This window comes from Streptomyces sp. NPDC059201, from assembly GCF_042754585.1.
Lineage (GTDB): Bacteria > Actinomycetota > Actinomycetes > Streptomycetales > Streptomycetaceae > Streptomyces.
The window spans coordinates 1-94,859 of the sequence record NZ_JBHZBB010000016.1; the positions used below are offsets into that span (position 1 = coordinate 1).

General features: G+C 72.1%; 79 protein-coding genes and 4 pseudogenes. 33 read left to right on the top strand and 50 right to left on the bottom strand.

Annotated features, from left to right (window positions below):
- Positions 1-386: 386 nt before the first annotated feature.
- Entirely contained in the window at positions 387-1,076 is a 690-nt protein-coding gene (locus ACFXMG_RS35610) for an ABC transporter ATP-binding protein (protein WP_383821029.1), read from the bottom strand.
- Positions 1,073-2,200 (bottom strand): FtsX-like permease family protein, encoded by a 1,128-nt coding sequence (locus ACFXMG_RS35615; RefSeq protein ID WP_383821027.1) that lies wholly within the window; start codon positions 2,198-2,200, stop codon positions 1,073-1,075. Before ACFXMG_RS35615 ends, ACFXMG_RS35610 begins: the two co-directional genes overlap by 4 nt.
- A 130-nt stretch (positions 2,201-2,330) precedes the next feature.
- Between ACFXMG_RS35615 and ACFXMG_RS35620 the strand changes: the two genes are divergently transcribed.
- Positions 2,331-2,924, top strand: coding sequence for a TetR/AcrR family transcriptional regulator (locus tag ACFXMG_RS35620; protein WP_383821024.1), 594 nt, complete (start codon positions 2,331-2,333; stop codon positions 2,922-2,924).
- Between the two features lie 55 nt (positions 2,925-2,979).
- Here the strand turns inward: ACFXMG_RS35620 and ACFXMG_RS35625 are convergent, their stop codons facing one another.
- The 5 genes and pseudogenes from ACFXMG_RS35625 to ACFXMG_RS35645 all read right to left on the bottom strand — a co-directional run bounded on the left by ACFXMG_RS35625 (position 2,980) and on the right by ACFXMG_RS35645 (position 7,905).
- The gene (locus ACFXMG_RS35625; protein WP_383821022.1) at positions 2,980-3,357 is read right to left on the bottom strand and encodes a fic family toxin-antitoxin system, toxin component; all 378 of its coding nucleotides are present in this window, start codon (positions 3,355-3,357) and stop codon (positions 2,980-2,982) included.
- 16 nt (positions 3,358-3,373) lie between these two features.
- Positions 3,374-3,601, bottom strand: coding sequence for a hypothetical protein (locus ACFXMG_RS35630; protein ID WP_383821020.1), 228 nt, complete (start codon positions 3,599-3,601; stop codon positions 3,374-3,376).
- A 75-nt stretch (positions 3,602-3,676) separates the two neighbouring features.
- Positions 3,677-6,904 carry a DEAD/DEAH box helicase gene (locus ACFXMG_RS35635; RefSeq protein WP_383821017.1) on the bottom strand — a complete coding sequence of 1,076 codons (3,228 nt, stop codon included), beginning with the start codon at positions 6,902-6,904 and terminating at the stop codon, positions 3,677-3,679.
- A 23-nt stretch (positions 6,905-6,927) separates the two neighbouring features.
- A pseudogene (locus ACFXMG_RS35640) lies at positions 6,928-7,308 on the bottom strand (ATP-binding cassette domain-containing protein); the annotation flags it as partial.
- Positions 7,309-7,422: 114 nt separating this feature from the next.
- The gene (locus ACFXMG_RS35645; RefSeq protein WP_383821015.1) at positions 7,423-7,905 is read right to left on the bottom strand and encodes a DedA family protein; all 483 of its coding nucleotides are present in this window, start codon (positions 7,903-7,905) and stop codon (positions 7,423-7,425) included.
- Positions 7,906-8,218: 313 nt separating this feature from the next.
- Between ACFXMG_RS35645 and ACFXMG_RS35650 the strand changes: the two genes are divergently transcribed.
- On the top strand, positions 8,219-8,941 hold the full coding sequence (locus ACFXMG_RS35650; protein ID WP_383821012.1) for a LuxR C-terminal-related transcriptional regulator: 723 nt from the start codon (positions 8,219-8,221) through the stop codon (positions 8,939-8,941).
- Between the two features lie 118 nt (positions 8,942-9,059).
- On the opposite strand, the gene ACFXMG_RS35655 is transcribed toward ACFXMG_RS35650, so the two are convergent.
- On the bottom strand, positions 9,060-9,650 hold the full coding sequence (locus tag ACFXMG_RS35655; protein WP_383821009.1) for an RICIN domain-containing protein: 591 nt from the start codon (positions 9,648-9,650) through the stop codon (positions 9,060-9,062).
- Between the two features lie 137 nt (positions 9,651-9,787).
- Positions 9,788-10,948 carry a LuxR C-terminal-related transcriptional regulator gene (locus ACFXMG_RS35660; RefSeq protein ID WP_383821006.1) on the bottom strand — a complete coding sequence of 387 codons (1,161 nt, stop codon included), beginning with the start codon at positions 10,946-10,948 and terminating at the stop codon, positions 9,788-9,790.
- Positions 10,949-11,146: 198 nt separating this feature from the next.
- On the opposite strand from ACFXMG_RS35660, the gene ACFXMG_RS35665 reads away from it, so the two are divergent.
- Positions 11,147-12,751: an ABC-F family ATP-binding cassette domain-containing protein gene (locus tag ACFXMG_RS35665; RefSeq protein ID WP_383821004.1), complete on the top strand. Its 1,605-nt coding sequence runs from the start codon at positions 11,147-11,149 to the stop codon at positions 12,749-12,751.
- 84 nt (positions 12,752-12,835) lie between these two features.
- Here ACFXMG_RS35665 and ACFXMG_RS35670 read toward each other — a convergent pair whose 3' ends face one another.
- The 3 genes from ACFXMG_RS35670 to ACFXMG_RS35680 all read right to left on the bottom strand — a co-directional run bounded on the left by ACFXMG_RS35670 (position 12,836) and on the right by ACFXMG_RS35680 (position 20,428).
- Positions 12,836-15,772 (bottom strand): FG-GAP-like repeat-containing protein, encoded by a 2,937-nt coding sequence (locus tag ACFXMG_RS35670; protein WP_383821001.1) that lies wholly within the window; start codon positions 15,770-15,772, stop codon positions 12,836-12,838.
- Positions 15,773-15,774: 2 nt separating this feature from the next.
- On the bottom strand, positions 15,775-18,363 hold the full coding sequence (locus tag ACFXMG_RS35675) for a S8 family serine peptidase (RefSeq protein WP_383820998.1): 2,589 nt from the start codon (positions 18,361-18,363) through the stop codon (positions 15,775-15,777).
- A 172-nt stretch (positions 18,364-18,535) separates the two neighbouring features.
- Complete coding sequence (locus ACFXMG_RS35680) at positions 18,536-20,428, bottom strand: alkyl/aryl-sulfatase (protein WP_383820996.1); 1,893 nt, start codon at positions 20,426-20,428, stop codon at positions 18,536-18,538.
- On the opposite strand from ACFXMG_RS35680, the gene ACFXMG_RS35685 reads away from it, so the two are divergent.
- The 3 genes from ACFXMG_RS35685 (at position 20,412) to ACFXMG_RS35695 (ending at position 26,808) form a co-directional block, all read left to right on the top strand.
- A complete protein-coding gene (locus ACFXMG_RS35685) occupies positions 20,412-20,624 on the top strand; it encodes a hypothetical protein (RefSeq protein ID WP_383820994.1) in 213 nt (70 codons plus the stop codon). The two genes, ACFXMG_RS35680 and ACFXMG_RS35685, sit on opposite strands and share 17 nt — an antisense overlap.
- A 3-nt stretch (positions 20,625-20,627) precedes the next feature.
- Positions 20,628-25,787 carry a DUF5979 domain-containing protein gene (locus ACFXMG_RS35690; protein WP_383820992.1) on the top strand — a complete coding sequence of 1,720 codons (5,160 nt, stop codon included), beginning with the start codon at positions 20,628-20,630 and terminating at the stop codon, positions 25,785-25,787.
- A 253-nt stretch (positions 25,788-26,040) separates the two neighbouring features.
- Positions 26,041-26,808, top strand: coding sequence for a DeoR/GlpR family DNA-binding transcription regulator (locus ACFXMG_RS35695; protein ID WP_383820989.1), 768 nt, complete (start codon positions 26,041-26,043; stop codon positions 26,806-26,808).
- An 18-nt stretch (positions 26,809-26,826) separates the two neighbouring features.
- Here the strand turns inward: ACFXMG_RS35695 and ACFXMG_RS35700 are convergent, their stop codons facing one another.
- The 10 genes from ACFXMG_RS35700 to ACFXMG_RS35745 all read right to left on the bottom strand — a co-directional run bounded on the left by ACFXMG_RS35700 (position 26,827) and on the right by ACFXMG_RS35745 (position 37,724).
- Positions 26,827-27,819, bottom strand: coding sequence for a hypothetical protein (locus ACFXMG_RS35700; protein WP_383820986.1), 993 nt, complete (start codon positions 27,817-27,819; stop codon positions 26,827-26,829).
- Positions 27,820-27,910: 91 nt separating this feature from the next.
- Positions 27,911-29,557 (bottom strand): dihydroxy-acid dehydratase, encoded by a 1,647-nt coding sequence (locus ACFXMG_RS35705; RefSeq protein WP_383820983.1) that lies wholly within the window; start codon positions 29,555-29,557, stop codon positions 27,911-27,913.
- Positions 29,554-30,426, bottom strand: coding sequence for a fumarylacetoacetate hydrolase family protein (locus ACFXMG_RS35710; RefSeq protein WP_383820980.1), 873 nt, complete (start codon positions 30,424-30,426; stop codon positions 29,554-29,556). The genes ACFXMG_RS35705 and ACFXMG_RS35710 overlap by 4 nt, the downstream gene beginning before the upstream one ends.
- Before the next feature lie 37 nt (positions 30,427-30,463).
- Positions 30,464-31,825: a hypothetical protein gene (locus ACFXMG_RS35715; RefSeq protein WP_383820977.1), complete on the bottom strand. Its 1,362-nt coding sequence runs from the start codon at positions 31,823-31,825 to the stop codon at positions 30,464-30,466.
- Between the two features lie 50 nt (positions 31,826-31,875).
- Positions 31,876-32,643: a DeoR/GlpR family DNA-binding transcription regulator gene (locus tag ACFXMG_RS35720; protein WP_383820974.1), complete on the bottom strand. Its 768-nt coding sequence runs from the start codon at positions 32,641-32,643 to the stop codon at positions 31,876-31,878.
- Positions 32,643-33,638: a D-2-hydroxyacid dehydrogenase gene (locus ACFXMG_RS35725; RefSeq protein WP_383820971.1), complete on the bottom strand. Its 996-nt coding sequence runs from the start codon at positions 33,636-33,638 to the stop codon at positions 32,643-32,645. Before ACFXMG_RS35725 ends, ACFXMG_RS35720 begins: the two co-directional genes overlap by 1 nt.
- Positions 33,639-33,705: 67 nt before the next feature.
- Positions 33,706-34,542 (bottom strand): carbohydrate ABC transporter permease, encoded by an 837-nt coding sequence (locus ACFXMG_RS35730; RefSeq protein WP_383820968.1) that lies wholly within the window; start codon positions 34,540-34,542, stop codon positions 33,706-33,708.
- 77 nt (positions 34,543-34,619) lie between these two features.
- Complete coding sequence (locus ACFXMG_RS35735) at positions 34,620-35,573, bottom strand: carbohydrate ABC transporter permease (RefSeq protein WP_383820965.1); 954 nt, start codon at positions 35,571-35,573, stop codon at positions 34,620-34,622.
- A gap of 38 nt (positions 35,574-35,611) precedes the next feature.
- Complete coding sequence (locus ACFXMG_RS35740; RefSeq protein WP_383820962.1) at positions 35,612-36,907, bottom strand: ABC transporter substrate-binding protein; 1,296 nt, start codon at positions 36,905-36,907, stop codon at positions 35,612-35,614.
- 271 nt (positions 36,908-37,178) lie between these two features.
- Positions 37,179-37,724, bottom strand: a complete 546-nt coding sequence (locus tag ACFXMG_RS35745; RefSeq protein WP_383820960.1) for a hypothetical protein — start codon at positions 37,722-37,724, stop codon at positions 37,179-37,181.
- A gap of 125 nt (positions 37,725-37,849) precedes the next feature.
- Here ACFXMG_RS35745 and ACFXMG_RS35750 point away from each other — a divergent pair, with 125 nt between their 5' ends.
- Genes ACFXMG_RS35750 through ACFXMG_RS35760 form a run of 3 tightly spaced genes read left to right on the top strand, consistent with a single transcriptional unit; the run spans position 37,850 to position 39,188 of the window.
- A complete protein-coding gene (locus ACFXMG_RS35750; protein ID WP_383820957.1) occupies positions 37,850-38,179 on the top strand; it encodes a hypothetical protein in 330 nt (109 codons plus the stop codon).
- A 38-nt stretch (positions 38,180-38,217) separates the two neighbouring features.
- Positions 38,218-38,511: a hypothetical protein gene (locus ACFXMG_RS35755; RefSeq protein WP_383820955.1), complete on the top strand. Its 294-nt coding sequence runs from the start codon at positions 38,218-38,220 to the stop codon at positions 38,509-38,511.
- Positions 38,508-39,188 carry a polysaccharide deacetylase family protein gene (locus tag ACFXMG_RS35760; protein ID WP_383820954.1) on the top strand — a complete coding sequence of 227 codons (681 nt, stop codon included), beginning with the start codon at positions 38,508-38,510 and terminating at the stop codon, positions 39,186-39,188. The genes ACFXMG_RS35755 and ACFXMG_RS35760 overlap by 4 nt, the downstream gene beginning before the upstream one ends.
- 119 nt (positions 39,189-39,307) lie before the next feature.
- Here the strand turns inward: ACFXMG_RS35760 and ACFXMG_RS35765 are convergent, their stop codons facing one another.
- The 5 genes from ACFXMG_RS35765 to ACFXMG_RS35785 all read right to left on the bottom strand — a co-directional run bounded on the left by ACFXMG_RS35765 (position 39,308) and on the right by ACFXMG_RS35785 (position 44,699).
- Positions 39,308-40,159, bottom strand: coding sequence for a ketose-bisphosphate aldolase (locus tag ACFXMG_RS35765; RefSeq protein ID WP_383820951.1), 852 nt, complete (start codon positions 40,157-40,159; stop codon positions 39,308-39,310).
- A gap of 144 nt (positions 40,160-40,303) precedes the next feature.
- Positions 40,304-41,230, bottom strand: coding sequence for an EamA family transporter (locus tag ACFXMG_RS35770; protein ID WP_383820948.1), 927 nt, complete (start codon positions 41,228-41,230; stop codon positions 40,304-40,306).
- On the bottom strand, positions 41,220-42,227 hold the full coding sequence (locus tag ACFXMG_RS35775; protein ID WP_383820946.1) for an N-acetylglucosamine kinase: 1,008 nt from the start codon (positions 42,225-42,227) through the stop codon (positions 41,220-41,222). Before ACFXMG_RS35775 ends, ACFXMG_RS35770 begins: the two co-directional genes overlap by 11 nt.
- A 49-nt stretch (positions 42,228-42,276) precedes the next feature.
- Positions 42,277-43,431: an SIS domain-containing protein gene (locus ACFXMG_RS35780; RefSeq protein WP_383820943.1), complete on the bottom strand. Its 1,155-nt coding sequence runs from the start codon at positions 43,429-43,431 to the stop codon at positions 42,277-42,279.
- Complete coding sequence (locus tag ACFXMG_RS35785) at positions 43,428-44,699, bottom strand: D-tagatose-bisphosphate aldolase, class II, non-catalytic subunit (protein WP_383820941.1); 1,272 nt, start codon at positions 44,697-44,699, stop codon at positions 43,428-43,430. Before ACFXMG_RS35785 ends, ACFXMG_RS35780 begins: the two co-directional genes overlap by 4 nt.
- Positions 44,700-44,853: 154 nt before the next feature.
- Here ACFXMG_RS35785 and ACFXMG_RS35790 point away from each other — a divergent pair, with 154 nt between their 5' ends.
- Entirely contained in the window at positions 44,854-45,651 is a 798-nt protein-coding gene (locus tag ACFXMG_RS35790; protein ID WP_383820937.1) for a GntR family transcriptional regulator, read from the top strand.
- A 42-nt stretch (positions 45,652-45,693) separates the two neighbouring features.
- On the opposite strand, the gene ACFXMG_RS35795 is transcribed toward ACFXMG_RS35790, so the two are convergent.
- The 3 genes from ACFXMG_RS35795 to ACFXMG_RS35805 all read right to left on the bottom strand — a co-directional run bounded on the left by ACFXMG_RS35795 (position 45,694) and on the right by ACFXMG_RS35805 (position 49,346).
- A complete protein-coding gene (locus ACFXMG_RS35795) occupies positions 45,694-46,572 on the bottom strand; it encodes a CPBP family intramembrane glutamic endopeptidase (protein ID WP_383820934.1) in 879 nt (292 codons plus the stop codon).
- Positions 46,573-46,718: 146 nt separating this feature from the next.
- Positions 46,719-48,155 carry a nucleobase:cation symporter-2 family protein gene (locus ACFXMG_RS35800; protein WP_383820932.1) on the bottom strand — a complete coding sequence of 479 codons (1,437 nt, stop codon included), beginning with the start codon at positions 48,153-48,155 and terminating at the stop codon, positions 46,719-46,721.
- Positions 48,156-48,575: 420 nt separating this feature from the next.
- Positions 48,576-49,346: an XRE family transcriptional regulator gene (locus tag ACFXMG_RS35805; protein WP_383820929.1), complete on the bottom strand. Its 771-nt coding sequence runs from the start codon at positions 49,344-49,346 to the stop codon at positions 48,576-48,578.
- A 440-nt stretch (positions 49,347-49,786) separates the two neighbouring features.
- Here ACFXMG_RS35805 and ACFXMG_RS35810 point away from each other — a divergent pair, with 440 nt between their 5' ends.
- Complete coding sequence (locus ACFXMG_RS35810) at positions 49,787-51,421, top strand: nucleobase:cation symporter-2 family protein (protein ID WP_383821036.1); 1,635 nt, start codon at positions 49,787-49,789, stop codon at positions 51,419-51,421.
- A gap of 256 nt (positions 51,422-51,677) precedes the next feature.
- Here ACFXMG_RS35810 and ACFXMG_RS35815 read toward each other — a convergent pair whose 3' ends face one another.
- From ACFXMG_RS35815 to ACFXMG_RS35825, 3 genes are all read right to left on the bottom strand, one after another.
- Entirely contained in the window at positions 51,678-52,598 is a 921-nt protein-coding gene (locus tag ACFXMG_RS35815; protein WP_383820927.1) for a hypothetical protein, read from the bottom strand.
- A 355-nt stretch (positions 52,599-52,953) separates the two neighbouring features.
- Entirely contained in the window at positions 52,954-53,718 is a 765-nt protein-coding gene (locus tag ACFXMG_RS35820) for a hypothetical protein (protein ID WP_383820925.1), read from the bottom strand.
- Positions 53,719-54,057: 339 nt separating this feature from the next.
- Positions 54,058-54,186 carry a hypothetical protein gene (locus tag ACFXMG_RS35825; protein WP_383820923.1) on the bottom strand — a complete coding sequence of 43 codons (129 nt, stop codon included), beginning with the start codon at positions 54,184-54,186 and terminating at the stop codon, positions 54,058-54,060.
- Between ACFXMG_RS35825 and ACFXMG_RS35830 the strand changes: the two are divergent.
- Positions 54,139-54,351: pseudogene (locus ACFXMG_RS35830) on the top strand (P-loop NTPase fold protein); the annotation flags it as partial. The gene ACFXMG_RS35825 and the pseudogene ACFXMG_RS35830 overlap by 48 nt on opposite strands.
- A 26-nt stretch (positions 54,352-54,377) precedes the next feature.
- Here ACFXMG_RS35830 and ACFXMG_RS35835 read toward each other — a convergent pair.
- From ACFXMG_RS35835 to ACFXMG_RS35850, 4 genes and pseudogenes are all read right to left on the bottom strand, one after another.
- Positions 54,378-54,653: pseudogene (locus tag ACFXMG_RS35835) on the bottom strand (hypothetical protein); the annotation flags it as partial.
- A 60-nt stretch (positions 54,654-54,713) separates the two neighbouring features.
- The gene (locus ACFXMG_RS35840) at positions 54,714-55,157 is read right to left on the bottom strand and encodes a hypothetical protein (protein WP_383820921.1); all 444 of its coding nucleotides are present in this window, start codon (positions 55,155-55,157) and stop codon (positions 54,714-54,716) included.
- 32 nt (positions 55,158-55,189) lie between these two features.
- Positions 55,190-56,731: a restriction endonuclease fold toxin-2 domain-containing protein gene (locus ACFXMG_RS35845; RefSeq protein ID WP_383820918.1), complete on the bottom strand. Its 1,542-nt coding sequence runs from the start codon at positions 56,729-56,731 to the stop codon at positions 55,190-55,192.
- Positions 56,728-57,414 carry an ATP-binding protein gene (locus ACFXMG_RS35850; RefSeq protein ID WP_383820916.1) on the bottom strand — a complete coding sequence of 229 codons (687 nt, stop codon included), beginning with the start codon at positions 57,412-57,414 and terminating at the stop codon, positions 56,728-56,730. The genes ACFXMG_RS35845 and ACFXMG_RS35850 overlap by 4 nt, the downstream gene beginning before the upstream one ends.
- A gap of 331 nt (positions 57,415-57,745) precedes the next feature.
- Here ACFXMG_RS35850 and ACFXMG_RS35855 point away from each other — a divergent pair.
- Positions 57,746-58,368 (top strand): annotated as a pseudogene (locus tag ACFXMG_RS35855) (nucleotidyltransferase domain-containing protein).
- Here the strand turns inward: ACFXMG_RS35855 and ACFXMG_RS35860 are convergent.
- From ACFXMG_RS35860 to ACFXMG_RS35870, 3 genes are read right to left on the bottom strand one after another with little or no spacing between them, the layout of a single operon-like run.
- A complete protein-coding gene (locus tag ACFXMG_RS35860; RefSeq protein WP_383820913.1) occupies positions 58,355-58,813 on the bottom strand; it encodes a PPC domain-containing DNA-binding protein in 459 nt (152 codons plus the stop codon). The pseudogene ACFXMG_RS35855 and the gene ACFXMG_RS35860 overlap by 14 nt on opposite strands.
- Positions 58,814-58,840: 27 nt before the next feature.
- Positions 58,841-59,842, bottom strand: a complete 1,002-nt coding sequence (locus ACFXMG_RS35865; protein ID WP_383820911.1) for an asparaginase — start codon at positions 59,840-59,842, stop codon at positions 58,841-58,843.
- A 59-nt stretch (positions 59,843-59,901) separates the two neighbouring features.
- Positions 59,902-61,464 carry a helix-turn-helix domain-containing protein gene (locus tag ACFXMG_RS35870; protein ID WP_383820909.1) on the bottom strand — a complete coding sequence of 521 codons (1,563 nt, stop codon included), beginning with the start codon at positions 61,462-61,464 and terminating at the stop codon, positions 59,902-59,904.
- Positions 61,465-61,620: 156 nt separating this feature from the next.
- On the opposite strand from ACFXMG_RS35870, the gene ACFXMG_RS35875 reads away from it, so the two are divergent.
- From ACFXMG_RS35875 to ACFXMG_RS35925, 11 genes are all read left to right on the top strand, one after another.
- On the top strand, positions 61,621-62,382 hold the full coding sequence (locus ACFXMG_RS35875) for a hypothetical protein (RefSeq protein WP_383820907.1): 762 nt from the start codon (positions 61,621-61,623) through the stop codon (positions 62,380-62,382).
- The gene (locus tag ACFXMG_RS35880; RefSeq protein WP_383820904.1) at positions 62,379-63,065 is read left to right on the top strand and encodes a thymidylate kinase; all 687 of its coding nucleotides are present in this window, start codon (positions 62,379-62,381) and stop codon (positions 63,063-63,065) included. The genes ACFXMG_RS35875 and ACFXMG_RS35880 overlap by 4 nt, the downstream gene beginning before the upstream one ends.
- The gene (locus ACFXMG_RS35885; protein ID WP_383820902.1) at positions 63,058-63,927 is read left to right on the top strand and encodes an isocitrate lyase/phosphoenolpyruvate mutase family protein; all 870 of its coding nucleotides are present in this window, start codon (positions 63,058-63,060) and stop codon (positions 63,925-63,927) included. The genes ACFXMG_RS35880 and ACFXMG_RS35885 overlap by 8 nt, the downstream gene beginning before the upstream one ends.
- A 29-nt stretch (positions 63,928-63,956) precedes the next feature.
- Positions 63,957-64,388, top strand: a complete 432-nt coding sequence (locus tag ACFXMG_RS35890) for an NUDIX domain-containing protein (RefSeq protein ID WP_383820900.1) — start codon at positions 63,957-63,959, stop codon at positions 64,386-64,388.
- Between the two features lie 5 nt (positions 64,389-64,393).
- Positions 64,394-65,059, top strand: a complete 666-nt coding sequence (locus ACFXMG_RS35895) for a TylF/MycF/NovP-related O-methyltransferase (protein WP_383820897.1) — start codon at positions 64,394-64,396, stop codon at positions 65,057-65,059.
- Positions 65,056-65,979 (top strand): NAD(P)-dependent oxidoreductase, encoded by a 924-nt coding sequence (locus tag ACFXMG_RS35900; protein WP_383820894.1) that lies wholly within the window; start codon positions 65,056-65,058, stop codon positions 65,977-65,979. Before ACFXMG_RS35895 ends, ACFXMG_RS35900 begins: the two co-directional genes overlap by 4 nt.
- Positions 65,976-66,842: a hypothetical protein gene (locus tag ACFXMG_RS35905; RefSeq protein WP_383820891.1), complete on the top strand. Its 867-nt coding sequence runs from the start codon at positions 65,976-65,978 to the stop codon at positions 66,840-66,842. The genes ACFXMG_RS35900 and ACFXMG_RS35905 overlap by 4 nt, the downstream gene beginning before the upstream one ends.
- Before the next feature lie 30 nt (positions 66,843-66,872).
- Positions 66,873-68,756: a radical SAM protein gene (locus ACFXMG_RS35910; protein ID WP_383820888.1), complete on the top strand. Its 1,884-nt coding sequence runs from the start codon at positions 66,873-66,875 to the stop codon at positions 68,754-68,756.
- Positions 68,753-69,490, top strand: coding sequence for a 2OG-Fe(II) oxygenase (locus ACFXMG_RS35915; protein WP_383820885.1), 738 nt, complete (start codon positions 68,753-68,755; stop codon positions 69,488-69,490). Before ACFXMG_RS35910 ends, ACFXMG_RS35915 begins: the two co-directional genes overlap by 4 nt.
- Before the next feature lie 74 nt (positions 69,491-69,564).
- A complete protein-coding gene (locus tag ACFXMG_RS35920) occupies positions 69,565-69,726 on the top strand; it encodes a hypothetical protein (protein ID WP_383820883.1) in 162 nt (53 codons plus the stop codon).
- A gap of 57 nt (positions 69,727-69,783) precedes the next feature.
- Positions 69,784-70,674: an aKG-HExxH-type peptide beta-hydroxylase gene (locus ACFXMG_RS35925; protein ID WP_383820880.1), complete on the top strand. Its 891-nt coding sequence runs from the start codon at positions 69,784-69,786 to the stop codon at positions 70,672-70,674.
- Positions 70,675-71,737: 1,063 nt separating this feature from the next.
- Here ACFXMG_RS35925 and ACFXMG_RS35930 read toward each other — a convergent pair.
- The 3 genes from ACFXMG_RS35930 to ACFXMG_RS35940 form a co-directional block, all read right to left on the bottom strand.
- On the bottom strand, positions 71,738-72,466 hold the full coding sequence (locus ACFXMG_RS35930; protein WP_383820878.1) for a hypothetical protein: 729 nt from the start codon (positions 72,464-72,466) through the stop codon (positions 71,738-71,740).
- Positions 72,467-72,475: 9 nt separating this feature from the next.
- Positions 72,476-72,904 carry a recombinase family protein gene (locus tag ACFXMG_RS35935; protein ID WP_383820875.1) on the bottom strand — a complete coding sequence of 143 codons (429 nt, stop codon included), beginning with the start codon at positions 72,902-72,904 and terminating at the stop codon, positions 72,476-72,478.
- 69 nt (positions 72,905-72,973) lie between these two features.
- Positions 72,974-73,396, bottom strand: coding sequence for a YjbQ family protein (locus tag ACFXMG_RS35940; protein ID WP_383820872.1), 423 nt, complete (start codon positions 73,394-73,396; stop codon positions 72,974-72,976).
- A 117-nt stretch (positions 73,397-73,513) separates the two neighbouring features.
- On the opposite strand from ACFXMG_RS35940, the gene ACFXMG_RS35945 reads away from it, so the two are divergent.
- Positions 73,514-74,578, top strand: a complete 1,065-nt coding sequence (locus ACFXMG_RS35945; protein ID WP_383821033.1) for an NAD(P)-binding domain-containing protein — start codon at positions 73,514-73,516, stop codon at positions 74,576-74,578.
- Here ACFXMG_RS35945 and ACFXMG_RS35950 read toward each other — a convergent pair.
- The 3 genes from ACFXMG_RS35950 to ACFXMG_RS35960 form a co-directional block, all read right to left on the bottom strand.
- Positions 74,568-74,900, bottom strand: a complete 333-nt coding sequence (locus ACFXMG_RS35950; protein WP_383820870.1) for a hypothetical protein — start codon at positions 74,898-74,900, stop codon at positions 74,568-74,570. The two genes, ACFXMG_RS35945 and ACFXMG_RS35950, sit on opposite strands and share 11 nt — an antisense overlap.
- A gap of 85 nt (positions 74,901-74,985) precedes the next feature.
- On the bottom strand, positions 74,986-75,858 hold the full coding sequence (gene mltG, locus ACFXMG_RS35955) for an endolytic transglycosylase MltG (RefSeq protein ID WP_383820868.1): 873 nt from the start codon (positions 75,856-75,858) through the stop codon (positions 74,986-74,988).
- Between the two features lie 288 nt (positions 75,859-76,146).
- Positions 76,147-77,982: an ABC transporter ATP-binding protein gene (locus ACFXMG_RS35960; protein WP_383830492.1), complete on the bottom strand. Its 1,836-nt coding sequence runs from the start codon at positions 77,980-77,982 to the stop codon at positions 76,147-76,149.
- A 97-nt stretch (positions 77,983-78,079) separates the two neighbouring features.
- On the opposite strand from ACFXMG_RS35960, the gene ACFXMG_RS35965 reads away from it, so the two are divergent.
- From ACFXMG_RS35965 to ACFXMG_RS35985, 5 genes are all read left to right on the top strand, one after another.
- A complete protein-coding gene (locus tag ACFXMG_RS35965; protein WP_383830489.1) occupies positions 78,080-78,556 on the top strand; it encodes a MarR family winged helix-turn-helix transcriptional regulator in 477 nt (158 codons plus the stop codon).
- Between the two features lie 34 nt (positions 78,557-78,590).
- On the top strand, positions 78,591-81,515 hold the full coding sequence (locus tag ACFXMG_RS35970) for an FAD-binding and (Fe-S)-binding domain-containing protein (RefSeq protein ID WP_383830486.1): 2,925 nt from the start codon (positions 78,591-78,593) through the stop codon (positions 81,513-81,515).
- A 144-nt stretch (positions 81,516-81,659) separates the two neighbouring features.
- A complete protein-coding gene (locus ACFXMG_RS35975) occupies positions 81,660-83,609 on the top strand; it encodes an ABC transporter ATP-binding protein (RefSeq protein WP_383830483.1) in 1,950 nt (649 codons plus the stop codon).
- A gap of 257 nt (positions 83,610-83,866) precedes the next feature.
- Positions 83,867-85,705, top strand: coding sequence for an ABC transporter transmembrane domain-containing protein (locus tag ACFXMG_RS35980; protein WP_383830481.1), 1,839 nt, complete (start codon positions 83,867-83,869; stop codon positions 85,703-85,705).
- Entirely contained in the window at positions 85,702-87,483 is a 1,782-nt protein-coding gene (locus ACFXMG_RS35985) for an ABC transporter ATP-binding protein (RefSeq protein WP_383830478.1), read from the top strand. The genes ACFXMG_RS35980 and ACFXMG_RS35985 overlap by 4 nt, the downstream gene beginning before the upstream one ends.
- A 66-nt stretch (positions 87,484-87,549) precedes the next feature.
- Here the strand turns inward: ACFXMG_RS35985 and ACFXMG_RS35990 are convergent, their stop codons facing one another.
- Together ACFXMG_RS35990 and ACFXMG_RS35995 are read right to left on the bottom strand one after the other, a co-directional pair.
- Positions 87,550-88,275 carry a S1 family peptidase gene (locus tag ACFXMG_RS35990; RefSeq protein WP_383819599.1) on the bottom strand — a complete coding sequence of 242 codons (726 nt, stop codon included), beginning with the start codon at positions 88,273-88,275 and terminating at the stop codon, positions 87,550-87,552.
- Positions 88,276-88,409: 134 nt separating this feature from the next.
- Positions 88,410-89,201: a metal-dependent hydrolase gene (locus tag ACFXMG_RS35995; protein ID WP_383819601.1), complete on the bottom strand. Its 792-nt coding sequence runs from the start codon at positions 89,199-89,201 to the stop codon at positions 88,410-88,412.
- Between the two features lie 132 nt (positions 89,202-89,333).
- Between ACFXMG_RS35995 and ACFXMG_RS36000 the strand changes: the two genes are divergently transcribed.
- Both ACFXMG_RS36000 and ACFXMG_RS36005 read left to right on the top strand, forming a co-directional pair.
- Complete coding sequence (locus ACFXMG_RS36000) at positions 89,334-91,847, top strand: DEAD/DEAH box helicase (RefSeq protein ID WP_383819604.1); 2,514 nt, start codon at positions 89,334-89,336, stop codon at positions 91,845-91,847.
- A gap of 16 nt (positions 91,848-91,863) precedes the next feature.
- Positions 91,864-92,727 carry an acyl-CoA thioesterase gene (locus ACFXMG_RS36005; protein WP_383819607.1) on the top strand — a complete coding sequence of 288 codons (864 nt, stop codon included), beginning with the start codon at positions 91,864-91,866 and terminating at the stop codon, positions 92,725-92,727.
- Positions 92,728-92,768: 41 nt separating this feature from the next.
- Here ACFXMG_RS36005 and ACFXMG_RS36010 read toward each other — a convergent pair whose 3' ends face one another.
- Both ACFXMG_RS36010 and ACFXMG_RS36015 read right to left on the bottom strand, forming a co-directional pair.
- On the bottom strand, positions 92,769-93,839 hold the full coding sequence (locus tag ACFXMG_RS36010; RefSeq protein WP_383819609.1) for an RNA ligase (ATP): 1,071 nt from the start codon (positions 93,837-93,839) through the stop codon (positions 92,769-92,771).
- Between the two features lie 144 nt (positions 93,840-93,983).
- Entirely contained in the window at positions 93,984-94,211 is a 228-nt protein-coding gene (locus ACFXMG_RS36015) for a DUF6011 domain-containing protein (RefSeq protein WP_383819612.1), read from the bottom strand.
- 37 nt (positions 94,212-94,248) lie between these two features.
- Here ACFXMG_RS36015 and ACFXMG_RS36020 point away from each other — a divergent pair, with 37 nt between their 5' ends.
- Positions 94,249-94,731: a glutathione peroxidase gene (locus ACFXMG_RS36020; protein ID WP_383819615.1), complete on the top strand. Its 483-nt coding sequence runs from the start codon at positions 94,249-94,251 to the stop codon at positions 94,729-94,731.
- The last annotated feature ends 128 nt before the right edge of the window (positions 94,732-94,859 follow it).

The following is a 94,859-nucleotide window of genomic DNA, read 5'->3' on the forward strand; positions in this document are numbered from 1 at the left end:
TTGATTTTTGGCACGCTGTTGAGTTCTCAAGGTGCGGACGCTTCCTTCGTTCCTGTTTCCAGGCCCTCCGGGCGCTTCCTGCGCTTTCTTCGTTTTCCTGCGCTTCCGACTCTATCAGACCCTTTCGGCGTCCGATTCCCCGTCAGAAGGGGGTTGTCTTTCCGGCTTTCGGGCCGTTCCGACGAGTGAGACTTTAGCGGATTCCTGGCCCCCGATGCGAATCGGGGTTTTGAATCCTCATTCCGCAAGAACCACGAATGCAGAACGGTGCGACGCATCGCAGCGGTCAGGCTGTGTGGATCTTGCGGAGTGGCTGTCCGGGGCCGACCGGAGTCGGTGCTCACGTCGGACAACTCGGAGGACACTACGTACCGGGAAAACGCATGTCAACTTCGCTCGGGGACGGCCGTGGCCGGTGTCGCGTGGGTCTGCATGTCGACCGTGGCGTCGGCCGCGTCGGTGACCACGGGGTCGTGGGTGGCGACGACGGTGACGGAACCGTACTGACGGGTAGTGCGGGCGATGAGGGCGGTGAGGTCGTCGGCCCGGGTGCGGTCGACGGCGGCGGTCGGTTCGTCGATGAGGAGGAGTTCCGGCTGGAGGAGGAGGGCGCGGGCCAGGGCGACGCGCTGGCGTTCGCCGCCGGAGAGCTGGTCGGGGCGGTGGGTGAGGCGGTGCTCCAGGCCCACCTCGGTGAGCAGCTCGCGGGTCCGGGCGCGCAAGGTGCGGGGCTTGCGGCCCGCGAGGGAGGCGGCGGCGAGGAGTTGTTCCTCCGCGGTGAGTCCGGTCAGCAGGTTGCCGCTCTGGAACATGTAGCCGATGCGTTCGCGGCGGGCTCGGGCGCGTGCGCGGTCCGTGAGGGCGGCCAGGTCGGAGCCGTACAGGAGGACTCGGCCGCGGTCGGGGCGGAGCAGGGCGCCGGCGACGGCGAGGAGCGTGGACTTTCCCGAGCCGGAGGGGCCGACGAGTGCGGTGAGGGTGCCCGGGAGGAAGGTCGCGTCAAGGCCGCGCAGGGGCGTCGTACGGGAGTCGCCCTGGCCCAGGGTGACGGTGACGTCGTGGAGGTGGAGGCTCATCGTGCGGCTCCCAGCATGGTCATCGGGTCGACGGTGGTGACACGTCGCAGGGTGAGGGCGGAGCCGGCGAGGCCGACGAGGGCCACGGCGGCCATGGTGGTCGTCAGGGTGGTCGCGGGGAGGCTGAAGGGGACCTGGTCGCCTACGAGCAGGCCGACGGCCGAGGCGAGCGCCGCGCCGACGGCGGTGCCGGCGGCGACGACCACGGCCGCCTGGGCGAGGGTGTGGCCGAGCAGGCGGCGCCGGGAGGCGCCCAGGGCGCGCAGCAGGGCGAGCTCGGGGGTGCGCTGGACCGTCCATACGGCGAAGAAGGCGCCGACGACCAGGGGTGCGATGAGGAAGAGGAAGGTCTGGATGGACGTCATGGTCAGGCGTTCTCCGTCGTAGCCGGGGGCCGCCGCGAACGCCTTCTCCAGGGGGACGGTGGTGGTGTCGTGCCGGCGGTCGGCGGCGGCGAGCGTGGACCCGTCGGTGTCGGTCGGGCGCTTGAGGGCCATGGCGCTGTACTGAGCGGGCAGGTCGGCGGGGAGACTCCCGGCCCCGGGGGCCGTGAAGCGGATCCGGCGCCAGGTGTCGGTCGTGACGTACGCGGCGGGGACGTGGCCGTAGGAGGAGCGGCCGGTGGTGCCGACGACGTCCAGGGTGATGCCGAGGCGGTCGATGGCCAGGGTGTCGCCGATGCGGACGCCCTCGTCCACAAGCTGGCGCGAGACCACGACGCCGTGCGGCTGGGCCGTGCTCAGGGGTGTGCCGTCGTCGGCTCCGGGGTCGGTGAAGGCGCCGGGTTCGACACCGAAGGCGGCGAGGTCGACCTCGGCGCCCCGGCCGGTGGTGCCCCGGGTGAGGGAGACGCCGAGCGGGCTGGCCTCGGTCCCCTCCTCCCGGCTCCAGCCGTCGGCGGTCCGGCCGTCGATCAGGCCGCGGGCGAACTGGTCGGAGTCCGAGCCGGCGGCGAAGGCGATGTGCGTGGCGGGGAGCCTGCGCAGGGCGGAGACGGTGTCGTCTCCGAGGCCGGTGGTGAACCCGGAGACGATGCCGACGAGCGCGGCGACGAGCACGACGACGCTGCCCATCAGCAGGAAGCGGCCTCGGGCCGCCTTCAGCTCCAGCAGGGCGAGGAACATGGCGTTCCCTCCAAAGATAGGGACAGGGCGTCCCTAAGATAGAAGATGGCGACGCCGCGTCCCTAAGGGGGGTCCCCTTCGTTCCCCGTAGGAACAGGGGCCCTGTGGCAGCGGCCCCTAGACTTGGCCCGTGCCCAAGATCCACGCCGCCTCGGTCGCCGACCATCGTTCGCAGCAGCGTGCTGCCCTGCTCGACGCGGCGCGCGAGCTGCTGACGGAGGGCGACGCTTCGAAGGTGACCTTCGCGGAGGTGGCACGCCGCACCGGCCTCGCCCGTAACAGCGTCTACAAGTACTTCCCCGACCGCGGCCACCTCCTGACCGAGGTGGTCCGCGAGGCGGCCCCGCGCTGGACCGGGCGCATCCATGCCGCCCTGGCCGCCGCCGGCGACTCCCCCGAGGAGCGCGTCGCCGCGTACGTCACCGCGCAGCTGGAGATGGTCCGCGACGGCGAGCACCGCATCGCGCGCGCCACCGCCGACGCGCAGGACGCCGCCGCCTTGCGCGCGGGGGCCGACGAGGCGCACCGGGCCCTCCTCGAACCGCTCGTCGACGCCCTCCGCGACCTCGGCGACGACGCCCCCCTGATGACGGCCCGCCTGCTCCAGGGCTTCGTCAACGCCGCCACCACCGCGCTGGAGGCGGGCGCGGACTACGACGCGGTGACCAACCGGGCGGTACGGCTCACGGTCGCGGCGCTCCGGGGCCTGCCGCCCGGCGCCTGACAGCCCTGACACCGGCGGAACCCGGCGGCGCGACCGCCGTCCAAGCCCCCCGCCGTCAGCTCGGTGACTCCCACGTCTTGAGGGTGGCGGCGACCTGCCGGGCGTCGGCGTCGCCGGTCAGGATCCGGTCGACGAGGGTGATGGCGTCCTGGCTGCTGACGTCGACGGAGATGCCGGAGGCGTGGAGGTAGGCGGCGGCCACGGCGACGGCGAACAGCTCGTTGGAGTGCTCAAGGGCGGGGACGCGTACGAGCTGGTGGAGGAGGGCCGCGGCGCGGTGGTGGGGGAGGTCGTAGACCGGCGTGTCCATGATGCGGAAGGCGTGGCGGGCGCGCGCGGCTTCCAGCGAGCCCCAGTCGGTGATCTCCGGGTCGCTGGGGATCACCTTCTGGGCGATGCCGAGGAGCCAGGCCAGGTCGACGTGCACGGTCACGTGCCGGTCCCTCGGGTCAGGCGGCGTCGGTGCTGTGGGCGGCGGGGCCGCCGTAGCGTGCGGCGAAGGCGTCGCCGTGCTGGTGGACGAAGGAACGGGCGCCCTCGATGAAACGGGTCCGGGTGAGATCGGCGTGCAGGACGTCACCGGCGTAGTCCTCGGCAGCCACGTGCCTCGCCGCGGCGGCCTTCTCCAGCGCCTCGTACGCCTCGTCGCTGATCTCGATGCGGATTTCCCGTGCCATGAGCCCCACCGTAGCGGTCCGGGACCTGACAAGGCAGTCCTATGGAAAGATCCCCGTCCGCTTGCGGCAGCCATCTCAGGTCTGGAGTGCCGCGTACGCTCCGAGCCATCCGGCCGCCAGACGGTCGCCGCGCGTGAAGACGGCCGCGCCCCGGGACTCCCCCGAGGGGTCGGCGGGGTTGGCGGGGTCGGCGGGCGGCAGGAGCAGCGTGATCTCCTCCTCTTGCTCGGCGTGGTGGAGGGTGCTGGTCGTGCCGTTCCATACGCGGATCACCGCGCCGGGCGGGGCCCACACCCGTACCTTGTCGTCCTCCACGGTGAGGCGCGTGCCGGTGGCGCGCTCGGCGAGGAGGGCCCGGTAGCGGTCCGGGGGCAGGGCGCAGTCGCCGGGCGGCGTCGTGCCGGGCCAGTCTGGCGCGTCGATGCCGCGGGCCCGGGCCGCCTTCCACATGCGGGGGACGAGGCCGGGCGCCAGCGGGGCCGTGGCCATGCGCTCGCACATCCAGAGCAGCCGTCCGGCGCCTCGGCCGGGGCCCAGGGTGCGCCAGCGGATGCGGAGCGCGAGGTCGCCGGCGACGACGGCCACCCAGGGGTGGACCGTGCCGAGGGGGCCCTGCGCGCCGAGCCAGGACAGATAGCGTTGGGCCTCGTCGAGGATGCCGGTCATGGAGTCCACGGGGATGCCGAGGACGTACGCGGGGCGGCCTCGGAACAGGTGCGGGCGGGTCGCCGCGAGCAGCAGGACCGCCCGGGCGAGGTCTCCGGGCTGGGGCGGCTGCTCGTCGTCGTCCTGAGGCGTCGCCCGAGCCGCCCCTTCCCCCGCCCGCTCCACCAGCGGCCCCAGGTCCCAGGGGTCGTCCGTGTCGCCGTGCGTGCGCTCGTGCTCCTTCAAGATCCGGCGCAGGGCCGCCTTCGCCCGTTCGGTGAACGGCGCCTTCTCGAGTACGGGGAGACAGCTCGCGAGCAGCGACGCGAGCAACTGCTCGGCGGAGAGCGGGTCTTCGGGTACGGGGGCCTTGCGCAGCGCATGCGCCACGTCGTCGGCGAGGGTGGCGTCGACCATGAAGCGGCTGGTCAACCGGCCCAGCGGGCTCGGTTCCAGCCGGTCCTCGGCGCCGGCTGGGCGCAGGCAGCCCGTCACGGCGAGGAACCGCGCGGCCACATGCAGCGGTTCGACGCTGTCGTGGCCCTGGTAGGCGGCGAACGTCCCGGCCCACCAGCGCTCCGCCTCGTCGACGGTCGACACCCGCTCCTGCACGGTCTCGGCGAGGAGGTGGTCGGCCAAGTGCTCGTCCAGGCGCGACCGTACGGTGTACCCGGCGACCAACCGCGCCTGCCAGTGCGCCCGTTCGGCGGGGTCGGCCAGCAGGAACGCCCAGCCTTCGCGCTCTCCGGCGCCGATGCGTCCGGCGCGTCCGAACATCTGCTGGACCATCGACACCTCGACGCGTTCGACGCCGAGGGTGGTGTCGCAGACGATCACCGCGCGGGCGGGGAGGTTGACGCCGGCGGCGACCGTGGAGGTGGCGACGAGGATGTCCGCCTCGCGGGCGCGGAATGCCTGCTCGGCTTCGCGTTTGTACGGCCAGTCCCGGTAGTGGAGGCGTACCCCGGCCTTGGTGCACAGCCGTTCCACGGCCTCGGCGTCGTCGGCGTCCACGCCGGCGGTGGGCACGCCCCGGTCGGCGGCGAGCGCGAGCGCCGTGGTCCGCACCCGGCGCTTGCTGCCGCAGAAGGCGAGGACGCTGCCGCCGTCCGCGGTGACCTGCCGGGCGATGCGCACGGCGGCCGCGGTGCGGGCGGCGGCGCGCCCGGCCCAGTCCGTCTCGTCGACCGGGGGCAGGAGGGGAAGCTGCCAGGTGAGCCGCGTGGGCCGCCAGGAGGTGCGGACGAGGCGGGCGCCCAACCAGCGGGCGACCTCGTCCGCGTTGGCGACGGTCGCCGACAGGCCGACGATGCGGGTGGCCGCGCTGTCCTCGCGTACGCGGGTGAGCAGTGCTTCCAGTACGGCTCCGCGCGTCGGATCGCCGAGCAGGTGGATCTCGTCGACGACCAGGCAGCCGACCTCCGCGAGCGCGTCCCGCAGCGAGCCCGCGCGGCAGATCGCCTCGAACTTCTCGGTGGTGGCCACCCACACGTCGGCCGACCGGATCAGCTCCGTGTCGACCGCGGACTCGCCGGTCAGGCGCACCACGCGCAGTCCGTGGCTCCGCCAGAGCCCGAGCTCACGGTCGAGTTCGTCGGTGAGCGAGCGCTGCGGCACCAGCCAGGCCGCCTTGCGTCCGCGCGCGTGCGCCTCCAGCGCGGCGACCATGCCGATCGGGGTCTTGCCCGCGCCCGTCGGCGCGACGACGACCAGATGACCCGTGTCGTTCAGTACGGCGGGGACGGCGGTGGCTTGCACGGGGTTGAAGGAGGGGTGCGGGAGCAGCGCGGCCCACTCGGGCGGGACCAGGTCGCCGACGGGTACGTAGGAAGCGGCGAGGCCGGCCTCGGATCCCCTTGCACCGCCGTCTCCGTCCGGCAGGTCCTCCAGGGCGTCCCACTGCGCGGCGAAGGCGTCCCGGGCCGCCGCCGCCCAGGCGCCGGCGGCGGGGGCCGCGCCGTCCGGGCCGGTCGCGACCAGGTCCGTACGGCCGCCGGTGTCGCTGACCGTGCCGACCTGTCCGGCCTCCTCCCAGTAGCGGCTGACGCGGTACGGGACGTCGCGCTCGTCCAGCCACGCCCGCAGCGGCGCGTACGCCGGGCCTTCGGGGAGGATCACCCGCGCATCCTCGGCGGCTGCGAGCGCGGCTTCGGCCGGACGCCACCCGGGATCGGCGGCCTTGCACCACAGCAGGGCGCGCTGCTCAGTCCCGTCGGGCATGGCCACGTCCTCGGGCCAGGCGGGCCCGCGTCCCGCGCGTACCGTCCCCGTACCGAACTGCGCCGGGACCCGGAGCCTCACGATCACGGTCGGCGCGGGTGCTTCCGGACGTACGCGGGGCGGCCGCGCGGCCCGGCGGGTGGTGGCGCCGGTGAGTTCGTCGTAGCGCTTCGCCCCGAGATCGGCGAGGGTGAAGGCGGCGGGGCAGATGGGGCAGACGAGCGCCGTGTACTGGTAGGTCCGCCCCTGGGACTCGTACGGCCTGCGCAGCGCGTGCAGTTCGCCCGCGCACGCGGAGCACCGACGCGCGACCGCCTCCTCGTAGCTCCACCCAGGCTCCAGGAACCGAGCCGGTACCTCCCCGCCGAGCGTGATGCCCCACCGCTCCCGCGCCAGGTCGGGTACGGACCCCTTCTCCACGGCCTCGTCGCTGCGCATGAGGTGACTCTGACATCTCATGATCACCGCCCGCAGCGAAACGTCCGAGGGAGGGGTGGAGTGTCGGGGTGGTGTTGGGGCTGGGTGAGGTTCCAGAAGGTGGCGTAGCGCGTGCCTCGGCTGAGCAGTTCTTCGTGGGTGCCTTGTTCGGCGATGCGGCCGTTGTCCAAGTAGACGATGTGGTCCGCGTGTTGGACGGTACGCATGCGGTGGGCGACCATCACCACCGTACGGCCTGCCGTGAGGCGTTCGATGCCGGCGTGGACGGCGGCCTCGTTGGCGGGGTCCAGGGCTGAGGTGATCTCGTCCAGGAGGACGATCGGCGTGTCCTTCAGGAGGGCGCGGGCGATCGAGACGCGCTGGCGTTCGCCGCCCGAGAAGCGGGCGAGGACGCGGCCGACGCGCGCTTCATCTTCGCCCTGGACGCCCTGCTGTCCGGCTTCGCACGCGAGCTGTCGGGGACGGAGTCGGGGAGACAGGCAGGGACGGACGCGGCTACGACGTGAGCCGGGGCAGGGTCAGGCTTCCTCGGCCACGCCGTCGGGGGCGGTCCCGGCGGTCCTTCTCCTGCGGTACGCCACGACCCCGCACAGGGCGAGGAGGAGGGCGACGACCGCGGACACCCCGAGTGCCGTCTGCTCGGCGAACAGCCTGCCCAGCACGGAGAGCGCCCCGAGGCCGAAGGTCGCGTAGAGCAGCGCCCAGGCCGCTCCCCCGATGAAGAGCGCGGGGAGGTAGCGCGGCAGTGGCATGCGCATGCTGCCGGCGAGGAAGTTGGCGGCGGTCTGGAAACCGATGGTCAGGAAGGAGACGGCCACCACGGGCGCGCCCCACCGCTGGATCGCGCTCTCCACGCGCTGGAACTTGGCCGAGGAGATCCGTTCGGCGAACCTGCTGCGCCGGGCGCCGGCGGCGGCGAGCCACCCGACGGCGAAGGTGCCTCCGGCACGGAGCAGCACGATGACGTACAGGGTTCCGGCAGTGAGCGCGATCTTCTCCATGGCGCCCCGCCTCCCGTTCCGTCCCCGCGTCTCCACGCGTCTCCACCGCGGCGGCACCGGGACCCGAACCAGACGCCGAGCCGGCCTCACCGGCACAGCCAGGTTAACCGAACGCCTTTACGCCGGGTACAGGGCATCCGGCATCCGGCACACCCACCGGGGCGGGCGGCCGGACCCCCAGGTTTCTGGGGTACGGCGGGCCGGGTTCCTCTGGGAACCTCCTCCGTGGACGGCCCGGACGGCAGCCGCCGTTCCGGGACGAACGGAACCGGGGCCCTGCCGAGGGCATCGGGTTCGGGGGACGGGGGACGTCATGGAGTGCACAGCGGCAGGGGAGGTCACCGTCGTGGTCGTGGACGGTGATCCGGTCTTCCGGATGGGGATGACCGCGCTGCTCGGATCGGTGGCGGGTCTGTCGGTGGTGGCCGAGGCGGCGACCCCCGACGAGGCCGTCGCCGCGGTCGAGCGGCTACGGCCCCGGGTGGTGGTGACGGACCTGTGTCCCGGCCGGGCGGCGGAGCCCGGGATCGACGCCGCGCGGCGGCTCCTGCGGCTGCGGCCCCAGCCGGCCGTCCTGGTCGTGACCGTGGCCGACGACGACGAGGTCGTCCTCGCCTCGCTGCGGTCCGGGGCCCGCGGCTACCTCCTCAAGGGCGCGGGCCCGGCCGTGGTGGAACGCGCGGTCTGGGCCGTCGCCAACGGCGAGACCCTCCTCGGACCCGGCGTCGGCCAGCGCGTCGCCGCCCGGCTGGCGGGGCCGCACCCGGGCCGCCCCGCCCCGGTCCTGTGCGGGCTGACGCCCCGGGAGCACGAGGTGCTGGACCTGGTGGCCCGGGGCCTCGGCAACGAGGCGATCGCCCGTCGGCTGACGGTGAGCCCGAAGACTGTCCGGAACCATGTCTCCGCCGTCCTCACCAAGCTGCACACCGCCAGCCGCGCGGAGGCGATCGTCCGGGCCCGGGAGGCGGGGCTGGGCGGGGGGCGTGGGGACTGGGACGGGGTGGGGGTTCCCGGTGGTCTCCCGCGGGATCCATGATCCTGGATCCACAATCCGTGATCTTGGATCCTGATCACGGATCCGTGATCCGTGATCCGTGATCCGTGATCTTGGATCCTGGATCCTGGATCCTGGATCCCCTCACTCCGCCCGAGCGTCAGGCGATGCGCCAGTGCTGGTTGATCTGGCCCGTGCCCAGGCAGTCCCAGAGCTGCACCCGACCCGGGTTCTGGTTGATGGTCTGGTAGTGCCCGTCCAGGCAGCGGTTGTTCGTCTCGACGGTGACCGAGAAGGTGTTCGGCAGGTTGGTGATCGGGCGCATCCGCCAGTGCTGGTTGGTCTGGGGGGTGCCCTCGCAGGTCCACACCTGCATGCGGGTGCCGTTGCCGCCGATCGATCCCCAGTCGGCGTCCAGGCACAGCCCGCTCGGCGCGCTGCGCAGTTCGTAGTAGCCGCCGGCCGCGGTGTAGACCCAGACGATGTCCCAGTCCTGCCGCGGGTTGTTGGCGTCGCAGTTCGCCAGCTGCACGTCGAAGCCGGGCAGGTCGCCCTTCGCCTGGAGGCAGCGGTCGTTGTAGCGGTTCTGGATGGTGACGGTTCCCGCGGCGGCGAGTGCCTGGCCCGCGGCGGCCTGCTCCGAGGCCACGGGGGCGGCCGGCGCGGGTCGCGCCTGGGCCTGGGTGGCGGCGCTCAGCAGGGCGGCCGGGATCGCGACGGCCGACAGTGCGGCGATCAGTGCTCTCCTCATCGTACGTACCTCTCCTCACGGTTGCGGACGGTCGCCGTTCGACGACGAGGGCCATCGTGTGGCGCCCGGTGTCCCGGGCACACGGGGCCGGTGTCCCGGACCGGTCGGGCAGTTCGGCGGGAGGAGAGGTGGGTACGTCAACGGTCTTCGGCCGCCGCGTCCTTCAGCATCTGCGGCGCGACGTGCCGGGCGAAGAGGGTGGCCACCAGGTCGCGCCGGCTGCGCACTCCGGTCTTGTCGAAGACCGAGGTCAGATGCTCCTGGACCGTGTACGGGGAGAGCCGCGTCGCCCGGCAGATCTCCGCCGTGGAGTGCCCGTGCAGCACCAGTCCGGTGATCTCGGCCTCCCGGGCGGTGAGCCCGTGGGCCGCCGTGATGAGCGCGATGTGTTCGCCAGGACCGGCCGCTTCGACGGCGACCGCGACCCGGGCGGGGCCCGGCCCGTCCATGCGCCAGGCGTGCAGCCGTACCCGGCCCAGGGTCCGCGTGTGCGCCCAGGACGCCAGGGACCCGGAGGACCCGGGGCCCGCGGCACCGGAACGTACCGCCGCCGCGACCCCGTACAGCGCGGGCGGCAACCCGCCCTCCGTACGCCCGGGGGCGAGGAGTTCGTCGAGCCAGAACCCGGCGGTGGGGCTGAGCTGCACCGGCGCGTACTCCTCGTCCAGGAGCACCAGCCCGGGCGCCGGCATGACCCCGGCGGACCCGGACCCGGCCCCGGCCCCGTCCCGGTCCTCGGCGTCCTCGTTCCCGGCGCGCCGGATCAGGTGGAGCCTGCGCAGGTGCTCCCCCAGCGGCCGGGCGATCGCCCGCGCCACGGCGTCCGCCTCCGGGCCGAACGGCGGTGTCTCGCCTCCGGTGCCGACGATCAGGGCGCCCCAGACCCCGTACGGATCGCGCAGCAGGATCCGTACCTCGTCCGCGAGCCCGAGAGGTCGGATGATGTCCCGGTACCGGGGGCTGCGGTCCCGTACCCCGCCGACGGCCTCACCCAGCACCCCCACCGCCTCGGTGCGGCGGGCCAGTTGGGGCAGCCCGTTGACATCGCCCTCGCGGTATTCGATATCCAACATCCGGGGCAGATAGCGGACCGGGACGGCGTGCCGGTAGTGCCCTCCGGTGTTCATCAGGGTGACCGGGTCGACGGTGATCCCGGCCCACACATCCGACGTGAACACCGGCCGCACGGCCCGCATCACCCCGTCGAAGAACTCGTCCACCCCACTGGCCCCGGCCGCCGCGCGCACCGCGGCGTCCCGTATCCGGCCGACACGTCCCGTTCCCTCGTAGCGCGTCATCCCCGCAGCGTAAGACGCACACCCACCCCTCACCGAGCCGTTCACCAGCGCGCCGCGAACCGGAGGCCGTCATCACGGCTGACCCGCTCGGCGGGGGGATCGGTTACCGTGGACGCATGTCTACGCCCCGAGTTTCCTAGCTGAGGACCCGCTTCCACGCCAGAAGTGTGTCCACTAGCTTTCTCGGAGCGTTACCTCATGATCACCGTTCGTGGTGTCGAGCTGCGCGCGGGCGCCCGCCTGCTGCTCTCCGACATCTCCTTCTCCGTCTCCCCCGGCGACCGCATCGGCCTGGTCGGCCGCAACGGCGCCGGCAAGACCACGCTGATGACCGCCCTCGCCGGGCAGGCCGCGCCGGCCGCCGGGGCGATCACGCACACCGGTCCCGTCGGGCTGCTGGCCCAGGACTCCCGCGCGGCCGACCCGGCCGTCACCGTCACGGACCGGATCCTGTCGGCCCGTGGCCTGGACCGCGCCCTCCGCGCACTGCGCGCGTCGGAGACCGCCATGGCCGGCGCCTCCGACTCCCTCGCGCTGGAGAAGGCGATGGGCGCCTACGCCCGCGCCGAGGCCGCCTTCCAGGCCGGTGGAGGGTACGCGGCCCAGGCCGAGGCCGCGCGCGTCGCGGCGGGCCTCGGGCTGCCCGACCGCGTGCTGGGCGAGCCGGTCGGCTCGCTGTCCGGCGGTCAGAAGCGCCGGGTGGAGCTCGCCCGCATCCTGTTCGCCGGGCAGGGCGGCACGCTGCTGCTGGACGAGCCGACCAACCACCTGGACGCCGACTCCGTCGCCTGGCTGCGCACCTTCCTCCACGACCACAAGGGCGGCCTCGTCGTGATCAGCCACGACACCGGACTGCTCGCGCACGTCGTCAACCGCGTCTTCCACCTCGACCCGCAGCGCGCCACCCTCGACCTCCACAACACCACCTGGAGCACCTACCTCACCCAGCGGGAGACGGACGAGCGCCGCCGCGCCCGCGAGCGGGCCAACGCCGAACGCAAGGCCGCGTCCCTGCACGCGCAGGCCGACAAGATGAAGGCGCGGTCGGCGACCGCCGTCATGGCGAAGAGCATGGCCCGGCGCGCGGACCGGATGCTGGCGGAACTGGAGCCGGCCCGCCGCGCCGAGAAGGTCGCCAGGATCCGGCTGCCCGAGCCCTCCCCCTGCGGGCGGGTGCCGCTCGGCTCCGTCAGCCTGGCCAAGTCCTACCGGGGCCACCAGGTCCTGGACGGTGTGGACCTCGCCGTGGACCGGGGCAGCCGCCTGGTCATCCTCGGGCTCAACGGCGCGGGCAAGACCACCCTGCTGCGCCTCCTCGCGGGCCAGGAGCGGCCGGACTCCGGCCGGGTCGTGCACGGACACGGGCTGCGCCTCGGCTACTTCGCCCAGGAGCACGACACCCTCGCCCCGGACCGCACGGTCCGGGAGAACCTGACCGCCGCCGCCCCGCACCTGAGCGACGGCGAGGCGCGGCAGGTGCTGGGGGCGTTCCTCTTCTCCGGCGACGACGCCGACAAACGGGCCGGGGTCCTGTCCGGCGGCGAGAAGACCCGCCTGGCCCTGGCGGGCCTGGTCCACTCCGGCGCGAACGTGCTGCTGCTGGACGAGCCCACCAACAACCTCGACCCCGCCTCCCGTACCGAGGTGCTCTCCGCGATCGACTCCTACCCCGGCGCGATCGTGATGGTCACCCACGACGAGGGCGCCATCGACGCCCTGCGCCCCGACCGCGTCCTGCTCCTGCCGGACGCGGACGAGGACCTGTGGAGCGAGGACTACCGAGACCTCGTCTCCCTCGCCTGACACCCGCCCCGATGGCACTCCCCCGAACGCAGGCGATGCCCGCCGCACGGTCGCGTGCGGCGGGCATCCGGAGGGGGTGTCGGGTCAGGACAGGGTGTAGGTGGTCGTCTGCTGGATGGCGTTGTTGAGGGACAGGATGCCGCCGCCGAGCTGGGCGGCCATGCGGTTGCGGCCGAAGTGGTCGGCGTTCAGGGACAGCATGTCGTCGACGCCGTCGGCGTCGAGGTCGGCGGCCAGGTAGTTGCGGCCGCCCATCCGCGACGCGTTGCCGATACCGCTCTGGAACGACCAGCCGGTGGTCAGGACGGACGGGTCCCAGGCGCCGAGGCCGCCTTCCACCCCGCCGGCCAGCAGCCTGCGGCCTCCCGGCCCGTCGATGAACTCGACGCCGCGCAGCGGTGCGACCACGGAGCTGGAGGTCTCCGCGCCGTTCGCGCCGAAGCCCCTGAACGTCCCGAAGCTGAGCTGGTAGAGCACGTCGTTCTCGGTGTCGGTGAAGTAGCCGTCGTGCGACCACGGGCTGCCGCCGACCATCTGGTGCAGCACCTCACCGGTGCGTCCGTCGCGGATCTCCGTGACGGTGTGCGGGCTCGCCGTGTCGAGGTCGCCCGCGACCGCGGGGTCGGTCCGGGCGATCCAGGTGTAGACGACCGCGTGCCCGTCCGCGTACGGGATGTGCGGCGAGGCGAAGACCCCGCGGTCGAGGACCGCGCCGTGCAGCTTGCCGTCGACCGCCCGCTCCGGAGCCTGCGGGTCGGCGGTCCAGCGCACGGTGCCCTGGGCGCCGTCGAGGGCGACGCCGTTCTGGGCGGCGGACGCGCTGTTGATCGCGCCGAGGCTCGAGTACTGCGTGTACACCTGCCCGTCGGCGACCACCGTGTCGGAGAAGACGACGTCACCGGCGCTCGCGGGAGCGGCGTACGACCACAGCTGGACGCCGCGGGCGTTGTAGACGCGCAGGGCGTCGGTCGGGACGAGGATCTCGTCCTTGCCGTTGCCGTCGACGTCGGCGACGGTCACCGAGCGGACGTACTGGCCGGCGCCGTCGATGGTGGTGAGGACGTGGCCGGTCGCGCCGTCGAGGACGACGGTCGCGCTGTCCGCCGCGACGACGATCTCCGGCTTGCGGTCGCCGTTGACGTCACCCGTGGCGATGTTGTGGATCTCGCCGGGGACGGTGGCCCGCCACAGCTGCTTCGGCTTGCCGGTGACGAGCGAGGGGCCGGACCAGGCCCACACGCCGTTGGAGCCGCCGCCCGCGACGACGTCCTTCTTCTTGTCGCCGTCGAGGTCGACGGCCTGCGCGTAGTTGAGGGCGCTCTGGAGCGGCGTGAGGTCCTTCTGCTTGCCGCTGCCCAGCCGGTACGTCCGGATGTTCTGGTTCTGGTCGATGACACGGACGAAGTCCTTGCCGCCCGACCGGTAGACCTCCTGGAGCATCGGGGACGCGGCCGGACCGTCCTGGCGCCAGGCGATCCTGCCCTTGGCGTTGAACACGGTCAGGGCGCCGTAGCGCCGACCGCCGGGGTTGTCGGCGGTGCCCATGGCCCGGTCGTCCTGGCCCGAGACGACGAGCCGGCCGCCGACGGTGTCCAGGCTCCAGGAGCTGCCCGCGTCACCGTGGTGGGCGGCGTCGCGCTTGAAAGTGTGGCTCCACTTGACCGAGGACCCATCCTCGCCGTCCAGGACGCGGATCGTGCTCGCGTTGACGTAGAAGGAGGAGTCGAAGGTCGACTCGCTGACCGCGTACTCCGTCCCGCCGCCCGAGGCCGCGTCGCCGACCGTCATGGCGGTGGCCAGGGCGTTGACACGGGTGTCCAGGGTGGTGCGTTCGCCGCTCCTCAGGTCGTACGAGGCGATCTCGTACGCGATGGCGTCGCTGAAGTCCGGCTGTTCGAGGGCGACCACGCGGTCCCGGGTGGCGTCCAGATGCAGCTGGCGGCCGTACAGGTCGCCGTCCTTCCGCCACGCGACGGCGCCGTCGGCGGTGTCGAGGACGAGGGTGGTGCCGTGCCCGACGCCGTCGGCGGTCTTGCGCAGGTTCCAGGAGGCGGCGACCTTCCCGTCGCCCACGACCTCCAGCGCGCCCCAACTGACGTCGCGCGTCTCCTTCGTGTCGTACGTCCACGTCGAGGACGGGGTCAGCGCGCCGTTCGCGTACGAGAAGCGGATGCCCGAGAGGGTGGCGGTCTCGGTGGCCGGCGCGTTGAAGTTCGTCCGGGGCGAGTTCGCGAGGAGCAGGGTGCCGTCGACGATCTTCACGTTGGTGACGTACGCGTAGAGCTTGGACCACAGCGTCTTGCCGGTGCTGCCGTCCATGACCGTCACGAACGTGCCGGTCGGCAGGGACGAGCCCGGCGAGGTGAAGGCCCGGGGGGTGGGCGAGAAGCCCACGGCCGCCGAGAAGACGAGGTCCGGTACGCCGTCCCCGGTCAGGTCGCCGGTGTCGTACCCCTGGTCGGAGGAGGGCGAGAACGGGGCGACGGCGTTGTAGCCCATCACGACGCGGGCCGGGTAGGGCTCGACCCGCCACGCCTGGAGCGGCTTGACCTGCCAGTCCGTGTACAGCGAGGCGTTGGTGCGGGCCCAGGCGGTGGAGCCGTCGGCATTGTGCAGCTGGATGTTGCCGAGGCTGTGCACGGTGAAGTACCGGCCGCCCTGGGCGGGCACCGTGACGCCGAGTCCGGACACGCCCTCCAGGGTGGACTTCTCGGTGAAGGTGACGCGGGTGGTGTCGGCGGTGGTACCTGAACCGGCGGATGCGGCCTGGGCTTCCTCCGTCGCTCCGGCGGAGGTGGCATCGGCGGAGGTGCCATCGGCGGCCGTCCGGTCCCCGTAGACGTCCACGCCCATGTGGTCGGTGAGCGTCTCGGCCTGGGCCGCGGTCAGCTTCATGACCGAGGTGCCGGCGGGGCCCTCGGTGTCGGCGGCCAGCGCGTGCGGCGCCGAGGCCAGGGCGAGGCCCGCGGCCACCAGGGCGGAGGCGAGCGTCAGGGCACGCTTGGAGTGAGGGGATCGCATGATCAGGCTCCCTGCGCGAAGCGGATCGCCGAACCGTCGGTCAGGACGGCCTGGTCGAAGGAGTACGGGAGGGCGTCGGTGCCCGTCTGGTTCTCGATGCCGACGGTCGCGGCGGAGCCGCTGCCGGGCACGGACTTGTACTGGAAGGTGATGTCACCGGTGGCCTCGTCGAAGACGGCCTCGAAGGTGACGCGGGTCCTGCCGTCGGAGACGAGCAGGGCGTTGTTCCAGACGATGGCGAACTGGCGGGTGCCGTTCTTGCCCTTGAGGGCGGTCTGCACGCTCGACCTCCTGTCGAGCGTCAGGTCGTCCCAGAACGGGGCGGCGATGCCGTTGGGCCGGCCGGCCGAGGGGAGCGCGGTGTTGGCGTAGTCGCCGAGGCGCGGCTCCATGAAGTTGACCAGGCCGTTGGTGGTGACGGAGGCGCTGGAGTAGTCGACGCCGTACAGGCTGACCCAGAAGGGCAGCGGGATGGTCTTGGCGTCCTCGTCACCGGTCAGCGGGACGGCGCTGGTGCCCTTGATCCAGGAGTACGTCGCGGGGGTGCAGCTGTTGCCGGAGTGGTCGGTGCGGGCCGGGAGGCGGACGGTACGGGTCTCGACGCCGTCGACCGTCAGGCTCGCGGTGGAGATCCCGTTGCAGAGGACCGGGGCGGCGGGCTTCACCGTCAGCGTGTACGCGCCCTCGGCGACGGCCGGCAGGGTGAACGTGCCGTCGGTGCCGGAGACGACCGCGTCGACGGGGGTGCCGGTGACCTCGACGCTCGCCTTGGCGAGCGGCTTGCCGGTGACGTCGAGGACGGTGCCGGTGACCGGGTGCGTGGTGACGGCGTCGAGCGCGACGTCCTGGGTCAGCGGCGTGCCGGTGGCCAGCTCGACGCCGGAGACCGTCCTGTTGGCGTAGCCGTAGCCGCTCAGGGTGAAGGCGTACGTGCCGGGGGCCAGGGCGAGGCGGTAGGAGCCGTCGGAGGCGGTGGTGACCGAGCGGGCGGCGGAGCCGGTCGTGGCCTTGACGAGGATGCCGGGCAGGGCCTTGCCGGTGGCCTGGTCGGTGACCTTGCCGGTGACCGTCACGGCGGTGTGCGGGGCCTTGTCGATGGAGGCGAGGATGTCGAGCTTGCCCTCGCCCCACACGTTGTTCCTGCCGGCGGTGCCGCCGCAGTGGGTCTCGTCGACGTCACGGGCGCCCTGGTCGAGCAGCGCGCGGGTCTCGTCGATCCTGCCGATCAGGGACGGGGCCGCCGACCACAGGAGCGCGACGGCACCCGCGACGTGCGGGGTCGCCATCGACGTACCCTGCGAGACGTTGTACTGCGAACCGGGCCACGTGGACTGGATGTCGACGCCCGGGGCCGAGATGTTCGGCTTCATCGAGCCGTCGACCAGGGAGGGGCCGAACCCGGAGAAGGAGGCGATCCTGCCGTTCGCGTCGTAGGCGCCGACGCCGTAGGAGGACACCTGGGCGCCCGGGGGGTGCGTGGTGGAGCAGGTGACGCCGTCGCCGTCGTTGCCGGCCGCGAAGGCTTCGAATATGCCCGCGGAGTTCCAGGCTTCGACGATGTCCTTGTAGAAGGTGTTGTCGTCGCCGCCCCAGGAGTTGTTGACGATGTTCGGGGCGAGGTCCGGGCGGGGGTTCTGCCCGTTGTGGTCGGTCGGCGCCAGGATCCACTGGCCGGCCTTGAGCAGGTAGGCGTCCGTGCACTGCGAGGACTCGCAGCCCTTGGCGGCGATCCAGGTGGCGTTGGGCGCGACGCCGATGCCCTTCGCGCCGACCATGGTGCCCATGGTGTGGGTGCCGTGGCCGTTGTTGTCGCACGGGACGGTGCTGTCGGGGCACGCGCCGGTCGGGTCGTACCAGTTGTAGTCGTGCGAGAAGGAGCCGTCGCGCTTGTTGCCGCGGTACTGGCCGACGAGGTCCGGGTGGTCGTACTGCACGCCGGAGTCGATGTTGGCGATGACGACGCCCTCGCCGCGGGTGTCGTACTGGTTCCACACGTCGTCGGCGTTGATGTCGGCGATGCCCCACTCGGGGGCGTCGTCGCCGTCGGCGGCGGAGGCCGTCTTCCCGGACGCCGTGCGTGCCTTCGTGACCTTGGCGTCGGAGGTCTCGATGTCGTCGAGCCGGTAGTGCCGCTCCTTGACGATCGAGGCGACGTCCGAGCGCTTCGCGAGCTCGTTCACGAGCTGCTGGTCGCCGGTGACCTTGACGGTGTTGGCGATCCAGTAGTCCTCGTGCCCGACCTTCCTCTTGTCGAGGAAGGAGTTCAGCGAACGCTGCGAGGCCCTGGCGTGCGCGCGGAGTTCGCCGTACGCGGCCGTGGCCCGCTTCGCGTGCGACTTCTCCTTCTTGGCGCCGGCCAGATCGGCCTGGTCCTTGAGGACGACGAAGAAGGTGGCGTCGCCGCCGCCGCGCACCGCGCTCGTGAGCGCCGAGTCGACCTTCGGGGACGGCGTGGCGTCGGTCTTGGCGGCGGCGGTCGCGGTGACGGTGGCCGCGGTGGCGGGCAGTGACCCGGTCAGCAGGGCGGCTGCGGTGAGGGTGGCCGCTGCCCAGGCGGCGCGTCCACGCCCGGGCGGGTGGGGCAGGTGCATCTAGGGTGCTCCTCCGGGAACGATACGGGGGGAGCTCGGACACTAGACAGCCGCCATTACTCGGGCATTACAGCGCGCGCCGTCCCGCGTTCGCCCGCGTCCGCCCGAAGGGGGCGGGCCCCGGCGACGCTCGTCGCCGGGGCCCGCCGCGTACACGCTCTCGTCGCGGAGATCAGGGGGTGACGAGGGGGAAGTCCCGGTCCCCGGGGTCGAGCACGGCGGTCAGCCGCTGGAGCACGGACGCGTCGCCCTCGACGCGTACGCCCGCCTGCGCGAGTCCTTCCGGGGTGAGCCCGGTGACGGCCAGGTGGGACAGCTGGTGGACGGTGCTGGTGAGGGTGGTGTCGGCGGCCTTCTTCTGCGGGGCGGAGGTGTAGCTGAGCACGCCGTTGGCGAGGCGGAGGCGGTAGCGCTCCTCGACGTCGGTGAGGTGGACGTCGATGGAGAGCTTCTCGTTCCATGCCTTGGGGCCGTCGATCTGGATGGCGATCGCGTCGAAGAGCATCGGCGGTGTCAGGCGCGCCAGGATGTCGGGGGACGCGGTGACCGTGGGGGTGCCGAACTGTCCCTGGCGCAGTTCCGTGGTGCCGGAGAGGTAGAAGTTGCGCCAGGTTCCGTTCTCCGCGCCGTAGCCGAGCTGTTCGAGGGTGTCGGCGAGGAGGTCGCGGGCGGCCGCGTGGTCCGGCTCGGCGAAGACGACGTGGCCGAGGACCTCGGCCGCCCAGCGGTAGTCGCCGCTCTCGAACGAGCCGCGCGCCTTGTCCACCACCGTGTCGGCGCCGCCCATGAACGCGACGTAGCGCCGGCCCGCCTCGACCGGCGGGTGCTGCCACAGATGGGCGGGGTTGCCGTCGAACCAGCCCATGTAGCGCTGGTAGATGGCCTTGAGGTTGTGGCTGACGGAGCCGTAGTAGCCGTGGGTGTTCCAGGCGTTCTCCAGCGCGGGCGGAAGCTGGAGGTGCTCGGCGATCTCGGTGCCGGTCCAGCCCTTGTTGATCAGGCGCAGGGACTGGTCGTGGAGGTAGCCGTACAGGTCGCGCTGGATCTCCAGGAAGGCCAGGACCCGCTCGCGGCCCCACGTCGGCCAGTGGTGCGAGGCGAACGCGACGTCCGTCGTGTCGCCGAACAGGTCGATCGTCTCCGTCAGCGTGTGGGACCAGGCGTGCGGGTCGCGGACGACGGCGCCGCGCAGGGTGAGCAGGTTGTGCAGGGTGTGGGTGGCGTCCTCGGCGGTGCACAGCGCGCGGCGGTCGGGGAAGTGGATGAGCAGTTCGGCGGGTGCCTCGGTGTCGGGTGCCATCTGGAAGACCATGCGGACCCCGTCGACGGTCTCCTCCTGGCCGGTCGTGGTGATGGTCAGGGTCGGCGGGATCAGGGTGACCGTACCGGTCGAGGTCGTCTGTCCGAGGCCCGCGCCGACCTGCCCGCGCGGGCCGCGGGCGAGCGCGGCACCGTACATGTAGGCGGCGCGCCGGCCCATGGCCGTGCCCGCGTAGACGTTCTCGGCGACGGCGTGTTCGGTGAACCCCTCCGGTGCGATGACCGGTACGCGTCCGGCGTCGACGTCCTCCTGGGTGGTGACGCCCTTGACGCCGCCGAAGTGGTCGACGTGCGAGTGGGTGTAGAGGACGCCGGTGACCGGTCGCTCGCCGCGGTGTTCGCGGTAGAGGGCGAGGGCGGCGGCTGCGGTCTCGGTGGAGATGAGGGGGTCGATGACGATGACGCCGGTGTCGCCCTCGACGAAGGTGACGTTCGACAGGTCGAGGCCGCGTACCTGGTAGATCCCCTCGACCACCTCGAACAGGCCCTGCTGCGCGACCAGTCGCGACTGGCGCCACAGGCTCGGGTTCACGGTGTCGGGGGCCTCGCCCTCCAGGAAGGCGTACGTGTCGCCGTCCCACACGGTGGTGCCGTCCTCGGCGGTCACGGCGCCGGGGGCGCGGCGGGCGATCAGTCCCCGTGACGCGTCGTCGAAGTCCTGCGTGTCGGAGAAGGGCAGCCGCTCGCGGAGGCGCGCGTGCTGGTCGGTGATGAAGGGCTGCGCGTCCTTGGATGAGGAGATCATTCCGAAAGAATGGCATGAAAAGGGGAGAAATGAGGCGTTCGACCGATTTGACGATTTGTCATATTTCATACGGCGCGGCGCGGTACATCCGTTCCTGTTCGTCCCTAAGGTCCTGATGATCACTGGTGACCTTTGGCACGAGCGCCGGTGGCGCAGGCGCCTGCCGGGTGCCGGCCCCGGTGCGGATGAGGACTGATTCATGGCCAGACGTCGGCCCCGGTTCGTCCGGCTCGCCGTAGGAATCACGACCGCGCTGAGTCTTCTCCACGCCTCGCCGGCGGCTGCCGTGGTGCTCGCGCCCGGTGATCCGCGGAGCGCGGTGGGCATCACGAAGACCAACGACACCGGGGGCGAGCCGCTCGCGCCGGGTGACGAGTTCGTCTACGTCCTCAACGGCCAGTGCTCGGGCCTGACCGTCGACTGCGTGGACTTCACCGTCACCGACACGCTGCCGGAAGGGCTGGACGTGACCAGCCTGCCCAAGAGCACGACCACGCGTGACGTCACCTACGACGAGGCCACCCGGAAGCTGACGATCGTCTACAAGCAGTCCCTCCAGAACCCCGCCGGGGAGACCGGACTGCGCGCCGGGCAGGCCGGAACCGTGGAGGTCGGGATGCGGCTGCCCGCCGACACCTCCTACGAGGAGGGCGCGACCGTCACCAACACCGCCCGGGTCTCCGCGGACAACGCCGACCCGAAGACCGGCTCCACGGACGTGACCGTGACCATCCCCAAGGTGGTCGAGCCGGTGGCGACGAAGACCTGGGAGGACGGCTCGGCCGTCGCGGGCAGCGGCGAGGAGTCCACCCTCACGCTCGGGGTCCGCAACAACTCCTCCTCCTCGGCCGAGGTCACCGAGCTGTCGGTGACCGACGAGAGCGCCGAGACCTTCGAGCTCTTCGACTTCACCGGCGCCACCGTGACCCGCTTCCCGGCCGGCGCCGACGAGGCGCACCTGGTCGTCACCACCACGGGCGGCGACACCCGGACCGGCGCGTCGATCTCGTCGCCGGGCACGCTGCCGCTCCCCGTGGGAGTGGACCCGGAGGACGTCGTCGGCGTCGAGGTCGTCTTCTCCGACAGCGCCGGCGAGCCCCTGCCGTACGACGCGACCGGCGGCACCGTCGAGATCGGCCTGGAGCTGCGCGACACCCAGCGCTCCGACGGCTCCCCGCTGCGGCCGACGGACAAGATCACCGTGAACAACTGCGCCACACCCGCGGCGAAGGAGGCCACGGACGGCACGGTGAACGGGACCGACGCCTGCGACACGTACGACATCCTGCCCGACATCCTCGTGCTCACCGGGACCAAGAAGTACGTCCCCGACACCGATGGCGACTTCGCGCAGGAGACCGGCGAGCACGCCGTCCTCGGCGAGAACTCGCCGGTCAGCACCCTGGTCGACGTCACGAACGGCTCGCCGTTCCCGGTGAAGTCGATCACCGTCACGGAGCCGGACGCCACCGCCACCAGCGAGTTCGACAAGCTCGACGTCGACCAGGTGCGGCTGCGTCTCCCCGCCGGGGCCACCGAGGCGAAGCTGACCGTCACCTACGCCGACGGCACCAGCACCACGCGGACGTACACCGAGAACACCACGGTCGACGTGGCGAAGGCCGGTACCACCGTCGCCAAGGTCGAGGTCGTCTACACCGGCGTCGACGCCGACGGGAACCCGACCATCGAGCCGGGCGCCGACGCGGGCCTCGACCTGCACGCCACCCTGACCTCGGCCGTCACCTCCGAGGACCTGCCCTCCGGCGGCAGCCCGGGCGTCTCCAACTGCGCGGGCTTCACCGGCGACGCGGGCCGCACCGACGGCAGCGGAACCGCCTCCGGCACCGCCTGCCGGACGCTGCCCATCGAGTCGCCGAACACCTCGGGCGAGGGCGAGAAGACCGTCGACCAGACCGACGTACCGCCCGGCCAGCCGATCCCCATGCACCTGAAGGTCACCAACAACGGCAACAAGCCGCTCGTCGACCCCGTCCTCACCGACCCGCCCGCGGGCCCCGACGGCAGGCCGACCGGCGAGAGCCCCTTCGACGTCCTCCAGATCGACTCCGTCAGCGTCTCCCCGTCCTCCGCGCCCGTCACCATCGAGCTGTGGGACCCCGAGGCCGACGGCGGCAGCGGCGCCTGGGTGCCGTACGACGCCTCCGACACCACGCTGCTGCACCGCGCCGTCGGCGTGCGCGCCTCGTACGACGGGAACATGCCGCCGCAGACGAGCTTCACCGTCGACGTCGTCACCGAGCGCCGCGAGGGCACCGAGAACGGCGTCACGTTCACCAACTGCTACTCGATCACGGCGGGCGGCGACTACGTCCCCGGCGGGAACGTCTGCTCCCCGGGCCTGAACACAGGACCCGCCTCGGACTCCGCCTCCCTCAACAAGTCGATCAGCCCCGGCGAGCTCCCCGCGTACGTGCCCGGCCTGCCCCGCCAGACCGCCGACACGACGCTCACGATCCGCAACACCGGCAACATGTCGGCGAAGTACCTCCAGGTCACCGACCTCGACGAGGACTTCTTCGACGCCGTCGACCTCACCGGCATCACGTCCAACCAGATGCCCGCGGGCGCCGACCGCGTCCAGCTCGACGCGTACGTGAACGGCGCCTGGGTCGACGGAACCCCCGCCGGCTCCGCCGCCCTGCCCGCCGGGGTCGCCGCCGCCGACGTCACCGGACTGCGCGTCACCTACTCCTCCACCAGCTCCTTCAACGACGGCTACACGATCACCCCCTGCGCCGCGTCCTCGTGCGACGGCGTGCTCGTCTTCACCGTCAGCCCCCGGCCCGCGCTGCGGAGCAACGGCGAGCCGGTCCCGGCCCACCTGGAGGACACGGCGAGCGGCCGGTTCCTCACCAAGGTGGAGGACGAGGACAAGCCGAAGGACATCGCTCCCGTCGACGCCACGCTGAACCTGGTCAAGGGCGACCCGGTGCTCGCCGTGAGCAAGGACCCCGACACCGTTCTCGCCCCCGGTGAGGACGCCCCCTTCTCCCTGAAGGTCACCAACACCGGCACCGCGAACATCCCGCACCTGGTCGTCAAGGACGCGCTGCCCCCGGGCATCGCCTTCGTCGACGGCTTCCAGGGGGACGGCGGACAGCCGTTCAAGGTCATCGACACGAAGGTGCCCGACGGCACCCCGCCCGTCCCCGCCCCGGTCTTCGCCGAGACCACCGACGGCGGCCGCGTCTCCGGCCTGACCTGGGACTTCTCCAAGAACGCCGACGGCACGGACTGGGTCCTCGCGCCGGGCGCCACGCTCACCATCGAGATCCACGTGAGCCTGGAGGCCGGTATCGACGCAGGTGACGTGGTCACCAACACCATGGGCGCCACCTCCTCCGACCCGGACATGGCCTGCGACGGCACCGCCCAGGACGACGGCGCCTTCGGCGACGGCCGGTACTGCGTGGCCGAGGCGACCCTCACCGCCAAGTCCGGCGCAGCGTTCGCCGCCCGCAAGTGGGTGTCCGGCAACGACGGCCTCGGCTGGTACAACCAGCGCAGCGGCGAGGTCGTCGAGACCGGCGACGCGTCCTGCCTGACCGCCACCGACGCGGACGGCCGCCGCTACACCACCAACCCCTGCATCGCCCTCGTCAACCCGGGCGACCGCTACCAGTACCTGCTGCGCGTCCAGAACTCCGGGACCGAACCCGGCACCGCGATGCGCATCGTCGACCGCTTCCCCGTCCAGGGCGACAAGGGCGTCATCCTCGACCAGGCCCGCGGCACCGCCTGGGACAAGCGCCCCCTCCTCGCCACCCGGCCCCAGCTCACCGGTCCCGGCACGATGACGGTCGCGTACGAGAACGACGAGCCGCTCTGCACCGACGACCTGAACATGGGCGGCGCCGGCTCGAACGCGGCGCGCTGCGCGGACGGCACCTGGGACGACGCCTTCGGCCCGAGGGCCCGCGGCACCCGGCTCGACCTCACCTTCCCGACCCCGCTCGCACCCGGCGGATCCGTCGACATCACCTTCGCGATGGACACCCCGATCGACGTCACCCGGAACGGCGATCCGACGATCGCCTGGAACTCGTACGCCCACAACGAGACCACCGACCGCGCGGGAACGCCCCGCGTCCTCCAGGCCAACGAGCCGATCCAGGTCGGCGTCGCCCTCGCCTACGGCTCCCTGAAGCTGGTCAAGGCGATCGGCGAGCACCCGGACCGGCTCGGCCCGGCGCTGGGCAAGGCCCCCTTCCCGTTCCACGTCACCTGCGTCATCCAGCCGCAGGGCCGACCGGAGCGCACCGTCCTCGACGCGGACTACCAGGTCTCCGCCGACAAGCCGGTCACCATCGACGGACTCCCGGCCGGAGCCGAGTGCGACGTGTGGGAGACCTCCGCCCGCGGCGGCAGCGCCGACCACCCGGAGAGCGACCCGGTCCACGTCACCATCGAGCCGGGCATCGGCACCCCCTCGGTCCAGACCGCCCGGATCACCAACACCTACCGGTTCGGCGAACTGCGGCTGATCAAGACCCTCGACGGGGACGCCGCCTCCTACGCCGAGGACCGCACCTTCCAGGTACGCGTCTCCTGCGCCCTGCCCGACGCCTCGGGCGCCGCGAGCGACCTCGTGCTCCACAAGACGTACGAGGTCACCGCCACCGAACCGGTCGTCATCGAGCCGCTCCCCGTGAACACCCGCTGCTGGGCCGAGGAGACCGGCACCGGCGGCGCCGCGGAGACGGTCGTCGACCACGGCACCCCCGAGAACCCGGCCGTGATCACGGCCGACGGTTCCGGTGACGGTTCCGGTGACGGGGCGGCCATCACCGTCACGAACACCTTCCCGGCCGGCGTCATCAAGGTCACCAAGCACGTCGTCGACGGCGGCGCGGGCCCGTACGACTTCACCCTCGCCTGTACGACGGACCAGGGCGACGTCTCCCTCGCGCCCGAGGACCGCGCGTTCGAGCTGTCGGACGGTGAGAGCCGCGAGATCAGCGTCCCCGCGGGCGCGACCTGCACGGTGACGGAGACCGACGTGCCGACCGGCGACACCGTCACGTACACGGCCTCCGACGGAGGCACGGACGGCGAGGTCGTCGTCGACGGATCGGCGACCGTCGACATCACCAACACCTTCGACACCCCGCCCACCCCCACCCCGACCCCGACTCCCACCCCCTCCCCCACCCCGCCGCCCGGGCCTGGTCCCGGTCCTGGCCCCGGGCCGGGACCGAACCCTGACGACGACGGAGGTCACCTGCCCGACACCGGGGCGGACAACGGGACGCTCCTCGCCGGGCTCCTCGCCGGCGTCGCGCTCCTCGCCGGGCTGGCGCTGCGCCTGACCGTCCGCCGCCGCCGGACCGACTGATCCCCTCCGGGGACCCCCGTGCGGCGTGAAACCCCCCAGGCCGGTGGCCTGGGGGGTTTCACGTGCCGAGAGCCCAACGCGGCATCCTGCTCTGCCCGTTGCCGCCGGAATCGAGGCTCTCGGCGCCGACGGTCGGCACCCGGTCCGAAGGGCGCGCTCCGGGCGGCGAGTGCGGGGCGGGGGGCGGGTGGCGAATAATGGGAGCCGTCCGCCTTGATCCCGGCGGCCGTGAGGACGACGGACAGGACAGGACATGCTCAGCGCTGAACGGCGCATCGAACTGGTGCGGCTGGTGAGGGAGGAAGGCGTCGGTGAGGTGTCCGAGCTGGCGCGGCTCATGGACGTGTCCCCCTCCACGGTACGGCGGGACCTGACCTTCCTGGAGAAGGCCGGCACGCTCGTCCGGGTGCACGGCGGCGCGGTGCTGACCACGGCGGCCGACGGGCCCACGGACGAACCCGGCCCCGGCGAACGCCGTCAGGAGCATCCGCGCGAGAAGGACGAGTTGGCCGATGCCGCCGCGCGACTCGTCGAGCCCGGCTCCACCGTGCTGATCACCGGAGGCACCACGTCCGAGGCGCTGGTGCGCCGGCTCGACCAGGTGCCCGGCCTGACCGTGGTGACGAACTCGCTCACCATCGCCACGCTCCTCTCCGACCGGCCGGACATCAACGTGGTGGTCCTCGGCGGCTACCTCCGCCACGGCGAGAACTCCCTCCTCGGCCACCTCACCCGGCTGGCCATGGCCGAACTGAGCGTCGACCAGGCGATCGTGACGACGTACGGCATCGGCAGGCACGGGCTCACCGGCGCGAACATCGCCGAGGCCGACACCGATCGCTTCCTGTTGCAGAGCGTGGCGAGGATCGTCGTCCTGGCCGACGGCAGCAAGTTCGCCCGGAGCGGCGGCATCCGGATCGTCGGTCCGGAGCGCGTCTCCACCGTCGTCACCGACGGCTCGGCACCGCGGGAGGAACTGGACGCGCTGCGCGAGCAGGGCATCGAGGTGGTGCTGGCCTGACCGGCACCACCTCGCGCCTCAGCCCCGGCGGTGGACGCCCTCGGGCACGCCCGGCCCCGGGAGGACCCGGCTCCGGGCCTCGCCGATCTCCCACGCGCCGTCCGGGCCGCCGTCCTGCACGAGGTGCAGGATTCCGTCGCCGCGCTGGACGGCGAGCTCCGTCCGGTCGGAGTCGTACGAGACCGCCGTCACGGCCAGGCCCCGGATCCGGCCCGCGCCCGGCAGGGGCACGTCCGCCCACCGGCGCCCGTCGCCGTCCACCACGCGCAGGACCGCGTCGTCGCCGACCGCGTAGCAGCGCAGGGTGTCGCCCATCGCGAGGGCCGTGACGTGCGCGGGCGCGGCGACCGAGCCGATGATCCGTCCCGGGCCGCCCCCGTGCCAGACGAGGAGCGACCCGTCGCCGGCCGTGGCGATCACGGCCGGCTCCGTCGCGAACGCGCCCCCCGCCACCACCGCCGCCGACACCACGGCCGACGACGGCGCGCGGTGCGCTTCGGTCACCTCCCAGTCGAGCTCCGGGTAGTCCCGGGGCCGGGCCGCGCACCGCGCCACTCCCCCGTCCGGGAGGGGGACCGCGGCGAACAGGACACCGTCGGCGCCTTCCGCGAGCGCGGGCGCTCCGGCGGCGCGCACCGGCAGCGTGCCCTCGTGGGTGAACGCCCGCTCGGGGCTCCAGCGCCACCGGTGCACGGCGGTGCCGTCGCCGGCGAGCAGTTCCAGGTGGTCCGGTCCGTGGACGCTCTGGACGACGGCGGCCGAGGTGTACCGGTGGCCGGCGGCGAAGTGGAGACCCCCGCTCCACGCGCCGGGCGGCGGGCCCGGCACCGGAGCGGTACCGGACGCGGCCGGGTCGTTGTTGTGCCAGAAGACCCACAGCCCGTCGTGGGGGTCGGGGACGACCAACTCGAAGTTCCCCCGCGCCCCGTAGCGCCCCTGGGCGAAGCCGGGCGAGCCCAGGAGCGGGGGGAAGGGCGTGTCGAGCGGGGGTGCGGCTGAACGGTGCGGCATCGGGTGTACGTCTCCTGGGTCCGAACGGACGGGTGGACGGGTGGACGGATGGGCGGATGGACGGGGGCGACGGCTGGACGGACGGGCAGGGTCAGACGGTGACGGCGCCGTCGGAGGCGGAGCCGACGGTGGACACGTACTTGGCGAACACCCCTCGTTCGACGGGCCGTTCGGGACGGGTCCAGGCGGCGCGGCGCTTCGCCAGCACGTCGTCGTCGACGAGCAGGTCCAGCGTTTCGGCCGCGGTGTCGACGGCCACCCGGTCGCCGTTCTCGATGAGCGCGATCGGGCCGCCCTGGTACGCCTCGGGGGCCACGTGGCCGATGACGAGTCCGTGGGAGACACCGCTGAAGCGTCCGTCGGTGACCAGGGCGACGGAGTCGCCGAGCCCCTGGCCGACCAGCGCGCCGGTGATGGAGAGCATCTCCCGCATGCCGGGGCCGCCCGCGGGGCCCTCGTAGCGGACGACGACCACGTCTCCCGCGACGACCTCGCCGGCCTGGATCGCGGCGAAGCACGCCTCCTCGGAGTCGTACACGCGGGCCGGGCCCTCCCGCCGGAAGTCGGGGCGCCCGCCCAGCTTGAGGACGCAGCCGTCAGGGGCGAGGGAGCCGCGCAGGACGGCCAGCGCGCCGGCGGGCTTGACCGGCTCGGCGACGGTCGTCACGACCCGCTGGCCGTCGGCCTCCCGCGCGTCGTCGGCGACCTGACGGAAGGCGCGGCCGTCGACGAGGGTGACGTTCTCGCGCAGCAGTCCGGCGTCCAGGAGCCGCCGGGCGACGAGCGAGGTGCCCCCGGCGCGCCACAGGTCGGCGGCGGTGTGGGGGCCGCTGGGCTTGAGGCCCGCCACGATGGGCACCTGGCGGCAGACGGCGCCGATCTCGTCGATGCGCAGGGGCAGTCCGGCCTCGCGCGCGATGGCGAGGAGGTGCAGGACGGCGTTGGTGGACCCGCCCATGGCCGCGACGGAGACGATCGCGTTGTGCAGGGCGTCGGCGGTGAGGAGGTCGGAGGGGCGGATCCCGTCCCGTACGGCTCGCATCGCCACCTCGCCCACGTGCGCCGCGGCGGTGCGCTTCTCGTCGGCGACGGCGGGGATGTCGCCGACGCCGAAGGGGGCGAGGCCGAGGAAGTCGGCCACGGATCCCATGGTGTTCGCGGTGTACTGGGCCGCGCAGGTGCCGGCGCCGGGGCAGGCGTGCCGGGCGAGGTCGTCGACGTCGGCCTGGTCCATGCGGCCCACGGCGCGTTCGCCCAGGGACTCCCACATGTCCTGGATGGTGACGTCACGTCCGCGCCAGCGGCCGGGCATCATGCTGCCGCTGTAGAGCACGGCGGCGGGGAGGTCGAGGCGGGCGAGGGCCATGATGGCGGCGGGGACGGTCTTGTCGCAGCCGACGATGGCGACGATGCCGTCGAACTGGTGGGCGCGTCCCATGAGTTCGATGGAGTCGGCGATCACCTCCCGGCTCACCAGCGACGCCCGCATGCCGGGGGTGCCCATGGTGAGGTTGTCGGAGACGGCGATCGTGTTGAACTCCATGGGCGTGCCGCCGGCGCGGCGCACGCCGTCGGCGACGTGGCCGGCGAGTTCGCGGTGGGTCAGATTGCAGGGCATGGTGCCCGTCCAGGTGGAGGCGATGCCGATGACCGGGCGTCGCATGTCCTCGTCGGACAGGCCCATCGCGTACAGGTGGGAGCGGGCGGGTGCCCGGTCGGGGTCGTCTGCGATGTTCACGCGGAGTCCTCTCGGGAAGCTTCGGTGATCCGTACGGGCGTGCGCAGGGTGCCGATGCCCTCGACCTCGACCTCGACGACGTCTCCGTCGCGCAGCCAGAGCTGCGGGGTGCGGCCCATGCCGACGCCGTGGGGGGTGCCGGTGGCGATGACGTCTCCCGGGTACAGGGTCATGAACCGGGAGAGGTAGGAGATGACCTCGCCGACGCCGAAGATCATCTCCTTGGTCGAACTGTCCTGCACCGTGGTGCCGTTGACGCGCGCGGAGATGGCGAGGGCCTGGGGCTCGGGGAGGTCGTCGGCGGTGACGATCCACGGGCCGAGGGGGCAGAAGTCGTCGAAGTTCTTGCCCCGGAACCACTGCCCGTCGGAGAACTGGGCGTCGCGGGCGGACAGGTCGTTGGCCACCGTGTAGCCGTAGACGTGCCCGGCGGCGGCTTCGGGCGTGACGTCGCGGGCGGTCCGGCCGATGACGACGGCGAGTTCCGCCTCCCAGTCGAGCTGCTCGGTGGCGCCCGGGGGGATGGTCACGGTGTCGTAGGGGCCGGTGAGGCAGTGGGCGGTCTTGACGAACGCGAGGGGGGTGGTGGGGGTGTCGAGCCCGGTCTCGCGGATGTGGTCGGCGTAGTTCAGGCCGATGCAGATGATCTTCTGCGGGGCCGTTAGGGGGCTGAGCAGCCGTACGTCCGCGAGCGGGAGGGGCGGGGCGACCGGCTCCAGCGCGGCGGTGTCGGTGCCGGCGGCGATCAGGTCGCGCACCGCGTCCGCCATGTGGCCGGGCTGTTCCTCGGCCAGGGGCACGGCGGTGGCGTCGTCGACGCGTGCGGCGAAGACACGGCCGTCGGGGTACCGGATGCGGGCGAGTCTCATGCGAGCTCCTGAGTGGTGGGGAAGGGGGTGGGAGCGGTCAGGCGAACTGCGGCAGGAAGCGCTTCTGGGCGGTGAGCAGCTCGTCCATGAGGGCCGCGGCGGCGTCGGGGGCGCTCACGGCGCCGTCGGCGAGAACCGCCTCGACGGCCAGGTCCCGGCTGCCGGTCATGGCCGCCTCCACGGCGAGGTCGACCGAGGTGAGGCGGCGCGCGAGGATCGAGGTGAGCGGGGCGGACAGGTCCGGGACGGAGACGGGGCGCAGTCCGCGCGCGGTGGCCACGCCGGGGATCTCCAGGGCGGCGGTGGCGGGCAGTCCGGGGACGGCTCCGCGGTTGGGGACGTTCACGGAGAACATCTCGCGGCGGTCGAAGGTGATCGACCTGATGATCGCGATGAGCTGTTCCTGCTCGCCGGTCGAGCGGTCGAACACCGTCTCGTCGAGCGGGACCTCGCCGTCGGCCTGGGCCCGCATGCCCTCGTAGCGGGCCTCGCCCCACGCCAGGATCTCGGGCACGGAGAAGGCGTCCACGCCGAGGGTCTTGCCGTAGTAGGCGCCGCCGGTGAACCGCTCGGGGAAGAACTCCACGACGTGCCGGTCGTTGGCCGCCGGGTAGGCGCCGTACCGCTGGAAGACCTCCCAGGAGAAGGGGTTGTGCCATGCCTTGCCGTTCTCCCAGATGGAGCCGATGTCCGCGGGGTCGGCGGGCTCGGCGAGCTCGCGGGTCATCCGCTCGCGGACGGCCGGCCAGGCGTCGCGGCCCTCGTGCCGGAAGTCGTAGATGAAGGTGAGGTGGTTGATGCCGGCGTAGAGGGTGGAGGTCTCCTCGAAGGGGAGGCCGGCGAAGGCGGCGAGTTCGCGCTGGACGTGGTGCATGCCGTGGCAGAGGCCCACCACGTCGACGCCCGCGTAGCGGGTCATGGCCTGGATGTTGGCCGTCATCGGGTTGCTGTAGTTGAAGAAGTACGCGTCGGGGGCGAGCTCGGCGATGTCGCGGGCGATGTCCACCATGACGGGTACGGTGCGCAGCAGCCGGGAGATGCCGCCGGGCATGACCGAGTCGCCGACGGGCTGGTACACGCCGTGCCGCACGCAGATCTCGTGGTCCTCCTGCCAGGCGGGCCGGCCGCCGACGCCCACGCAGGTGACGATGTAGTCGGCGCCGGGCAGCATGGCGCGGCGGTCGGTGGAGGAGCGGACGGTGATGCGGCCGTCGGCCGCGCGGGCGGTGGCCATCTGCTGGGCGAGCCGGTCGGCGACGGACAGGGCCTCCTCGTTCACGTCGACGAGGCGCAGTTCCCAGGCGCCGAGGTCGTCGGCGGAGATGAGGTCGGCGAGCAGGCCGCGGGTGAAGACGGCGCTGCCGGCGCCGATCAGGACGAGGACCCGGGAGTCGGGCATGGCGGGGTGTTCCCTTCGTGTGGAGGCCGGCACCCGGGGGTGCGGCGGGGTCATACCTGGTGGATGGCGACGGCGTGTTCGCGCAGGGCGTCCAGCGGCTCCTCCGGGGTCTCCCGGTCGGTGACGAGGACGTCGATGCGGGCGTTGGGCGCGATGCGTACGGCGCTGCGCCGGCTGAACTTGCTGTGGTCGGCGAGGACGACGAGGCGCCGGGCGGCGGCGACCATGTTGCGGTCGGTCTCGGCCTCGGCGAGGTGGGCGCCGAGGATGCCGTACTCGTGGTCCAGGCCGTAGGCGCTGAGGAAGGCCATGTCGATGTGGAGCTCGGCGAGTGCCTGGGTCGTCAGGTAGCCGAGCAGCGACATCTCGCCGGTGCGCATCAGTCCGCCGAGCACGATGACCTGGACGGGGGTGGGCAGGGTGCCGAGGTCGTGCGCGATGGCGATGGAGTTCGTGACCACGGTGACGTCCGGGACGGATGCCAGGTGCGGGACCATCTGGGCGGTGGTGGAGCCGCCGGTGAGCAGGATGGTGCTGCCGGGTTCGATGAGCTCGACGGCCCGGGCGGCGATGCGGTGCTTGGCGTCGGTGTTGTCCACGGCCCGGTCGTTGACGGGTCCCTCGTCGGCCTCGGGGTCCTGGAGGGAGAGGGCTCCGCCGTGGACGCGGCGGAGCAGGCCGCGCTCGTGCATCTCGTCCAGGTCGCGGCGTACGGTCGAGACGCTGACGCCGAGCAGCTGGGCCAGATCGTCGACGCCGATGGAGCGGCGCTCCTTGACGTGGGACAGCAGTCGGTCCCGGCGCCTCTCGCTCAGCATCAGTACCCCGCGTTCCGGTCGACGAGGTTGAGCAGTTCCCGGCCGTCCAGGAAGCGGCGCAGGTTCTCGGTGAACAGGGCCCGCACCTGCGTGTGGTAGGCGGGGGCGAAGCCGGCGACGTGCGGGGTGACGAGGACGTTCGGTTCGCTCCACAGCGGGCTGTCGAGCGGGAGGGGTTCGGTGGCGAACACGTCGAGGGCCGCGAAGCCGAGCTGCCCGTTCCTCAGGGCGGAGAGCATCGCCGTCTCGTCGACGACGCCGCCGCGCGCGGCGTTGATCAGGACGGTGCCGGGGCGCATCGAGGCGAACGCCTCCGCGTCGAGCAGGTGGTGTGTGGCGGGGGTGTGCGGGACGGTGAGGACGACGTAGTCGGAGCGGCCGAGCAGGTCGTACAGGCCGTCGGGACCGACGACCTCGGCGGTGTCCTCCTGGGCCGGGTCCGCGTAGCGTTCACCGCCGCGTTCGGCGCCTCGGCGCATGCCGATGACGTTCATGCCGAATGCCTGGGCGAGGCGTCCGATCTCCTTGCCGATCCGGCCGTATCCGACGATGCCGACGGTGGCGCCGGGCAGCATCCTGGGCATGAGCCGGTTCCAGCGGTGGTCGAAGTCCGGCCAGTCGGGCTTGTTCTGGAGGCCGATCATGGCCGGCAGGTGGTGGGCGTGGGCGAGGATCATCATCAGCGCGTACTCGGCGAGCGGCTTCGGGGAGACGCCGCCGATGGTGGTGAGGGGGGTGCTCGACCGCCACAGCGGAGTGGGCCGCACGTGATCGCACCCGGAGGTGTCGAGCTGGACCCAGCCCAGGCGGGGCGCCTGCGCGGCGGTGGGGAAGACGGTGCTGGTGTAGAGCACGTCCGTCCGGGCGAGCAGGTCGGCGGGGAGGTCCTCGGCGGACGCGGCGAGGTGCTTGTGCAGGGTGATGTCGTCGGAGACCGCGGCGACCTGTGCGAGCCAGTCGTCGTCGAAGTCGAGCGTGACGCAGACGTTGATCATGAAGGTTTCCTGTCGTGCGGGGGAGCGGGGTGGCGGCGGGGGGCCGGGGCCCCGGGGAGCCGCGCCGTCACTTGATCCCGGAGCGGGCCATGCCTTCGACGAAGTGGCGCTGGAAGACGGCGAAGACGAGCAGCATGGGGAGCATCGACACCAGGGACATGGCCATCAGCGCGCCGTAGTCGTGCCCGTACTGGTTCTTCAGGAAGAGCAGTCCCACCTGGAGCGTGTAGCTCCCGGGGTCCTTGAGGACGATCAGCGGCCAGGCGAACTCGTTCCACCGCCACATGAAGGTGAAGATGACGAGGACGGCGATCAGCGGCTTGCACAGCGGCAGCACCACACGGGTGAAGATGCGGAGCTGTCCCGCGCCGTCGACCTGCGCCGCCTCGATCAGCTCGTCGGGGATGCCCATCATGAACTGGCGCGCCATGAACAGGCCGAAGGCTTCGGCGAGCCGGGGCAGGATCACACCCCAGTCGGAGCCGATGAGGCCGAAGTCCACGACGAGGTGGAACTGCGGCACCATCACGACCTGGACCGGCACCATCAGGGTGCTGAGGATGAGGATGAACAGGATGTTCCGGCCCGGGAAGCGCAGCTTGGCGAAGGCGTAGCCGGCCATCAGGTTGATCACGACGGTCAGGACGACGGCCCCGACGGCGATCACGGCGGAGTTCAGGATCCAGTCGGCGTAGGGGAACTTCTCCCACGCGTCGGTGAAGTTGGCCCAGTGCAGGGTCGAGGGCCACAGGCGGAGCTCTCCGCTGCGCTGTTCGGCCGGCGAGGAGAGGGCGGTGACCGCCATCCAGTACACCGGGAAGAGCATGGCGAGTGCTCCGGTGACGGCCAGGGCCAGCCGCGCCCTGGTCGCGCGCCGCTCGCGCGTCTCCCGTGCGGTCGGCATGGCTGTTCTCCTCGTGCGTGCGGGGTGGTGGGGCGTGGGGCCGGGAGTCCGGGGGCCGGCGCCGGGGGTCGCGGATGTCATACGGCGTCCCGGCGGCGGCTCAGGCGCCACTGCACCACGGTCAGGATCAGGACGATGAGGTAGAGGACGACGCCGATGGCGGAGGCGTAGCCCTGGCGGCGCTGGTCGAAGCCCGCGGTGTAGGCGTAGGTGACGAGCATCGTGGTGGAGTTGCCGGGGCCGCCGCCGGTCATGACGTACACGATGTCGAAGACCTGGAAGCTGTTGATGATGCCGATGACCAGCAGGAAGAAGGTGGTCGGGGCGAGGGAGGGGATCGTGATGGAGCGCAGGGTCTGCCACCAGCCGGCGCCGTCGACCCGTGCCGCCTCGTAGAGTTCGCGCGGGATGCCCTGGAGGGCGGCCAGGTAGACGACCATGTTGAAGCCGAGGCCGATCCACAGGCCGACGACGATCAGCGAGAGCATGGCGGGGCCGCCCTGGGACTGCCAGGCCACGTCCCCGATGCCGACGAGGGTGAGCAGCTTGTTGACGATGCCGAGGTCGGCGTTGAACATCCAGGCCGCGGCGAGGGCGCTGCTGACGCCGGAGATCACCGCGGGCATGTAGAAGATCGCCCGGATCAGGCCCCGGCCCGGCAGGGGGCGGTTGAGCAGGAGGGCCGCGCCGAGTCCCGCCACGAGGCACAACGGGACGGACAGCAGGGTGTAGAGCGAGGTGTTGAGCAGGGCCTGCCAGAAGACGGCGTCGCCCATGATCTCCTGGAAGTTGCCGAGGCCGACGAACTCGGAGAGGCCGAAGCCGCTGGTCTTCTGGAAGCTGAGCCAGAACACCTGGACCAGCGGCCAGAGCATGAAGACCGCGAACACGGCGAGCGCGGGGGCGGCGAACGCCAGGCCCGTCCATGCCTCGCGCCTGCTCCTGAGGCGCCGTTTCCCTCCGGTGTGGGGTGGTTGTTTCGCGGGCACGTCGAGCGGCGCGGATCTCGCGGGGCTGTTGGCCAAAGCCATGGGTGTTCTCCTTGAACGGGGCCGCCGGGCCGGAGCCGTCAGGCGTCGAGCGCCTTCGTCAGGGCGTCGGCGAGGGCGGCGAGCGTCTCTCCGGACGACTGGCCGCCGGCGAAGTGCGCCTCCAACTGCTGGACCAGCGCGTCGTTGACGCCCGCGAATCCGGGGAGGGTCACGAGCTGGACGAGGTCGGCGGGGAGGGCGGTGGCCTGCTGCTGGAAGACCGGCATCAGGGAGGGCTGGACGGCGTAGTCGAGTCGCTCGCCGGCGAGCTGCTTGCGGGCGGGCAGGACGGTGGTCTTCTCGCAGTACAGCCGCATCTGCTCGGGTTCGGCGAGGAAGGCCGCGAAGCGGGCGGCGGCTTCCGGGTTGCGGCTCTGCTGGGTGACGACCACGGCGTTGCCCCCGAGGTCGGCCGCGTGCCCGCCCTGGCCGCGCGGCAGGAACGTGGCGCCGTACTCGATGGAGGTGGCGCGGGTGGAGATGTCGGGGAGGAGGAAGTCCCCGACGAACGCCATGGAGATCTTGCCGGTCGGGAAGACCAGGTCGGGGCTGTTGTTGGTCTTCAGGAGCATGTTCTTGGGCATGAGCCCGGCGTCGTAGAACGACTTGGTGAAGGCGAGCGTGCGGCCGGCCTCGGGTGACTCGATGGCGACGGACTTCCCGTCGGCCGACAGCGCGCGGCCGCCGGACTGCCAGAGCCAGTTGAACCAGCGGAACGCGCCGAACTGCTGCCAGTTGACGCCGAACGCGGCGTGTCCGGTCGACGCCTTGAGGCGCTGGGCGATCTCGAAGAACTCCTCCCAGGTCCACGCCTCCTCCAGGGTGGCGGGCACGTCCTTGATGCCGGCCTTGGCGAAGTGCTCCTTGTTGTAGAGCACCGCCGAGGTGTCGGTGTGGTGCGGGACGCCGTAGGGCTTGCCCTCGTACTGGACACCGGCCCACAGGGCGTCGATGAAGTCGGCCTTGTCCTTGCCGATCACGGAGTCGAGGTCCTGGAGGACGCCCTGCGCGCTGTACACGCCGATGTCGTTGTACGTGACGCGGAAGAGGTCCGGGCCCTGGCCCGACTGGAGGCGGGCGTCGAGCGTCGTCCGCATCTGCTCGTAGGGCAGTTGCTCGACCTTGACCTTGATGCCGGCGTTCTGCTTCTCGAAGGCGCGGGCGACCGCGTTGAAGGCGGCCATCTCCGCGTCGGAACCCCAGACGGAGAAGGTCAGGGTGCCGGGGTCGGACCCGCCCGACGAGCCCCCGCAGGCGGAGAGGGCGCCGGCGGCGGCGACAGCGATGGTGGTGGAACCGGCCGCTCGGAGGAGCTGGCGACGGCTGAGATGCATGGGGCCTCCTCATGGGCCTCAACAGAATGATGAGTTCCTATCAACCCCTTCCAGGAAGCATCAATAACTTCCACCAAAGTTTGCCCGGTGTTGCTCATTCTTGCTCACTTGCAGCAAAGAGGAGCAGCCCGACCCCTTGACTGGGTGCCGTGCCGTCGTTACGTTGCGGCCAGACCGTTCACTTGCTCATTTCTGCTCGTTTCTGCCCGCCTCGTCGGCGGGGGAACGGGCGACCTCGCAGGGAGGCGACATGGCCGACCGTGGGCCCTCGTCAGTGACCTGGCCGCTCCGACCACGGCGTCACAGTTCCGAGCACCGCGCTCTCGCCTCGTCCGGCCACGCGCAGCGCCGCTTCGGAGACTTCGGCGGGAGTGTGCCAGCGGCTGCCGTCCGGTCCCCGGTGCCAGCCGAGCAGCAGGTGGCGCACGACCGCGTCGCCCCGCCGTCCCTCCGGCAGCGGCGGGGGCGGAGCCCCTTCGGCGGCGAACGCGCTCACCAGCAGGGCCACCATCAGCCCCTCCGTACGCTCCGCCAGCAGCTCCCAGGCGGCCTGCGGCGCGAACGGCTGGTAGGCCAGGGCGAGGCGGACGGGTCCTCGCGACGCCACCGCCTCGTCGACGGCGCGGCCGAACGCCGCCGTGTCGGTGACGTCGGCGACCACGAGCCCCGAGGGCGGGACCGGTACGCCGGGCCGCGACGCGTCGGCCGAGCGGGACACCACGGAGACCGCTGCCCCACGCGCCGCGAGGGCCTGGACGGCGGGGGCCAGGATTCCCGTACCTCCGACCACCAGCACGTGTTCGCCTCCGACGGTCATAGCTCTCTCCTCGGTTTGGGGGGGGTGGGGGGGGTGGTCCGGAGCGTACACACCACGCACCACGTACCCGTCCCGTCCCGTCCCGTCCGCACCGAGGTCAATCCGTCCTCCGCCGTGGAGTGTTCATGCCTTTCATCCAGCTCACCACCCCCTCCCCCGCCCCCGGCGCCTCCCCCGCCCCCGCCGTCGCCGGACGCCTCGCCGAGGAGTTCGCCGGGGCCCTCGGGCTGCCGGACGGCGCGGTCATCGTGCAGCACGTCGTCGCGGAGACGGTCACCGGCCCCGGCGCCGTGGCCGTCGTCCGCGGACGCCCGCGCGACGCCGCGCTGACGCGGCGCGCCGTCGACCGCGCCGGCGCCGTGCTCAGCGAGGCACTCGGCGTCCATCCCGACCTGGTCCTCGTCAGCTGGCCCCACCCGGGGACGTCGGCCACCGGCGGCGAACCCCTCGCCTGACCAGACGCAGCAACCACCCACCGTAAGGAGCACGACTCATGAGTCCTCAGTACACACCGCATCCGGACCCGCGCTCGGTCCTGGCCGACTGCGAGCAGCGGGCCCTGGAGCGGGAGGGCATCCCCATGTTCCTCGCCCTGGAGGACCTGACCGGCCCCGCGCCCCGGGTCGGCGACGCCGTCGCCGTCGCCGAGGGCCCCCGCCTCGCCGGACTTGCCACCACCTACCGCGAGCAGGTGAGGCCGGACGCGGACGACAGCGACCTCGCCGCGCTCGCCTCCGTGATCACCGTCCTCGCACGCACCCACTTCCACCAGGAGAAGCAGGCATGACCGGCCTCGGATTCGACCAGCACGCGAACGCCCTGACCGAGGGCCGGCACCTGCGGGTCGTCAACTACCACAACACCCCGCACGCCACCGCCGACCAGCTGCGCGCGGACCTCACCGCCTACGCCGCGGCCTTCACCTCCGTCACCCTGGAGGATCTGGACCGCTTCTTCGCGACGGGCGTCTGGCACCTGGACCGCCCGGGGTTCATCCCCGTCTTCTACGAGGGCTACCTGAACAACGCCACGGTGGCGGCGCCGATCTGCGACGAGCTCGGCATCACCGCGTGGTTCCCGGTCATCACCCAGTTCATCGACTGCCCGGTGGCGGACCAGCGCGCGTTCGCCGACGCCCACGACATCGACCTGGTCGAGGAGGAGCGGGAGACCGAGCAGCTCGCCATGACCTGGGACCAGGTCGCCGCCCTGGCGGAGCGGCACGTGATCACCCCGCACACCGCCACGCACGAGCAGGTCGCCAAGATCATCACGCCCGAGGACTTCGACCGGGAGATCGTGCGGCCCCGCCTGGCCGTGGAGCGGGTCACGGGCCGGGAGGCGCCGGCGTTCGTCGCGCTGTACGGCACGCCGCACGGCACCAGCCCGGTCCACGACCGCGCCATCAGGGAGGCGGGCTACCGCTACCACATCAGCAACACGGCCATCCAGCGCATCGGCTGACGTCCCGCGCCCACGACGAGGCCGGGGTGGCACGAGAGCTTCTCGTGCCACCCGGCCTTTCGTATGCGGCGCGGCTCCGTATGCGCCGTATGCGCCGTATGCTCCCGGACGACGCCGGGTCAGGCGGCGGCGAGGGCGCGCAGCAGGTCCCGCACGGTGGCGGCCACCTCGTCCCTGGCCGACCCGAGGTAGCTACGCGGGTCCGTGAGGGCAGGCGCCTCGTCCAGCGAGCGACGCACCGCCGCGGTGAAGGCCACGTTGAGCGCGGTACCTATGTTGATCTTGGTCATGCCGGCCCTGATCGCGTCACGCAGCTCCCCGTCGGGGACGCCGGAGGACCCGTGGAGCACGAGGGGGACGGGGACGGCCTCGCGCAGCCGGCGGATGAGGCCGTGGTCCAGCGTGGCCGAACGCTCGGTCATCGCGTGCGAGCTGCCGACCGCCACGGCGAGGGCGTCCACGCCGGTGCGGCGCACGTAGTCCGCGGCTTCGGCGGGGTCCGTACGCACTCCGGCCGCGTGCGCGCTCGCGGGCGCGTCCGGCTTCCCGCCGACGTAGCCGAGCTCCGCCTCCAGCCACAGTCCGGCGCCGTGCGCCCAGCGCGCGGCGGCCGCCGTGGCGTCGAGGTTCCGCGCGAAGGAGAGCGCTCCGGCGTCGTACATCACGGAGGAGAAGCCCGCGTCGGCCGCCTGGCGCAGCAGCTCCATGTCGGTGACGTGGTCGAGGTGGAGCGCGGCCTCGGCACGGGAGGCGCGGGCGACCGCGCCCGCGGCGCGCGCCAGGGGCTCGGCCCTCCCCCCGTGGTAGCGGACGGCGTTCTCGCTGATCTGGAGGATCACGGGACGGCCGGCTTCCTCGGCGCCGGCCATGACCGCCTCGGCGTGTTCGAGGGTGATCACGTTGAAGGCGGCGACCGACCGGCCGTCCGCGGCGGCTCGGGCGACCAGTTCTCCGGTGGGGACGAGGGGCATGTCGGGTTCCTTGCCTGTCGTAGGTGTCGGGGGGCTGAGGGATCGGGGGCACGACGACAGCGCGCCGGGCCCGGTCGCTGTGCGGTGCGATCGGGCCCGGCGCGTGGGGAGAGCGGAGAGGTGACCTCGGGCGGTGACGCTCCGTCAGAACGTGACCGTCGGGCGCGACTCCGGCGCCGCCGCGGCCTCCTCGCGCTTCTCGTCGGCGCGGACCATCAGGGTCGAGCCCGCGAGGGCCAGGGCGATGCCGAGGGCGGCCCAGACCGTCGGAAGGGTCCGGTACACGGCGAGGGAGAGCAGGATCGTGAGGACGGGGGCCAGCGCGTTGGTGAGCGGGGCCACGACGGCCGCCTTGCCCCGGCTCAGGGCCATGACCAGGAACAGCGCCCCGACGGCGTTGAGCAGCTGGGTTCCGGCGCTGAGCGCCGGCGCCTGCCACGGCGCGCCCGAGGGCAGGCCGCCCGCCATCAGCCAGGCGACAGGAGCCAGCAGCAGGCCGCTGATGGTCATCCAGCCGAAGGTCGTCGCGTCGTTGACGCCCGACAGGGCGGCCTTGCGCATGAAGAACGCCTGGGCTCCCCACGCCGCGCACACCGCGATCGCGAGCGGAAGCCACGGCCCGGCGGACGCGGCGCCGTCGCCGCCCGCCGGAATGCTCACCAGGACGATCGCGACCAGGGCGGCGACGACGCCGCAGACCGCCTGCCTCCCGATCCGCTCGCGCAGGAGGACGACGGCCATCAGGACCGTGATCACCGGTGAGAGCGACACGACGGGGAAGATCAGGTACGCGGGTCCGTCGGACAGGGCCTGGAACAGCAGCAGTTGGCCTCCCGCGCCGGTCAGACCGCAGAGCAGTCCGTACAGCGCGGCGACGGGCCTGCGGTCGAAGCGCTGCCGGCGCAGCATGACGGCGGCGGGGACGATCATGGTGAGGGACCAGATGACGTAGACCATCTCCACGGGGTAGCCGTACAGATCCGTGGGACGGCTGGAGAAGGCTCCCCACACGCCCCAGAACAGGATCAGCAGACCGGCGTAGAGCATCCAGCCGCGCTTGTCAGTGCTCATGGGCCCGCTCCGTGACGGTCTCCGCCGGGGGGACGCGCAGGGTGTCCAGCGCCGTCGTGTCGAGGGGTGCCCCGGCGAGTGTCGCCGCGTGGAGCGCGGCTCCGACCACCGGTTCGAAGAGCGGGTGCCGCAGGTCGTAGTGGGTGTCGCCGTCGGCGAGGGCGGCGGTGAAGGACGCGAGGACGGTTTCCGAGGCGAAGACCCCGCCGGAGTACGAGACCGGCACGGTCTCGTCCGCGGCGAATCCGAGGCGGCGGCGGGCGCTGTCGACCAGGAGCGCGAGCTCGCGCCCCGCGTCGGCGAGGATGGCCCCGGCCGCCTCGTCGCCGAGCTCGGCCGCCTCGGCTATCCGGGGGCTCAGGGCGGCGATCTCGCCGCGACGCCCCTGGAGGCGGTTGAGGACGACGTCGACGAGGTCGAGGTCGGAGGTGAGCCGCAGGTGCCGGCGGAGCACGGCGGCGAGCGGGCCCTCGGGGAGCCGGCCGTCGCTCATGCGGGAGAAGGCGTTGAGGCCGCGGGCGGCTATCCAGTAGGCGGACCCCTCGTCGCTGAAGAGTTCGCCCCAGCCGCCGGTCCGGGCGCCGTGCCCGTGCCGTTCGCCGTACGCCATGGATCCGGTGCCGCTGATGACGTTGACGCCGTCGGCGCCGCCGAGCGAGCCCGCCCAGCCGCAGACCATGTCGTTGTCGCAGGCGTACCGGTGGTGTCCGAGCACTCCGTACGGCACGGCGTCCAGCGCGGCGACGTCCGCGGCGGCCTCGCCGTAGCCGGGGAGGCCGAGGAAGGCGTAGCGGATGTCGGCCGGCCGGATGCCGGCGTCGGCGCACACGGAAGTGACGCCGTCGGCGAGCACCCGGGCGACGTGGGCGATGCCGTCCGCGGCGTTGTCCGAGAAGTAGTAGGCACCGACGCCCAGCGCCCTGGCCCGCACCTTCCCGGAGGGGTCGATGAGGCAGAAGGCGGTCTTGGTGCCTCCTCCGTCCACACCCAGGAACATCGTGTCTTCTCCGATCGGTGTCGTCATGGACGCTGTGCGGCGGGTGGGGTCAGCGGGTCGGGAGCGGGTGCACGGTCACGCCCTGCACCACGCGGTTGACCTCGCCCGAGGGGAACGGGTTGTCGGGTCGGATGCCCCGGGAGAGGGAGGCGCGCAGGGCGATGAGCTGTGCGCACACCACGGCGGGCAGGGCGAAGGCCGTGTCGTCGGTGCCCGGCTGCACGGGCACCAGCCAGGTGCCGTCCGCGGGAAGGCCGTCGGGGCGGGCGGAGACGGCGACCACGTTGCCCGGCGGCAGCGCCGCGCGGAGTTCGGCGACGATGTCCAGGTCGTACTTGCGCGTGTACGCGTCGTTCGACACGTACACGACCACCGCGGTGCGGTCGTTGAGCACCGCCTTGGGTCCGTGCCGGAAGCCGAGCGGGGTGTCGGCGGTCGCGACGACCGCGCCGCCGGTCAGTTCGAGCAGCTTGAGCGCGGATTCCCCGGCGAGTCCCTTCAGGGTGCCGCCGCCGAGGTAGACCAGGCGCTCGGGGGCCCGGGCGAGCAGGGAGTCCACGGCGGCGTCGAGACCGCCGTCGGTGATCCTCTCCGCGACGGCCGCGAGCCCGGCCACCGACGCGGCGGCGGAGGCGGGGCCGAGGGCGAGGAGGGCGGCGAGCAGCATGCACGTGAAGCTGGACGTCATCGCGAAGCCGCGGTCGTTGGCCTCCGGCGGCATCAGGAGCACGTACGACGACGGGCGCCCGGCGTGCTCGCGGGCCAGACGTCCTTCGCTGTTGCAGGTGATGACCAGGTGGGCGACCCGGGTCAGGCAGCGCTCCGCGAGGTCGGCCGCGGCCGTGCTCTCCGGGCTGTCGCCGGATCTGGCGAAGGAGACCAGGAGGGTGGGCACGTCCTCGGTGAAGCTGCCGTGCGGGTCGGCGACGATGTCGGTGGTCGCGACGGCGTCGACGCGGCGTCCGAGGTGGCGGCTCAGTCCGGTGCGGAGCACCTCTCCGGCGAAGCCCGAGGTGCCGGCGCCGGTCAGCACGATCCGCGCGTCCGGCGCGGAGAGGACCGGTCCGAGGAAGGCGTCCAGCGCCGTGCGCCCGGTGGCGACGATACGGCCGACCTCCCGCCACAGGGCGGGCTGCTGGGCGATCTCGGCGACCGTGTGCTCCGCGCCGGTGTCGGCGGGCAGGGTGCTGAGCGGGGTGTTCACACGTACTCCTTCTCGTGGGCGGCGCATGCGCGGTCGTACTCCCGCAGGACGTCGCGGACGCGGTCGATGACCAGCGCCTCGGGCGTGGGGGCGAGCCCGCCGGCGCGCACGCGCCGGTACTGCTCGGGCAGGTGCGCGCTGAGCAGGGGATGGGGGATGTCCAGAGCGGACAGGTTGTCGAAGAGGCGCTGCTGCGCGGCGGCGATCTCGGGGTCGGGCCAGTAGTAGCGCATCCGGTCGCTGTAGCTGTAGCGCCGGGCCAGGCGCTGGTCGTCGGCGTCGCCCTCGTAGTAGCTCCGCCACCAGGTGGGCTCGGCGCGCATCCGCTCCTCGGTGATCTCGACGAGGCGCGAACGGCGCCCATCGGACACCAGTTCGATCTCGATCGCGGCGAGGGCGAACAGCGCCTCGCGCAGCGCGAAGGTGAGGCCGGGGCCCACCTTGAGGACGGCCCAGTGGTCCTCCACCAGCGCGGTGAGGGCGGTCTCGGTCTGGTAGTCGGTGGAGTGGGCCTCGAAGACCATGTCCGGCTCGTCGTCGAGCACGGTGCGCAGGTCGGCGGTCCGCTCACGGCGGTAGTCGATGACCTGGAGGTGGTCGAACTCCACTCCGGGCTGGACCACCAGGGCCACGATCCTCGGCCACACGTCGGAGAGCCCCTGGGCCGCGAAGGCGGCGCGGTGGCGCTCCAGGGTGAGCCGGGCCGATCCGGCCGTGGTGGGAGCCACCTCGTCCAGGGTCTCGTGCGCGCCTCCCGGGACGGGCACTTCGGTGCCGATGACGTACCGGATCCGGCCGGCTCCGGCTCCGGCCGCGGCTTCCGCGGTGCGCACCAGGCGCGCGGCCCGCTCGGCGACGATGTCGTCGGTCAGGGGGGTGGGGTCGCCGGCGCAGGGGAAGCTGCAATCGAGGTGGATCTTGGTGAATCCGGCCCGGACGTAGGCGTCGACGAGGGTGTCGGCCTCCGCCATGGCCTCGTCGGGCGACAGCGAGCGCCACCGCTGCGGGCCGAGGTGGTCGCCGCCGAGGACGATCCGGTCGGCGGGCAGGTGGTGGGCGGCGGCGATCCCGTGGACCAGGTCCCGGAAGTCCGCGGGAAGCATGCCCGTGTAACCGCCGTACTGGTCCACCTGGTTCGAGGTGGCCTCGACCAGCAGGTGCGCGCCGCTGTCGAGCGCCTGCAGCACGGCCGCCTCGATCACCAGCGGGTGCGCGGAGCAGACGGACGCGATACCCCGTGGCTCACCGGCCTTCTGCCCTCGCACCACGGCGTCCAACGGACTCGGGCTCCACATGTCCACTCCAGGTTTCTGTCGGTTCTGACAGGTTTTGGGGGTGGATGGGCCGTTCGGCTCACCCTGCGCGGAACGATACTGGTCAGCCTGTTGGACGTCAACGGTATGTTATTGGTATGCTACTGGTATGCCTTCTCCGGACGAGCCCCGCCTGCCTCAGGGCCTGCTCAGCGACGACGCCCTTCCCCTCTACGCGCAGATCGCCACGCGCCTCTTCGACGACATCACGGCCGACGGCGCGCGGGCCGGCGACCGCCTGCCCTCCGAGCGGGCGCTGGCCGGCCGGTACGAGGTCTCGCGCGTCACCATGCGCGCGGCACTGAACGAGCTGGGCTCCCGCGGGCTCATCGAGTCAGCGCCCGCGCGCGGCTGGTTCGTCAGGGAGACCCGCATGGGCGGCCCGTCCGCGCCCGACGCCACCCCGGCGACCACGCCCGGCGGCCGCACGGTGCAGGGGTTCGCGGACTACGCCCTCAAGCACGGGCTGTCGACCCGCACGACGGTCCTGGAGTCGGCGGTACGGCCGGCGACCCTTCAGGAGGCCGAGGAGCTGCGGATGGGGCCGGGCAGCCCCCTGTTCGAGATGCGGCGCCTGCGCTTCCTCGACGGACTGGTCGTCGTCGTCGAGCACAACCGGCTCCCGCTCGGGCTGTGCCCGCCGCTCGCCGACACCGACTTCACGACCGCGTCCCTCTACGCGACCCTGCGCCGCGCGACCCCGCCCCAACTGCCGCGCGTCGCCGACTACTCCGTCGAGGCCCGGCAGCCCACCGACGCGGAACGGCGGCTGCTGGACATCACCGACAGCACGCCCGTACTGGTCGCCACCCAGCTCGCCTTCAACCAGGACGCCCGTCCGCTGGAGCTGACGGTGGCGACGTACCGGGGAGACCGGTACCGCTTCCGGGCCTCGATCACGGACTGATGCTTGTTCCCCTCGCGGTGCCGGTGCCGGTGTCGGGGTCGGTCAGGTCGAACTCGGTCGGGAGCGGCGGCCCTTGACGAGGAGGACGGCCACGACGGCGAGGGCGACCATGAGGAACGTGCTGCCCGCGGTGACGGCCGACCACAGCCCGCCCTGGGACACCGCCCCCTCGTCCACCCCGCCGGTGGCGAGGAAGGTGGTCGGGTCGGTCAGCGCGTGCAGGACGATCGCCACCCAGATCGAACCGGTGACCCGCATCGTGAGGTACATGCACGTGCCGAAACCGAAGGTGTAGACGACGGTGGCCGCCACCGTGCCGGGCGTCATGCCGGACAGCAGGTTGACCGAGTGCATGGCCGCGAAGAGGACGGACGAGGCGACCATCACGTACCGCTCGCTGTGACGGGCGTCGCGCAGCACCTTCACGACCAGGCCCCGCGTGATCAGCTCCTCGGCGAGACCGATGCACAGGCCCGCCACCGCGAGCGCGGCGATCCGCCCCGCCGTCCAGGAGCTCCACTCGATCGTCCCGACGTGCCCCGCGATCGCCAGGCAGACGAGGGCCGGGGCGAGCCACATCCACCGTGGCCCCCGGTCGGCGCGGCGGCCGAAGACGCTCCGGGTCCAGCCCAGGGCGCGGGTGAGGCCGACGAGGGTGAGGGCACCGATCCCGACCGGCAGGACCAGCCCGAAGAAGATGCTCGCGGCGGTGGCCAGCACGTCGCCTTCGACGATCCGGTCCCCGGCGAAGCGGGCGACCACCCACCCCACGGCCAGGTAGTAGACGAGGTAGGCGAGCACGAGGGCCACAGCCTGCTTGGTTGACGGGCGGCCGATCCATCGCGGCGCCCCGGTCCTGATGTCCAGCGGTGATACCGGCAGCTCTTCCGAGCGGTGACGGGCCCGCTGCTTGTTCTTCATCCCATAAATGTCCGATCGGGCGATTTCCGCATCAAGGGACGAAGGGCCCCTTCCGGAGAGGACCAGGACCTCACCAGGACGGTCCCTTCGGACCCACGGCGGCCGGCCCCTCCCGCTGATCGCGCGGGAGGGGCCGGTCCGGGCCGTCAGTGGTGGGCGGTCGGTGCGGGTACGGCTTCCGGGGCGGGGTCGGACCGGCGGCCGAGGTGGTTGAAGGCGAGGTTGAGCAGGACGGCGACGACGCAGCCGGTGCTGATGCCGGAGTCGAGGACGATGCGGGCGCCCTCGGGGAACGCGTGGTAGAAGTTCGGCGCGGCGATCGGGATGATGCCGGCGCCGAGGGAGATGGCGACGATGAGGACGTTGTCGCCGCGCTCCAGGGCGGCTCCGGCGAGGGTCTGGATGCCGCTGGCGGCGACCGTGCCGAAGAGGGCGATGCCGACGCCGCCGAGGACGGGCTGCGGGATGAGCGCGACGACGGCGGCGAGGAGCGGGCAGAGGCCGAGCAGGAGGAGGATGCCGCCCGCCGCGGCGACGACGAAGCGGCTGCGGACCTTGGTGATGGCGACCAGACCGACGTTCTGCGCGAAGGCGCTGGCGGCGAAGCCGTTGAAGAGGGGGCTGAGGGCCGTGCCGAGACCGTCGGCGCGCAGGGCCGCCGCGAGGGTCTTCTCGTCGGCCGGCCGCTCGACGATCTCACCGAGGGCCAGGACGTCGGCGGTGGACTCGGTCATCGACACGAGCATCACGATGCACATGGAGATGATCGCCGCGGCCGCGAACTGCGGTGCGCCGAAGTGGAACGGGGTGGGGATGCCGATGATGTCGGCGTCGCCGACGGCGCTGAAGTCGGCGACGCCCAGCGGCAGTGAGATCAGGGTTCCGGCGATCAGTCCCAGCAGGATCGAGATCTGCTTGAGGAAGCCCCGCAGCAGCCTGCGCAGGGCCACGGTGATCAGCAGGGTGACGGTGGCCAGGCCGATGTACTTGAGGCTGCCGTACTCCGGTGCCTGCGGGTTCCCGCCCTGGGACCAGTTGAAGGCGACCGGCAGCAGGGACACGCCGATGAGGGTGATGACCGTCCCGGTGACGACGGGCGGGAAGAAGCGGATCAGCTTGCAGAAGAAGGGGGCGAGGAGGAAGCCGAAGACTCCGGCGACGATCACGGCGCCGTAGATGACGGGCAGGGCGTCCTCGGGGCCTTCGGCCTTCGCGATCGCCAGCATGGGGGCGACACCGGCGAAGGAGACGCCGTTGACGAACGGCAGCCGTGCGCCGACCTTCCAGAAGCCGAGGGTCTGGAGCAGCGTGGCTATCCCGGAGGTGAACAGGCTGGCGCTCATCAGGAACGCGATGTCCGCCGTGGACAGTCCGACGCCGATGCCGACCACCAGCGGTGGTGCGACGACGCCGGCGTACATGGCCGCGACGTGCTGGAGACCGGCACTGAAGAGCTTCAGCGGGGGCAGCATCTGGTCGACCGGGTGGGTGCCCCCGGCTTCGGGTCTTTCGGGGGTCCCGGGGCGGGGACCGGGCTCGCCTTCGGCCTTCGACGGGTCCGAGGCGGGGTGGGTTTCCGGCATGACGTGTCTCCTGGCCGCGGCGGTCCCGGGGGGACGCGGGCAGCCCTAAGGGAGAGCCGGCGTCGGGGACGCGCGGCCCTGCGGGGTGCGGATGGGAAGGACGTACCGACGCGCGGCGTGCGAACGCGCGGCTCTGCTGTACGAGTACGGGTACGGGTGGAACGGCGGTACGTGCGGTACGGAAGGCGCGGCGGTGGTGCGGTCGGCGCGGCAGGGGTGCGGGCGGCTGGAGGCCACCGGCCTGCGTGGCCGTGGCGCGCCGGAGAGCGGGGAGTGGGGATCCGAAGGGGAGGCAGGAGGGGGTTCGTGTCCCGGGGGTCCCGCGGTTCTTCGGCCGGCCGCCGCGCATCTGTCCGGGATGCGCGCGGTGCCACTCCGTCCGGCGGAGTCGGAACAGTTCCTCACGGTGGGGGTCGGGTGTCAAGGGGTGGAACGGCCCCGTTCCCGGGGCGGTGCCTGGGCCGGTTCCTGGCCCGGTTCCCGGGGCGGTTCCTGGGCCGGGCGCAGTGCCTCGCGGAGCTGGTGCCAGAGGTACAGGTCGATGCGTTCGAGGAAGTCGGCGGCCCGTGCCTCGGCCGCCTGGCGGGGAGGCCCGCCCGTCGCACCCTCCAGCCGCTGGTAGACGAGGTGGAGGCGTTCTAGGGCGTGGCGCAGCACGGCAGGGTCGAGCGGCACGATGCGCGTGAGGGGACCCACGTAGTGGGGCCACCAGGTGGTGACGGCCTCACGGAGCAGTACCCGGAGCTGGGCGGCCGTGCCGCAGGCGGCGACGAAGCAGGCGGGCGGCGGGCACAGGGTCCTCAGGAGGGCCGCGGTCTGGGCGGGTGTGCCCTGCCAGCGGTTCCGCCGTTCGGCCTCCTCCCACCGGCCGCGGGTGATGCCGAGCGCCGTCGCGGTCTCGTTGACGGTGAGTCCGGCGACGGTACGGCACTGGGCCAGGGTGGTCGCCTCCCCGACGAGGTCGGCCGGGGAGCACCACAGGGCGGCCGCGAGGGCCTGCACCTGGGCGCTGTCGGGCACGGCGGTGCCGGCTTCCCAGGCGCCGACCAGGTCGGGGTGGAGCGGGGAACCGCGGTAGGCGGCGACGGCCCAGGCGACCTGTCCGAGCGTCAGGCCGAGGTGCGTACGCATCGCCGTGGCGCGGGCGGGGGCGAAGGGGGGCAGGGAGTACGGATCGTCTGCGGGTGGCATAGCGGGACACCGTAGGGAGCGGGCGGGCTCCGGCCAAGGGCCCGGGAGTCCGCGACACGGGCCCCGCCGGTGCGGAGCCGGTGCCTTTGTCGGATCTCCCGAGAGCGAGGGCGCCCGTGACCTCGCGGTTTACGGAAAGGGGCCGTGCGGGGACGCCGGTCGGAGCCTGCGGCTACTGGCGGATCCTCCAGAATCCGGTGCGAACTACAGCGCCCGCTTGGGGGAGTTGACGAGGGGTGAAGGGGGTCCTAGAGTCCCGTCCCGTCCACAACGGAAAAGTATTTCCGTGATGCGAAACCAGCGGTGTCGGTTGCTGCCCACCCCATGCAGCGCGATCCGCCGGCCAGCCCCGGTTCGGGCCGTCCCCCGGCGCCGGTCACCCTTGCCCGCACGCCCTCGGCAGTCCCTGCCCGCGGGCGGTGTCCCGAGGACCTGCCTTGTTGCCCCGCGCCTCCGTCCGTACCTCAGCCCGTAACGCCGCCCGCAACTCAGCCCGTAACGCTGCCCGTACCGCCGCCCGCGCCTCCGCCCGCACCCCGGAAACGTCTCCGCATCCGGTCGACGAGATCCTTCCCGCCCGCCGCCTGCTGCCCGCCGCCCTCCAGCACGTGGCCGGCATGTACGCGGGCCTGACCGCCCCACCGCTGATCATCGGCAGCGCCCTGGGCCTGACCGCGCCTCAGCTCTCCGCGCTGCTGGCCGCGGGTCTGCTGATCGCGGGACTCGGCACCATCGCCCAGACCCTCGGCGTCTTCGGCGTCGGCGCCAGGCTGCCGCTGGTCAACGGCGTCTCGTTCGCCGTGGTCTCGCCTGCGCTCGCCACCGCCGCCGCCCAAGGGCGTGACGACGCCCTCCCGGCGATCTTCGGCGCCACGCTCGTGGCCGGCCTCCTCTGTCTCCTGCTCGCCCCCGTCTTCTGCCGGCTGGTCAGGTTCTTCCCACCGGTCGTCAGCGGCTGCGTCATCACCCTGGTCGGCGTCTCCCTGCTGCCGATCGCCGGCACCTGGGCCCGCGGCGGCGACCCCGAGGCCCCCGGCTTCGGCTCCCCCGCCGACCTGACCCTGGCGGCGGCGACCCTCGCCATCACCCTGGCCGTCCACCGGATGCTCTCCGGCCGCTTCCTCGGCCGGATCGCCGTCCTCATCGGCATGCTGGCCGGCACCCTGATCGCCGTCCCGCTGGGCAAGGTCGACCTCGACCCCCTCACCCAGGCACCGCTGTTCGCCCTGCCCGTGCCGTTCGGGTTCGGCGCGCCGCAGTTCGTTCCCACCGTGATCGCCACCGCCGTGGTCGTCATGCTCGTCTCCATGACGGAGTCCACCGCCTCCCTGCTGGCCCTGGGCGCCGTGACCGAGCGGCCGACCCAGGACTCGACCATCGCCGGAAGCCTCCGCGCCCTCGGCCTGGCCACGGCGCTCGGCGGCGTCCTCGGCGCGTTCACCAGCACGGCGTACGCGCAGAACGTCGGCCTGGTCGCCCTCAGCCGGATCCGCAGCCGCTACGTCGTCACGCTCTGCGGCGCCGTCCTCGTCCTCATGGGCTTCGTCCCGGTCCTGGGATCCCTGGTCGCCCTCGTTCCCCTGCCCGTCCTCGGCGGCGCGGGGGTGGTCTTCTTCGGCGCCGTCGCCGTCGCGGGCATCCGCACCCTGGCCAAGGCCGCCCTCGGCACCGGCCACAACGCCCTGATCGTCTCCGTCACCCTCGCCTTCGGCCTCTTCCCCGTCCTCGACCCGGGCTTCTACGACCGCCTCCCCGCGCCGGCGGCCACCGTCCTCGGCTCGGGCATCACCGCCGGCTGCCTGGTGGCGGTCCTCCTCAACTACCTCCTCAACCACCTGGGCCGCGGCACCGAGGCCGACCCCGACACGGCCCCCCGAGAACCGCTCACCACCCTCGCCGCCCCGACCGCCCCGACCGCCCCGCCCTCCGCGGACTGGTCCCCCTTCCGTCCCTCCACCCACCCGGCCACCCCGACCCACCCCGCACCACCCGTCGCCTGGCCCTACCTGACCACCCCCACGGACACCGGCGCCCCCAGCCAGCCCCCCACCCGCCAGGCACCCAGCGGGCCGTAGCCGAGGCCCGGGACGATCGCGACCGACTCGGTCAGCCCAGGAAGCTCAGTCGGACCTGGCGGTCCGGGTTGTCCTTGTTGGTGTCCGCCAACCTCCGCTAGGACAACCCCAGCCTATCCGGATGGCAACGCACGCCGGATCAGCCGTGGCCGTCCCCTCGCGGGGTGACGCCCACGGCTGAAGTATCCGCTCGGCATGAGGTGGAGGCCGTTCCCAGCCCATCACGCTGGCGTCACGGCTTCCTTGCCGGCCCGGATCACGAGTCGTAGCGTTCGGTCACCACCATCGCCGTCCCTGCGAGCACTGCTCCCGCAGGCGCCTCAGCCCACTCGGCGAGCAGCAGCGGCTTCTCGTCCACGGACTTCAGCAAGTGAGCGATCTCATCGGCAGTCGGCGCGACCGGAAGGGCGCAGCAGACCCTGGCATGGCCTGTCGCGCTGGTGTGGTTCCCCGGCTCCTCCTCGGGATCGTCCGGCACCCAACGACCGACCTCGATCTCCCACGAAGCTTCGTCGTCGCCTGGTTCCGGCGCTTCGATCGTCAGGTAGAAGCCGTCGGAGTCGTACGGCTCCACGAAGAGGCGACAGCTGGGGTCGTCGAGTGAAGCCAACACGTCGCCGCCCTGAGAGTGCGCGGTGACCAGCACCCGGAGGGCGGCGACCGCCATACCCCGTTCCTCCGAGGTGAATCCCGATTCACGTCGGTCGAGCTGCTCGCGCGTCTCGTCGCTCAGCGTGTCCAGCCCGTCGTCAAACTTCACGAAGGGGTGCCCGAACTCCCAGCAGCGCTCGGTCTCCGGCTCTTCCTCTGAGGAAGTTCCCGAGAAGTCCGCGAGTCCTGTCTGCAACCCGTGCTTCTCTGCCTCCAGTTCGGATCGGATCGCCCTACTGACCGTGTCGGGGAGAGCCGCCACGACACTTTCCAGGTCGGCGAGCGCCTGGTGAAGCCGCAGGCAGACGTACTCGTACCACAGACTGTGGGCGCCGCCGAGAAGAGCGGTGCGGGCGGCAGGGTCGGTCAGCGCGGCGAGGTGGGTGCGCGGGTAGTAGCCCACACGCCGTTCCCGGCGGTCGTGGATGCTGACAGGGACGGTAGCGAAGGCGGAGATCCGATTGAGGGCGTCGACGACAGGAACCGCGAGGGGAGGCTCGGCAAGACTCGTCACGGTCTTGGACACGACGCCATCCGGACCCTGGTAGGTCGCCAGGATCTGGGTTTTTCCACGAGCGGCGTGCTGAGAGTAGATAGTCAAGGAAACGCCTTTCGGCTGTCCGGCACACGACGGCCGGACAGAACAGGTGCACAGGAAGCGGGAAGGAGGTGGTGGCGAGGGCGCTTTCCGACGCTCCGTACCTCAAAACGACTGGAGGTGGCCCAGGTACCGTCCCAGGCTCCATTCCTGCCCGCAGGCTAGCGCATACCCTGCGCGCCGCGAGCAGATACTCTCCCCGCTCGGACGCAAGGACGGGTGACTGGCCAAACCGCGTCGCAACCGGACTCGATGACGCCGCCTGCGGATTGAGACAGGGGTGTCAGTAGCGACGCGCGTCGGACAGTGCGGCGGCGGCACTGCGAACCTCGCCGGCAGCTGAATCGAGTTGCGTTGGCAGATCTGCCAGCCGGGCCAGACTGTTCGCAGCCGCTGCCAGGAGAGGCGCACTGTCTTGAAGGTGTCGCAGACCGTCACTCGCCTCGCGGAGCCAGGGAGCGTTGTCCTGCAAATGACCGAGCCCTTGGCTTGCCTGGTACAGCATCCACGCCGCGTCCGGGGACACGGGACGCATGCCACGCAGTTCGTCCAGATCCGAGCGGAGCAGGCTCACCAGCGAAGCCAGCTCTGGCATGCGTTCCGCGATCGCCCCGAGGAGCGGGCCAAGCCGCTCGACGTACGCTTCCTGCGCCTCATGGATCATCTCGACCAGCCGCCGCTCCGTGAGCCCCGTAAGACCCGCAAGCGCCTCCTGCCCATCCGCTTCACGCTCGGCTTTCCACTCTTCAAGCAGCGCAACTGTGTACCGCTCACCCTCCGCTCCGTCGACCCGCTTGTGGTGGACGTTGCACAGCAGAATCAGATTGGCAAAGCTGTTCCGCTGGTCCACCGTCCAGGTCGGGTCGAAGCGCTTACCGTCCGGCTTCAGGGCGCGGATGTGGGCGATGTCCAGGTTCATCACCGGTTCCCCGTCGATCATCCGCACAGTCGGAGCCCCACAGCGTGGCGCGTAGCAGCCGCCACGAGCCAGTGTCATCAACGCCGCCACGGTGGCATTGCTGTAGTTGCGGCGGAGCTTCTCACCCATGATCGACCACATCCTCATCGAGCGACATCACCCAGCAACGTAGCGACGACCACTGACAAACGCCCTCACCTACGCAACACGGCAAGGCCATCCTCGGCAGCGTCGCCGCGCACCACACTTGGCGGCCTGGTTGCGGGCGGACGGATTGCCCACGCCGGCGATGTGCACGTCGCGTCCGGTCAGCCCGCCGCCGATGCCGGCTGCGTACGACGCCGGACCGCACCGCAAAGACACCCGTACGCGCAGTTCGGCCGAACTTCCGCCACCACTGCCCACTGCCAGTGCCCAGGTCTATCGTCATGCGTGACGGTTCGAGAATATGACAGTGTCATGCGTCAGCTACTGCCGTAACGCGGGTGCGCGGGGATCGGAGTGAACGTGGCGGGTGGGGGCGGTGGTCGGCTGGAGTCGGACGACCTGGTGCAGGATCGGGAGATCGAGGACGGCCGAGGCGACCGACTCGCTCATGGCCATATCGCAGGACAGCTGCACCACCTGGTGTGCTCCGTTCCGACACCTACGAACATCGCCGTGTGGGGGCCATGGGGGTCGGGCAAGTCAGGTGTGGCCAACCTCCTCCGAGGGGAGCTGGCCAGGGACCGAGGTGTGCGGTTCGTGCGCTTCGACGCGTTCAAGTACGCGGAGAACCCGCTGCGCAGCCCCCAGCCCGCCCACCGCTCGCAGTCGCTGTCCCCTGGAGCCAGGGGCTCGACGACGCCGTTGGTGGTCTCGTCCAGCAGGGCGTCGAGGGCCTCGTGCTGCCGGCGGCCGTACGGGAAGGCGTGTCGCATCTGCTGGATGAGGGCAGGGTGGCGCTTGGCCAGCACACTCCAGGCGAACGAGCCGGGCTCGTTGCTCAGGATGACCGGCGCACCCATAGGGCCGACGTCGCGACTTGACTCGTCGTCCGAGGCGCGGGAGGTCTTCTCATTCATGGTGTCCAAGCCCTTCGCATGTCGCTCACGTGGCCGTGATCCCCAGGGGTGTGCTCGCTGTCAGTCCAGGCCGCCGGTGGCTTCGAGATGAGCGAGGAAGGCGGCCACGAGGCGGGGGCGGGGCACGTCGGGGACGAGCTCGTCGGGCAGGTCGGCTTCGAGGCCCCACTCCGTGTTGAAGGTGATGCTGCTGCCGTCCGGGACGACGCCCCACAGCCACTTGACGAACTCCGCTGCGGCATGGGCCGTGCAGTCCTCGACGGCGATGCCTTCCGGGGACAGCTTGGCCATGCCCTCCAGCTCCTCCTCACCGACCGTGATGCCGAAGTGCATGACGGACCCACGAACGGGACCTTCGTCTCCCTCGTCGATGCGAGTGAACGCATCCGTCTTCCGCTCGCGCAGCTTGGCCTCGATCAGTTCGTAGGTCAGGCCCCATGTGGAGCCCTCGGCGGGGCCGAAGACGTACATGGTGCGGAGTTCGGCCAGTTCGGACGCGTCCACGCGTTCGCTCCCTCATCGTGTGCTGCCGTTGGTCAGGGTGCGTACCGGGCGTAGCCCTTGACGCCGTAGGCCGCCATCATCACGCGCCAGTAGGCCACGGAATCAGCGTTGTTGGTGACCGTCTCCACGCCCCGCATCTCCTTGTTGCGCGGGTCGTTGAGAGCGGCGTTGTACTTCGTGAGCTCCTTGCGGTCCTTGTCGTACAGGAAGTCCTTCTTGCCGGACTGGTGGTTCGCGCGGAGTTCGTCGAGCGAGCGGTAGCACGGCTTGTTCGGGTTGTTGACGTACTTGGCCTCGATCGCCATGCCGTCGCGGTCACGGAAGCCGTCGACCATCAGGGTGCTGTTGGCGCTGATGCCGAGCGGGATGGGGACCTCGTACTCGGGGTATCCGGCGACCCGCCTCTGGTAGGCGACCTCGGCGGGCTTCCCGCCGGACACGTCTCCGGCACGCAGCGAGTTCAACCACGTCTGGAAGTTCTGCTGCTCGGGAGCGGTGAGGGGCGGGAAGCGCGGGTCCGGCGGCGTCGGCGGAGGCATCGGCTGTACGCGGGGGCCGTTCGGCGGGCGGTAGCCCACGGGGACCACGAGGGGCACTCGGATCAGCGGGGCGAGGAAGGGCGGCAGGGACGGAAGGGGCAGGAAGCCGCCCCCGTCCGGCTGCGGCATGGGGACCTTGGCCTGTGAGCTGTCGAGCGCCGGCGGGATGTTGCCCAGGCGCGCGATGCGCATGTCGCCGGTGACGAGCTCGTGCAGGCCGCCGTCGTGTCCCTCGCCGCCGAACAGCGGCCGCTCCCAGATGGCGAGCGGCTCGCCGAAGAGGGGGCTTTCCTCGTCCGGGATCCGCTTCAGCGCCGTTTCGATGTGATCCGCGTACGCGTCGCAGGCATGGGCGATCATCCGGCAGGCGGACGGCAGGTTCGCCATCAGGGTCTCGTCCTCGCCGACCGCGGAGGGAGGCGGGGTCTTACCGACGAACACGGTGAAGAAGGTCTGGACGGCTGCGGCGGTCTCGCCGAGCTGCTGGGCGGTCGCAATGCGCCAGGCGCTTTCGGAGTCCCAGTAGGCGTCGTCCAGGATGCCCGCCGCCGAACGCCAGGCGTTGGACGTCTTGCGGAGCTTGTCCCGCTGACCGTGGAAGCGCGAGCTGAGCAGGTACTGGTCGGTCCAGCTGGTCTCGCCGACGACCTCGGGCAGATCCTCGGCGTTGTGGCTGGCGCGCGGATTGCAGTCCGGCCTCGCCGGCTGCGCCCCGATGTCGGGCGCCACGCTCTGGCCGAGCAGGGACGCGGCGATCGCGCTCTCCTGCTTGAGGAACTCCTCGGTGGCCTTGAGCATGGCGCCCGCTCCGTTCGCCATCACTTGGTGGGCGAGACCGGCCGCCTCGAAGACGGTCTTCACGGCCGGCTTGTAGACGGCGGCGAAGGCCCGGCCGGCGTTGTCGTCACCCGCCATCCCGCCATGGGCGCTGAGCTCCGTGAACAGCAGACCCAGCATGTCGTAGATCAGGTCCCGCAGCCGCACCATGGTCCACGAAGCGTTGACGTAGTTCCCTGCCTTGTGCTGAAGATTCAAGACTCCCCCGTGCCCTTGGCCACCAGGCTGTTCGATGGACCGTACATGTCGGCGAGGGGAGGAGCTCCGCCACACCGGGCACGTGGAGCATCTGTGGCCGATTCCTGCCGGAAGCGGGCCTGACCGCTGCCGTCGTGGGATTCTGATGTGTTGTCAAGCTGCCGGAGCTTCGACTCGTTCCCGGACCGGGATGCCCGAGTGCCGTCCGCGTCACTCCCGTCGGGCGGGTCCGGCAACGCCGGGGCCAGCGCGATCCAGGCGGCCTTGGCGCCACGTTCCGTGACGTGGAACCCCCACTGCCCCTGGGCCAGCTCGTTCACGATGCGCAGACCCCGGCCACGCTCGACGAGCAACCCGCCCTCCTCCTCGGCCGGTTCGTCGTCCGACGACGACGTGGCACTTCGGTAGAGGCCCCCGGGAAGGAGCGGGTCCCCGTCATGGATCTCGCAGATGTACCGCTCGGCGGCCGAGCGGACGTGTACCTCGTAGGGGCCGTACGCGTGCTCGTGCGCGTTCGCCACGAGCTCCGAGACGGCCAGGACGCCGTCACTGACGACGTCCCCGGACAGCCCCAGTTCCCTGAGGACACGTCGCAGGACCACGCGGGCTTCGCCCGTCGGGTTGGGAGTGCGGTCGGTCCAGCGGTACACGAGGCCGAGAGCGGCGGATGGCGCGCTGATCATCGGGCGACGGACCTCCTGTGGGTGACAGCGATGGCCTTCTCCCGGGGCTGCGACGCGGTCGCGGAAGTACGGCCAGTACGCCGCTGAGAGGCATACGGCCGCAGGAAGCACATGGCTTCGGACACGCGGCCCCGGAAGGATCGTGGCTCAAGCACCGGCCACGAGGCCGGTCGCGAGTCACGCGCTCAACGATGGATGCCGGTGTCCCTGATGCTCATGGGCGTTTATGAGCGCAGGGGGTGCGGGCGGGGGTGACAGGGCCCTGCAGCGAGACCGTCGACCCGCCGCTGGCCTTCGCCTCCACCCCTCTGATCACTGGGAGTATGGACGGGTGAGTGCTGACGTGTTGGGACGCTGGGTGCCGGATCGTCCCGAGGATGTGGCTGCGGTCTTCGCCAAGGCGGACTTCCCGTGGTGGATCGCCGGTGGCTACGCGATCGAACTCGCGGTCGGCCGCGAGCTGCGCGTACACGGCGATCTCGATGTCCTCGTCCTCCGGCGCGACCAGGCCCTCGTACGTGGCCTGCTGGCCGACTGGGACCTGCACGTGGCGGACCCGCCCGGCCAGGGAGAGCTTCGGCCGTGCGTCCCGGAGAGGTCCTTCGGCCGCCGCTCCACGACATCTGGTGCCGCCGCACACCCAAGGAGCCCTGGTCGGTGCAGCTCATGCTGGACGAGGCCGAGGGCACCCAGTGGGTCTCGCGGCGTGACCCGGCGATCCGCCTCCCGATCGACCGGCTCGGACGCACGACCGAGACGGGCATCCCGTATCTCGCGCCCGAGGTCCAGCTCTTCTACAAGGCGAAGGCGACCCGGGACAAGGACGAGACCGACTTCGAAGCGGTGCTGCCGCTGCTCGACGCTCCGGCATGCGCCTGGCTGGCGGACGCGATCAGGGTGATCGCGCCTGGCCACCACTGGCTCCGCCGGCTCCTGCCGGTCAGCCGAACGTGAGCAGCGGGACGTCGTAGAGGTCGGGGTTCCGGGGCCGGGTCATCGGGGGCGACGTGACCTCCACGACCATCAGCTCGCTGAGGAACTGGACCTTGGCGCTGAGGAGGTGGCTCGTCCTGCCGTCGGCCGACTGGGCCTTCAGGCCGGCGGAGACGTGGATGTGCGGGAGTATCCCGCCGGTGGCCGGGTCGTGGGCGAGGGTGCCGGCGCCGAACGCCTCGACGTTGGTGACGTACGTCTTCGCCCAGACCGGTGCGTCCGGGTCGGCGAGCTTCTCGCAGGCGCCTACGATCTCGGCCGCCGCGAAGGCGCCGATGAACGAGGGGATGTAGCCCTGCCGTACGCCGTTGTCCCGGCAGAAGGTGGACAGCGCCTCGAAGAAGTCCTCCCCGTGGTCGAAGGTGACGCCGAAGGTACGGCCTACGGTCAGCTGGTGAGCACGCATGTGCGGGTGTCTCCTGAAGAGGTGGGGTCAGCGGGCGAAGGCGGTGGTGAAGGTCTCTCGGACCGCCGCCCCGTCGGCGCCCTGGGCGAGCAGGGCCTGCAGCAGGAGCCGGGCCTGGTACGGGCCGAGGTCGCCGGCGCCGATGAGTCCTCGCCCGAGGAGGTCCTTCTCCGAGCCGGGGAAGCCGTACGTGTCAGACAGGACGGGGCCGTTGCCGATGCGGGAGGCAAGGACCACGGGGATGCGGGACGCGAGCTTGGTGAGCCCTTCCACGAGACGCTCCGGGACGTGGCCGACGCCGAAGGCCGCGACCACGAGCCCGTCGCAGCTTCCGTCCCACAGGTCGAGCAGTGCACCGTCGTCGCCAAGGGTGACGACGTAGAGCCCGACTCGTGCCTCACGGTCGGGGGCTCCGACGAGCGGTCCGCGGGGCGGTAGGCCGCCCGCAATCCGCACCCGGTTCTCCGCGACCCGCGCGATCGGTCCGCACGACGGGGAGGTGAAGGCGGCTGGGCTGGTGGTGTGGGACTTGCGGACGGTCCGGGCCGAGTGGATCTCGTCGCCGAGGACGACGAGGCAGCCGGCGCCCCGGAGTCCAGGGTCGGCGGCGGCCAGGACAGCGGCGTAGAGGTTGGCCGGACCGTCGGCGCCGGGGAGGGTGGGGTTGCGCATCGCGCCGGTGACGACGACCGGCTGCTCGTGGCCGTGGTAGAGGTCGAGGAGGAAGGCGGTCTCCTCGATGGTGTCGGTGCCCTGGGTGATGACGACGCCGTCGACGTCTCCGGTCTCCAGCTCCGCCGCGATCGCGGCCGACAGCGCGGTGAGGTCCTGGAAGGTCAGGGAGGCGCCGGGCAGACGGCGGAAGTCCCGCACCTTGAGGCTGATGCCGCTCGTGGCCAGGGCGGGTACGGCGGCGAGGAGTTCGTGGGCGGAGAGCGCGGGTACGACGCCTCCGGTGGTGGGATCGGTGGTCATGGCGATCGTGCCGCCGAGGGAGAAGACCGCCACGTTCCTGACCGACTCCGTCATGTCCCCTGCTCCCCTGTCCGGACGCCGCCGAGCGCGGCCTCGCGAGTGGTTCAGGCAGGCTATCCGGTCGGCGCCGTCCGGGTACGTGGAATGATCACCAGCTGCTCGGCCACGAACCGGCAGGCGGCCTCCAGCCCTTCGAGGCCGAGCAACCGGCTGCGCGGCCGGGCCAGCCGCTCCGTGCCGACGGCCGACAACTGTGCGCACCGGCGACCGAGCCAGGAGACGTCGAGGCCGAGGTACTCCGCCGTTGCCGCGAGGCGCTGTCCGGCCTGGTCGGCCGCCGTAGCCGAGTGGTGGCTGACGTGGCCGGTCACGTCAGCGAACGTGCGCAGGGCTCCCGGCCGCGCGGTGACCGCGAGGTGGGACGCCCCCTCGGTCCGTACCCAAGAGGCGATGACGGCCCGGCGCCCATGGGCGAGAGCGAAGCCGTCGGTGTGGGCGAAGCCTCCGTCGTCGGTCACCCACGTACGGATACCGAAGGACTCCAAGAGCGCGATGGCGAGGAACAGCAGAACGCGCTCGTACGCCGGCGAGGAGGCGACCGCCGTCTCGGGGACGCAGAACCCCCGGCCGCTGGTACCGCCTGGACGCCGGGGCACCATTCGTTCGAGGTAGCGGTACTTGTGCCGGAAGAACAGCCAGGTGGCGGCCTCCTCACCGCGCTGTTCCCTGGTCCAGAAGACGGGTGCGTCGCCCAGGTGGTCACGGTGGCCCAGGATGTACCGGGCCGCGGTCTCCGAGCCGATCAGCATCGTGGACACTTCGGTCAGGCCGTGGTCGGAGGCGAGCGGCGAGCCTGGGGAAGCGGTGAGCGAAGCCAGCGAGGTGTGCAGGGCCTGGTCGTCGCCGAGCAGGGCCGCCTCGAATCCCGACACGGCCCACAGGATGCCGTACGTCAGGTCGTCCAGTTCGTACGCGGCAGGGATGTCGACCGGGTCAGAGGCGGTGCCACGTACGCCGCTCAGCCTGGCGTCGGTGACGAACTGCCGGACCGCCCCGTCGACCGTGCGGTTCGCGACGACGAGCGCACGCATTGGCATGGTGCGCCAGGCGTCCAGCTCCGGGCGGGAGTCGAGTCGCAGGCTGTCCCCGATGAAGGAGGCCGCGGGAAGGGTCAGCACGGGAATTGCCGTCGTCGGGACGGACCGGCCGGCGGGTAACAGAAGCTGGCTTGGGCCTTCGGGCAGCACCACATACCCACGGGCTCCGGTGTCCGCCGTTCCCGGTCGGCCTGTGGAGTCCGGGGTATGCGGATCGGCCGTGGGCAGGAGCCCGAGCAGTTCCTCCGGAACACCCAATGCATCGGTCCATTGGACGAACTGCCGTCGGTCGCGGATCTGTTTGAGCCCGCGCTCGAGTCTGCTGACCTCGGCTTGGTCGATGCTGACCATCCGCGCCACGCCGGCCTGGGAGAGGCCCGTGTGCTTCCTGAACAGCTTGACGACGGTGCCGAGTTCCCAAGCGGCCACGGCTCGCCGGACCGTCGGGTCACGCCAGAAGGCCGGGTCGGCCCGTCGGGCGGCCGGCCCGTCCTGACACGAGGCGCATCGCGTACCGGCGTTGAAGCGACTGAGAAGGGCACCGCAGCGCGTACACCGCCGCTGTCCGCTGTCGACCATGGTCGGCATTCTCCCTCGCTCTGCGACCACCCGAACACGTTCCGCTGGTGGCGCTCATAAACACTCATGAGCGTGGGCCTTCGTGGCGGCCATCGTGGTGGAGCACCACCGACCGGAGCCGCGTGCCGCGACTCCCCGGACGTGAGGATCCGACCTGTGACCTCCTTGACCCTGCCGCCCCGGCCACCCGGTTCGCCACCGCTGGCCCATGCCTGGCAGACGCTGGCGGACGGGCTGCTGACCCAGCGGCTCCATCTCCATCTCGACGAATGGCGAGCTGCCGTCGCCGAGGAGAAGGCGCTGCCCGACGTGCCGGGCGCCGATGTCTCCGTGCTGGCCCAGCGCCCGTCTCCGCTGCCGGCGGCCGACGAGTCCGCTATGGCGCTGCTGGAGGACGCCGGGCTCGGCTTCTGGTGGGAGCTGCCCCAGCGGCACGGAGCGGAGTCACGGAACCGGCGCGGGGCACTTCACCGCGCCGCCGACACCGCTGCCCAGAACCTCCTCGTGGAACGGTCCGGGGCGGCCTGGTCCGACGCCGTGACCGCCGTCAGCGCCGCCGCCGCCTGGTGGGTGGGCTTCTTCACGGTCATCCGCCACCGCGGGGTGCACCACATCACGCTGGAGCCGCACCCGGGCCCGCTCCACGAGCAGGCCCTGGGCACCGCGGTGAGCGTCGTGGCCCACGGCATGGCCACGCGGGTGCTGGAGGCGGCGCTGCTTGACTCCGACGACGACCCGGCCCTCCGCGCCGCGTACTGCCGGGCCATCGAGGCCGGCATCTGCGCCGAGCCCGAGCTGCCCCGCCTCATCGACGAGTTGGCGGAGCTCCGGCTTGTGGACCTGGTGTCCACCACGGCCCGTTGGCGTGGTCGCTTCACCAAGTACGCCGGCGGCACGGGGGCGGGGCAGGTCGAATGAACCACCGCTATCCGTTCATCGTCATCGAGGGGCTCGACGGCACCGGCAAGACGACGCTGCGCAAGGGCCTGTTCCGGCTCTGGGAGGGGCTCTACGGCGTCACCCCGCTGTGCGTGCTCACCACCAACTTCCTCGCCGCCGACCAGGCCGCCGCCATCGTCACCGGCAAGTACCAGCCGAACGCCGGGAACCGTGACACCTACCTGTCCGCGATCGCGGCGGACAAGCGGGCCACGCTGGATCTCCTCGTGCTCCCCCAGCGGCCGGCACGGCCCGTGATCGCGGATCGCTGGCTCCTCAGCGAGCTGGCCTTCTTCGCCGTGAAGCACGGCATGAGGGCGTCGGAGACGTACGAGACGCTGGCCGCGCAGCTCACCGTGGCCCCGGATCTCACGCTCGTCCTGGACCTGGAGACCGACGCCTCGATGAGCCGGGCGCAGGCCCGCCAGGGTGACGCCGTCCGGGCCGACTGGGACGTGCACGACGTCCAGAGCTGGGTGCGCGAGACCTACGAGGCCGTGGTCGCGAAGCCCGACGAGTTCCCGCTCCTCGGCGACGTGGTCCGCCTCGACGCCCGCCGGCCCCGGTCCGAGGTGCTGCTCACCGCCTGGGACGTACTGCGCGAACGGCAGCTGGTGCCGTCGCTCGGCGCCCACGCGGATGGAGGAGAGACCCATGGCTGACGGCACGCAGGCGATGCATCTACGTGAGGCCCTCGACGACAGCGAGCGGAAGCACCCTCTCCTGGCGATCGGTGCGGTGAACGCGCTCGCCGCGCACGTCGCGGCGGAGGCGGGCTTCGACGCCCTGTGGGTGAGCGGTCTGGAGGTGTCGGCGGCCTCCGGGCTGCCTGACGCCAACGTCCTGGGCCCACGGGACCTGTCCGACGTGGTCGCCTCGCTCGGCCGTGTCACCGAACTGCCCGTCGTCGTGGACATCGACAACGCGGGTGGCTCGGGGCGCACGGCGGAGCGGTTCGCGTACGACCTGATGCGCGCCGGAGCCGCGGCGGTGTGTGTCGAGGACAGCGCGTACCCGAAGTGCAACAGCTTCGCGGCCCACCGGGCCCAGAACCTCGCCGACCGGGACCTGCTGTGCGAGCAGGTGGGGCGCATACGGAAGGTCGCCGGTGACGGCCTCGTGGTCGTGGCCCGCACCGAGGCCCTGATCGCCGGTGAGGACATGGCCACGGCGATCGCCCGCGCCGAGGCGTACGCTGAGGCCGGAGCGGATGCGGTGCTCATCCACTCCAAGGACGCGACCGGTGAGCAGGCGCGGGCCATCGGGCGAGCGTGGAATCACGGCGTGCCGCTGGTCAGCGTGCCCACGGCGTTCCCCGACCTGAGCGCCGCCGAACTCGGCGAGGCCGGCTTCCACCTCTGCATCTACGCGAACCAGCTCAGCCGTGCCGCCCTCGCGGGTATGCGCGCCGCCGCCCGTCAGTTCCGGCGCGGAGGGAGTTTCCGCTCCACCGTCGCGGGGTCCCTCGCGGAGGTCGGCGACCTGATGCGCGTCGGCGAACCGGAGGCGCTGTCGTGCCTCTGACATCCGAACTGCCTCGGATCAGTGTCTCCGTGAAGGCGGCGATCGTGCGCGACGACGCCGTCCTGCTGCTGTCGTACGACGACGAGGCCGGGTTCCACTACAACCTTCCCGGCGGCAAGGCCCAGGTCGGCGAGGATCTGCGCCAGGCTGTGAACCGCAAGGTCGCACTGGAGACTGGCCTGCAGGTCGTGGCCCGGCGTCTGCTGTGCGTCGTCGAGTACGTCCCCGAGTCGTGGAAGGGCGAGTTCGGGGACGTACAGAAGGTTCAGTTCAACTTCCTCGCGGAGCAGGTGGACGACGCAGAGCCGCGCATGCCGGAACCGCCGGACCCCATCCAGGTGGGCTTCGAGTGGGTCTCGCTGGAACGTCTGGGCGACGTGTATCTGCTACCCCGGATCAACCGCCCGCTGTCCGCGGCGTTGAGCGGGGAACTCGCCGACCCCTTCGTGGACAGGTGGTGACCTTCATGGATCCGACGTTGAAGGATCTGCGGGAGTGGCTGCTGCGGCAGCACTCCGGAACGGTCTGTGCCGACCGGCTCCGGGTGATCGCCGACGAGCTCGCCAACCTGATCGCCCGCGGCGTGCCGGGCGCCGTGGTGGAACTTGGCTGCTACAGGGGCGCGATGGCCCTCTGGATCCGTAGCGTGCTCGACTCGCTGGGCGACCGCGACCGCGAGATCCACGTCTACGACTCCTTCCAGGGCATGCCCGCGCCCGGCGCCGAGGACTCGGACCATCTGGCAGCGGGCGAGCTCCGGTCATCCCCGGATGACGTGCGAGTCACGCACTCGGCCTGGGGCAGGCCGGCGCCGGTCATCCACCCGGGATGGTTCGACGAGACCCTTCCCAAGGAGTTGCCCGACGAGATCGCGTTCGCTTACCTGGACGGCGACTTCTACGACTCGACCCTCACGGGACTCACGCACTGCGTCACCCGCCTGATGCCGACGGGCGTGCTGCTCGTCGACGACTACGCGGACACGGCGGTCAATCCACGGGCCTGGGACGGGCTCCCGGGGGTGAAGCGCGCCTGCGACGTGTACTTCGGCGCGCCTTCGCCCGTGACCGTCGTCGTCGGCGAGGGCGATCTCGCCTTCGGCCGGTACGAGAACCCAGAGTTCCCCGGATGAGCGCCGTCCTGGTGCTACGCGGTGCGGCGGACGCGAGCGCGATCCGCCGCGCCCTGCCCGATGTCCTCGTACACGAGTTGCCAGACCTGGACTCGCCTCTGCCCGCCGACACGGCCGTGCTCGTCCTGCGTTCCGGCGTTCGTCTCCGCGAGAGGGAGCTGGACGCGCTCCCTCACCTGCGGCACGTCGTACGGACCGGCTCCGGCATCAACCACATCGACGTGAACGCCCTCCGGCACCGTGGCATCACGCTGCACCGCAACGCCGAGGCCGGCGCGGACGCCGTGGGCGAGTGGGTCCTCGCCGCTGCCCTCTCCCTGGCCCGACGGATTCCCTTGGGGCAGCACGCGCTCCTGCTCGGCCGGCACGAGAAGCAGGCGTGCATGGGAGCGTCACTCGGCAGCCTGGCCGCGGGTATCTGGGGCGCAGGCCCGGTGGGGCTGGCCGCCGACTGGGCTCTGGCCCCCTTCATGGGCGGGACGGCCTTCGCCGCGTGGCCGTCGAACCCTCCCGGTCTGCGGGAGCTGTCGCCGACAGCGCTCATGGAGCAGTCGCAGGTACACGTGATCGCTCTGCCGCTGCGTCGCACGACCGAACAGCTCATCGGCGAGGACTTCCTGGCACGCGTCGCTCCGCAGCGGCCTCTACTCATCTGCGCAGGGCGGCTGGAGACCCTCGACGTCGCCGCCTGCCTGCGGGCGCTAGCCGACGGGAGGCTCTCGGGCCTCGCCCTCGACCCAGTCGAGCGGGAGCACCTGCCGCTCCTGACCGGCTCCACGACACCGCTCAACCTCCTGGCCTCGCCCCACATCGGCGCCCAGCGGTCCGACGTGCGCGACGCGCTCGACATATGGGCCATAGATCTCCTCAGGGAGATCACCGCTGACGACAAGATCCTGATCGAGGAAGGCCACCGGTGAACCCATCGGCACGACTGCGCCGGGAGATCGCCGACAGAGTCGCCCAGGCGCTGATCGCGTCCGGCGAGGCCCGCGAGGTCTGGCTGGAGGGAGCCCTTGCCTGCGGCTTCGCCCACGCGGCGAGCGACATCGACCTGCGTGGCATCGTGGACGGCGACCTTCCGACGTGGGAGTCACGCATCGTGGACGGCGTCCGCGTCGACCTCCAGGCGACGGCCCCGCAGCGGGCGGAGGAACTCCGTCACCTGCTCCGCTCCTTCGATGTCCGCCGCGACGACCTCGGATCGTTCCGCCGGGTACGCGCCTCGATGCACGACCTCATGTGTCTGCGTACCGCCCTCTCGTACGGCGCCGGGCGCTGGGATCCGGTACTCGCTCCCGAGGAGTGCCAGGGCTACCGCCGCTGGGCGGTCGCCGACCAAGCCGAGGTCGCTGCGAGTCTCGCGGAGGACCTGACCGGCCTCGTCGAGGACGGCCTGGCCGAATCGGCCGGCGTCGTGTGCCGGAAGCTGGCGACCTGCCTCACCGCGCTCGGCTGCGCGGCGGCCGGCCACCCGGTCCTCGGCGACAAGTGGCTGCCGCTGCTTGCCGAGGCGCAGCCCCGCCCGTCGATCGACCCGGCTCGCGCAGAGACGTGGGAGTGGTTCCGTCCGGTTCAGCGAGGCGTGACGAGAGCGCTTCTGGACTGCTGGCCCGTCGACGACCCACTGCAGAAACCTCCCCATCTTGGTGCCCCTGACGCCGGTTGGCTGCCCCAGCGGTACGCCGACGGGTGGTTCCTTCGCCGTGGCGACGTCCACATCCCCATCGCTGGCGGACAGCTCCTCGGGTGGCTGTCCACGGTCTCCACCGATGACGCGTAGACCGCGCCTCTCCTCCTCCGGAGTCCTCTGATGCCCGTCACCTGCACCGCCTCCATCGACCTGGAGAGTCTCTACGCCCCGCTGTCGAGCACCGGGACGGACACGGCCGTCTCCGTCATCCTCAAGCTCCGCGGGGAGACCTGCGACATCGACTGCCTGTACTGCTTCGAGAAGCGCAAGGAGTCACCGGGCGGCGCCCGGATCAGCGCGGAACAGGTCCACCGCCTCGGTTCGATCTTCTCCGGGCGTCCGCTCAGCGTCGAACTCCACGGCGGGGAGCCCCTGACCGCCGGCCGGGAACGGATCGCGGAGATCCTGGACGCGCTCGCCGCACAGCCGAACGTCATCCGCGTGAGCCTCCAGACCAACGGCCTCCAGCTCGACGACGCCTGGCTGGACCTGTTCGAGCGGCACTGCCCGGAGCTGGAGATCGGCCTCTCCCTCGACGGGGACGCGCTCGGGAACTCGTGGCGTGTCGGCTACGACGGCCAGCCCACGTACCCTCGAGTGGTCGAAGCCCTGGAACTCCTCGGCCGTCGAGAACGCCGCGTCGGCGTCATCTGCGCCGTCACCCCCTTCGTCCTCGACCGGGCCTCCGAGGTCATGGAGCACCTCGCCTCCTTTTCCGCCGTGACGACGGTCAGCCTGGTGCCGTGCTTCGACGCGGCGGTCACCCGGTCGACCACTATGGCGGGATCCCGTACGCCGACCAGCCGGGCACTCCAGCGACGGGCCATCGGCCCCACCGGCCCGGCCTGGGCCGTCACGCCACGCCAGTACGCCGACTTCGTTCTGGAGGCCGCCCACCACTGGGTCGCCGACGGCCTGTTCCGCCGCGTCAAGCTGGAGCCCGTCGTCTCCGTCATCCGCCGCCTGAGGGGTCTACAAACCCGTTCCTGTCACTTCTCCGACTTGAAGTGCGACCACGTCCTCACCCTTTATCCCGATGACCGCCTGGGAAGCTGCGACGAGCTGCCCTGGCCGCAGGCCGGCCTGGCCACGCTCGGTGGCGTACACGCTGAGGCAGACGTGGCCGGCGCCCAGGGCAGCTCTCCCCTTCTCCGGCAGGCACGCTCCCTGGTCACGAAGTGCACGACCTGCGACTACCGCGACACCTGCGGCGCGGGCTGCCCGGCGGTCCGCCTCCGCTTCGCCGCCGCGGGCGACGAAGACGCGTACTGCGACCACCGCATGCGCCTGATCGACGGCGTCGCCGCCCTGCTCGCCCAGCCGGATCTCCCGCCCAGCGCCTCCTGTTCCCGGCTACGCTGGCGTCCCGTCCGCCCCAACGACATGCACCACGTCGGGGCGTTCCTGGCCCGCTGGGATGACCCCGCCGCACCGCGCCCGCCAGCACGCCTCCAGGTAAGCGCCCACGGCAACATCAACACGGTCGGCCTCCCAGGCATTCACGAGGCGGACGATCTCGACCCGCGACACCCCCAGTGGTACGAGGGCATCGAGCCCGGCGTCCTCCCGGTCGTCGACGCGCTCACCGCGGGCTGGAACACCGTCACCTATGACAGCTGCCAGGGCCACGCCTACGCCGACCTCCCCGAAGCCGAGCCCCGGTTCCTCTCGGTCGGCATCCTGCCGCGCGACCGCGCCGAGTACGCGCGAACAGCGGCGCGCCTGTGCCGCGCCGCCGGCCGAGCCGAGTCCTCCCTGCCCGGAGCGTGTTCGCTGGTCCTCGGCCGCAACGAGCTCACGTGCCGCACTACCGGCCGGGTGTACCCGACGCTGGACCTCCATCTCGTACCCGCTGCCGGCACCACGCCTGCCGAGTACTTCGAGGACCTCACCGAGGCCGCGCACGTACTCACGGAGGCCCTGGCCGAAGCCGCCTATGCCTCGCCGTCCGCCCTCTGCGCCTGCGCGGGCGAGGCCGACTCCAGCGATGGAGGCGAGCAGTGATCCACATCGCCGAGACGCTGTCCATCCGGACCGTGGAGAGCTTCCTCAAACCGAACGAGATCGAGCGCCTCAACGACGTCATGGACGACGCGCTCGGCTCCCTCGGCCGCGACCGGTACGGCGCGGGCCGCCATACGACCATCCACGAGATCCCCGGTCACTCCCCCGCCGAGGCACAGGATGTCTACGAGCCGGCCGGCCGGATCGAGATGACCGACATCCCGTACGAGGCGACAACCCTCCTCGACCAGGCCCTCAAGCTCCACATGGCCGCCATCACGCGCACCCTGCCATCGGTCACCGGCCACCGGCCGTGGATCTACCTCGAGTACGGCGCCGGCCAGTACATCACCCCGCATGCCGACGGCATCGCCCCCGATCCCCTCACCCGTCCCCGGCAGATCGCCGCCGCGACGGTCACGCTCACGGACATCCAGGACACAGGCGGGGCGTTCTACGTGGAGACCACGGGCAGCGACGCCGCCTGGACCACCGACGAGGCGCCGACCGAGTCGGGTTACGTCCCGGGGATGCGCTTCACACACGACGGAACGGACATGTCCTCCCCCTGGTTTCGCGCCATGCCCCGCACCCGATGGAGCGTCGCACCCGCTCCCGGGACTCTCGTGGTCTTCGGCAGCCAGCTCGTCCACGGCACCGAACCGGTCCGCGCCGGCCGCGTTCGAAAGTTCCTGACCCTCTTCGTCGCCGAATTAGGAGCCATGCATCCGTGACCGGCCCCCGCGGCCCGCCCGCACCAGCCCTTCGCCCCGACCCACCGCCCCTACCTGAGGAGAGAGAGCGAGCAGTGGCAGACGACAAGACGTTCGACGAGTTCCTGGAGGCGGTCGCGTCCCTGCGTGACAGCGACCCGGTGCGCACCACCGCGCACACCTCCAACGCGGCCACCGAGACCTGGCTGGCCACCACAGTGCAGCCCGACGCCGCTGAGCCCACCACCGTGTCCTGACCCGCCATGGGGCCGGGCCCGTCCCGGTCCGGCCCCGTTCCACTCCCGGAGCCCCAGATGAGCGCTCTCTCCCCGGAAGCCCTGGTCGCCCTCGACGGTATCGCCGAACACCAGCGCCAACGGACCAGCCGTATCGCCTCCGTACTCGGCAACCGTCTCGGCTCGTCCGCCCTCGACTACGCCGTCGCCCACCACCTGCTCGAAGGCGCCGAACCCGCGGCGCGCGCCCGGGACGCTGACCTCCTCGCCTGGTACCGCCGTACGACGGTGCGAGATCTGACCCACCTGTCGGCCGGCCCGCACATCGTGCTCAGCCCGCGCCCCGCGGACCTGCTCCGCTCGGAGATCTCTGAAACCGCGTACTACCTCGTCCGCCCCGACACCAGCCCTGCCCCACCCGAGGCCCACGGCCTCGTTCGTGCCGCCCTCGCCTCCGCGACCGAGCACGGCTTCGGCACCCTGCTCACCCAGCACGCCCCCGTCATCTGCCTGCTCAACCGCCGCCGACTCGACGAGACCCTCCACAGCTGGGCCCTCACCCGCCTCCCGGGCACGGTCTTCACCGACTACACCGCGCACCCCGAGGCCCTAGCCCGCGACCTCATCCACGAGGCCGCCCACAACTGGCTCAACGACGCCCTGGTCGCACACGACGTGCGCCTCCCCGCCGACGTCACCTTCTTCTCCCCCTGGCGAGGAACTCCTCGTCCCGTCCACGGCTTTCTTCACGCCTGCTGGGCCTTCTCCCTTACCGTGCTCTACACGCGGCAGGCCCGCTGCAGCGCCACGGGTGCGGCGGTTCCCTTCCTGGACGCCCACCTGCGCCAGCAGGAGGGCCGGTTCGCCTCCGTACTCGATTCGCTCGCGGAGGCACTCTCGTACGTTCCCACTGAAGCAATCCGTGATCGCATCAACCGGGCCGTGGGCGGGGTCGTGCCACTGGCGTAACCACCATCGGTTGTTCCGGCAACGCCTCCGGCTCGGCAGGCCGCGGGCCCCGTTCCCAGGGGAACGAGGCCCGGACCGCGTCACGCCGCCAGGGACCAATGAACGTTCTCCGAGAATGAATCGAGAACGACAAGCTGAGGTTGGTCGAACACCACCGCCACTCCGGACCGATTCGTCATGCGACTCGTATGAATACGCACCGCGACGCGCACCCGGCCACCGGGAGGAACTACCTCAGCCGACAGCGCTCGCACTGCCTCGGAAAGTCCCAGGATTCCGAGGTCAGTCGGAATACACCAAGGTCTTCCGCTCCTGTGATGCTGAGCATCAGCGACACTGCAGGGCGCGAGCCGGTGCCTGCCCGTGCCTTGACCATCTCGTCGCAAGTCCTTGTGCGCCCGTTAGCCTTGCCAGCCTCCGACCGAGTCAAGGGCGCGGAACCCGCCTGGTCCATTTCGACGGTAGCGGGCCCTCGCCGTCGGACCGTGTTGCAGACAAGTGCAGACGGACCGATGAGTGTCGCTTCGACGGCGCTCCGGCCCAGGATCACCTCGGTGGCTCCGTCCTGCCCCTGCGCTTCCCTCATCTTTCCTCCGAGAAGGGCGGCCAGGTCCGCAGCCTTCGCCGCGTCATTGGTCAGGATCGCCCATGTGGGCTCGTCGGTCGACCAGCCGTGCTGGTGGGCAATATGCAACTCGCCTGCGATCAGTTCGGTATCCGTTTTCGAAATCTGGTGGCTCCTGGCGCTCGCTCGACTAAGGAAAGCCAGGATGCGCCCGATACCGGGACTTGACGGTGCCACCCGATCCCTCCGAGACCTCAGGTACCCATGGTCCGGAATGATCCGCTCAGGCTCAGAGGGTTCTGCTCGGGACCGTGCAGGATTCCCGGCACCCACCACACCGGGGACGATGCCGAGAACACCGTCACCTGACCCCGAAGTCCAACAGAATCTCCTTGCGGGCTTGGACGTCCGGCGCCTTCATCCATCGGTCCTCCACTGTTTCGCCAGTGGGGCGCTGCCGCATGCCGGGCGGTCGCTGGGGCTCGCTCTCAAGTTCCTTCAGTTCCCGGGAGAGCTCGATGTATCGCTCGCGGTACCACTCGGCGTCGTCGGGCTGGTCGTAGAGGCCGGCGTGTTGGGTGCTGGGCGGCAATGCTGCGCGCTCTTCCAACCCTTGTTCCGGGCGGTGCACGCGTAGCGGGGCGGAACGTCGGCGGACGTCTGGCTGAAGAGACGGTTGTGGCACTGGCCGCACAGCGCTACTTCCGTCAAGAGGTACGACCGGTTGGTCTTGCGGCCCCGATACGGGGTGTCCCTGGCACGGAGCACCTCCTTCAAAGCGTTGTGCGTGGTGCGGTTCCACAATCCCTCGCTCAGGCGCACCGGGTTTCCCGTCCGGTCGATGACGGGCTTGCCCTGGTGGACGAAGTAGCCCGTGGCCGCCTCGGACAGCAGCATGTTGCGCAGGCTCGTGGGGTACCAGGGGCGCCCACGGGCCGGCTTGCCGTACATGACGGCAAGGTGGTCGGCCGGCGACAGCTCGCCAAGACGGTTGAGGCGAGCGGCCTCACTGCTCACCGACACGTTCTCCGGGTCGGCAAGGATACGGCGGGCGACGGTCCGCAGGACCTCGGCCGCATGCGGGTGGAGCTCGACCCGGTCGACCTGGCCGTTCGGCACGGCACGGACGTACTGGCAGCCGTACGACGGGTTGCCCTTCGGGCGGCCGGCAGCGCGCATCTTCTTGGTCGCATCACGGTTGCGCCGCTGTATGGCGCGCAGCTCCATCTGCGCGCCCTATGCCTCCATCGTGAAGCGGTTCTCGTCGTTCGGGTCGTCGAGGCTCCAGACGCCCTCATGCCCGTAGGTGACGAGGAGCTTGCCCTCGTCACGCATCTTGTAGCCGGTGTTCAAGCAGTCGACCACGTTGCGACCGATCCGGTCGACCGCTGCGGCCACGAGCCCGTCGTACTTGCCCCGCTCGTCACAGAGCCACGGACCGAGCTTCGGACGGGTCATCGGGTCGGTGGCACCGGACACCTCCCAGTCGTCCGCCCAGTCGATGATGTGCCCGCCGACGGCAGCGGCAGCCGTCAGCACGTCCTCCCGCTGCCGCTCCGGCGAGGTCGTGTCGGCCTTCACCCGCGACAGCCGGCGTACTCCGAGCAGGCACTTTCCGCAGCCGTCGTAAGGCCGCTCGATCTCGTCCATAGTGGTACCGCGCATCTTTCTCCCGTTTCGCCGGAGCGTAAGGAGAATCGGCGGCCACACCCAGGACGATCTTGATCCGCTCGGTCAGCCCAGGAAGCTCAGTCGGACCTGGCGGTCCGGGTTGTCCTTGTTGGTGTCGACCAGGCAGACCGACTGCCAGGTGCCCAGGGCGAGGCGGCCCGCGATGACCGGGAGGGTGGCGTGGGGCGGGAGGAAGGCGGGGAGGACGTGGTCGCGGCCGTGGCCGGGGGTGCCGTGGCGGTGCTGCCAGCGGTCGTCGGCGGGGAGCAGGTGGTGGAGGGTGGACAGGAGGTCGCTGTCGCTGCCCGCGCCGGTCTCCAGGACCGCGAGACCGGCGGTGGCGTGGGGCACGAAGAGGTTGAGGAGGCCGTCGCGGCCCGCGGCCGTCTCCGTCAGGAAGTCCTCGCAGGCTCGCGTCAGATCGGTGACCGTCTCACTGGAGCCGGTGGTGAGGCTGAGGACGCGGGTGGTGAAGGAGTGTGACATGGGGTCATCCTGCCGCCCGAGGCACAGGATGGCGCGCCCATGCCGCGAGACACCATCGGGAAGATCTCGGAGCTCGGGCCCGTTGGTAGAAACGTGAACGAAAATGTGGCGGGTGCGGTGGAGGTCCTGGTCGTGGGGGCCGGGCAGGCGGGGCTTTCCGCCGCGTTTCATCTGCGGCGGAGTGGGCTGGAGGCCGGGCGGGACTTCGTCGTGCTCGATCATGCACCCCGGGCGGGTGGGGCTTGGCAGTTCCGGTGGCCTTCGCTGACCTACGGGAAGGTGCACGGGATGCACTCGCTGCCGGGGATGGAGCTGACCGGTGCCGATCCCGCGCGGCCCTCCTCCGAGGTGATCGGCGCCTATTTCGACACGTACGAGCAGACCTTCGGGCTGCGCGTCCACCGGCCGGTGGACGTGACCGCCGTGCGGGAGGGGGAGGGCGGGCGGCTGCGGGTGGAGACGTCGGAGGGGGTGTACGAGACGCGGGCGCTGATCAACGCCACCGGCACCTGGGACCGGCCGTTCTGGCCGCGCTACCCCGGCCAGGAGACCTTCGGGGGCGACCAGTTGCACACCGCGCGGTATCCGGGGCCGGAGGCGTTCGCCGGGCGGCGGGTGATCGTGGTGGGCGGCGGCGCTTCGGCCACCCAGCACCTGCTGGAGATCGCGGAGCACGCCGCCACGACCACCTGGGTGACGCGGCGCGAGCCGGTCTTCCGGGAGGGTCCCTTCGGCGAGGCCGAGGGGCGGGCGGCCGTCGCCCTTGTCGAGGAGCGGGTGCGGCAGGGGCTGCCGCCGCGCAGCGTGGTCTCGGTGACGGGGCTGCCCGTCAACGACGCGATCCGCGCGGGACTGGCGAACGGCGTTCTGGACCGGCAGCCGATGTTCGAACGGATCACGCCGACCGGCGCCGTCTGGGCGGACGGCCGCACGGTCGACGCGGACGTGATCCTGTGGGCGACCGGCTTCCGGCCGGCCCTCGACCACCTCGCCCCGCTGCGTCTGCGGGGCCCTGGCGGCGGCATCCAGGTGGAGGGGACCCGCGCCGTCCTCGACGAGCGCGTCCATCTGGTCGGTTACGGCCCGTCGGCCTCCACGATCGGCGCCAACCGGGCCGGTCGCGCCGCCGTGGCCGAGATCCGGCGCCTGCTCGCGCGTCGCCCGGAGCCGGTTACGGTCTGAGCGAGCCGTCGCGCGGCCGCCACTCGCCCTCCGGCGACCTCAGCCCCGCCTCGGGCGCGTACCGTGCGCGCCCCTCCGTCCCGTACCGCGGCCCCTCCGTCCCGTATCGCGGCCCCTCCTCCAGAAAGACGCCGCTCCGGGAGAGGAGGACCTGGGTGAGGACGTCGTGGGCGAGGGCGAAATGTCGCTCGTCCGGATGGGTGGTCAGCCGGATCTCCACCCAGGCATCGTCGACGTCCACCCCGGTCACCCGGGCCAGTCGCCTGGCCTGCCAGGAGGTGATGGGAGACCAGATCCAGCGACGTCGTCTGAGGTGCTTCATGCGCTGACCAACGATCCGCACCTCTCCGCGATACCACGCAAATCGGTCGATATCAGGACACAGGGGGTCTCGCCCGCGGAGGGGGTCACCCCCGTCCTTCCCTCTCCTGCCTCCGCCGCTCGTTGAACTCGGCCACGTTCGCCTGGTGCGTCGCGTAGTCGGCGGTGAAGCGGGTGTCGCCGGGGCCGACCGTGACGAAGTAGAGCCAGTCGCCGGTGGGCGGGTGGAGGGCGGCGGTCATGGCCTGCTCGCCGGGGTTGCCGATGGGAGTGGGCGGGAGCCCCTTGTGCGCGTAGGTGTTGTACGGGCTCGTGACGCGGGTGTCCTCGAAGGTGGTGTCGACCGTGCTGCGGCCCAGCGCGTAGTTGAGGGTCGAGTCCATCTGGAGGGGCATGTCCCGCGCGAGGCGGTTGTGGACGACGCGGGCGACCCTGGCCATGTCGTCGGCGGTGTCCGCCTCGGCCTGGGCGATGCTCGCGACGATCAGCGCCTGGTGCGGTGTGAGGCCCTGGGCGCGGGCGGCCTCGGCGGTCGCCGGGGTGCCGAAGCGGCGGCCGGCGGTGGCGACCATGTAGCGCAGCAGACCCTCGGCGGTGGTGCCGCCCGGGAGCGGATACGTGGCGGGGAAGAGGTAGCCCTCCGGATTGCCGCGCGCCTCCGCCGGGAGTCCGAGCGCGGTGGCGGGGGCGGTGGCCGCCTTGCGGGTGGTGCCGTCCGGCAGGGCGAGGGCGCGGTCGACGTCCTCGTACACCTGGGTCGAGCGCCGGCCCTCGGTGACGAGCAGGGTCGGGGGCTCGGGCGGCGCGGCGGGCCGGTCGCGCGGGAGGAGCAGCAGGAGGGGGACGGCGGTCGCGACTGCGAGGGCGAGCAGCCCGCCGGCGACGACGGCCACCCGGCCGCGGCGGGTGAGCCGGGGGCGGCGGCGGGGTGCGTACGGGGAGGACGGCCGGTACGACATGGCCGCACCGTAACCCGGCGCCGCCGGGTTTCCGGGGAGCCCCGCACACGGCGGCGCCGCCGGCCCCCTGGGACGGGGGGCCGGCGGCGCGCTCGGAGCTGCGTGGGTCAGACGAGCCAGCCCAGGAAGTGGAGGACGCCGGCGAGCAGGTCGGTGATGACGTTCATGGTGGTGCTTCTCCTCGTACAGGTGTTTCGTGGGACAGCGCAGTCGCGGTCTGCAGCCCGTCGCTTGCGCACCGTAATCTTCCGACGCCGTACGGGAGTTGGGCAACGAAACCGGGAACGATCACACGTTCGTGGGAACAACCGCTCCCACGTTCGCCTGTTCGTCGCGGCGGACCAGGGCGGCGTACTGGCCGTCCCGGGTCATCAGCTCCTCGTGCGTGCCGCTCTCCGCGATCCGGCCCGACTCCAGGACGACGATGCGGTCGGCGTCGCGGACGGTGGAGAGGCGGTGGGCGATGGTGATCGTGGTGCGGCCGGCGGAGAGGCCGTCGATGGCCTGCTGCACGGCGTGTTCCGTGCGGGTGTCGAGGGCGCTGGTCGCCTCGTCCAGGATGAGCACCGGCGGGTCGCGCAGGATCGTGCGGGCGATCGCCAGACGCTGCTTCTCGCCGCCGGAGAAGCGGTAGCCGCGCTCGCCGACCAGGGTGTCGTACCCGTCGGGCAGCGAGGCGATGTGGTCGTGGATCTGGGCGGCCCTGGCGGCGGCCTCGATCTCCGCGTCGGTGGCGTCGGGCTTCGCGAAGCGCAGGTTGTCGGCGACCGAGGCGTGGAAGAGGTACGTCTCCTGGGAGACGACGCCGATCGCGCCGGCGAGGGTGTCGAAGCCGAGGTCGCGGACGTCGACGCCGTCCAGCGTGACCCTGCCTCCGGTCACGTCGTAGAGGCGGGGCACGAGATAGCTCAGCGTGGACTTGCCGGAGCCGGTGGGGCCGACGACGGCGAGGCTGCCGCCGGCGGGCACGGTGAGGTCGATGCCGTCGAGGGTCGGGCGGCCCGCGCCCTCGGGCTCGTACTGGAAGCGGACCTTCTCGAAGCCGATCTCGCCGCGGACGGCGCCGATGCGGACGGGCTCGTCGGGCTCGGTGATGTCCACCGGGAGGTCGAGGTACTCGAAGATGCGCTGGAAGAGCGCGAGCGAGGTCTGCATCTGGACGCCGGTGGAGAGCAGGCTCACCGTCGGCCGGAAGAGGCCCTGCTGGAGCGAGACGAAGGCGACCAGGGTGCCGAGGGAGATCGCGGCGCCGCCCGCCCGCATGGCGAAGCCGGCCGCCCAGTAGAGCAGCGCGGGCATCGCGGCCATGACGATGCCGATGACGGACATCCGCCAGCGCCCGGCCATGGAGGAGCGCACTTCGAGGTCGACGAGGCGCTCGGACTCCCGGGAGAAGGACTCGGTCAGCGAGTCGGCACGGCCCATGGTGCGGCCGAGCAGGATGCCGCTGACGGAGAGCGACTCGGTGACGGTCGCCGCCATGGCGGCCATCTGCTTCTGGCGCTGGGTGGTGATCCGCTTCCGCTCGCCGCCGACCCGCCGGCTGATCCAGACGAAGACGGGCAGCAGGAGCAGGGAGAAGAGGGTGAGCCGCCAGTCGAGGGCGAGCATGGCGACCACGGTCGCGACGACGGCGGTCAGGTTGGAGACCAGCGAGGTCGCCGTGGAGGTGACGGTGGCCTGCATCCCGCCGATGTCGTTGGCGATCCGGGACTGGACCTCGCCGGTCCGGGTACGGGTGAAGAAGGCCAGTGGCATTCTCTGGAGCCGGGCGTAGACCGCGGTGCGCAGGTCGTGCATGACGCGCTGGCCCACGGTGGTGGAGATCAGGGTCTGGAGCACGCCGAAGACGCCGGTCAGGACGGCGGTGACGATCATGCCGAGGGCGAGCAGGCTGAGCAGCCCGGTGCGCCCCTGGGGGATCGCGGTGTCGAGGATCTCCTTGAGGAGGAACGGGGAGGCGACCGAGACCAGCGAGGCGGCGCCGACCAGGAGGCCGACGAGCGCGAGGCGGGCGCGGTAGGGACGGAAGAGGCCGAGGATGCGCCGCAGCTGGGCGGGCTCCTTCGGCTGCGCGGGATCGCGCGGCGGTGGTGTCCAGGTGGACTCGTCGTGGGGGCGCATGGGCTCCTTCGAGGGATGAGACATGACCGTGCAACATCGGACTGTAGCTCACTCTTACCTATGTTCACAATGAGCTAGGTCCTGATAATGTTCCCCCATGGACTCCCCCGCCGCGAGCGCGCCCTCCGTGAGCACCCCCGACCCCGACGGGCTCCTCGCCGAGCAGTTGCTCCGGCTCACCCGCCGGCTCCACCGCATCCAGAAGCGCCACCTGGAGCCGGTCGGCATCACCCCGGCCCAGTCCCGCTTGCTCCGCCTGGTCGCGCACTTCGGCGACGCCCCGCCCCGGATGGCGGACCTCGCCGCCCGCCTGGAGGTCGTCCCGCGCGCCGTGACCAGCCTCGTCGACGGTCTGGAGGCGGCCGGCCGGGTGCGCCGGGTGCCCGATCCGAGCAACCGCCGGGTGGTGCGGATCGAGCTCACCGACGAGGGGCGCGCCACGCTGCGGGAGCTGCGCAGCGCGCGCCGGGCGGCCGCAGAGGACATCCTGGCTCCATTGACCGTCGAACAGCGCGAGGTGCTCGGAGGTCTGCTGACCGCCCTGGCCGGGCCCGTCCCGGAGAGCGTCGGCTGACGCCCCGGGCGCCCGCGCCGAGGGGAGCCGTGCCATGCCGCTGCTGGAACCGAACCCGCAGGCCCTCAGCCCGGGCCGGAAGCGGACCCCGGCTCCCGACCGGGTCCCGGACCTCCAGGCGCGGGGCACCCCGCGGCGGCTGCGGGAGGACCTGGCGGCCCTGATCGGTCCCGAGAAGATCCTCTCGGGCGTCTCCGACCTGGTGCGGTACGCCTCCGACGCGAGCCCCTACCGCTTCCTCCCGCAGGTCGTCGTGGTCGCCGAGGACGTCGACGACATCTCGGCCGTGCTGTCCTACGCGCACGGCAAGGGCCGCGAGGTGGTCTTCCGGGCCGCCGGGACCAGCCTCAACGGGCAGGCGCAGGGAGAGGACATCCTCGTCGACGTCCGCCGCCACTGGGTGGGCGTCGAGGTCCTCGACGACGGCGCCCGGGCCCGGATCCGCCCCGGCACCACCGTCGTGCGCGCCAACGCGGCCCTCGCCCCGTACGGGCGCGTGCTCGGCCCCGACCCGGCCAGCGCCGTCGCCTGCACGATCGGCGGGGTCGTCGCCAACAACGCCTCCGGGATGACCGCCGGCATCACCCGGAACTCGTACCGGACGGTCTCCTCGCTCACCTTCGTCCTGCCGGGCGGGACGGTCGTCGACACGGCCGACCCGGCCGCCGACGAGGAGCTGGCCCGCGCCGAGCCCGGCCTGTGCGAGGGGCTGCTCGCGCTCAAGGCCGAGATCGAGGCCGACGCGCGGCTCACGGACCGGATCCGCGCCAAGTACCAGATCAAGAACACCAACGGCTACCGCCTCGACGCCTTCCTCGACGGGGCGACCCCGGTGGAGATCCTGCGGGGCCTGATGGTCGGCTCCGAGGGCACCCTCGGCTTCCTCTCCGAGGTCGTCTTCGACACCCTGCCGCTCGACCGGCTGGTCTCCACCGCACTGCTCTTCTTCCCCACGCTGCCCGCCGCCGCGGCGGCCGTGCCCCGGTTCAACGAGGCCGGGGCGCTCGCCGTCGAGCTCATGGACGGCAACACCCTGCGGGCCTCGGTCAGCGTGTCCGGCGTCCCGGCCGACTGGGCCGGGCTCCCCAAGGACACCACGGCGCTGCTCGTCGAGTTCCGCGCCCCGGACGAGACGGCCCTCGCCGCGTACGAGGAGGCGGCGGGCGCGGTCCTGGACGGGCTCGACCTGGTCGCGCCGGTGCCCTCCGTCGACAACGCCTTCACCCGTGACGCGGGCAGGATCGGCGGCTACTGGAAGGCCCGCAAGGCGTTCGTGACGGCCGTCGGCGGCTCCCGCCCCTCCGGTACGACCCTGATCACCGAGGACTTCGCGGTGCCCCCGGACCGGCTCGCCGAGGCGTGCGCGGAACTGCTCGACCTCCAGGCACGGCACGGTTTCGACGCGGCCGTCGCCGGGCACGCCGCCCACGGCAACCTGCACTTCCTGCTCGCCTTCGACGCCGCCGACCCGGCTGACGTCGAGCGGTACGCCTCCTTCATGGACGAGTTCTGCAAGCTCACCGTCGAGCGTTTCGACGGCTCCCTGAAGGCCGAGCACGCCACCGGCCGCAACATCGCCCCCTTCCTGGAGCTCGAATGGGGCCCGAAGGCGACCGGGCTCATGTGGCGCACCAAGGAGCTCATCGACCCCGACGGGGTCCTCGCCCCCCGGATCGTCCTCGACCGGGACCCTCAGGCGCACCTGCGCGGCCTGAAGACCATCCCGTCCGTGGAGCGGATCGCCGACCCGTGCATCGAGTGCGGCTTCTGCGAACCGACCTGTCCCAGCCACGACCTGACGACCACGCCGCGCCAGCGCATCGTGCTGCGCCGGGAGATGCTGCGGCAGGCCGACGGCTCCCCCGTCGAGAGCCAACTCCTGGAGGCGTACGGCTACGACGCCGTCGACACCTGCGCCGGCGACTCCACCTGCAAGCTGGCCTGCCCCGTCGGCATCGACACCGGCGCCCTGATGAAGGACTTCCGGCACGCGCGGCACTCCCCGCGCGAGGAGCGGATCGCCGCCCTCGCCGCGAAGCACTTCCGCGCCGTGGAGAGGTCGGCGCGGCTCGCGGTGGGCGCGGCCGGTCACCTGGGCGACGGCTTCCTGGAGCGGGTGACCGGCTTCGCCCGCAAGGCCGTCCGGCCCGACCTCGTACCGGAGTGGCTGCCCGAGATCCCCGGCGCGGCGCCCCGCCGGCTGCCCCGCACCCACCGCCCGGCGGCCGTCGCCGTCTACTACCCGGCCTGCGTCAACCGCATCTTCGGCAACCCGGACGACACCCCGGGACCCTCCCTGCCGGAGGCCGTCGTCGCCGTCTCGGCCCGGGCGGGCCGGCCCGTGTGGATCCCGGACGACGTGGCCGGTACCTGCTGCGCCACCATCTGGCACTCCAAGGGGTACCGGGAGGGCAACGAGGTGATGGCCAACCGGATCGTCGAGGCCGCCTGGGGCTGGACGGCGGGCGGGCGGCTCCCGCTCGTGGTCGACGCCTCCTCCTGCACCCTCGGCATCGCCGACGAGGTCGTCCCGTACCTCACCGACGACAACCGCGCGCTGCACGCCGAACTGACCGTCGTGGACTCCCTGGTGTGGGCCGCCGACGAACTGCTCCCCCGCCTGGAGGCGCGCCGCCGCGTGGACGCGGCCGTCGTCCACCCCACCTGCTCGATGCGGCACCTCGGCGACGCTGAGAAGCTCACCGAGGTCGCCGAGTTCTGCGCCGAGGAGGTCGTGGTGCCGGTCGACGCGGGCTGCTGCGCCTTCGCGGGCGACCGGGGCATGCTCCACCCCGAACTGACGGCCTCGGCCACCGCCCGCGAGGCCGCCGAGGTCACCTCCCGTCCCTTCGACGCGCACCTCTCGGCCAACCGGATGTGCGAGATCGGCATGGACCGCGCCACCGGCCGCCGGTACGCCTCCGCCCTCCTCGCCCTGGAGCGCGCCACCCGCCCCTGAGCCGGCAGGTGGCGCCCGGTGCTGGGCATCTGGCCGGAATCCGTTCCCCCCGGCGGGTGAACCGCCCGCCGGGCGGTGCGCCGCGGGCGGATCCGGGTAGTTCCTCCCCTTCCGTGTCGTCACTCGGACGGGGGAACCATCACCGTGACCTCAGAGAAGACCACCGGCACCACTGAGACCACCGACACCACCGACACCACCGACAGAGCGGCCATCCCGGCTCCGGCTCCGCCGCCGCCCGCCGAGGAGTACCGCTTCCAGACGGGCAAGCTCGCCGCGCTCGAAGGCAGACCCACCTCGCCGTGGGTGATGGCCCGGCGGCTGCCGCAGCTCGTCCGCAAGGGGCTCGCGCTCGGCTGGCGGGTGGACCGCCGGGCGGTCACCCTGCTGCTCTCCTGCCAGGCCCTGTCGGCCGCCCTGGAGGCCACCGGCCTCGTCGCCACCGGCTCCACTCTCTCCTCGCTGATCGCCCCCGGCCCCATCCAGGACCGGATCACCGAGGCGCTGCCCTCCCTCGCGCTGATCGCCACCGCCGTCGGGCTGCGGGCCGTCCTCGGCATCGTGATCTCCGACGTCTCCTCGCGCCTCTCGCCGCGGATCTCCCGCGAGGCCGAGCTGGAGATGCTGCACGCGGCGGCGAACGCCGAGCTCACCGCGTACGACCATCCCGGCTTCAACGACAAGTGGGACCACGCCGACCGGGGCGCCGACGTCGCCAAGGACCTCATCACCGAGTCGCAGATGCTGATGTCCTGTCTCGCGTCGATCATCGCCGCCGCCGGGGTCGTCGCCGTCCTCCACCCGCTGCTGCTGCCGCTGCTCGTCCTCGCGGTGCTCCCCCAGGCGCTGGCCCGGATGAAGGGCGCGCACCTCCAGTGGGAGAGCAGCCGGGCGGTCTCCGCCGAGCGGCGCACGCTCGGGCACCTGCGCTGGTACATCGCCGACCGGCAGATCGCCGACCAGCTCCGCTCCGGCACCATGTTCGGCTTCCTCCTCGGCCGCTACCGCGAGATCGGCGCCCGCGTGGACACCGTCACCGACCGGGCCATCCACCGCGGTTCGCGCTGGGCGATGGCCGGTTCGGTGGCCGGAGGCGTCGCCTCGGCCGTCATGTGGGGCGCGCTGGTGCTGCTGCTCGCCTCCGGCCGGATGACGCTCGCCTCGGCGGGCACCGCGGTCTTCGCCCTCCAGACCGTGGGCAACAACCTGTACGGGATCGTCGGCTACGGCACCCGGATCTTCCGCACGGGGCTGTACGTGGACGACTGGGCCGACTTCATCGCGGAGGCGGGCGGCCACCGGCTGGACCGGGGCACCGTCGTCCCGGACCCGCCGAAGGCCGTCCGCGCCGAACGGCTCGGCTACACCTACCCGGACGCCGACGGGCCCGCGCTCACCGACGTCACCCTGGAGGTGCGGGCCGGCGAGATCGTCGCCCTGGTCGGCGAGAACGGCTCCGGCAAGACGACCCTCTCCCGGCTGCTCACCGGCCTGTACCTGCCGACGGAGGGCACGGTCACCTGGGACGCGCGGGACGTGCGCGAGCTCGACGCGTACGCGATGTGGCGGCACACGGCGGTCGTCCCGCAGGTCTTCGCGCACTGGCCGCTGTCCGCCGAGGAGAACGTCACACTCGGGCAGCCGCGCGGCGGGAGGGAGGCGCTGGAGCGGGCCGCCGAGCGGTCCGGCGCGGGCGAGGTCGTGGACGGGCTGCGCAGCGGCTGGGGCACGCTGCTGGCGCGGGAGTGGTTCGGCGGGGTCGAGCTGTCGGGCGGCCAGTGGCAGCGGCTCGCGATCGCCCGGGCCTTCTACCGGCCCGGTGTGCTCGTCCTCGACGAACCGACCAGCGCGCTCGACGCCCGCGCCGAGCACCGCATCTTCGCCGGGCTGCGGGAGGTCGCCGAGGGCCGGCCCGTCGTCCTGGTGACCCACCGCCTGGCGAACGTCGCGGTCGCCGACCGGATCGTCGTCCTCGGCCACGGCCGGATCGTGCAGGAAGGCACCTTCGCCGAACTCTCGGCCGCGCCGGGGCTCTTCCGCGAACTCCTGGCCCTCCAGAACGACCGGGGCGTCCCGGAGCAGCGGGAGCCGTAGAGCCAGCGGGGCAGGTGTGACGGGTGGCGCCCGGGGCGGCGTGACGGGCGGTGCCTGGAAGGGGCGGGTGGCCGGATACGTACCCCGGGGGCCGGAAAATCCGTTGCCGCGGGGGGCCGAGGGGGGCGAACCTGGCGGGGATCCCGCACCCCCGGGGTCCGTACCCAAGGGGTCCCTCCACGGGACCCCGGCCGACGCACGCCCGCGTGCCCCGGCCCACACCCCCCGTCCGCACCCCGAGCACCCCTGGGGACGTCATGCAGATCCATCAGCTCCCGTACGCCGACCCGGGGGTGCCCGACGTCCGTTCGGGCACCCGGTTCCTGATCTGGCTGGGGCGCATGCAGCTCGGCGGGCAGGTGAGGTCGCTGCTGTGGGGGCTGTTGCTCCAGCTGTCGATCGCCGGGCTGCCGATCGGTGTGGGCCTCGCCGTGCAGGCGGTCGTCGACCGCGACGGCGGCGGGCTCGCCCTCGGCTGCGGGGTGCTCGTGGCGCTCGGCGTCGGCATCGCCGTCGGCGACACCATGCTCCACCGCACCGCCGTCACCAACTGGATCACCGCCGCCGCGCGGGTCCAGCAGCTCCTCGCCCGCAGGACCGCCGAGCTCGGCGCGCTGCTGACCCGGCGGGTCGCGGCGGGCGAAGTGGTATCCGTATCGACAGGCGATGTCGAAAAAATCGGCTGGTTCGTGGAGGCGTTCTCCCGCTTCGCCGCCGCCGTCCTCACCCTCCTCGCCGTCTGCGTCGGCCTCATCGTGTACGAACCCGCGCTCGGCGTCGTCGTCGCGGTGGGCGTCCCCGCGCTCGCCCTGGCCGCGCTGCCGCTGCTGCCGCGCGCGACCCGCCGGGCCGACGAGCAGCGCGAGAAGGCCGGAAAGGCCACCGAACTCGCCTCCGACACGGTCGCCGGACTGCGCGTGCTGCGCGGCATCGGCGGCGAGGAGCTGTTCCTCGGCCGCTACCGGACGGCCTCCCAGGAGGTCCGCCGCGCGGCCGTGCGCAGCGCCCGCATGTGGGCCCTGATCGCCGCCGTCCAGGTGCTGCTGCCGGGCCTGCTCCTCATCGCCGTGGTGGTGTACGGGGCGGGCCTGGCGCTCGACGGCCGGATCACGGTCGGCGCGCTGGTCACGGTCTACGGCGCGGTCGCGCTCACCCACCACCCGCTGCGGCAGGTGGAGGAGATCGCCATGGCGTACGCCTTCTCCCGGCCCTCCGCGAAGCGCGCGGCGCGGGTCCTGGCCCTCACCCGCACCACCGAGGCGTCCGGCGGGGACTCCGCCGACCGCCCCGGGAAGGCGAAGGGCGACCTGTACGACCCGGTGACCGGGCTCATCGCCCCCGCCGGGCTGCTCACCGCCGTGGTGTGCGGCGACCCGGATGCTGCCGGACGGCTCGCGGACCGGCTCGGCGGGCACCCGGCCGAGCCGGACGACGACCACGTCTCGGTGCGCCTCGGCGGGGTGCCGCTCGACGAGCTGGCGCTGGACGCCGCCCGGGCGGCCGTCCTGGTCCAGGACAAGGAGCCGGTGCTGCTGTCCGGCACCCTCCACGAGCTGCTGGACGTGCCCGCGTCCGGCGCCGTCCGGCCCGAGGACGCGCTCGCCGCCGCCCAGTGCGACGACGTCCTCGACGCGCTCGCGCAGGCGTCGGTGGACGCCGACGGGGACCCGATGCGGACCCGGATCACCGAGCGGGGCCGCTCGCTCTCCGGCGGGCAGCGCCAGCGCCTCGCCCTCGCCCGGTCGCTGGTGACCGACGCGGAGGTGCTCGTCCTCGACGAGCCGACCTCGGCGGTCGACTCGCACACCGAGGCACGGGTCGCGGCCGGCGTCCGCAAGCTGCGCGCGGGCGCGACGACCGTCGTCCTGGCCTCGTCGCCGCTGGTCCTGGACCTGGCCGACCGGGTGGTCCTGGTCCACGAGGGCCGGGCCGTCGCCCACGGCACCCATCGCGGCCTCCTCGCGGACGAGCCGCTCTACCGGGCGGTCGTCACCCGCGAGACGGACGACGAGCTCGCCACCGCGGCGCCGGACGGGACTCACGAAGCCCCCCGTACGGCCCGCCGCCTCGAAGCACTGGAAGGGGAAACCGCATGATCGGCCTGGCGCCGCCCGCGTACGACCCGGCGGCACCGACGACCGCCACCACCCTGCCCGTCGCCGCCGGCGCGACCGTCCGGGCCTACGTCCGCGCGCTGCTGCGCCGGCACCGCAGGGCGTTCGCGCTGCTCGTCGGCGTCAACGCGGTCGCCGTGACCGCCTCCATGGCCGGGCCCTACGTGCTCGGCCAGGTGGTGAACCGGCTCGCCGAGGGCGCCCGGGAGCTCCATCTGGGGAGCGCGGTCGCGGTGTTCGCGGTCGCGCTCGTCGTCCAGACGTTCTTCGTGCGGCTCGTCCGGCTGCGCGGGGCGATGCTCGGCGAGGAGATGCTCGCGGACCTCAGGGAGGACTTCCTGGTCCGCGCGGTCGGCCTGCCGCCGGGCGTCCTGGAGCGGGCCGGCACCGGCGACCTGCTCTCCCGGATCACCACCGACGTGGACCGGCTGGCCAACGCGATGCGCGAGGCCGTGCCGCAGCTCGTGATCGGCGTGGTGTGGGCCGGGCTGCTGATCGGCGGGCTCGCCTTCACGGCGCCGCCGCTCGCCCTGGCCGTGGTCATCGCCGCGCCGCTGCTGATCGCCGGCTGCCGCTGGTACTTCAGGCGGGCGCCCTCCGCCTACCGCTCGGAGGCGGCCGGGTACGCGGCGGTCGCCGCCGCGCTCGCCGAGACGGTCGACGCGGGCCGCACGGTCGAGGCGCACCGGCTCGGCGCGCGCCGGGTGGCGCTCTCGGACCAGCGGATCCACGAGTGGACGCGATGGGAGCGGTACACGCTCTACCTGCGGTCCGTGCTCTTCCCGATCGTCAACCTGACGCACACGACGGTCCTGTGCGGAGTGCTCGCCATCGGCGGTATCGGTGTCTTCCAGGGCTGGATGGACGTCGGGCAGCTCACGACCGGCGCGCTGCTCGCGCAGATGCTGGTCGACCCGATCGGGATCGTGCTGCGCTGGTACGACGAGCTCCAGGTGGCGCAGGTGTCGCTGGCCCGGCTCGTGGGCGTGCGGGACATCGAGCCCGAGCCCGGCGACGGGTCGGTGCGGCCCGAGGGGCGGTCGGTCGAGGCGGCCGACGTGCGCTTCGGCTACCGCGAGGGCGTGGACGTGCTGCACGGGGTGTCGCTCGCCGTGGCGCCCGGCACGCGGCTCGCGCTGGTCGGCCCGTCCGGGGCGGGCAAGTCCACCCTGGGCCGGCTCCTCGCGGGCATCTACGGCCCGCGCGCCGGCGCGGTCACGCTCGGCGGGGCCGAGCTGGCCCGGATGCCGGCCGAGCGGGTCCGCGAGCACGTGGCGCTGGTCAACCAGGAGCACCACGTCTTCGTCGGCACCCTCCGCGACAACCTGCTGCTCGCCCGCCCGGAGGCCGGTGACCCGGAGCTGTGGACGGCCCTGGAGGCGGTCGACGCGGAGAGCTGGGCAAGGGCGCTCGACGCGGGCCTGGACACCGAGGTCGGCTCGGGCGGCCGCACACTGACCCCCGCGCAGGCCCAGCAGATCGCCCTGGCCCGCCTCGTCCTGGCCGATCCCCACACCCTGGTCCTGGACGAGGCCACCTCCCTCCTCGACCCCCGCGCGGCCCGCCACCTGGAACGCTCCCTGGGCCGCGTCCTGGACGGGCGGACGGTGGTGGCCATCGCCCACCGCCTCCACACCGCCCACGACGCCGACCTGATCGCGGTGGTCGAGCAGGGCCGGATCAGCGAGCTGGGCAGCCACCACGAGCTGGTCGCCGCGGACGGCGCGTACGCGGCGCTGTGGCGGTCCTGGCACGGCTGAGTCCGGCCCGGCCGGGGGGATGTGGCCCGCGCGGCGGCGCGCGGGCCACATCCCCCCGGGCGGCGGTCAGACGCCGGCGACCGACTGGATCCAGGAACGGTAGGCCGTCACGTTGGTGTACGCGGTGGTCGTCTGGCGGTCGCTGGTGGAGGCGACCCCGACCTGGATGCCGTTCGCCATCATCGGGCCGCCGGAGTCCCCGCCGGCGGTGATGCCGTTGCCGCGCCGGGCGCAGATCGCCGAGCCGTTGTACGCGTCACGGCAGCCGCCGGTCACCGTCACGTCGGCGACCTTCAGGTAGCGGGACTGGCAGTTGGCCTCGGAGCCGCACTGGGAGGTGGCGCCCCAGCCGTAGACCTGGACGCTCTGTCCGACGCTCACGGAGCCGGGCTGGCCGAGCCGGGCGTAGGTCGCCGTCACGGAGCGGTCCAGGCGCACCAGCGCGAGGTCGGAGCTGTGGGTGTACGTCTGGATGCCGTTGGCGACGGTCCCGCCGCTGTGCTGGTCGAGGCTGCCGATCCGGAAGGACAGCCCGCCCCCGGTGACGCAGTGCTTGGCGGTGAGGATCCAGGTGGGGGCGATGATCGTGGCGGAACAGGTCTCCCTGCCGTTGGAGAGGAGCCGGGCCGCCCAGGGGCCGCTCTGGGCGTGGCCGCCGCCGATGATCGGCTGGACGGCGACGGCGTCGGCGCGGGCGGGCGTCTGCTCCGACGCGGTGGCGGCGGGCGCGAAGAGGGCGAGCACGGAGAGCGCGGCGGCGGCGGCCGACGCCCATATGCGGTGCGTACGCAAGGTTCCTCGTCTCCGACGGCACACGGAAGTGCCGCCTGTGGGGGGAGTGGGTGGAACCAGAGTCGTCACGCGTGGGGCCCCCGGGTAATCCCGTTCGGCCATAACACGGCGTTATCCCCGCGCCGCGGCCCGCGTCAGAAGAACCCCAGCGCCGAAGCTCCGCCCACCCCGCCCAGCAGCATGAAGACCGGCATGAGGACCTTCAGCTCGACCCAGCTGCCGGCCCGGAAGCGCATGCCCTTGGGCGGGCCGATCGGGTACCAGCGCTTGCGGCCGATGGGGATCGGCCACAGGATCGGGCAGCCGGAGACGGTGAGCGCGTCGCCGATGTCGTGCACGAGGGCGCCGAGGACGACCGGCAGGCCCAGCCACAGGTACTCCTGGCCGGGGCCGGTGAAGAGCCAGTCCGAGCCGTTGCCCGGCTGGTCGAGGACCCCGGCGAGGATCCACGCGCTGGTCGCGCCGAGCAGCCAGACCAGGACGTCGCTGGACATCCGGGCGGCCCGCCACAGCAGCCCCTCGACCGCGAGGACGAGGTGGACGAAGAGGATCGCGAGGACCGCCCAGCGCCCGCCGGTGACGGCCGCGACCGAGCAGCCGCCGCCGATGAGGACCGCCCACAGCCAGGTGTGGGTGAGGGTGCGGTGGCCGCCGGAACGGCGCGGGTCCTGGGGGCTGCGGGTCGCCTTGTAGACGGCGTACGACAGCTTGTCGACGACCTCGCACAGGACCCGGGAGACGGGGCCGAAGGCGCGCGAGATGGTCGCCGACTTGTGGTCCAGGTCGGGGGCGAGGGCCGCGCCCGCGCACAGCAGGGCTCCCACGAGCAGCACCGGCCAGGGCATCGGGTGGTCGAGGGCGGCCGCGGCGGCTCCCACGCCCAGCCAGGCCGCCGCTCCGGACAGCGAGTGCGCCGGTCCCATCATGGTCGGTGTCGCCCCGTTTCTCCCCTGCCGGCGCCGAGTTGACGACCGGTCGACGGAGCAGCCTATCGGGCATGATCTTGGCATTCGACAGCCGGTTCCCTCATCCGAGCGGAATGAAGGCAAGATGGGAGCGTGACCCTTATCGATCAGCTGCCGCCGACCGCCGACCCCGACGCCCTCTTCGAGGCGTTCTCCGCCTGGACGGAGGAGCGCGGCATCTCGCTCTACCCGGCGCAGGAGGAGGCGCTGATCGAGGTGGTCTCGGGGGCGAACGTCATCCTGTCGACCCCCACCGGGTCCGGGAAGTCGCTGGTCGCGGCGGGCGCGCACTTCACGGCGCTCGCGAACGACCAGGTCACTTTCTACACGGCGCCGATCAAGGCGCTGGTGTCGGAGAAGTTCTTCGACCTGTGCAAGATCTTCGGCACGGAGAACGTCGGCATGCTGACCGGCGACGCGTCCGTGAACGCGGACGCGCCCGTCATCTGCTGTACGGCCGAGGTGCTGGCCTCGATCGCGCTGCGCGACGGCAAGGACGCCGACATCGGCCAGGTCGTCATGGACGAGTTCCACTTCTACGCCGAGGCGGACCGGGGGTGGGCCTGGCAGATCCCGCTCCTCGAACTCCCCCAGGCGCAGTTCGTGCTGATGTCGGCGACGCTCGGCGACATGGCGATGTTCGAGAAGGACCTGACCCGGCGCACGGGCCGGCCGACCTCGGTGGTCCGCTCGGCGACCCGGCCGGTGCCGCTCTCGTACGAGTACCGGCTCACGCCCATCACCGACACCCTGACCGAGCTCCTGGAGACCAAGCAGGCGCCCGTCTACATCGTGCACTTCACGCAGGCGCAGGCCGTCGAGCGCGCGCAGTCGCTGATGAGCATCAACATGTGCACGCGCGAGGAGAAGGACAAGATCGCCGAGCTGATCGGCAACTTCCGCTTCACCACCAAGTTCGGCCAGAACCTCTCGCGATACGTCCGCCACGGCATCGGCGTGCACCACGCCGGCATGCTGCCGAAGTACCGGCGGCTCGTGGAGAAGCTGGCGCAGGCCGGTCTGCTGAAGGTGATCTGCGGGACGGACACCCTCGGCGTCGGCGTGAACGTGCCCATCCGCACGGTGCTCTTCACCGCCCTCACCAAGTACGACGGCAACCGGGTGCGCACCCTGCGCGCCCGTGAGTTCCACCAGATCGCGGGCCGGGCCGGGCGGGCCGGCTTCGACACCGCAGGGCTGGTCGTCGCCCAGGCGCCCGAGCACGTCATCGAGAACGAGAAGGCGCTCGCGAAGGCGGGCGACGACCCGAAGAAGCGCCGCAAGGTGGTCCGCAAGAAGGCCCCCGAGGGCTTCGTCGCCTGGAGCGACACCACCTTCGAGAAGCTTCAGACCGCCGAGCCGGAGCCGCTGACCTCCCGCTTCAAGGTCACCAACATCATGCTGCTGTCGGTGATCGCCCGGCCGGGCAACGCCTTCGAGGCGATGCGCAAGCTCCTGGAGGACAACCACGAGCCGCGCCGCAACCAGCTCCGGCACATCCGCCGGGCCATCGCGATCTACCGCTCGCTGCTCGACGGCGGAGTGGTCGAGCAGCTCGACACACCGGACGCGGAGGGCCGCACGATCCGGCTGACCGTCGACCTCCAGCAGGACTTCGCGCTGAACCAGCCGCTGTCCACCTTCGCGCTGGCCGCCTTCGACCTGCTGGACCCGGAGTCCCCCTCGTACGCCCTCGACATGGTCTCCGTGGTCGAGTCGACGCTCGACGACCCGCGCCAGATCCTCGCCGCCATGCAGAACAAGGCGCGCGGCGAGGCCGTCGGGCAGATGAAGGCGGACGGCGTCGAGTACGAGGAGCGGATGGAGCGGCTCCAGGACATCTCATACCCGAAGCCGCTGGAGGAGCTGCTCTGGCACGCGTACGACGTCTACCGGAAGTCGCACCCGTGGGTCGGCGACCACCCGGTCTCGCCGAAGTCGGTCATCCGTGACATGTACGAACGGGCGCTGACCTTCACCGAGTTCACCTCCTGGTACGAGCTGGCGCGCACCGAGGGCATCGTCCTGCGGTACCTCGCGAGCGCGTACAAGGCGCTCGACCACACCATCCCGGACGACCTCAAGACCGAGGACCTGGAGGACCTGATCGCCTGGCTGGGCGAGATGGTGCGCCAGGTGGACTCCTCGCTGCTCGACGAGTGGGAGCAGCTGGCCAACCCGGAGATCCAGACGGCGGAGGAGGCGCAGGAGAAGGCCGACCAGGTCAAGCCGGTCACGGCCAACGCGCGCGCCTTCCGCGTCCTGGTGCGCAACGCGATGTTCCGGCGGGTGGAGCTGGCGGCGCTCGACAAGGTCGGCGAGCTGGGCGAGATGGACGCCGAGTCCGGCTGGGACGCGGACGCCTGGGGCGAGGCGATGGACGCGTACTGGGACGAGTACGAGGACCTGGGCACCGGCCCGGACGCGCGCGGCCCGAAGCTGCTCGCGATCGAGGAGGACGCGGCGCACGGCCTGTGGCGCGTCCGGCAGACCTTCGCCGACCCGAACGGCGACCATGACTGGGGCATCAGCGCGGAGGTGGACCTGGCGGCCTCCGACGAGGAGGGCCGCGCGGTCGTCCGCGTGACGTCGGTCGGACAGCTGTAGGAAGGAGGACGCCATCGTGACGAACCCCGCCGACAGGCTGGTGGATCTGCTCGACCTGGAGCGGATCGAGGTGAACATCTTCCGCGGCCGCAGCCCGCAGGAGTCGCTCCAGCGGGTCTTCGGCGGGCAGGTCGCCGGCCAGGCCCTGGTGGCGGCCGGGCGGACCGTGGACGAGGACCGCCCGGTGCACTCGCTGCACGCCTACTTCCTGCGCCCGGGGCGGCCCGGCGTGCCGATCGTCTACCAGGTGGAGCGGGTGCGGGACGGGCGGACGTTCACGACCCGCCGGGTCACGGCCGTCCAGGAGGGCCGGACGATCTTCAACCTGACGGCCTCCTTCCACCTCCCGGAGGAGGGCGCCTTCGAGCACCAGCTGCCGCCCCGGCACCTGGTGGACCCGGAGAGCCTCCCCGGGCTCGCGGACGAGGTCCGCGACCACCTCGGCGGGCTGCCGGAGGCGATGGAGCGGATGGCGCGGCGCATGCCCTTCGACATCCGCTACGTCGACCGGCTGCGCTGGACGAAGGCCGAGGTCAAGGACGCGGACCCGCGCAGCGCGGTCTGGATGCGGGCGGTCGGGCCGCTGGGCGACGACCCGCTCGTGCACACCTGCGCGGTGACGTACGCCTCCGACATGACGCTGCTCGACGCGGTGCGGATCCCCGTCGAGCCGCTGTGGGGCCCGCGCTCCTTCGACATGGCGTCGCTGGACCACGCGATGTGGTTCCACCGCCCGTTCCGGGCCGACGAATGGTTCCTGTACGAGCAGGAGTCCCCGGTCGCGACCGGCGGCCGGGGACTGGCCCGCGGCCGGATCTACGACCGAGAGGGCCGGATGCTGGTCTCGGTGGTCCAGGAGGGCCTGTTCAGGAGGCTGTGACCCGCCCGGTCACAGCCTGCGGCCTGCGGCCCGGGCCCGGGTCACTCGTACTCGGTGCCGCCCTTGCGGGTCAGGTAGGCCGGGCTGACCGCCTTGGCGACGGCCCGGCCGCCGGTGACCGGGCTGTACCGCTCGACGGCCGGCCGGACGACGACGCCCTCCCGGAGGTGGGCGGCGCTCCCGGAGACGGTCTCGGCGCCGCTCGCGTGGGCGAGGACGGTGTCGAGGTCGTACGGGCCCTCGTACAGGCGCGGGACGAGCGGGACCTCGCCCGGCTCCAGGACCCCGGCCGGGTCCAGCCAGCGGACCTGCCCGTCGATCTCGGCGGACACGTCGAACAGCGCGTAGCCGATGTCCTCGCGGCGGGCGTCGGCGCCGTATCCAAGATCCTGGACACCGGATCCGTACACCTCGCCGAAGAAGCCGACCCGGGCGGCGCCGAGGCGGGCGGCGAGCCGCTCGGCGACGGCGGGCAGCCCGTGTGCGTGAACGGCCCGCCAGTACAGGTTGCGCGGATCCTCCTGGAGGGCGAGCCCCTTGGCGCCGAACCCCTTGGACGAGACGTGCGTCCGGCCGCCGTCGGCGACGTACGTGAACAGGCAGGCCGTGCCGTGGATCTTCTCCGTCAGGACGACCCGCTCGCCCGGCTCGAAGATGCCCGGGTAGCGGTGCAGGTTCTCGATGTCCACCCAGGGCAGCAGGTCGGGCGCGGCCTCGACGTCCCCGCTCATGGTCGGCGGGACCGGCGGCACCCACTTGGTGATCCCCAGTACCTCCGCGAAGTCGGCCCCGTCGGCGGCGGCCCGGTCCAGGTCGACGCCGGCCAGCGCGGCCGGCCGGCACACGATCCCCTGCGACAGCTCCCCGCGCAGCCGCACCGCCTTGACCCGGTCCGACGCCTTCCCGGCCAGCCGCCCGGTCAGCCCCAGCTCCGCGACGAGCGCGGTGGGCAGCACCGCCTGCTCCGGGATGTACACGGCGGTGTCGCCGGTCCGGTACGCCCCCTTGGCGACGACGGCCCGATAGAGCCCGACCTGCGCCAGCTCAAGGGCGTCGGCGTTCGGGTGCGGATGGACGGTGAGGACTTCGGCGGTGACACGCAGGGTGGACATGGCTCAGGACTCCGCTCTCGGTGGTCGGCGTTTCTCTCGCATCGCCGGCCACTCTGGCAGTGGGCGAAACCCGTGGCCCACCGGATTTCCCCCTGATAGCGTCGCGATCTTCGCCGGGCACCGCCCCGGACGCAGCCGATGGCCTCAGTCCGCTGACGGGCCCAGGCCCGGCAGTGGGTCCTGCTCGACCTCGTGGCGGCGGGTGCGGATGTCGGGGGCCGGCGGGTGGAGTTTGGCGTCGCAGGTGGGGCCCAGGCCGGTCCGGCGGGAGTCGGCGCCGGTCAGCGGGCGGCCGCAGAGGCGGCAGCGGACGAGGCGGGGCGACGCGCCGGGGGCGGAATCGACCGCGATTGCCAGGGGTTCTTCACTCATGTTGTCATCGCAGCCTAGTCTCGACGAGGAGTTCCCCATGAGTCTGTACGACATTCCGCTGAAGAACCTGGCCGGCGAGCCGGTCTCCCTGGCCGACTACCGGGACCGGGCCGTGCTGGTGGTGAACGTGGCCTCGAAGTGCGGCCTCACCCCGCAGTACGAGGGCCTGGAGCGGTTGCAGAAGACGTACGGGGAGCGCGGTCTGACCGTCGTCGGCGTGCCCTGCAACCAGTTCCTCGGGCAGGAGCCGGGCTCGGCCGAGGAGATCCGGAGCTTCTGCTCCACGACGTACGGCGTCACCTTCCCCCTCCTGGAGAAGGCCGAGGTCAACGGCGACGGCCGCCACCCGCTGTACACGGAGCTGACCCAGGTCGCGGACGCCGAGGGCGAGGCCGGTGACGTGCAGTGGAACTTCGAGAAGTTCCTGATCTCCGCCGACGGCACCGTCACCCGCTTCCGTCCGCGCACCGAGCCGGAGGCCCCCGAGGTCGTCGCGGCGATCGAGGCGCTCCTCGTCTGAGCTTCCTCGTGGGGGTGGGGGGGGGGGGGGGGCGCCCCCCCCCCCCCCCGGGGGGGGGGGGCGGGGGCGGGGGCGGCGGCCCGGCGGGTGGGGGGGGTTGAGACGCACGACGGCGCCGGGAGGACCAG

What these genes read in the sequence shown, in the direction of transcription:
- ACFXMG_RS35730 (WP_383820968.1), bottom strand. Translation starts at nt 34,542, where the DNA reads ATGCCGACCGCACGGGAGACGCGCGAGCGGCGCGCGACCAGGGCGCGG.
- ACFXMG_RS35755 (WP_383820955.1), top strand. Translation starts at nt 38,218, where the DNA reads ATGAGTCCTCAGTACACACCGCATCCGGACCCGCGCTCGGTCCTGGCC.
- ACFXMG_RS35865 (WP_383820911.1), bottom strand. Translation starts at nt 59,842, where the DNA reads ATGACGGAGTCGGTCAGGAACGTGGCGGTCTTCTCCCTCGGCGGCACG.
- ACFXMG_RS35790 (WP_383820937.1), top strand. Translation starts at nt 44,854, where the DNA reads ATGCCTTCTCCGGACGAGCCCCGCCTGCCTCAGGGCCTGCTCAGCGAC.
- ACFXMG_RS35665 (WP_383821004.1), top strand. Translation starts at nt 11,147, where the DNA reads ATGATCACCGTTCGTGGTGTCGAGCTGCGCGCGGGCGCCCGCCTGCTG.
- ACFXMG_RS35870 (WP_383820909.1), bottom strand. Translation starts at nt 61,464, where the DNA reads ATGGTCGACAGCGGACAGCGGCGGTGTACGCGCTGCGGTGCCCTTCTC.
- ACFXMG_RS35825 (WP_383820923.1), bottom strand. Translation starts at nt 54,186, where the DNA reads ATGAGCGAGTCGGTCGCCTCGGCCGTCCTCGATCTCCCGATCCTGCAC.
- ACFXMG_RS35800 (WP_383820932.1), bottom strand. Translation starts at nt 48,155, where the DNA reads ATGCCGGAAACCCACCCCGCCTCGGACCCGTCGAAGGCCGAAGGCGAG.
- ACFXMG_RS35635 (WP_383821017.1), bottom strand. Translation starts at nt 6,904, where the DNA reads ATGCGCAGCGACGAGGCCGTGGAGAAGGGGTCCGTACCCGACCTGGCG.
- ACFXMG_RS35700 (WP_383820986.1), bottom strand. Translation starts at nt 27,819, where the DNA reads ATGCCGCACCGTTCAGCCGCACCCCCGCTCGACACGCCCTTCCCCCCG.
- ACFXMG_RS35740 (WP_383820962.1), bottom strand. Translation starts at nt 36,907, where the DNA reads ATGCATCTCAGCCGTCGCCAGCTCCTCCGAGCGGCCGGTTCCACCACC.
- ACFXMG_RS35720 (WP_383820974.1), bottom strand. Translation starts at nt 32,643, where the DNA reads ATGCTGAGCGAGAGGCGCCGGGACCGACTGCTGTCCCACGTCAAGGAG.
- ACFXMG_RS35965 (WP_383830489.1), top strand. Translation starts at nt 78,080, where the DNA reads ATGGACTCCCCCGCCGCGAGCGCGCCCTCCGTGAGCACCCCCGACCCC.
- ACFXMG_RS35765 (WP_383820951.1), bottom strand. Translation starts at nt 40,159, where the DNA reads ATGCCCCTCGTCCCCACCGGAGAACTGGTCGCCCGAGCCGCCGCGGAC.
- ACFXMG_RS35770 (WP_383820948.1), bottom strand. Translation starts at nt 41,230, where the DNA reads ATGAGCACTGACAAGCGCGGCTGGATGCTCTACGCCGGTCTGCTGATC.
- ACFXMG_RS36015 (WP_383819612.1), bottom strand. Translation starts at nt 94,211, where the DNA reads ATGAGTGAAGAACCCCTGGCAATCGCGGTCGATTCCGCCCCCGGCGCG.
- mltG (WP_383820868.1), bottom strand. Translation starts at nt 75,858, where the DNA reads ATGTCGTACCGGCCGTCCTCCCCGTACGCACCCCGCCGCCGCCCCCGG.
- ACFXMG_RS35900 (WP_383820894.1), top strand. Translation starts at nt 65,056, where the DNA reads ATGAGCGCCGTCCTGGTGCTACGCGGTGCGGCGGACGCGAGCGCGATC.
- ACFXMG_RS35885 (WP_383820902.1), top strand. Translation starts at nt 63,058, where the DNA reads ATGGCTGACGGCACGCAGGCGATGCATCTACGTGAGGCCCTCGACGAC.
- ACFXMG_RS35715 (WP_383820977.1), bottom strand. Translation starts at nt 31,825, where the DNA reads ATGCCCGACTCCCGGGTCCTCGTCCTGATCGGCGCCGGCAGCGCCGTC.
- ACFXMG_RS35645 (WP_383821015.1), bottom strand. Translation starts at nt 7,905, where the DNA reads ATGGAGAAGATCGCGCTCACTGCCGGAACCCTGTACGTCATCGTGCTG.
- ACFXMG_RS35760 (WP_383820954.1), top strand. Translation starts at nt 38,508, where the DNA reads ATGACCGGCCTCGGATTCGACCAGCACGCGAACGCCCTGACCGAGGGC.
- ACFXMG_RS35735 (WP_383820965.1), bottom strand. Translation starts at nt 35,573, where the DNA reads ATGGCTTTGGCCAACAGCCCCGCGAGATCCGCGCCGCTCGACGTGCCC.
- ACFXMG_RS35970 (WP_383830486.1), top strand. Translation starts at nt 78,591, where the DNA reads ATGCCGCTGCTGGAACCGAACCCGCAGGCCCTCAGCCCGGGCCGGAAG.
- ACFXMG_RS35950 (WP_383820870.1), bottom strand. Translation starts at nt 74,900, where the DNA reads ATGAAGCACCTCAGACGACGTCGCTGGATCTGGTCTCCCATCACCTCC.
- ACFXMG_RS35690 (WP_383820992.1), top strand. Translation starts at nt 20,628, where the DNA reads ATGGCCAGACGTCGGCCCCGGTTCGTCCGGCTCGCCGTAGGAATCACG.
- ACFXMG_RS35745 (WP_383820960.1), bottom strand. Translation starts at nt 37,724, where the DNA reads ATGACCGTCGGAGGCGAACACGTGCTGGTGGTCGGAGGTACGGGAATC.
- ACFXMG_RS35895 (WP_383820897.1), top strand. Translation starts at nt 64,394, where the DNA reads ATGGATCCGACGTTGAAGGATCTGCGGGAGTGGCTGCTGCGGCAGCAC.
- ACFXMG_RS35940 (WP_383820872.1), bottom strand. Translation starts at nt 73,396, where the DNA reads ATGTCACACTCCTTCACCACCCGCGTCCTCAGCCTCACCACCGGCTCC.
- ACFXMG_RS35775 (WP_383820946.1), bottom strand. Translation starts at nt 42,227, where the DNA reads ATGTTCCTGGGTGTGGACGGAGGAGGCACCAAGACCGCCTTCTGCCTC.
- ACFXMG_RS35710 (WP_383820980.1), bottom strand. Translation starts at nt 30,426, where the DNA reads ATGAGACTCGCCCGCATCCGGTACCCCGACGGCCGTGTCTTCGCCGCA.
- ACFXMG_RS35850 (WP_383820916.1), bottom strand. Translation starts at nt 57,414, where the DNA reads ATGATCAGCGCGCCATCCGCCGCTCTCGGCCTCGTGTACCGCTGGACC.
- ACFXMG_RS35670 (WP_383821001.1), bottom strand. Translation starts at nt 15,772, where the DNA reads ATGCGATCCCCTCACTCCAAGCGTGCCCTGACGCTCGCCTCCGCCCTG.
- ACFXMG_RS36010 (WP_383819609.1), bottom strand. Translation starts at nt 93,839, where the DNA reads ATGTCCACCCTGCGTGTCACCGCCGAAGTCCTCACCGTCCATCCGCAC.
- ACFXMG_RS35750 (WP_383820957.1), top strand. Translation starts at nt 37,850, where the DNA reads ATGCCTTTCATCCAGCTCACCACCCCCTCCCCCGCCCCCGGCGCCTCC.
- ACFXMG_RS35680 (WP_383820996.1), bottom strand. Translation starts at nt 20,428, where the DNA reads ATGATCTCCTCATCCAAGGACGCGCAGCCCTTCATCACCGACCAGCAC.
- ACFXMG_RS35610 (WP_383821029.1), bottom strand. Translation starts at nt 1,076, where the DNA reads ATGAGCCTCCACCTCCACGACGTCACCGTCACCCTGGGCCAGGGCGAC.
- ACFXMG_RS35650 (WP_383821012.1), top strand. Translation starts at nt 8,219, where the DNA reads ATGGAGTGCACAGCGGCAGGGGAGGTCACCGTCGTGGTCGTGGACGGT.
- ACFXMG_RS35935 (WP_383820875.1), bottom strand. Translation starts at nt 72,904, where the DNA reads ATGCGCGGTACCACTATGGACGAGATCGAGCGGCCTTACGACGGCTGC.
- ACFXMG_RS35805 (WP_383820929.1), bottom strand. Translation starts at nt 49,346, where the DNA reads ATGCCACCCGCAGACGATCCGTACTCCCTGCCCCCCTTCGCCCCCGCC.
- ACFXMG_RS35995 (WP_383819601.1), bottom strand. Translation starts at nt 89,201, where the DNA reads ATGATGGGACCGGCGCACTCGCTGTCCGGAGCGGCGGCCTGGCTGGGC.
- ACFXMG_RS35795 (WP_383820934.1), bottom strand. Translation starts at nt 46,572, where the DNA reads ATGAAGAACAAGCAGCGGGCCCGTCACCGCTCGGAAGAGCTGCCGGTA.
- ACFXMG_RS35860 (WP_383820913.1), bottom strand. Translation starts at nt 58,813, where the DNA reads ATGCGTGCTCACCAGCTGACCGTAGGCCGTACCTTCGGCGTCACCTTC.
- ACFXMG_RS35925 (WP_383820880.1), top strand. Translation starts at nt 69,784, where the DNA reads ATGAGCGCTCTCTCCCCGGAAGCCCTGGTCGCCCTCGACGGTATCGCC.
- ACFXMG_RS35960 (WP_383830492.1), bottom strand. Translation starts at nt 77,982, where the DNA reads ATGCGCCCCCACGACGAGTCCACCTGGACACCACCGCCGCGCGATCCC.
- ACFXMG_RS35910 (WP_383820888.1), top strand. Translation starts at nt 66,873, where the DNA reads ATGCCCGTCACCTGCACCGCCTCCATCGACCTGGAGAGTCTCTACGCC.
- ACFXMG_RS35655 (WP_383821009.1), bottom strand. Translation starts at nt 9,650, where the DNA reads ATGAGGAGAGCACTGATCGCCGCACTGTCGGCCGTCGCGATCCCGGCC.
- ACFXMG_RS35695 (WP_383820989.1), top strand. Translation starts at nt 26,041, where the DNA reads ATGCTCAGCGCTGAACGGCGCATCGAACTGGTGCGGCTGGTGAGGGAG.
- ACFXMG_RS35880 (WP_383820904.1), top strand. Translation starts at nt 62,379, where the DNA reads ATGAACCACCGCTATCCGTTCATCGTCATCGAGGGGCTCGACGGCACC.
- ACFXMG_RS35615 (WP_383821027.1), bottom strand. Translation starts at nt 2,200, where the DNA reads ATGTTCCTCGCCCTGCTGGAGCTGAAGGCGGCCCGAGGCCGCTTCCTG.
- ACFXMG_RS35820 (WP_383820925.1), bottom strand. Translation starts at nt 53,718, where the DNA reads ATGGGTGAGAAGCTCCGCCGCAACTACAGCAATGCCACCGTGGCGGCG.
- ACFXMG_RS35675 (WP_383820998.1), bottom strand. Translation starts at nt 18,363, where the DNA reads ATGCACCTGCCCCACCCGCCCGGGCGTGGACGCGCCGCCTGGGCAGCG.
- ACFXMG_RS36020 (WP_383819615.1), top strand. Translation starts at nt 94,249, where the DNA reads ATGAGTCTGTACGACATTCCGCTGAAGAACCTGGCCGGCGAGCCGGTC.
- ACFXMG_RS35985 (WP_383830478.1), top strand. Translation starts at nt 85,702, where the DNA reads ATGATCGGCCTGGCGCCGCCCGCGTACGACCCGGCGGCACCGACGACC.
- ACFXMG_RS35660 (WP_383821006.1), bottom strand. Translation starts at nt 10,948, where the DNA reads ATGACGCGCTACGAGGGAACGGGACGTGTCGGCCGGATACGGGACGCC.
- ACFXMG_RS35980 (WP_383830481.1), top strand. Translation starts at nt 83,867, where the DNA reads ATGCAGATCCATCAGCTCCCGTACGCCGACCCGGGGGTGCCCGACGTC.
- ACFXMG_RS35930 (WP_383820878.1), bottom strand. Translation starts at nt 72,466, where the DNA reads ATGGAGCTGCGCGCCATACAGCGGCGCAACCGTGATGCGACCAAGAAG.
- ACFXMG_RS35630 (WP_383821020.1), bottom strand. Translation starts at nt 3,601, where the DNA reads ATGGCACGGGAAATCCGCATCGAGATCAGCGACGAGGCGTACGAGGCG.
- ACFXMG_RS35725 (WP_383820971.1), bottom strand. Translation starts at nt 33,638, where the DNA reads ATGATCAACGTCTGCGTCACGCTCGACTTCGACGACGACTGGCTCGCA.